Origin of the sequence: Actinoplanes sp. NPDC049681, assembly GCF_044465265.1 — a bacterium.
Classification (GTDB): Bacteria; Actinomycetota; Actinomycetes; order Mycobacteriales; family Micromonosporaceae; genus Actinoplanes.
On sequence record NZ_JBITLP010000004.1, the window covers coordinates 33,072 to 146,920 of the forward strand.

Genomic DNA, 113,849 nt, shown 5'->3' on the forward strand with positions numbered 1-113,849 from the left:
CAAGGCAAGCCTGGCGCGCGGCCAAGCCAAGGCAAGCCTGGCGCGCGGCCAAGCCAAGGCAAGCCTGGCGCGCGGCCAAGCCAAGGCAAGCCTGGCGCGCGGCCAAGCCAAGGCAAGCCTGGCAGGCGGCCAAGCCAAGGCAAGCCTGGCGCGTGGGAAGGCCGGGCCGGGCCTGTGAGAAACCCGGCGCGCGGCCGGCCAGAGGGAAGGCCGGCGCGCGCGCCGGAAAGCCCGTCAGCCAGGCGGTGTAACCGGAGGCGTGGCGGCGGTCCAGCGCAACGCCGCCGGGGCGTGCGCCGGCACCGCGGGCGAGCGCGGCGGGACCGGCTCGACCCGCTCGTACCCCGCCCCCGGCGCCGGGCGCGGATCCGGATCCCCGTTGTTGGGCCAGAACGACATCGCCCGCTCGGCCAGCGCCGTGATGGTGAGCGACGGATTGACCCCCAGATTGGCCGGGATGACCGACCCGTCCGCGACGTGCAGCCCCGGATAGCCGTACACCCGCTGGTAAGGGTCGACGACTCCGGTCTCCGGGGAGTCACCGATCGTCACGCCGCCGAGGATGTGCGCGGTCATCGGGATGTCGAACACGTCGCCGATCGCTCCGCCCGGGTGGCCGCCGATGGCCGTGGCGATCCTGCGTACCGCCTCGTGGCCGACGGGGATCCAGGTGGGGTTGGCGGGGCCGTGCCCGGGGCCGGTGGTGAGGCGGCCGCGGCGGGTCCGGCGTACCGTCAGCGAGTTGTCCAGGGTCTGCATGACCAGCGCGATGATGGTCCGGTCGCTCCACCGCCGGTTGGACAGCGTGCGCAGCAGCAGCAGCGGGTGCCGCAGCGCCTGCCCGAGGAACTTCACCGGCCGTGGCACCTTCCCGCCGCCGTCCACCAGCAGGGTGGTGAGCATGCCCATCGCGTTGCTGCCGGGCCCGTAGCGGACCGGCTCGATGTGGGTGTCCGGGTCCGGGTGGAACGACGAGGTGATCGCGACGCCCCGGGAGTAGGGCTCGTCGGGTACGCGCGGAGCCTGCGCACCCAGCACCGCCTCGGAATTCGTGCGCGTCAGCGACCCCAGCCGCGGCGAGAGGGCGGGCAGCACGCCGGTGTCCTTCATCGCGTGCAGCAGCCGCTGCGTGCCGAGCGCGCCCGCCGAGAGCACCACCTGCCGGGCGGTGAACACGCGCCGGCGGGTCTCCACCCGCCAGCCGCCGTGCACCGGCCGCAGCGCGGTCACCTCGGTGTCCGGATGCACGGTCGCGCCCAGCTTCTCGGCTAGGTGCAGGTAGTTCAGGTCCAGGCGGTTCTTGGCGCCCACCCGGCAGCCGATCATGCAGTCGCCGCACTCGATGCAGCCGGTGCGAGCCGGTCCGGCGCCGCCGAAGTACGGGTCCGGCACCGTCTTGCCGGGCTCGCCGAAGAACACCCCGACCGGCGTGCGGCGGAACGTCCCGCCCACGCCCATCTCCTTCGCGACCGACTCGACCACCCGGTCCGACGGCGTCATCGACGGCTGGACGGTCACGCCGAGCATGCGGGACGCCTGGTCGTAGTGAGGCTCCAGCTCGCGTGCCCAGTCGGTGATCCCCGACCAGTGCTCGTCGGTGAAGAACCGCGCCGGCGGCTGGTAGAGGGTGTTCGCGTACACGAGGGAGCCGCCGCCCACCCCCGCGGCGGAGAGCACCATGATGTCCTTGAGCAGGGTGATCCGCTGAATGCCGCGCAGCCCGAGGGCCGGTGCCCAGAGGAACGCCCGCAGGTCCCACGAAGTCTTCGGCAGCGTGTCGGGGGTGTAGCGCCGGCCGGCCTCGAGCACGCCGACGCGGTAGCCCTTCTCGGCCAGCCGCAGCGCCGTGACGCTGCCCCCGAACCCGCTGCCCACGACGACGATGTCGTAGTCCGTCATGGGTGATACTCCACCATGCCGCGGGGTGTTACACCAGAGGCGAATTTGTCTCATGCCAGGCTGGGGCGGTGAACCGGCGACGACGCAAGAAGCTGCAGCGGCGGCTCGTCGAGGCCGCAGGCTGGGGGAGCCACCAGGACGTCGCCCGGCTCCTGCGGGCCGGGGCAGATCCCAACATTCCGGACGTGTACGGCACGACCCCCCTGTATCGGGCAAGTGTGCACAACGCCTTCGTCAACGTGCGGGTGCTGCTCGCGGCGGGTGCCCGTACCGATGTCGAGAGCGGCACCGGCGAGCAGGGCCTGCCGCTCTGCGCGGCCGCGGCCTGGGGCCATGAGGAAAGTGTGCGGGAGTTGCTCGCCGCGGGCGCGGACCCCGAATTGCGGGAGGACCACGGCGCCGGGCGCAACGCACGGGAATGGGCCGTCACGCGTTCTTGAGGATGTCCACCGCCAGCTCGCGCATCTCGACCTTGCGGACCTTGCCGGTCACGGTCATCGGGAAGCCGTCGACCACGTGAACGTAGCGGGGCACCTTGAAGTGGGCCAGCCGCCCCGCGCAGAACTCCCGCACCGCCTCCGCCGTCAGCGGCTCCGCCCCCGGGCGTAGCACGACCCAGGCCATCAGCTCCTCGCCGTACTTCTCGTCCGGCACGCCGATCACCTGGACGTCGACGACATCCGGGTGCGTGTAGAGGAACTCCTCGACCTCTCGGGGATAGACGTTCTCGCCGCCGCGGATCACGAGGTCCTTGATCCGGCCGACGATGTTCACGTAGCCGTCGGCGTCCATCGTGGCCAGATCCCCGGTGTGCATCCAGCGGGCCGCGTCGATCGCCTCGGCCGTCGCCTCCGGCTGGTCCCAGTAGCCGAGCATCACCGAGTAACCCCGGGTGCAGAGCTCGCCCGGCTCGTCGCGCTCCAGGACCAGGCCGGTGGCCGGGTCCACGACCTTCGACTCGAGGTGCGGCATCACGCGGCCGACCGTTCCGGTACGCCGTTCCAGCCCGTCGTCGCGCCGGGTCATCGTGGACACGGGCGACGTCTCGGTCATGCCGTAGCAGATCGCCACCTCGCTCATGTTCATCTCGGCGACCACGCGCTTCATCACCTCGACCGGGCACGGAGAGCCTGCCATGATCCCCGTACGCAGGCTCGTCAGGTCGTACGTCCCGAAGTCCTCGAGACCCAGCTCGGCGATGAACATGGTCGGTACGCCGTACAGGGAGGTGCAGCGCTCGTCCGCGACGGCCCGCAGCGTGGCCGCGGGGTCGAAGCCCTGGGCGGGCAGGACCATCGTGGCGCCGTGCGAGGTGGCCGCGAGGTTGCCCATCACCATGCCGAAGCAGTGGTAGAGCGGCACCGGGATGCAGATGCGGTCGTTCTCGGTGTAGCCCAGGAGCTCCCCCACGAAGTAGCCGTTGTTGAGGATGTTGTGGTGCGACAGCGTCGCGCCCTTCGGGAAACCCGTGGTGCCGGACGTGTACTGGATGTTGATGGGGTCGTCGAAGGACAGTGGCTCGGCGGGCTCGCGGCCCTCGCCTGCGGCGATCAGCGCGTCCCAGTCGCCGGTGCCGATGAAGACCGTCTCGCCGAACCCGATCTCGGCGATCATCGACCGGTAGTCGCTGGTCTTGAAGGCGGCCGCGCTGACGAGCAGCCGCATGCCGGACTGCCGGACCACGTAGTCGAGCTCGTGCGTCCGGTAGGCCGGGTTGACGTTGACCAGGATCGCCCCGATGCGCGCGGTGGCGTACTGGACGATGACCCACTCCGCGCAGTTCGGTGCCCAGATGCCGACGCGATCGCCCTTGGCGATCCCGCGGGCCAGGAGGCCGCGCGCGACGTCGTCCACGACGGCGTCGAACTCCCGGTACGTCCACCGTCGCCCGGAAGGCACGTCGACCAACGCCTCGCGGTCGCCGAAGGCCGCCACTGTGCGGGCGAGGTTGGCGCCGATGGTTTCACCGAGCAGCGGCACGTCGGAGGTTCCGGAGGCATAGGAGAGCATTTCTGCAGCATGGGCCGGACAGCGCGGGGCCACCACCCCCGTACAGGGGTGGACCGCGGGCCGGGTGCGCGACATGCTGGGACCGTGCTCGAAACAGCCGACCTGACCGCCGCGCTCGGCCGGATCCGGCGGGTCACGGGGCTGCCGGTCGCGTTCGGCGGTGCGGTGGCCGCCGACGGCCGGGCCATGCGGCTGACCGGCTTCGCGGGCACGACCACGCTCGCCCTGCACGGCCTGGTGGTCAGCGCGGGCAGCGGGCTCGGCGGCCGGGTGGTGACCACGGCGCGCCCGGCGGGGGTCGAGGACTACGCCGCGGACCCGAGGATCAGCCACGAATATGACAAGCCGGTGATCGCCGAGGGCCTGCGCGCGATCGTCGCGGTGCCGGTCACGGCGGGCGCCTCCGTGCAGGCCGTGCTCTACGCGGGCACGCGGGAACCCCTGGCGGTGGGCGCGCGGGCGCTCGACGCGATGACCCGGGTGGCGGCCGGGATCGCGACGGAGCTGACCGTACGCCGGGAAGTGCAGCGCCGCCTCGACGAGATCGAAGCGGCCGCCGCCGTCTCCCGCGGTGCGCAGTGGGAGGACGTCCGGCAGGCCCACGCCGAGCTGCGCGCGATCGTTCCCGAGGTGGCGGATCCGGACCTGCGCTCGCGGCTGCGGCAGGTGTGCGCGCTGCTCGGCCGGTCGGGCGGCGATCCGCGTAAGGTCAATCCGCTGTCACCCCGGGAGCTGGACGTTCTCGCGACGGTCGCGCTGGGGTGCAGCAACGCCGAGGCGGCCCGGCGGCTGGGCCTGCTGCCGGAGACGGTGAAGAGCTATCTCCGCAACGCCATGCGCAAACTCGGCACCCACGGCCGCGTGGAGACGGTGGTGACCGCGCGTCGACTGGGCTTCCTGCCCTAAGGTCGCCACGGTGAAGAGACCGACGATCGCCGATATCGCGCGCGAGGCGGGCGTGTCCAAGGGCGCGGTGTCGTACGCCCTCAACGACCGCCCCGGCGTGTCGGCCGAGACCCGCGCCCGGATCCTCGCGATCGCCGACCGGATGGGCTTCCGGGCCAGTGCGGCCGCCCGCGCGCTGGCCGGCGCCCCGGCGCACGTGGTGGGTCTCGCCCTGCGCCGCCCGGCCAGCCTGCTGGGCGTCGAGCCGTTCTTCATGGAGCTGATCAGCGGGCTCGAGTCGGCGCTGTCCACCCGCTCGTACGCGTTGCTGCTGCAGATGGTCCCCGAGGACGACGCCGAGGCCGAGATCGAGGTCTACCAGCAGTGGTGGGTCGAGGGGCGCGTCGACGGGGTGCTGCTCTGCGACCTGCGCGCCGACGATCCGAGGGTGCCGGCGGTCGAGCGGATCGGCGTACCCGCGGTCGTGGTGGGGCCGCCCCCGCCCGAGGGTGACCTGGCGAGCCTCTGGTCCGACGACGCCGTGTCGGTGGCGACTGCGGTGGAGCATCTGGCCGGGCTGGGTCACCGGCGCATCGCCCGGGTAGCCGGCCTTCCGGGGCTCGCGCACACCGCCGCGCGGACCCGGGCGTTCGCGGAGCTCGGGCTCACCGAGGAGATGACCGTGTTCACCGACTACAGCGGGGCGGCCGGCGCGCGTGCCACCCGGGAGCTGCTCGCGGGCGACGCCCGGCCGACCGCGATCGTCTACGACAACGACGTCATGGCGATCGCCGGGCTGTCCGTGGCACGGGAGCTCGGCCGCGATGTACCCGCCGACCTGTCCATCGTGGCCTGGGACGACTCGCCCATGTGCGGGCTGGTGCATCCCCCGCTGACCGCACTGACCCGGGACATCTTCGCCTACGGCGAGCACGCGGCCCGGCTGCTGCTGGCCGTGATCGCGGGGGAGCGGGTCGGCGCCCGGCTCGACGAACCGGCCCGGCTGCTGGTGCGCGGCAGCACCGCCCCGCCGCCGTGACTCAGGCCGCTCCGGTGCTCCCGCGGACCGCCAACCGGCCGCCCGAGGCCTGCACCGGGGGAGCGACGTCGCCGTCGACGGCGGCCAGCAGCCGGGCCGCCGCCAGTGCGCCGTACCCGGCGATGTCGCGATGCACCGCGGTCAGCGGGGGCCCGACCACCTCGCACAGCGGCGAGTCCTCGCACGCCACGATGGACAGCTCCGCCGGCACCGCCAGGCCCAGCTCGCCGGCCACCCCCAGGCCCGCGATCGCCATCACATCGTTGTCGTAGACGATCGCCGTGGGCCGGTCCGCCCGGTCGAGCAGCTCCCGGGTCACCCGCGCACCCGAGTCGCCGGTGTAGTCGCCCCGCACGATCGTCGTCCGCAGGCCGAGCTCATCGGCCGCCGAGCGCAGCGCCTCGTCGCGGATCGCGGTGTGCAGCATGCCCGCCGGCCCGCTGACCCGCGCGACGTGCCGGTGCCCCAGGCCCGCCAGGTGGCCGGCCACCTCCCGGGACCAACCGCGGTCGTCGCACCACGCGCCGGGCAACCGGTCGTCGTACGTGCTGCCGACCAGCGCGGCGGGCAGGCCCAGCTCGCGCACCGCCCTGATCCGCGGATCGTCGACGCGGGGGTCGCAGATCAGCACCCCGTCGACGCGCCGCTCGGCGCTCCACCGGCGGTAGACCGCGGCCTCCTCGTCCAGGCCCGCGACCATCTGCAGGGCCAGGCCGAAGCCGTGCCCCGCCAGCTCGGCCTGGACGCCGGCGATGAGCTGCCGCCCGAAGACCTCGACGGTCAGGGCGGCCGACGAGCGCAGCAGAACCATCCCGATCGCCCGGGCCGCGGCCCCGTGCAACGCCAGCGCCGGCCCGTGCGCCCGGTAGCCCAGGTCCCGGGCGATCACCAGGATCCGCTCGCGGAGGTCGGCCGACACGCCGGGACGGCCGTTCAACGCGTACGAGACGGCGATGCGGGACACTCCGGCGCGCCGGGCGATGTCGGCCATCGTCGGTGCGCGCACGCTCCTACCGTAGTGCGTCGCCGACGCAGCTCCACTGGGCGGCGACCGGCCGGTAACCCAGCCGCGCGTTCACCGCCAGCATCGGACGGTTGGCGGCATCGTTCGATGTGTACGCGACCCGCGCGCGACAGCGGCCCAGCGCCGCGCGCTTGACCTCGTACGCCAGACCCAGTCCCCGGTATGCGGGCAGCGTCGCGGTCATGTCCGACCACGCCCGGTCCCCGTCGCGCAGCAGCAGCGAGAACGCCACCGGGCGCCCGTCGCGTACCGCCACCGTGCCCGCGTCCGTGTCGGCGTCGGGGTTGTCCCAGAATTCCGCGCGCCACCGGTCGTACGGCACCGGCGCGGGCGGGACGTCGCCCGGCTCGTCGGCGGTCGCCTCCGCGTACGCACGGTGCAGCTCGGTGAGATCCACGTCGCGCAGCCGCGGCAGATCGCTGGAGGCCCGCGGGAAATGCGTCAGGTCCACGGCCGCGTAACGGATCTCCCGGCTCGGCGTGAACCCGTGCCGGCGAGCGAACCCCAGGAATTCCGGCAAGGCGAAGACCCGTGCGGGCTCCGTCACGTGCCGGCGTGCCACCGCCAGCAGCTCCGTCCCGATACCCCGCCCCCGGTGGTCCGGATGGACGTGCAGCAGCGAGATGGTCTGCCCGTGCGCCGCCACCCACCCGACGATCTCGCTGTCCTCGACCGCCACCCACTGCGAACCGGTGATCGCCCGCCGCGTCGCCTCGACCCCCTTCACGAGGTACGGATACACGACCGCACGCAGCGCCACGACGCCGGCGGCGTCCTCGGGACGAGCGAGTCGGATCGGCATCCGGCGATTATCCTCCGACCATGATGCGCAAGGTGGTCGTCACCCCCGAAGGAGTACAGGTGGTGCCGGCCGCCGAGCCGGTGCCCGGTCCGAATGAGGCGCTGGTGCGGACCGCGGTCTCCGGGGTCTGCGGCTCGGACACCCACGCCCTGCACGGCCGCCACCCCCACGTGACCCTGCCGTACGCACCCGGCCACGAGGTCGTCGGCGTCGTGCTGGCGACCGGCGCGGACGTGACCGCCGTGCGGCCCGGCACCCGCGTGACCGTGGAACCGGACCTGCCGTGCTGGGCGTGCAAGCAGTGCCGGGCGGGCCGGGAGAACCTCTGCGAGCACCTCGGCTTCTTCGGCTGCGGCGCCGAGCAGGGCGGGATGGCGGACCTCTTCACCATCGACGCCCGCCGCCTGCACACGGTCCCGGACGAGCTCGACGACACGACGGCCGCGCTGATCGAGCCGCTGGCCACCCCGGTGCACGCCACCCGCCTGGCCGGCCCGCTCGAGGGCCGGGCGGTGGCCGTCCTGGGCGCCGGCACGATCGGCCTGCTCACTCTCCGGGTGGCCCGGCTGCGCGGCGCACGCCGCATCGTGATGACGGCCCGGTCCCCGCGCACCCGCGAGCGCGCAACGGCATTCGGTGCCGACGCCGTCGTGGACGCCACCGCTCCCGACGCGGCCGAGCAGGTACGGGCGGCACTGGGCGAGAGCGCCGACGTGGTCTTCGACTGCGTCGCCGAGGAGTCGACCCTGCGCCAGGCGCTGGCCATGGCGAACAAGGGCGGCACCGTGGTGGTCGTCGGGGTGCCGCCGGGCGACGTCAGCGTGCCGCTCGCCCTGGTGCAGGACAGCCAGCTCCGGATCCAGGGCAGCGCCACGTACCTGCCGGCCGACTACGCCGAGGCGATGGTTCTGCTGCGCGACGGCGTGGTGTCGGCCACCGATTTCGTGACCGCGGTACGGCCGCTGACCGAAGCCGCGGCGGCCTTCGCGGATGCGGAGAGCGGCAGCCACCTCAAGGTGCTCGTCGCCCCGGACCCGGCCGCACTGAGGTGAGGGCATCGGTGGCGACGGGCAGCGAACTCAGCTGCTTGGGCGCAGCCAGTAGTGCAGCGCGGCAGGGCCGGCGGCTCCGTGATAGCGACCCCACTCCTCGAACCGCTCGATATCGAAACCGCACCGCGTGAAGATCGGCCGGGCCCTGTTGTCGTCGATCATCAATTGGTGCAGGTCGTCTGGACGTTCGTGCTGGTCGAACGTGAGGTACGCGAGGCCGTCCGGCTTGAGGTACCGGCGCAGGTTGGCGATCGCCGCCTCGAAGTCGTACCCGTGGTCGAGAGCGTTGACCGAGACCAGGAGGTCGGCGCGCCCGTGCAGCGCCGGGATCTCCTTCTCGGCCGGATTTGCGTACACCTCCGCCGCCCGGTCGAGATCTTGCCATTCCACCTCGGCGATGTATTTGTCCGCCAGCGGTTCGATCGCGGCGATCTTGGCGCCTTGGAAATAGAGGGTGCGCAGCCGGCTGCCGGCGCCGACGTCAATGATCCATTTGTCGTCCCAGCCCGTCGCGTCGAACCCGCGCCTCTCCCAGAACTTTTTGTTCTTGCTCTCCCACTCATCGGTGGAGCGGAGGTTGGGTCGCTTGTGGAACGCCAGTTCCCCGGGCTGGGCCACGTTGCCCCAGGTCTCGGGGTCGATGGCCGCCGGCTTCTCGAGCTGGCTGAGCCGAGTCCGGATCTCGGCAAGCTGAGCGTTCTGCCGCTGCAGCACTTTCATGATATTCGCTTCGCTGTGGCGGATGACATTGTCACCGCGGACACGCTTCAGCCATTGCTTGAGATTCGCCATGCCACACCTTAACGGAGGGCACGGGCGCAGGGGGCCCTGCGCGAATACCGGCGCATCAACATCATGGTGGCGAAATGAACTGCGCCAGATCGGGATCCTGCGATGGTGCGGCAGAGGCCGGTAGCCGGAACGGCTCAGCGCAGCAGGACCGCGATCAGATCCGTGCCCAGCGCCGCCGTGGCCGACAGGTCCAGCTGGTGGCTGACGTAGCGGCCGCGCCGGGTCGTCACCGTGAGGCCGGCTTTCTTGAGGACCGCCAGGTGCCGGGAGACCTCCGGCGCGCTCAATTGCCAGGCCTCGGCGAGCTCGCTCGTGGTGCTCGCTCCCCGTGCCAGGGTCCGGCACAGCCGCAGCCGTACGGGATGGGCCAGCGCATCGATCCGCCGCCGCACCACGTCCAGCGACACCGGTTCTTCCGCGGCCGTGGGGTACTGCACGACCGGCCGGCGACCGGGAGCGTGCACGGTGAGCAGGTGCGGGCGGCCGAAGGCGGTAGGGATGAAGGTCAGCCCGTCGTCGGCGCTGGTCCAGTTGTCCTGCAACTTGTCGAGCACGATCCGGGTGCCCGCGAGGGTCATCGCCGGGGACATCGCCGCCAGCGCCGCTCCGAGGCCTTGCCGCTCGTGCAGGTCGCTCATGCGCCGGGCGTCGGCCGCGAGGGCGAACGCGACCCGCCGCCAGGCCTCGCCGAAGAATTCGTCGACGCAGTCCTCGAGCAGGCGCCGGACGCGTACCCGGACCGAGGCGGGATCGTCGAGAAGCTGTTCGGCGAAGGTGGCCTGGACCGGCCCGCGGGCCCGCGCCAGATCCCTGAGGCGATCCGGCTCGGTACGCCGGAACGACAACCGCGACGATCCACAGGTGGTGACGAGCGCGTCCGCCACGTATGCCTCGTCGCTGAGCGCGTCCACGTCGTCGAGCTCCTCGGCGAGGGTCGCGCGGGGGCGGGCGGGCACCAGGAAGTCGGCGCGCGACGAGTGCCAGAGGAATTCCGCCTCGAGCAGCCGGTCGGTGAACGACGGCTTGCATCCCGCCAGCACGCCGGCCGCCCAGGACTGCAGTGCCGGATGGTGCGCGGGGGCCGACAGGACGTGCAGCATCGCGCCCAGCTCGGCCAGCGGTGAGGCGGCGAAGAGGCAGCGCTCGGCGGGGAGTCCGGTGATGTCGATGGTCAGGGCCACGCCGCTATTCTGACGGCGCTTCGCCCGTACGCCCGTGACAGTTGACGCGAACCGTCAATCCGCGGGCCCTTCGGGGCTGCGTGGCGGACGGTCGGCGGCATGCTCTCGTATCGCTTCGCGGTCGCCCTCGCGGTGGACGCCCTCGGTTCGGGCCTCCTGCGGCCCTTTCTCCTCCTGTACGGCCTCAGCGTGCTGCACCTGTCGGCGGCGTTCGCGGGCCTGGCGCTGACGGTGGGACTGCTCGCCGGGCTGGCGGGCATCCCGCTGCTCGGACGCTGGATCGACGCGGGCGGCCGGCGGGCGCCGATGGCGGCGACGATGTTCATCCGGGTCGCGGGCATCGGGGTGCTGCTGCTCGGCCGCGGCATGCCCGGCTTCCTGGTGGCGGCGCTGCTGCTCGGCGCGGGCAACCAGGCGCTGCCGGCCGCGCAGGCCGCGCTGGTCACCGCCCTTGTCGACGGCCCCGCGGACCGGGCGCTGGCGACCGCCCGGACGATCCGCAACGCCGGCCTGGGCTTGGGTGCGCTCGTCGCGGCCGCGGCGGCGGACTCGCTGCGCGTGCTGGCCGCCGTCAACGGCATGGGCTACCTGCTCGCGGGCGTGCTCGTCCTGTCGCTGCCGCGCCTGCGCCTGACAGCCGCGCCGGTCGCGGCCGGCGGCAGTGCCGGCCTCGGGCCCCTGGCCTGGGCCAACCTGCCGTACGCACTGTGTTTCGGGGTGCTTGAGGTCGCTCTGCCGGTGCTGCTGGTGACCCGGATGCACGCCTCGCCGGCCTGGTCGGCGGCGTTGTTCGCGGGCAACACCGTGCTCGTGGTGGCGGTGCAGGTGCTGCTCGTCGTGCGCCTGCGCCGGCTGCCCCGGCGTACCGTCCTGGCCGCCGCCGGTGTCGTGCTCGCCGCGTCCTACGTCGGGTTCTGGGCCGCCGGTCCGGTCGGTCCGGCGGCGGTCGCGCTGGTCGCGGTGCCCTACACCCTGGGCGAGATCCTGTACGCCGGCACCGGCACCGCCCTGGTCGCCGCCGCCGCGCCGCCCGGGGCCCTCGGCCGGGCGCTGGCCCGCTGGCAGCTCTCCACGGGAATCGGCAACGCCGCTGCGCCCGCTGTGCTGACGGCGCTGTTGTCGATCGGTCCCGGCCTGCTGTGGGGCCTGCTGGCCGGGACCACGCTGGCGGCGGCCGCCGCGGTCCGCCGCTGGGCGCCCGCGGTCTAAGCGCGCGGTACGCCCATCGGATTGGGATACGGTATGACGACGCCGACCGCGGTGGCCAGGGGCGCCAGCAGCTCGGCCAGCCGCGCCTGATCGCCGGTGTCGAGTGCGGACCACGGCTGGGCGGCCAGCCGGTCGGTGCGGTCCTCGACGGCCCGGTGGACGTCCGCCGCCTCGGGGGTGGGCCGGCCGTCCTCATCCAGCCAGCCGCGCTCCGCCAGTTCCCGGCTCGCGGCGTCCCACTCCTCGTCGGTCCAGCCGCGGTTGGGCTGGAGCTGGTCCCTGCCGCCGTACAGCGCGTCCCGGAGCACGAGCGCCTGGCAGCCGGTCACTTCGGCGTCGACCAGCGCGGCGATGTGCCCGTCGCCGCGGTGCTCACGCAGCACCGTCGCGGCGTGCCACAGCCGGGGGAGCGGCTCGGCCGGGCGGGGGAGCGCGGCGTTGGCGGCGCCGAGCGCACGGCCGGCGGTCACGGCCGCCTGCGCCGCGGCCTCCAGCAGGTCGGCCGCCGCCGACCACCGTGCCGGATCGTCGGGCAGGACCGCCCGCAGCGCGGCCACCGCGCCTTCGAGGCGGGCCGCCAGGGCCTGCTCCGGGGACGCGCGCTGCCAGACGTCGGGGAGGGCGCGGGCCACCATGGCCGGGGCGAAGGAGAAGAACAGCGCGGTGACCGGTGCCGCCGTGACCGCCCCGAGCGGGGCGGCGCGCCCGGCGAAGTAGCCCCGCCAGAATCCCCGCAGTCCGGCGCCCTCGAAGGCGGTCCGGGCCTCGGGCGCGAAGTAGGTGACCGCGTGCAGCGGCTCGTACAGCTGCCACAGGTGTCGAATTCCCATCACGAGAGCATGCGCCGGTGCAGTCCGGCGGCTGTCTCCGGGTCGAGGGCCAGCGTGCGGCGCAGGGCCAGCCAGGCGGCGCCGGCGGCCGGGTCGCGGGCGGTCGCCACCGGCTCGGTCAGGGCGGCGAGGACCGCCGCGCGGACCGGGGTGGGCTCGGTCAGCAGCCCGCCGGCGAGCACCACCGGGCCGTCGGGCGGCCCGAGTTCGGTCAGCGTGGCGACCAGGCGCGCGGCGGCGTCGGCCGTCAGGCGGGTCGCGAGCGGATCGTCCGAGGCGCACACGAGCGGTGCGAGCGCGGCGAAGGCGGCGGGGTGTTGCCGGCCGGCCCAGTGCACGAGTTCGTCGCAGGAGCTCGCGCCGGCGTGGGCCGCCACCTTCGCGGCCAGTCCCTCCGGTGTGGACGTCCAGGAACGGGCGACCGAGCGGACCGCCTGCAGGCCGAGCCAGAGCCCGGAGCCCTCGTCGCCGAGCAGCCAGCCGAGCCCGTCCGCGGTGCCGGTGATCCGCCAGCCGTCGATGCGCGCCGCCACGGCCCCGGTGCCGGCGATCAGGGCGGCGCCGCGGGCGGCCGGTACGCCGGAGGCGAAGGCGGTGACCGCGTCGCCGGTGACCTCGATCGGGCAGCTCAGGCCCAGTGCCGCCCACTCGTCGTCGAAGGCTGCGGCGATCGCCGGATCGGTGAGTACGGCGACGCCCGCGATCCCGGCGACGCCCCCGATCACCGCCCCGGGGTCGTGGCGGGTCAGGGCCGCGCGGACCGCCGTACCGATGGCTCGGACGGCCGCGACCCCCGCGGACGTGGGGTTGCCCGGCCCGGCCGATCCGCGGCCGACGATCTCGCCCCCCGCCGTGGCCACGACCGCCCGGGACGCCGTCCCTCCGGCGTCGACACCCACCACCAGCTTCATGGCCCAGATCGAAACATAGAAATTTCTTGTTGACCAGACGATGAAGTGGTCGTAATTTTCATCGGCATAGCTCATCGATGAAAAGGACGACCACGGTGACGGGTGAGAGCGGCGGGCTGCTGGGGCGCCTGCGCATCGAGGGACCGACCATGCCGGAGGCGCTGGCGAAGATCGCCGAGACGATCCTCGCCGACCCCGAGACGGCCGCGCACGCCAGCATCGTCGACCTGGCCGAGCGGTCCGGGACCTCGACCGCGACGGTCACCCGCTTCTCCCGGGCGCTCGGTTTCAAGGGGTACGCGAACCTGCGCGTGGCCGTGGCCACCGAGACCGGACGCGCCGAGCAGGCCCGCTGGGAGACCGACATCAGCGGCGACATCCACCCCGGCGACCAGACCGAGAAGGTCCTGGACATCATCACCGCCGCGGACACCCGCGCCATCCAGGCCACCGCCTCCGGGCTCGACACCGACGCGATCGAGCGGGTCGCGGCCGCCATCGCCGGCGCGGGCCGGGTGGAGATCTTCGGCCTGGGCAGCAGCGGTACGGCGGGCAGCGAGATGGCCTTCCGCCTGGAGCGCATCCGCGTCCCGGTGCGCTACCGGGCGGACACCCACACCGCGCTGACGAACGCGGCGCTGCTCGGCCCCGGCGACGTGGCGATCGCCCTGTCCCACTCGGGGCGTACCCGCGAGGCCATCGAAATGCTCGCCGAGGCCGCGGACCACGGCGCGATGACGGTGGCGGTGACGAGCTTCGCCCGCTCGCCGCTCGCCGAGGTCGCCGACGTCGTCTTCACCACCTCGGTGCACGAGACCACGTTCCGGCTGGCCGCGCTCTCCGCCCTGCACTCGCAGCTGCTGATCCTCGACCTGATCTATGTGGCGGTCGCCCAGCGCACGTACGAGCGGACCGCCGAGGCCCTGGAGCTGACCGTACGAGCCGTCGACGCGCACCGCCTGCCGGACACCCCCGCCAACCGCAAGCGAGCACGGAGGGACAAGCCGCTGTGACCATCACGAGCGCCGACTACGTCGAGGCGATCCGGGACGCGATCGACCGTGCCGGCACCACCCAGCGCGACGCGGTGGCGCGGGCCGCCGGCGTGTTCACCGCGACGCTGCAGGCGGGCGGGGTGATCCAGGCGTTCGGCTGCGGCCACTCCGAGGCGCTCGCCATGGAGATCGCCGGCCGGGCCGGTGGCCTGGTGCCGACCAACCGGATCGCCCTGCGCGACATCGTCCTCTACGGCGGCGAACCGGCCGGCGTCCTCGCCGACCCCCAGCTCGAACGCACGCCCCGGGTCGCGCACCGCCTCTACGAGCTGGCCCCGATCAAACCCGACGACGCGTTCGTCATCGCCAGCAACTCCGGCGTGAACGGCGCGGTCGTCGAGATGGCCCAGCTCGTCAAGCAGCGCGGCCACGCACTGGTGGCAATCACCTCGCTGGCCCACTCGGCCCGGGTCGCATCCCGGCACGCCAGCGGTCGCAAGCTCACCGATCTCGCCGACGTCGTGCTCGACAACGGCGCACCCTACGGCGACGCGGCCCTCTCGTACGGCGACGGCGCCGTCGGTGCGGTCTCGTCGATCACCGCGGCGCTGCTCGCCCAGCAGATCGTCGTCGAAGTGGTGGCGCGGCTGCTGGCGCTCGGCGTCACCCCGCCGGTCTACCTGTCCGACAACGTGCCGGGCGGGCGCGAACACAACCGACAGCTCGAGGCGCGCTACGCCGGGCGCATCCGGCGTACCGCATAGGGAGGGCCCATGTCCGCGACCAGAAGAAACCTGCTTCTCAGCGCCGCGGCGCTGCCGTTCCTCTCCGCCTGCGTCACCGGTGGCGGTGACGACGACGATCCCGCTGCCGGCAACACCGGCACCAAGAGCGCCGACAACCCCCTGGGGGTCAAGGCCGACGCTCCGCTCGAGGTCGTCATCTTCAAAGGCGGGTACGGCGACGAGTACGCCAAACGCGCGGAAACCCGGTACACGCAGAAGTACACCGGCGCGAAGATCGACCACAAGGGCCTGCAGAAGGTCGGCGAGGCGCTGCAGCCGAGATTCGTCGCCGACACGCCCCCGGACGTCGTGGACAACACCGGCGCCGGCCGCCTCGACATCGCCACCCTCGTCACGGCCAAGCAGGTCACCGACCTGACGTCACTGCTCGACGCGCCCGCGTTCGACGATCCGGCGAAGAAGGTCCGCGACACGCTGCTGCCCGGCGTGGTGGACGACGGCACCTTCGACGGGGTGCCGCAGACGCTCAACTTCACGTACACGGTGTGGGGCCTCTGGTACTCGAAGAAGCTGTTCACCGCGAAGGGCTGGGCGTACCCGAAGACCTGGGACGAGATGCTCACGCTCTGCGCGACCATCAAGGCCGCGGGCATCGCACCCTGGACCTACCAGGGCAAGTACCCGGAGTACATCAACGACCCGCTGCTCAGCATGGCCGCGAAGACCGGCGGCCTCCCGCTGGTGAAGGCGGTCGACAACCTCGAACCGAACGCGTGGAAGGCCCCCGGGCTGGCCGCCGCCGCGGAAGCGTTCGCGGAACTGGCCGGCAAGGGCTACCTCATGGCCGGCGCCGAGGCGCTGTCCCACACCGAGGCCCAGGCCGCGTGGTGCCAGGGCAAGGCTGCGTTCATCCCGTGCGGCTCGTGGCTGGAGAGCGAGCAGAAGGGCGTCACCCCGGACGGTTTCGACATGGTCATGGCCCCGGTGCCGGCGCGTACCGCCTCGGACCAGCTCGAGCAGACCGCGGTGCAGGCGGCCAGCAGCGAGTCGTTCCTCGTGCCGGCCAAGGCGAAGAACCCCGCCGGCGGCATGGAATACCTGCGGATCCTCTTCTCGAAGCAGTCGGCCAAGGCTTTCGCCGAGACCGCGGGCACCCTGCCGGCGGTCGCCGGCGCCACCGAAGGCCTGACGCTGAGCAGCGGCCTGGGCTCGGTCCGCGACGCGGTGACGGCCGCGGGATCGGAGACCTTCACCTACCGATTCCGTACGTGGTACGCCCCGCTCGCCAAGGCGGTCGACGACGCCACGGGCGAACTGGTCACCAGGAGGATCACCGCCGCCCAGTGGTCGGACCGGATCCAGAAGGCAGCGGATGCGCTCGCCAAGGACTCCTCGGTCAAGAAGTACACCCGCTGATGAGACACGGCCGGTGGCGGTTCCTGGCCGGGGCCCTGATCCCCGCGCTGGCGCTGCACGTCGTCTTCGTGCTGTCGCCGTACGCGCAAGCCTTCTACCTGTCGCTGACCGACTGGACCGGCGTCGCAGGCGTTGCCCACTTCATCGGCGCGGCGAACTACACCCGCCTCGCCGAGGATTCGCTGTTCCTCGACGCCGTCCGCAACAACGCGCTGATGCTCGTCCTGGTCCCGTTCGCCACCATCGCCATCGGCCTGTTCCTGGCCAGCATGCTGCACCTGGGCGGCCGCGGCGGCCGACGGGGCATCGCCGGCTCAGGGGCGTACCAAATCATCTATTTCTTTCCGCAGTTGCTGTCCCTGGTCGTGGTGGCGGTGCTGTGGAGCTTCGTCTACAACCCCACCACCGGCCTGCTCAACGGAGCCCTGCACGCGCTGGGCCTGCGAGGACCGTCCTGGCTGGCATCGCCGTCCCTCGCCCTCCCGGCCGTGATGGCGGTTCTGGTCTGGTCCTCGGTCGGCTTCTACGTCGTCCTGTTCAGCGCGGCGATCGACGGCATCCCCCCGGAGCTGTTCGAGGCGGCCCTGATCGACGGGGCGGGCGGCTGGACGACGTTCGCCAGGGTGACCCTGCCGCTCGTCCGCGACACCGTCCAGGTCGCCTTCGTCTACCTGGGAATCGCGGCGCTCGACGCGTTCGCGGTGGTGCAGGTGATGACGGTCGGCCCGGGCGGCCCGGACGGCGCCACCGAGGTCATCGGCCTGTCGCTCTACCGGAACGCCTTCCAGTACGGGAAGTTCGGATACGCCTCGGCCATGGGCGTCGCCCTGTTCTTCGCCACGCTGACCCTCGCCGTGCTCGCCCTGCGCGGCAACCGCAAGGGGTTCGCATGACTCTGTCGCTCTCCCTCACCCGCTCTCGCCGGATCACCGTGCAGCCACGCTCGCTGCGATCCGCGCCCGTGCACCTCGCCATGCTGGCCTGGGCGGTCGTCACGGCGCTGCCGCTGCTGTGGGCGGTGGTCAGCTCGTTCAAGACCGACGAGGAGATCCTCAACGACCCGTGGTCCCTGCCGGCCACCCCGCAGGCCGGCAACTGGGCGCGGGCCTGGAACGAAGCCAGCATCGGCCGGTACTTCCTCAACAGCCTCATCGTGGTCGGCGGGGCTCTGCTGCTGACGATGCTGCTGGGCTCGCTGGTGGCGTACGCCCTGGCCCGCTACGAATTCCGCGGCAACCGGATCGTGTACTACACGTTCGTCGCGGCCATGTTCTTCCCGGTGTTCCTGGCGCTGGTGCCCTTGTTCTTCGTGGTGCAGCAGCTCGGGTTGCTGGGGACGTATCAGGGGCTCGTGCTGGTGTACGCGGCCTACGCCGTACCGTTCACGGTCTTCTTCCTGCACGCGTTCTTCCGCACGCTGCCGGGGGAGGTCGCGGAGGCGGCCTTCATGGACGGCTGCTCGCACGGGGCGGTGTTCTTCCGCATCATGCTGCCGATGGCCCGGCCGGGGCTGGTCGCTGTCGGGATCTTCAATTTCCTGGGGCTGTGGAACCAGTACCTGCTTCCGCTGGTTCTGAACCCCGACCCGGATCGGTACGTCCTGGCGCAGGGGTTGGCGGCTCTGTCGGTGAGTCAGGGATATCGCAGTGATTGGAGTGGGCTGTTCGCCGGGTTGACCATCGCGATGCTGCCGGTGCTGGTCGCCTACATCGCGTTCCAGAGAAACATCCGCGCCGGAATGACCGCCGGGGCGGTCAAGTAGTTCCGGGTTCTTCCCTCCCTCCGATCCCTCGGTCTCGCGCCGTCCACCTTGTTCCCTTCCCCTTTTCTCTCCTCCCTCGTCCCTATATCCCCTACCCCTTATCTCACCGCCTCTCCCACTGCCTTTCCTTCTCGCTCGGCTTCATCTCTCGCCCTCCACCTCCCGGGTCATCACGCTTGTCATCCCCTCCTGCTGCTGTTCCTTCGTTTCCGCTCCTCGTTCGCTCCTGCTCCTTCGGTGCCTCTTCTCGTCCCCATCCTGCTGCCCCTTCCTTGTCCCCTGTTCCTCGTCCCCCTTTGGAGGAATCGACTCATGTCCATCAAGCCTCTTGCTGTCGCCGGGGTGGCCGCCCTGGCGGGTGTGTTCGCTGTCGTGGCGAACGCTCCCAGCGCATCAGCCGCCGACTGCGGCTATCTCTTCGATGACTTCCACTACGCCTCGTCCGCGGATCCGAACCTGTCATCGCACGGCTGGACACCTCGCAGTTACGCCGGCGGACCGGGCGTGCCGGGCGCCACCTGGTCACCGAACAGCATCTCCTTCCCGACGGCGGACGGGCAGAAGGTCATGCAGCTCACCGCGTCGACGGACGGCACCGGCGGCGGCACCAACCACGCAGAGCTGTACAGCACGCAGAAGCGCTACTTCGAAGGCACGTACGCCAGCCGCATCCGTTTCACCGACACCCCGACGACCGGCGCCGACGGCGACCACATCAACGAGACGTTCTTCACGATCAGCCCCCTCAACGGCGACATGGACCCGACCTACAGCGAGCTGGACGTGTCGGAGTACCTGCCCAACGGAGGCTGGGGCGAGACAGGACCGATCAACTACCAGACGACCTGGTACACCTACCGAGCCGACCCCTGGTACGCCGACAACGTGCATTCGTCCCAGCGCAACTCCCTCAACGGCTGGCACGATCTCGTAGCCACCGTCGCCAACGGCCACGTCATCTACTACATCGACGGCGTCCAGGTCGGCGACCACTCGGGCAAGTACTACCCCCGGCAGACGATGACCATCAACTGGAACCTGTGGTTCATCGACACGGCGGCCCACACAGGTGGCCTGTCGACGTACATCGAGCAGGTCGACTGGGTCCTGTTCGCCATGAACCAAGCACTGACCCCCGCCCAGGTAAGCGCGCGAGCCGCCGGGTACCGCAGCACCGGAACCACGTTCACGGACACGGTGGAGACGTCGGGCGGAGGCTGCACCGACCCGTCGACGCCGCCCTCGACCCCGCCGTCCACCCCACCCTCGACCCCGCCGTCCAGCCCGCCGCCGGCCGGTGACTGCTCGTCGGCCCCGGAGTGGTCGTTCTCGGCGGTGTACACGGGCGGACAGACGGTGAAGCACGAAAAGAGCAAGTACGGCGACCCGAACGGGCCGGCCTCGGGTGAGGGTAAGCATGTGTGGCGGGCGCGGTATTGGACGCAGGGCTCCGAACCGGGCTGGACCCAGCAGTGGGAAGACCTTGGGCGCTGTTGAGTTTTCGGTTGGTGGTGACGAGGGTCCGTCCCGCGGTGTGGGGCGGGCCCCCCATCGCTTCGCTTCCCGCCGCGATCACCCCTTGTCGCGGTATTCGCCGGGCGGAACGGCGTCCGCGGATCCGTACTTCGTGCGCTCGGCGTCGCGAAGCTGAACGCGCCGAATCTTGCCCGAGATCGTCTTCGGTAGCTCGGTGAACTCGATGCGCCTCACCCGCTGGTAAGGCGACAAATGCGCGCGGCAATGAGCAAAGATCGCATCGGCCGTCGCCTCATCGGCGGCCCAGCCGTCGGCGAGGACGACGTACGCCTTGGGCACGTTGAGCCGCAACGGGTCAGGCGACGGCACCACCGCGGCTTCCACTACGGCTGCATGTTCGATGAGCACGCTCTCGAGTTCGAACGGCGAGATCCGGTAGTCGGAGGCCTTGAACACGTCGTCGGTACGGCCCACGTAGGTGATGTAGCCGTCCGAGTCCCGGGACCCGATGTCGCCGGTGTGGTAGTACCCGCCGGCCATCGCCGCGGCCGTCATTTCCACGTCGCCGTGGTATCCGACCATGAGGCCGAGCGGTCGCGGGTCCAACTCCAGGCAGATCTCGCCCTCCTCCGCCGGCTCACCCGTCGCCGGGTCAAGCAGTGCGACCCGATAGCCGGGCACCGGACGCCCCATCGAACCGGGGCGCACGACCTGCCCTGGCGTGTTGGCGATCTGGACGGTCGTCTCGGTCTGGCCGAACCCGTCGCGGATCGTCACGCCCCAAGCCTTCTGCACCTGGTCGATGACCTCGGGATTGAGCGGTTCCCCGGCGCCGACCACCACGCGCGGCGGGTCGGTGAGCGTACTGAGGTCGGACTGAATGAGCATGCGCCACACGGTCGGGGGAGCGCAGAAGCTCGTCACCCCGCACCGTTGCATCTCACTCAACAACCGCGGCCCATCGAACCGCGAATAGTTGTGAATGAACACGCACGCCTCCGCGTTCCACGGGGCGAAAACGTTGCTCCAGGCGTGCTTCGCCCATCCCGGCGACGAGATGTTGAGATGGATGTCGCCGGGCCGCAAGCCGATCCAGTACATCGTCGACAGGTGCCCGACGGGATACGACGCGTGCGTGTGCTCCACGAGCTTCGGCCGTGCCGTCGTACCCGAGGTGAAGTACAGCAGCAGCGTGTCGCCTGACCGTGTCACACCGTCGGCCGCGAATTCCGAGCTTGCCGCGTACGCGTCATGAAAGGCGTGCCAGCCGTCGACAGGCGCGCCCACGGCGATGCGGGTGACCGCCGATTCGACGTCGGTGAACCGTTCGGTCGCCGAGGACAGAGCAATCACGTGCTGAGCCCCGCCGCGCGACACTCGGTCCCGAGCATCGGCGGCACCCAGCAACGGCGTTGCGGGAATGATGACCGCGCCCAGCTTCATGACCGCGAGAATCGTCTCCCAAAGCTCCACCTGATTGCCGAGCATGAGGACGACCCGGTCACCGCGGGCAACACCGCGGAGGCGAAGCCAGTTGGCTACCTGATTGGACCGCCGAGCCATGTCCGCGAACGAAAAGCGCTGCTCCGCACCATCCGCCTCAACGATCCAGAGCGCCGGGTTGTCGTTGCCGGCTGCGATCACGTCGAACCAGTCGAGCGCCCAGTTGAACTCGTCGAGCTGAGGCCATGCGAAGTCAGCGTAGGCGCGGCTGTAGTCCTCACGGTGCTCCAAGAGGAAGTCCCGCGCCGCACGGAATGTCACCGTGCCGTCCGTCGTCGCCACATCTCCTCCTCGTAGCTCAACGTGGCCGCCCATGTGGAAGCCAGTCGACTCCGCCCAGCCTGCGCCTGGTAGAGGGCGCCCGCCACCCCCGCTCGGGGGTGGCAGGTGCCGGACATCGGTCATTCCGTGCAGGTCACGTCGGCCTGAGGCATGGATCCGCTCTCCAGGTACGCGTTGACCGAGTCGTCCACGCAACTCGCACCCCGGAAGCCGTACACGCCATGGGTGCGCGCACCCTGCAGCGTCACCATCCGGGAGCCCTTCAGCGCCTGGTGCATCTTTCGTGCACCTGGAAGCTGCGAGTTGATGTCCTTCTCCGCCTGCACGATCAAGGCGGGAACGCCGTTGGCAATGTGTACCGGGCGTTCGAGCGGCGAATTCGGCCAGAACGCGCACGGCGTGATCGTCCGGCTCATCGGCGCGAAGAGCGGCGACGCCGCACGGTGTGCCTGGATGTCCCGCCAATACCACCGTGGGTTGCGCGGCGCCGCGGCATCGCCGCACATGATGGCGGTCTGCGGGCTGTGCAGAGCTGACTCGGCGTCGGTCAGGACGCTCGACAGGACATCCGCCAACGACTCGGTGAGTTCACCCGTTCCGCCCTTGGCGATAGCGGACAGAGTTGCCACCGTTTCGGCCAGTTCGGCATTGGTGGCGTCATCGCTGAGGGACCGAATGATGATGGCCGGCACCACCGTGTCGTCGATCGCGTAGCCGCCGATCTTCAGCGGTTTGCGGGCCGACGCCGCATAGACCTCGTTGACCGTTGCGAGCACCTCCTTCGCGGTCGATCCCAGGCCGAACTCGTCATCGCGAGCGGCTGCCCATTCCGCCCATTCGCCGAGTGCGGCCTGCCGGCCGGGCTCCCCGTCGCGGAGAAGGTACGTCCCGGGCCGGGTGGGGTTCACCGCGCTGTCGAGCACGAGCCTATCGACGCGCTGCGGGAACATTTGCGCGTACACGGCCCCGAGGAAGGTGCCCTGGGAATAGCCAAGGTATGACATCTTGCTCTCACCGAGCGCCGCGCGGATCGTGTCGATGTCGCGAGCCGTGTTGGCGGTCGACGCGTACGGAATGTCCGCGGCATGCGTCTGCCCGCATCGCTTCGCGAGGTCTCGTGCCAGTGCCACCATGCGGTCGAAGCTTTCGCGGTCTGCTCCCGCCGAGCGCGGCAACCAACTTCCAGGCCAGTGGCAGTCGAGCGGCGTGCTGCGTCCCGAGAACCGGGGGTCCATACCGATCAAGTCGAAGCGGGAACCCGCCTGACCCATCGCGTCACGTGCCAATGGCACGACGCTCAGAACCGGTAGGGCCGGGCCGCCGAGGTTGATAATCAGAGAGCCGATGCGCCGCGTCTGGTCGGTCGCGCGGCTACGGGCGATGGCGACCGTCATGGTGCGTCCGCGTGGCTTGGCGTAGTTCACGGGAACAGTGACGTCACCGCACTCCACGCCGGCCTCGTCCAGGGTTTTACCTTCCTCGTCCTGCGCGTTCATGGCACACGGATGCCACGCGATCGACCCCACGGGATCGCCGGCAGCGGAAACAGCCGAGGGCGGCGGCGGGGAAGTCGCTGCTGAGGCCGCCGGTGTCGCGGCCAGCACAAGGCCGAGCGCCGCAAAGCAGGTGAAGGTCAGTCGGTTGATCTGGATCATGTTGTGCCCCCTTCGTCGTCGGCCTCCAGGCTTCCCTGGGCCGGCCGCGCCGTCATTGGGGTACGCGCTCCGTTGAGGGTGGGGTTTTCCCCACCCTCAACGGCAGGAGCACCGGATGGTCCGTGCTTGCCACACTGCCTACGGTCGAAGCCGTGACCAATCCTCCAAGGCAGGAAAACCCGTTCACGACCTACCGGTCCGCGCGGCATCTCGTCGCCGGTGCCGCCCTGGGTGCCCTCGCCGGCAGTCTGCTGACGGTCATGGCCGTGCTCTGGTTCGCAGCCGTCTTCAGCCTCTTCGCTGGCACGACCAGTGACACGACCTTGGTAATCACCTATGCATCGGCTGCGCTCGTCCTTCCCGCGGCTGTTCTCTGGCTGGCGCGGGAGTTCGCGAAGGCCCACCGTGACCGATTTCGCTGGTCGTTCGGGATCGACATCCCGACGCCGACGCTGACTTGGAAGAGCGCCGGCCGCTATCTCACCTATCACTTAATAGCCCTGGTCCTGGGCGTGCCTGCTGTGGTTCTGGTGCTGATGCCGCCGGCCGCGCGGCGCTACTCGAAGGCGGACGTGATGATGGCTCGGGCGTTGCTCGCGCCCGGCGGCTATGAACGGTTAGCCCAACGGGTGGAATCGCTGTCCCGGAGCCGGGCCGACGTCATTGCAGCGACCGACGCCGAACGCAGGCGAATCGAGCGGGACCTGCACGACGGCATCCAACAGCGGCTGATGTCGCTCGCCATGAACCTCGGGATGGCGAGGGAGGCACTCACCGAGCCTTCTCCCGCCAGAGACGCCATTGTTGCCGCTCACGAAGAAGCGGTCGTCACGCTTGCCGAGCTCCGGCAGTTCGTCCGCGGACTGCACCCTGCCGTGCTCGACGATCGTGGATTGGACGCTGCGTTGTCCGGAATCGCGGCTCGCGCACCGATCCCCGTCGCCGTCTCAGTCGATGTCCAACCGCGGTGTGCGGCCACAGTTGAGGCCATCGCCTACTTCATCGTCTCCGAGGCGCTGACCAATGTCGTCAAGCACGCCTCGGCTGAGCGGGCCGACGTCGTGGTGGTTCGGCGTGACGAGCGGCTGCACATGACGGTGAGCGATGATGGCTGCGGTGGTGCCGTCATGACGCCCGACGGCGGACTCACCGGTCTGGCCCGCCGCACGGCGTCGGTCGACGGCACGATGACGTTACAGAGCCCGGTCGGTGGACCGACCATCCTCAGCGTGGAGTTGCCGTGCGCGTGATTTTGGCCGATGACTCGGTTCTCCTTCGGCCCGGTATTGCGAAGGTGCTGACCGACGGAGGGTTCGAGGTGGTAGCCGCCGTGGGAGACGCCGAGCAGTTGCTTCGAGCCGTCGATGAGCACGAACCCGACTGCGTCGTGGTGGACGTACGCATGCCGCCCACTCACACGGATGAGGGCATCCGGGCCGCTCTGGCGATCCGTGGGCTCCATCCCGGAATCGCGATCATGGTCCTCTCGCAGTACGTGGAGGAGCGGTATGCGACGGATCTGCTGTCCATGGGAACCGAGTCGGTCGGCTATCTGCTCAAGGACCGCATTGCCCACGTGGGTGAGTTCCTGGACGCTATGCGCCGTATCGGGAATGGGGGCACGGCACTCGACCCTGAGGTCGTCAGCCAACTCATGGTCCGGAGAAGAAAGGACCCGCGAGACCGGTTGACGGCGCGCGAGCTCGACGTCCTCAGGCTGATGGCCGAGGCTCGATCCAACAACGGCATCGCCCAGACGCTCGGGGTGAGCGGCAGCGCTGTCGAGAAGTACGTGACCAACATCTTCTCGAAGCTCGACCTTCCCGCCGGCGATACCGATCACCGGCGGGTCCGAGCGGTTCTGAAGTATCTGGAGGGGTGATGGAATCGCTGGCGGCGGCTACTGCTGAGTGGTCGTCGTGAGATTTCGAACCGGTTCCTGGAGCGAGAGCTGAGCGTTCGCTCCGGCCACCGCCGCCGAGGCGTGGGCCTTGGCGAGGGCCACCGGGAAGGCCCGCGTCGCCTGCCACAGGCGGAAGATCAACCACAGTTCGAAAGCCAGCAGAAGGGCGCCGGCGACCACCGACGCCTGAATGACCCATCCGGTCAGGGGGCCGACGATGAACACCGTCATCTCGAACTCGATGCCGCTCACCAAGTGGGTGCGGATGCGGCGGGAGAGCAGCATGTGCCGGAGACGGGCACGCGGGCCGTGTCCCCTGACCTGAACGGCGGGATCCGGCGCCTCGGACGGCGGGACGGGGCCGCGAGCCTCTGCGAGCTGGTCGCGCATGCCCTGGCGCAGTTTCGCCATCTGGTGGGAGTTCACGTATCGGAAGAGATCCAGGAACGTCACCCCGATCAAGACCCAGAGGTACGCCGTGGATCCGGTTCGCGCGTACTGGCCGACGAACAGGGCGACGGCACAGATGAAGACACGGAGCCGGTCGAACATGAAGTCGAACCAGGCGCCGAACACGGAGCCCGTGCCGTTGAGCCTGGCGATCTTGCCGTCCATGCAGTCGACGATGAAGCTGACGTGGAAGAGGAGGGCGCCCCCGGCCAGCCACCACCGGTCCTGCATCACGAAGCAGGCCGCCGCGGCCAGACCGAGGAGGGTCGCCAACCCGGTGAGCAGGTTGGGAGTGATCCATCGGTACGGCGAGACGAACCGGACGAGCCTGGCCGCCACCGGATCGACGAGCAGCACCGTCCACCACGCGTCGCGGGCCTTGTACGTTCGCTCGCGGATCTCCTGCAGCGATGAGCGTTGCACCATAACCCCCATCAACGCTCCGACCACCACTCCGGAAACGACTTTTGTCCGTTTTGTAACGGGCCGGCAAGGCGCTCACACACATCGCGACGTGATCTGAGGCTGCGAAGAGCGGTGCCCGTAGCGCTCCGCTCGATGGTCGGCGGCCGGTGTGCGTTGCGCCGGGGATGACGACCCTGAGCGAACTGGCCGCTCCCGAGCGAAACGCCCCACCGGCGGCCGCCTAGTCAGGCTCGTCGCCCGGTCGTGAGCAAGGCGTGGGTCGTCGACGACGGGTTGTGGGGTTTGATCAGCCGCTGCTACCGCCGTGGCCGCAGAGGTCAGCTGGCCCGCGGCCGGTCCCGAACCGGCTGTGCCTGCAAGGCATCTTGTTCGGGCTGCACACCGGCATCGGCTGGGAAGATCTGGCGCAGGACCTCGACTTCGGCTCGGGCATGACGTGCTGGCGAAGGCCGCAGCGCTGGGCCGACGCCGGCCTGTTCGACCGGGTGCATGAGCTCCTGCTCGCGAAGCTGAACGCGGCGAACCGCATCGACTGGTCACGCGCGGCGATGGACGGCAGCCACATCGACGCGAAAAGGGGGTGCCGGCGGGAAACCCGGCTCCAAGCACCACCTAATCTGCGACGGCAACGGCACCCCGATCCATGTGCTGACGAGCGGCACGAACGCGCCCGACATCAGCCGGACCCTCGATCTGCTGGATGGCTACCCGCCGATCGCCGGCCGCCGCCGGCCGCCGGCCGCGACGCTGGCCGCCGGCCGCGACGCTGGCCGCCGGCCGCGACGCCGGTGCGCCGCGCTGCTGCCCGACAAGGGCTACAGCAGCGAAGCCTTTCGCCAGGACTGCCGCGACCGCGGCACCGAACCGATCATCCCCAAGCCCAGGACGCCCGGCGTGAAAGGCTTGGGCACGCTGCGCTACGTCGTCGAACAGACCTTCGCGCTGCTGCATCAGTTCCGCCGGCTGGCCGTGCGAGACTGATCCCCACCTCGCGGTGCTGATCAACATCGATTCAGCAGATCGTGTTAGGAGCTCTACGAATGCCCCGCGTTAAATGTGTTGAGGGTGGCCGGACACCGCCTCTAATCTATGACTCGATCCGAACGGGGAAGACGGACTCGAGGGGGTGGAGATGATCGGCAGCGCCGCGAAGCGGATGCGGGGACTGTGGATGATGCGCCCGGGGTCGGGCCGGCGACGCGGCTGATCACCGCGTTCTGTTGCCGCCGCCTGGTTCGCCTACGGCGGCTTTTTCTTTTCCTGACATCGTGACGAAGCCGGGAAGCCGCGAGGTGCGGCGGCCGGTGCGGGCCGGCTGCGGTGGGTACGACGACCATCGGGCTCGCCGGCGGGGAACACTTGCGCTACCCCGCCAACGCGCAGGCTTGCCGCCTCTCGGAAACAACGATGCCCCTATGGCGCAGTTGGAAAGCGCGCGACGCTACGAACGTCGAGGTCGCAGGTTCGAATCCTGCTGGGGGTACGCGTGCCGCTAGCTCAACAGGTAGAGCAACTGACTCTTAATCAGTCTGTTCGGGGTTCAAGTCCCCGGCGGCGCACCAGCAGGGTGGAGCAGCTCGGAGTGCTCGCGGGTTTCATAAGCCCGAGGTCGTGGGTTCAAATCCCACCCCTGCCACGAGCGAATGTTTCCGCAGGCGGAGCGTTGGCTGCTCACCCGCCCCTCATAAGGGCGGACCGCCCGGTTCGACACCGGGGCCTGCGACCGCCAGCCCATGTGGTGCAAAGCCAAGGGGTTGCCCGGTTCGACACCGCTCCTGCCGCTGCCGGTCCTCATCTGGTGGTGCGGAACCAAGGGCGGTCCGCGTGGTTCAGCACCGGGCCCGCCACTGCGGTGCTGAGGTGTGGTGGGGGAGCCACGGACAGGCCGGGTGTCTGCGGCCGCGGACGCTCATGTCGCGATGCGAAACCAAGGCGATGCGCCTGGCTCGACACTGGGCCGGCAACCGTCGGTGCTCGTGGCGGTGGTGCGGAGCCCGGGAGTGGGCCGCCCGGTTCGACACGGAGCCGGGGACTCCCGGCGCTCATGTGGTGGTGCGGAGCCAGCCGCCGTCGATGTAGTACGTCGAGCCGACCGCGTAGCTTGCTCGGGGCGAACACAGGAACACGAACAGGTCCGCGATCTCCGAGGGGTCCGCGAACCGCCCGATCGGCGCGTTGTCGTCGGCGATCTTCTGCAGGTAGTCCTCCCAGGACGTCTGCGTCCCTGCCGTCAGCTGCTTCGCCGTCTTCTGCCAGTCCGGGGTCATGACGAGGCCGGGGTTGACGGCGTTCACCCGGATGCCGTCGCCGATCAGCTCGTTGGCGAGGCATTTCGAGAACATCACCAGCGCCGCCTTGGTGACGTTGTAGATGGGTTCGTAGCCGAGTGGCTGGGTGGCGCAGATCGAGGCGTTGTGCAGGATCACGCCGCCGCCGCGGGCTTTCATGGCCGGGGCCAGGGCGCGGGCCAGGCGGACCGCGGCCATGACGTGGAGTTCCCAGTACGCCTGCCAGCGCTCGTCGGGGGCTTCGAGGATGGTTTCCTCGCTGCCGGTGCCGGCGTTGTTGATCAGGATGTCGGCGCCACCGAACTCCTGGGTGACCGCGTCGGTGAGGGTTACCACGCCGTCCGGGTGTGCGATGTCGGCGGGCACGGCTATGGCTCGTACGGGAAAGTCGGTGGTGATGCTGTCCACGACGCGGCGCAAGCGGGCCTCGTCGCGGGCGCACAACGCCAGGTGGACGCCTTCGGCGGCCAGGCCGCGGGCGATCGCGTGACCGATGCCGACGCTGCCGCCGGTGATGACCGCAACCTTGCCGGTGAGCTGAAGATCCATCGTGGCCTCCCGTTCGATACGTGCGGCACGCGTATGCGCCAAGAGCACGGTCGCACAGGTTCACGGGCGCAGGGGCGCGCCGACCGCGTGCAGGTGGCGCAGGGCGATGCCGTACGACTCGACGAGCCCCGTCACCTCGTAGGGCACGCCGATCTCGGCGCAGTACGCCTGCACGATCGGCTGGGCCCGGCGCAGGTTCGGCGTCGGCATGCTCGGGAACAGGTGGTGCTCGATCTGGTGGTTGAGGCCGCCGAGCGCCGCATCGGTCAGCAGGCCGCCGCGGACGTTGCGGGAGGTCAGCACCTGCTTGCGGAGGAAGTCCTCGTCGCCTGTCGGGTGGGGCATGCCCTTGTGGTTCGGGGCGAACGTCATGCCGAGGTACACGCCGAAGAGCGCCTGGTGCACCACGAAGAACGCCAGCGCCTGCAGCGGGCTCAGGACGAGCAGCAGGGCCGCCAGGTAGACGATGACGTGCGTGGCCAGCAGCGCGCTCTCGAGACCACGGCGTTTGACCGATCCTCTGCGAAGGGCGTTGATGCTGTCCTTGCGGAGGCTCAGCCCGAGCAGGGTGAGCAGCGGGAAGAACAGCCATGCCTGGTTGCGGGTGAGCCAGCGGCCGAACCGCCCGCGGCGTGCGGTGGCCGCCTCGGTCGACCACACCAGCACTCCCGGCGCGACGTCCGGGTCGAGGTCGTCGTGGTTGGGGTGGGCGTGGTGCTTGGTGTGCTTGTCCATCCAATACCCGTAGCTCATCCCGATGCCGAGGTTGCCGGCGATCATTCCGGCGCGGGCGCTCGGCCTGGTGGTGCGGAAGACCTGCCGATGCGCCAGGTCGTGCGCCACGAGGGCCACCTGGACGAAGGTGACGGCGAGGAAGACCGCAACGACCAGCGTCCACCAGGACGACCCCACCATGAAGAACGCCGTCCAGCCGCCCACCAGCATGGCTCCCACGACGGCGAGTCGCAGGGCGTAATAGCCGGGTCTGCGGTCGAGCAGGCCGGCTTCGGAGATCCGGCGTCCGAGCTGAGCGAAGTCCGTGGTTCTCGGCCGGTCCGTGGTCGTCATGGTTCAAGGGTCGCGGGCGGCGGGGCCGGCGTCAGGAGTGGTGGCCCCCGGATATTGGTGGGGTTAACCCCACCGAGGGTCGCCGTGCCGGTCAGCGCCAGGCGAGCTTGGCCACGCGGCCCTGTTCGCCCGACGCCCAGCAGGCGCCCTTCGCGCAGAGCACCGCATCGAAGCTGCCGCCGTCGAACCGCGTCCAGGTGCGGCCGCCGTCGCGGCTGATGTCGCTGCCGGTCGGCCCGACCGCCAGCGCCGTCGTGCCGTGCAGCCAGGCGGCTCCCGAGCGGTATTCGCCCGGCTCCGTCCGGGCCGGCGTCCAGGTGCGGCCGCCGTCGCGGGTGGTCGCCGCGGCGTGCGGGGCCGTCTCCGGTACGGCGTAGTCGCCGCCGACCGCGATGCCGTGCGCCGGGTCGCGGAACGCCAGGCTGTAGACGCCCGCACTGGGGCCGCTCGGGACGCCGCTGTCGGTCACGCGCCAGCTGCGGCCGCCGTCGGTGGTGGCGAAGATCCGGGCCCGTTCGCCGCCGCCGGTGGCGAACCAGGCATGGCCGCGGCCGAGGTGGTCCGCGGCGACCAGGCAGGTGCCGCTGGCGGCGAAGGCGAACTCGCCGGGCAGCGCTTCCGGCATTCCGCTCGTCGGCTGCACGTGCCAGGTGCGGCCGCCGTCGGCCGTCGCGAGGATCCGGAACGTGCCGCCGACCGGGTCGGACAGGGCCAGGCCGTGGCGGCGGTCCAGGAACGTCACGCAGTCGTAGAAGGCCGCCGGGTCGTCGTTGCGGAACGTCTCGGCCCAGGTGGCGCCGCCGTCGCTGGTGGCGTACAGGCGGGACTGGTCGCCCTCGCCGATGGTCAGGGCGACGGCGTGGTGCGCGTCGAAGGCCTCGATGTCACGGAACTGCAGATCCGCCGTACCCGGAGGATCCACCCGCTGCCAGGTCTGCCCGCCGTCGGCCGTACGCAGAATGGTCCCGCCGGAACCCGCCACCCAGGCGATCCGGTCGCTGACCGGGGCGAGGCCGCGGAAGCGGGCCGTCACGCCCGTGCCGGAGAGCTCCCACGACGGTGCCGGGGCGCCGGAGGCGAAGCCGCTCGTGGCGGCGAGCGTGACCAGGCCGAGTGCGGCCATCGAAAGCTTTCGAATCATGCCTCCGGAACTTACTCCAGGGTGAGCCAGGACACGGGCGGAGAAGGCCGATCGCGGCCCGCCCGTGATCCCGGCGGCCGAGGATGGGGGCATGGAGACCGCACCTCAGCAGCTCGCCGTCACGGTGGCGATCACCCGCAAGGCCGACCCCTCCCGCAACTCGGAGATGCTCGCCTGGGTGCGTGCCGGGACGACGCTGGCGGAGGACTTCCCCGGGTTCCTCGGGGTCGGCTGGGTGCGTCCGGTGCTGGGCTCCACCGAGTGGCACATGCTCTACCGCTTCGCCGACGCCGACTCGCTCCACGCGTGGGAGGAGTCGCCGCAGCGCCAGTGGTGGCTGTCGTCCGCGCAAGGCATGGTGGAGCACACCCGGGTCGAGCGGCGCACCGGCATCGAGGGGTGGTTCGACCCGCCGCGCGAGCAGTCGGTCGACGAGCTGACCGTGGCGCCGGCGCCACCGCCGCGCTGGAAGCAGGCCGTGACGATCTGGCTGGGCTTCTTCCCCGTGAGCCTGCTGTCGGCCGTCACGCTGGGTCACCTGCTGGAGGGTCAGCACGTGGTGGTCCGCACGCTGGTCTCGACGCTGGTGCTCACGCCGCTCATGGCCTACCTGGTGCTGCCGCGGGTGACCGGAGCGCTCCAGTGGTGGCTGCACGGTCAGCCCCCGCCGTGGCGGAGCGGCCGGGCCTGATGCCGCGGTGCCGGTGGTGCTGCCGGGGCGGGTGGGGCGTGGATTCCGCGCGGATTCCTTCAGGTCGCCCCCGCCACGCCCGATGAGTCGGGGCGAGGAGGCATTCCATGCGGCTGCGCAACTGGATCGCCGTGGCTGTCAGCGTGTTGCTGCTGGTGGCCGTCGGCATCGTCGGCGTACTGGTCAACCGTTCGGCGCTCCGCGCGGCCGACACGGTTCACCGCGCTGACTCACAGGCGTTGGCCGTGAACAATGCCACGCTTGCCGGGCAGATGCAGCTGCTCTCCGCCAAGGAGCTCAGCGAGTTCGCCGACAGCCACCCGTTCATCCTGGCGCCGGGCCAGGCCGCCGACCGCAAGGCCCTCGAGAAGTACGTCGCGAAGTCCGCCCTCTTCCCGTACGGCGCGGCGATCACGGACCTCAACGGCACGGTCATCAACGCCACCCGTGCGAACGCGCTGCCCGACCCCACCGACCCGGGCTACAAGGTGATGCTCAACCTGCTGCTCGCCGGCAAGCCCGGGTTCTCCTCGGTCATGTCGGTCTACGGCGCCGACGGTAAGCCGACGGCGGTCCAGGCCGTCGGGGTGCCGATCAGGGTGGCCGGTGCGCCCGTGGGGCTGCTGCTCGGCTTCAACAAGTTCGCCGACACCACGCTGCAGGCGTACACGGCGAAGCTGAAGTCCGACGCGCACCTGACCATGATCATCGACAGTGCCGGCACGGTCGGATTCAGCAGCGACGGCGCGAAGATCGGCACCACGGTCGACCAGGCCGTCGTGACCGCCGCCCGCACCAACCCGCAGGGCTCCACGTTCGTGGAGTACCGCTCGGGCCGTACGCCCATGACCGCGATCCTGGTCACCGGCGACGTGCTGCCGGACGGCTGGACCTACGTGCGGACCCAGACCACGGCCTCGTTCGACGGCGCGGTGCACAAGCGCAGCCAGACGATCAACATCACCCTGCTCGCCATGCTCCTGATCGGCGCGGTGGGCATCTCGATCCTCGGCTACCGCACCCAGGTGCAGCGCCGGCGTGCCGACGAGAAGTTCCAGGCCCTGTTCCAGCACGCGCCCGACATGGTGGCCGTGCTCGACGCGGACGGGCGTCTCGCGTACTCGAGCCCCAGCGCGGCCTCCGTGCTGCACTTCCCGCCGGGTTCGCTGCAGGGCAGCAGCGTCTTCGACCTGGTGCATCCCGAGGACCGCCCCCGCATGATGGAGGCCTTCGCCCGGCTGTTCGCCGACCGTGACAGCGTGCTGCGCATGCAGACGCGCGTGGTGAACTCCGCGGGCCGGGCCACCTGGTTCGAGTTCACGGCCTCCAACCAGATGCACAATCCGGCGCTGACCGGCATCGTCATCAACGCCCGCGACATCTCCGAGACCCGGGCCTTCCAGGAGCGGCTCGCCTACGAGGCGCAGCACGACCCGCTGACCGGGCTCCCGAACCGCCGCCGCATGCAGGACGCCCTCGGGTCCTCGCTGCGGCAGGAGTCGGTGGCGGTGCTCTTCGTCGACCTGGACGGCTTCAAGCCGGTCAACGACGCGCACGGCCACGAGGCCGGCGACGAGCTGCTGCGCCAGGTCGCCGACCGGCTCAGCACGTGTGTCCGCGTGCAGGACGTGCTGTCCCGCGTCGGCGGCGACGAGTTCGTGGTGCTCATGCCCGGCATCACCAACCGTGCGGACGCCGACGCGATGAGCGCCCGGGTCCGGCTGGCGATCGAGCGCCCGTTCCGCGTCCTCGGCAACGAGATCAGCATCGGCGCCAGCGTCGGCGTCCACCTGGCACACACGTCGGACGACCCGGACCAGGCACTGCGCGCGGCCGACCACGCGATGTACGAGATCAAGCATCTCGGCGGCGGCCGCCGCGCCGCGATCCCGGAGCAGCGCGAGCTTGTTCGCGTCGGTCGCCACCGCGCGGAGGACTGAGCGGCTAGTTTGTGGTCCATGGCCACGAAGGCGCCCGCGGTGGAGGTCGAGGCGGGGGAGCACACGGTACGGGTGTCGAACCCCGACCGGGTGTACTTCCCGGAGCTCGGCCTGACCAAGCTCGACCTCGTCCACTACTACCTGAGCGTCGGCGACGGCATCGTCCGGGCGCTGCGCGAACGGCCGTGCATGCTGCACCGCTTCCCCGACGGCCTCGCCGGCGAGAAGGTGCACCAGAAGCGGGTGCCGCACGGCGCCCCGCCGTGGCTGCAGACCGTGCGGGTCACCTTCCCCCGCTACAACCGGCACGCCGACGAGCTCTGCGTGACCCAGCTGGGCGAGGTCATCTGGGCGGTGCAGATGTCGACGGTCGAGTTCCACCCGTGGAATTCGCGGCGGGCCGACACCGAGAAGCCGGATGAGTGGCGCATCGATCTCGACCCCATGCCCGACTGCGATTTCGCGACCGTACGCCGCGTCGCGCACGTGGCGCACGAGGTCCTCGACGAGCTCGGGATCGCCGGCTACCCGAAGACCTCCGGCGGCCGTGGGCTGCACGTGTACGTACGGATCAAGCCCGAGCACGGCTTCGGGGACGTACGCCGGGCCGCCCTCGCCTTCGCCCGGGAGGTCGAGCGCCGCGCCCCCGAGGACGTCACCACCACCTGGTGGCGCAAGGACCGCGATCCCACCAAGCTCTTCGTCGACTACAACCAGAACGCGCGCGACCACACGATCGCCAGCGCGTACTCGGTGCGGGGCAACCAGCGCGGGACGGTGTCGACGCCGATCCGGTGGGACGAAATCGACGAAGTCGAGCCCGACGATTTCACACTGCAGACCGTCCCGGCCCGGTTCGCCCGGCTCGGGGACCTGCACGCCACGATCGACGACACTGCGCACGACCTGCGCCCGCTGCTGGAATGGGCGGAACGCGACGAAAAGGCGGGTCTCGAAGGACCCGCGGACAGTGAATGAACCGAAACATTCTCATCTATCGATAAAGTTGTTACGTTCACCGCACGGAGTCAACCCGTCACATGGGGAGGCGTTCATGCGGAGATCCCTGCGGTGTGCGGTCGCAGCAACGGCGGCCCTCGCCCTGACCACCCTCGGCGTGCCGGCGGCCGCGAACGCGGCGCCCGCCGAGAAGGCAGTCCTCGTCGCGCCCGGCGCCGAGGTCGTACCGGACAGCTACGTCGTCGTCCTGAAGGAGAACCGTACGGCGGTCACCGGGCTGGCGCGCGCCCTCGCGAGCCGTCACGGCGGCACGGTGCGGCAGACGTACTCGCACGCGCTGCGCGGCTTCGCCGCCACGATGAACGCCCGGCAGGCTCGCTGGATGGCCGCCGACCCGGCCGTCGCGTACGTGCAGGCCGACGTCGTGCACCGGGCGAGCGACACCCAGACCAACCCGCCGTCGTACGGCCTCGACCGCATCGACCAGCGCAACCTGCCGCTGAACTCGGCGTACACGTACTCGACGCGCGCCGCGAACGTGCACGCGTACATCATCGACACCGGTATCCGCACCACCCACCAGGACTTCGGCGGCCGCGCGACGAGCGGGTTCGACGCGGTCGACGGCGGTACGGCCGACGACTGCAACGGCCACGGCACGCACGTCGCGGGCACGGTCGGGGGCACCTCGTACGGCGTCGCGAAGGGCGTGCAGCTCGTCGCCGTACGGGTGCTCAACTGCCAGGGCAGCGGCACCACGGCGCAGGTCGTGGCGGGCATCGACTGGGTGACCGCCAACGCGCAGAAGCCCGCGGTCGCCAACATGAGCCTCGGTGGCGGCGCGGACACCGCCCTGGACAGCGCGGTGACCCGGTCGATCAGCTCCGGCGTCAGCTACTCCATCGCCGCGGGCAACGGCCTGTTGGGCATCTTCGCGCTGGACGCCTGCACGCAGTCGCCGGCGCGCGTGCCGACGGCCATTACGGTGTCCGCCGTGGACAGCAGCGACAAGAAGCCCAGCTGGGCCAATCGTGGCACCTGCGTCGACGTCTTCGCGCCCGGCATCAACATCACCTCGGCGTGGGGGACCGGTGACACCGCCACCAACACGATCAGCGGCACGTCGATGGCAACGCCGCACGTGACCGGTGCGGCCGCGCTCTACCTGGCGAACCACCCCGCAGCCACGGCGGCGGACGTGCACTCGGCGATCGTGTCGAACGCGACCACCGGCGTGGTGGGCAGCCCGGGCTCCGGGTCGCCCAACCGGCTGCTCTACACCGGCGCGTTCTAGTCGGCACGGCGGGTCGCGGGTACCCCGGACGAGGTACCCGCGACCCGGACCGTCACGCCGCCGGACGGTAGCCCGCCGGACGCGACGTGAAGGTGCCCCGGCCCCGGGTGCGGCTGCGCAGCTGAGTCGCGTACCCGAAGAGCTCGGCCAGCGGCACCACCGCCGTCACGTCCCGATCGGTGGAGCCGGTGACCTGGCCGCGGCGGGCGGCGAGGTCACCGAGCACGCCGCCCAGCACGTCCGCGGGTGCGCTGACCGTGACCTCCGCGACCGGCTCGAGCAACGCCATCGCGCAGGAGCGCAGCGCCGCCCGCAGGCCGAAGCGGCCCGCCGCGCGGAACGCCATCTCCGACGAGTCCTTGGGGTGCGTGGCCCCGTCGGTGAGGGTGACCCGCAGTCCGACCACCCGGTGGCCGCCCAGCGGACCGTCGGCGAGCGCCTCCCGGCAGCCGGCCTCGACCGCCCGGACGTACTCGCGCGGCACCCGTCCGCCGGTCACCGCCGACGCGAACTCGAAGCCGGTGCCGTCGAGCGGCTCGACGTCGAGCTGCACGTGGGCGAACTGCCCGGCCCCGCCGTCCTGCTTGACGTGCCGGTACAGCACCCCGGTCGCGCCACGCACGACGGTTTCCCGGTACGCGACCTGCGGCCGGCCGACGGTCACGGCGAGCCCGGTGGCCTGGCGCATCTTCTCCACCGCCACCTCCAGGTGCAGCTCACCGAGGCCGGAGAGCACGGTCTGCCCGGTCTCCGCATCGGTGCGTACGGCCAGCGACGGGTCCTCCTCGACCAGCCCGGCCAGCACGGTGGCGAGCCGTCCCGCGTCGGCGGTGCGGCGCGCCTCGACGGCGACCGAGACCAGCGGATCGGCCGTCCGCGGTGCCTCCAACAGCACGGGGGCGCCACGCGAGCAGAGCGTCGCGCCGGCCCGGGCGGCCTTCGGGCCGGCCAGCGCGACGATGTCGCCGGCCACCGCCCGGTCCACCTCGGTGTGCCGGTCGGCCTGGACCCGCAGGATGCGGGCGATTCTTTCGGTACGCCCGGCGCCCGCGTCCCACACGGTGTCCCCCTTCCGCAAAGTTCCGTCGTAGACGCGTACGTACGTGAGCCGACCGGTACGCGCGGCATGCACCTTGAAGACCAGGGCGGCCGGCTCCGCCTCCGGATCCCCGCCCGGCGCCGGCAGGTACGCGACCACCGCGTCGAGCAAGGGCTCCACACCCTTGTCCCGGTACGCCGAACCGCACAGCACCACGACGCCCTCGCCGGAGAGCGTGAGCTCCCGCAGCGCCCCGCGCAGCGTGTCGTCCGACATGGCGCCGAGCTCCTCGAGCGCGCCGGCGTGCCGTTCGGCCACCGCCTCCTCCAGCTCACGGCGGGCCCGGCGGACCTCGTACCCGTCGGCGGGTTCCTCGTGCAGCACGCCGTCCACCCACGTCAGGGCCCGCATGCCGACCAGATCGACGACGCCGGTGAAGCCGTCCTCGCGCCCGATCGGGCGCTGCACCACGAACGGCGACACGCCCAGCCGCGTACGGATGGACTCCACCGCCGCGTCGAGGTCCGCCCCGGCACGGTCGAGCTTGTTCACGAAGGCGAGGCGGGGTACGCCGTACCGGTCGGCCTGGCGCCACACGGACTCGCTCTGCGGCTCCACGCCCGCGACCGCGTCGAAGACGGCGACCGCGCCGTCGAGCACCCGCAGCGAGCGTTCGACCTCGTCGGAGAAGTCGACGTGCCCGGGGGTGTCGATGAGGTTCAGCCGGTGGCCGGCCCAGTCGCAGCTGACGGCCGCCGCGAAGATCGTGATGCCACGGTCGCGCTCCTGCGGGTCGAAGTCGGTGACCGTCGTGCCGTCGTGCACCTCGCCACGCTTGTAGGTGGCGCCGGTGGCGTAGAGGACGCGTTCGGTCAGGGTGGTCTTGCCGGCATCGACGTGCGCGAGGATGCCGATGTTGCGGACACGCATGATGGTTCGTCTTCCGAGTGATCCGGTGGTGGACGGCGCCCACCCGCCCGCGTGCGGAGCGACGCGGTCAGGAACGTCCGGACCCGGTGGCGCGGCCGGGGCCGGGCACGGGGGACACGAGGATCAGCTCGAAACGCGACGACGGGATGACGACGGCGATGCGGTAGCGCACGGCGGTCTCCCCTCGGGTCGCGATGATCTCGGTCCACGGTACGAAGGTCGTCCGGCGCCCGCGACCGATTTATCCGGCGCTTGCGTGCGGCGGCCAGAATGGGGTGATGCACTCGCCCTTCACCGGGGTCCTGCTGCTGCCGGACTCGCCCGTCCTCGGCTCCACCTCCACCGTCACCACGGACGGCGGCATGCCCGTCGCCACGATCCGCCGCCGGGTGTGGAGTTCGCGGCGGCGCTTCGAGATCCTCGACGCGACCGGCGCGGCGCTGCTCGCCGCCGGCTCCCAGGCCGGGTTCTGGGGCAACAAGTACGAGCTCATGGGCCCGCACTCGGAGTTCCTGCTGTCGCTGAAGTTCGGCGGCTGGACCGGTCCCTCGGGCCGCGGTGTCGTGTCGCTGCCGGACGGCCGCACCCTGGCGACCAAGGGCAACTGGACGGCGCGCGAGTTCACGATCACCGACGAGGCCGGCACCCCGATCGCCGAGCTGCACTCCCGTGGCGGCCTGTTCGCCCTGGGCCAGAACCTCGCCTTCGAGCTGCGCGCGCCGGTGCTGTCGGTCGTGCAGGCGATCGGCCTCGCCCAGTGCATCCGCGCCGCGGTCGAGTCCGCGTCCGCGGCCGCGGCCTAGCACCGACCGACCGGACCACCCCAGATGGGGGGTCCGTCCGCCGAACCGCCGACCCCGGTCCGACGTTCCACCATCCGGTGTGATCGATGTCCCTGAAAAAACCCCTGAGCTGTCGGCTTGACGGTTCATGCGGGCCGCCGGGCAGGTCTACGCTCGCCTGCTGTCGGACTACATCGGGGGTAACGGCATGGCTTGGCTCGTGTGCGGGCGATGGACCAAGTGGGTGGTCCTCGGCCTGTGGGTGGTGGTTCTCGCGGTCGCCGGACCGCTGGCCGGGAAGCTGACCGGCGTCGAGAAGAACGACAACTCGGCGTGGCTGCCCGGCGGGTCGGAGGCGACCCAGGTCGCCGACCTGCAGTCCCGGTTCGGGCCGGACGACATCGTGCCGGCCGTCATCGTGTACGAGCGCGGCGCGGGCGTCACCCCGGCCGACCGGGAGAAGGCCACGGCGGACGTCGCGCGCCTGCAGCAGATCCCGGGCGTGACCGGTCAGGTGGCCGGCCCGGTGCCCGCGCAGGACGGCAAGGCGTTCCAGACCCTGGTGCCGATCAAGGTGGACCAGGACGGCTGGCAGCACATCGTCGACGTCGTGGACAAGGTCAAGGCGGCCACCGGCGACTCCGCGAACGGGCTCGACGTGCACCTCGCCGGCCCGGCTGCCACGGCGGCCGACTCGGCCGAGGCGTTCGAGGGCATCGACGGCACACTGCTCTACACCACGCTCGCCGTCGTGACGATCATTCTGCTCATCACGTACCGGAGCCCGGTTCTCTGGCTGTTGCCCATCGTCTCCGCCGGCGTGGCGCTGACCGCCTCGCAGGCGGTCATCTATCTGCTCGCCAAGCACGCGGGGCTGGTCGTCAACGCGCAGAGCGCGGGCATCCTGACCGTGCTGGTCTTCGGCGCGGGCACCGACTATGCGCTGCTGCTGGTCGCGCGCTACCGGGAGGAGCTGCGCCGGCACGAGGACCGGCACGAGGCCATGGCGCTCGCGCTGCACCGGGCCGGTCCGGCGATCATCGCGAGCGCCGCCACCGTCGCGATCGGCATGTCCTGCCTCATCCTGGCCCAGCTCAACTCCACGAGCGGGCTGGGCCCGGTCGCTGCCCTCGGCATCGTCGTCGGCCTGCTGGCCATGATCACCCTGCTTCCGGCCCTGCTCGTCATCTGCGGGCGGTGGCTCTTCTGGCCCGTACGCCCCAAGGCCGGCACGGCGGAACCGACCGCGACCGGCGTCTGGGCGCGGCTCGGTGGCCGCATCGCGCGGCGGCCTCGCACCGTGTGGCTGGTCACCGCGGTGGTCCTCGGCGCGATGTCGCTGGGCCTGTTCCAGCTCGACGCGAACGGGCTGGCCCAGGCCGACCAGTTCGTCGACCGGCCGTCGTCGGTGGCCGGCGAGGAGGCGCTGGCCCGGCACTTCCCGGCCGGGCAGGGCCAGCCCGTCGTGGTCATCGGGCAGAACTCGGCTGCGGCGCAGATCCGGTCGGCGGTCGCGGGCACGGCGGGCATCAGCTCCGTGGGTGACCCGGTCGTCAAGGACGACCTCGTGCAGTTCGAGGCGGTGCTGGCCTCGGCCCCCGACAGCGACGCGGCGATGGCGACCATCGAGCGGGTCCGTGACGCGGTGCACGGGATCGGCGACGCGAAGGTGGGCGGCATGACCGCCATGACCCTCGACGTCAACGACGCCAACGACCACGACAACCGGATCATCATCCCGCTGGTGCTGCTGGTCGTCCTCGTGATCCTGGGCATCCTGCTGCGCTCGATCGTCGCCCCGCTGGTACTCATCGCCACCGTGGTGCTGTCGTTCATGGCGGCGCTCGGCGTCAGCGCGCTCGTGTTCCGGCACGTGTTCGGGTTCGCCGGCGAGGACACCTCGTTCCCGCTGTACGTCTTCGTCTTCCTGGTCGCGCTCGGCATCGACTACAACATCTTCCTGATGACCCGGGTGCGCGAGGAGGCGCTCCAGCAGGGCACCCGGCGCGGCGCGCTCGTCGGCCTCGCCGCCACCGGTGGCGTGATCACCTCGGCCGGCATCGTCCTGGCCGGTACGTTCGCCGCGCTGGCCAGCCTCCCGCTGGTGGCCTTCGCCGAGATCGGCTTCGCGGTGGCGTTCGGCGTCCTGCTCGACACCCTGGTGGTGCGCTCGGTGCTCGTCACGGCGCTCGGCCTGGACCTGGGCCGATGGCTGTGGTGGCCGAGCAAGCTGGCCCGGGTGCGCGACGAGCCCGCGGCCGTCCCGGCGGAGACCGGAACGGCCGGCCGGGACCTCGATCCCGTGCCGTAGGGCCTGTCCTGGCGGCTATTCTCGCCCGCATGAGGTTCCGGGCAGAGCTGCAGGCCACGGGCGGCACGACCACCGGTTTCCAGGTCGGCGACGAGATCGTCGCCGGCCTGGGCGGTGGCGGCCGCCCCAAGGTCGTCGTGACGGTCAACGGCGAGTCGTGGCGGGGATCGATCGCCCGCATGGGCGGCAGCTACTGGCTCGGCGTGAGCGCGGAACGCCGCGCCCAGGCGGGCATCGCCGCGGGCGAGGTCCTGGACGTCGACGTCGAGCTGGACACGGCGCCCCGGGAGGTGGACGTACCGGCCGACCTGGCAGCGGCCCTCGACGCGTCCCCGGCGGCGCGGTCGTCCTGGGGCACGCTGTCCTACAGCAACCAGAACTGGCACGTCTTGCAGGTGACCGGGGCCAAGACGGCGGAGACCCGCGCCCGCCGGATCGAGAAGTCGATCGCCCTGCTCGCGGCGGGGAAGCCCGTCCGACCACCCCGCCGCCACCCACAAGCGGACTAAAGGCCGTTAGCTCAGCCGATCCGCTTCAGCGTCGTGCCGACCAGCTTCTGCCAGTCGGCCGAGAACTGCGGGTTGGCGCTCGCGTCCGACCGGCCCAGGCGGTAGATCGCGTACTGGTCGACGAGGACGACGTTGTTCCGCGCCAGTACGGCCACGGCGACGTCCGCGGTGGCCGGGTGGGCTTTGTCGTACTGCTTGTTGCGTACGGTGACGAAGCCGGCCCAGGCGCCCTGCTCGAGGGGTGAGGTGGCCGCGGTCTCGGTGTAGGCCGGCTCCTCGCGGTCGCCGGACTTGGCCGGCCGCTGGGTGCTCGGCGGGCAGGCGTCCGCCACGGTCTGGAGCGTGGCGAGGGCGGTCGCGGCCGAGACGGCGTCCTCGTAGACGAGGGCGTGCTGGGTGAGGCTCTGGACACCCTCGGTGCCCTCGTCGGAGAGCGGCGCGGAGACGACCGTGGGCTTGCCCGGGATCGCCGCCGGGTCGGTGTCGGCGCCGCAGATGCTCACCAGCTGGGCGGGCGCCGCGGACTCGGTGGGCGTCTTCCAGGTGGGGCCGACCTCCGCAGGCTTGAGCAGCGCGTTGCGCATGACGTCGGCGGAGATGTGGTTCTTGTCCGGCTCGGGGGAATCGTCCGATGAGCAGCCGGTGAAACCGGCGACGGCGACGACCGCGAGCACACCCCGAAGCATCCGACCGAGCACAAGCATCCGGCCATGATGGCAGACCGCTCCGGGTGCCGGTCGGCCAGTTGACAGTTCCTGCCGTATCAGGGAGCCCCGCCGGGCGATCTTCTTCCCGGACACGATCGAGGGGGACGTGTCCCGCCGCCCGCCCGGCAACGGGCGGGCGGTGACATCACCTTGTTCACAATATTGAACATCATCGTTATATCGGCATGCTGTGCTGCTCGGATGAGACGTGTCGGAGCTGTCCTCGCCGCGCTGGCCCTGGCCGCCGTGGTGCCCGTCGTCCCCGCCTCGGCCGCACCGTCCGCGTGCGCGTGGCCGGAGGAGGTCGGCGCTCAGGCGGCGAACATCGCGCTGCCCGACAGCAACGCCCGCTACTGGGTGATGCCGTTCCAGGTGCGCGGGGACCGGGAGATCACCGTGACCGGCGCTTTCCCGGACACCCGGTACGCGTCCTTCACGGTCTACGACGGCTTCCAGGGCCCCTTCACCAGCAACGGGGTCTTCTCGTCGCGTACCGACTTCGAGATCGCCCCCGACCCCGGCAGCGTGAACCCGTGGCAGCGGCCGGCCGTTCCCGGCGGGGCGTACACGCTGCACCTGCGGATGGCCGTCGCGCCCGGGCAGGTCAACGTGCTGCCGCTGGCGCCGCCGGACGCCGAGGACGGTCAGACCGGCTACCTCGTGTACCGCATCTACCTGCCGACCGGGGGCACGTCGTCGCCCGTACGGCTGCCCTCCCTGACGATCAGCGACGGCGGGCACAGCAGGACGTTGCGGCCGTGCCGGCGTACCGTCGCGGCCGCGCACAATGATCTGATCCCGCAGCCCGCCGTGGGTCGCGACCTGGCCTTCGCCCGCTCGTCCGCGAACGACGAGCTGTTCCCGAATCCGGACAGCGGCTACCTCAACGCCTGGGTGACGCCGCCCGGCCGGGACCGGGTCGTGGTGATCCGTGGCAAGGCGGCGAGGAGCCCGGACGAGCCGCACCCGCACCCCTGGCCCGGACCCGGCGACGACCTGCGGTACTGGTCGCTCTGCACCAACCTGCGCTATCCGTTCTACCCCGTCGTGGTCAACAAGCTGCCGGACGGCAGCACCGACCCGGGCTGCCGCCACGACGACGTGGTCGCGCTCGACGCCGACGGCTGGTACACGTTCGTGCTGGGCACCGAGGCGCAGCGGGGGCGGATCGAGGCCGTGCCGGGCGTGACGTTCGTGCCGTTCTCGCTCGCGCACCCGGATGCTCGTCACCTCGTGCTGTTGCGCAACATGATGCCGGCGCCGGGGTTCGGGCCCGCGGTGACGCACGTCCCGCCGGACGGGCGCCCGGGATCAGCGGCCGCCGTGATGGGCGACTACTACCCGCGTGGGCACATTTGCCCGCTGAACAAGCTCGTGACCTGCGCCGATGAGACGGCACGAACATGGGATTACTGAGCATCACAGCCTTCATACGCTCTGTGGCATGTCGATTTCGAGAACCTCCGCCGTGGCGATGCTGGGCCTCGCCACCGCCGCTGCCCTGACCGGCTGCACCGTCACCGTCGCGTCCCCGTCCGCCGACTCCGCCTCACCCTCGCCCTCGTCGTCGTCGTCGGCAGCGGCGTCGGCGACGAAGCCGAAATCCAAGACGAAGACCGAGCCGAAGTCCGGGACGTCCCACGCCGCGACGCCGGACGAGGACACCACGGTGAGCGCGCCGAGCCCGCGCATCGTGTCGTTCACCGTCTTCCAGAAGCCGGGCTGCCCGTCCGGCACGGACGTCTCCCACACCGACGCCGTACCGTTGATCCTCAAGTGGAAGGTCACCGGCGCCCACTCCGCCGCCCTCTCCGTCGACGACCCGACCGGCACCCCGGGCACCTACGGCCCGGTCGCCCTGCACGGCATGCAGGAATTCCACTTCTCCTGCTCCGGCGCGCCGGGCTCGACCGAGACCCACACGTACGCCCTCTACACCGTCGGCGGCGGGAAGCAGACGCACCGGACGATCAAGGTCTCCGCCACCGTCCACGAGACCGGCATCCCGGTCACCTGAGCGCGGTCAGCGGTTCGCGTACGGCTCGACGGCTGCGGTCAACGCCGACCTCAGCATCCCCTTCGGTCGTGCCCCCACGATGGTGTTCACCACGACGCCCGACCGGAAGAACATCAGGGTCGGCATCGACATGACCCGGTAGGCACGGGCGCTCTCGGGGTTCTCGTCCGCGTTGAGTTTCGCGATCAGCACCCGCCCGGCGAACTCGCCGGCCAGCTCGGCGAGGGTCACCGCGACCGGCCGGCACGGCGGGCACCATTCGGCCCAGAAGTCCACGAGTACGGGCAGCCGCGCGCCCAGTACCACGTCGGCGAACGTGTCGTCGGTGACGGTGATCAGCGAATCTTCAGGCATCGGGTCTCCCGCTCCTCGATCGCCTGGGCGAGCTGCCCGCGCAGCTGGTCCCGTACGGCGGCGAGCTGATCGAGGCACTCCTCGACCTCCGCGAGCTTGCGCCGCAGCACGGCGACCGAGTCCGGGCACACGTGCCCCGCGGCGTTCCCGGCCCGCAGGCACGCGACGAAGGGCCGGATGTCGTCGAGCCCGAACCCGGCCGCGAGCAGCGCCCGGATCTCGTGCACGACGCGCAGCTCGCCCTCGTCGTAGCGCCGGTAGCCGTTGCGGTCGCGGCGGGGCTCGACCAGCCCGTGCTCCTCGTAGTACCGCAGGGTGCGGGCACTGGTGCCGGCCCGCTCGGCCAACTCCCCGATCAGCATGGGCCCACGCTAGGCCTTGCCGCCGACGTCAAGGCAAGCTCTTCGACGAGCACGGCAGCAAGTCCGCCCGGTCCTTGGTGCGCAGCACCTGACCGGCGGCGTCCGTGAGCCGCGCATCGAACGTCGGTGACTTCCGCGCCTCGGCGATCAGGGCGGCCGCCATCGGCCTGGCGTCCTGCGGCCGGATCGTCAGGACCAGGTCACCGCCGGCCGCCACGAACCGCACCGCCCGTTCACCCACCGGCACGAACCCCGCCGCGTCGGCGGCACCGAGGTCGTCCGACATGACCAGACCCCGATAGCCCAGCCGCTCGCGGAGCAGCCCGGTCACGATCGGCTTCGAGAACGCGGCGATCGTGGAGCGGTCCAGCCGTGGATACCGGGCCGACGACATCATCACCCCGGCGGACCCGGCCGCCATCCCGGCCTCGAACGGCTTCAGGTACGGGTCGTCGGCCGTCGTGCGGGCGTCCACGGCGTCGCGGGAGACGTCGGTGTTCGCCCGTACGCGACCCAGCCCGGGGAAGTGCTTCAGGATCGTCAGCACGCCCGCGCCCTGCGACGCCGGCACCACCGTACGGATGTCCGCCGCCACGTCGACGGGGTCGGAGCCGTACTGCCGGCCGAACGCGCCGATCGGTGGGTTCGCGGCACCGACGTCCGCCGGAACGGTGTCGGCCACCGGCGCCAGGTTCACCGTGACGCCGATGTCCTCCAGCCGCCGCGCGCTGTCGCGGACGGTGTCGCGCAGTTTCGCCCGCGAGCCACGCCCGAGTCGCTCCGCCGACGGTACGAGCGGGAAGTCCGGCCCCTTCAGGGTCTGCACGCTGCCACCCTCCTGATCGAGGGCGACCAGCGGCGTGATCTCTCCGGCCCGGCGCAGCGCGGCGATGTCGGCGCGCAGCGCGGAGGCCCGGCGGGTGCTGCGCCCGGCGAGGAACACGCCGCCGAGGTGCCGCTCGGCGACCGCCTTCTCGAGCTGCCGCGGGTCGTCCACGGGTGCCCCGATCATGAGCACCTGCCCGGCCCGTTCCTCGGCGGACATTGCGGCGAGCGTCCGGGAGACGCAGTCGGCAGGTGACGGCGAGCTTCGCGGCGCGGAAGCCGCCGAGGGCGTTGCGGACGGCGCCGGCGCGGACGCGGTGGTCGCGGCGGTGGGTGGCCGGTCGGAGCACGCCGTCAGGGCCCCGCCGGTCGTGACGGCGACGATCCCGGCGAACGCCCATCCCAGTCGAGCACGCATCGGGCCACGCTAGCGCGCGGTATCCAGCGTGACCTGTGACTAGCGTGGAGGTTGTGCGCCACTACAGGGTTGATCTCGCCGTACCGACCGGTGGGCGGTCCGGGACCGTTGCCGTCTACGGGCACTGGGGACGGCCCGTGCTGGTCTTCCCGACCGAGGGCGGCGACGCCTGGGAGTTCTCGCGCAACGGCATGGTCGGCGCGGTCGAGGGGCTGATCGAGGCCGGGCGGGTCAAGCTCTACTGCGTCGATTCCTTCGACGCCGAGACGTGGTCGGCGCACCACCTGCCGCTGGAGGAGCGGGCCTGGCGGCATGCCGCGTACGAGGCGTGGGTGCTCGACGCCGTCGTGCCGCACATCCGCGCGGACACCGGGGACTCCGCCGAGATCGTCACGGCCGGCTGTTCCCTGGGCGCCTTCCATGCGCTGAACTTCGCCTTCAAGCGGGCCGACCTGTTCCCGCTGGCGCTGTGCTTCTCCGGCAACTACGACCCGGGTACGTGGCGCGGCTGGGGCGAGCGGGGCGATGCCGTCTACTTCAACAGCCCGGCGGACTACGTCGCCAACCTGGACGGCGACCACCTGGGCTGGCTGCGGCAGCGGCTGTCGGTGCTGCTGGTCTGCGGCCAGGGCCGCTGGGAGGACACCACCGGCGCGCTGGAGTCGACCCGGCGGATGGGCGGGCTCCTCACCGCCAAGGGCATCCGGCACGAGCTGGACCTGTGGGGCCACGACGTGCCCCACGACTGGGAGTCGTGGCGCGGCCAGATCGCCAAGCACCTGCCTCGATTCAGTTGACCGGCGCTACTTGGCCGTGGCCTTGGTGGGCTTCGGCTTCTTCGCGGGCTTCGGCTTGACCGCGGGCGCCTCGTCGTCGGTGACGAGCCGGGTGGTCTGCTCCCACCAGGACGCGACCGGTTTGCGGCAGGCCGGCGCGGGTGCCTGCGCGCAGCTGGCGCCGTTGCTCACCACCAGGATCGAGCCGACGGTCACGACGATCAGGAGGCGGCGCAGCCGGCGGTCCCGGGTGAGCGCGGACAGCCCGGTGCGCCCGGCCCGCATGCCGAGCCCGACCAGGCCCTCCACCCCGTCGTCGTAGAGGTGGATCACCGCTGGTGGGCGCCGGCCGGCCCGCCGTATCGCGATGGTGGCCAGATACTCCGGCACCAGCAGCAGCAGGCCCAGGACCGAGGTGGCCGCCACGACGGCCGGGCGCAGGAGGCGGTCCACTGCCGGCATGCTGTTGGCCACGATGGTCACGACGACCACAAGTGCCGTGACCAGCAGGGGAAGGGCGAGCACGGTCTGCCACTGCGGCGGGAGATCGCTGAGCAGCGGGCGTACCAGATCCAGACCGTCCTCAATCATCGGTCTCGACCGTGGCGGCGGCGTGGTCCGCGAGGGCGTCGACCGACATGTCGATGGTGGTGTTGAGGGAGAACACGCCGCCGGTGCGCCGGGCGGTCAGGCCCATCACCGAGCGGATCAGATCCTGGTTCAGGCCCTCCAGATCGGCGCCGATGATCATCTCCTTCTCGATCATGTCGGCCAGGAGCTTCGCCTGGCGCTCCTCGTTGAGCGCCTGGTTCTGCACGATCATCTGGATGATCTCCTTGGCGTCGTCCGGGTGCCGGCCGAGGTGCATCGCCAGGACCGCCGCGTCGCCCTTCTCCATGGCCTCGAGGAAGAGCCGCATCCGGGCCTGCTCGTTCTCGAGCTGGATACGGTCCTCCCGCGCCTTCAGCTCGGCCTTCCACTCCTCCTCCTGGCGGCGCATCCTCGCCTGGAACTCCGCCTCCCACTGCGCCTCGCGCCGGCGCCGATCGGCCGCCTGTTCCTCCTCCTGCTGCTTGATCTGCAGGTCGAACTCCCGGCGCCGGCGCTCGAGTTCGATCTCGTGCTCCTTGCTGCGCGCGGCGAGCCGTCCGGCGTGCTCCTGCTCGAGCAGGTCGGTCTCGTGGGTCTCCTCGATGAGCCGGCGCTTGCGCCGGGTCTCACGCCGCTGCCGCAGCACCTCCGTGCCCGCCTGGTCCAGGCTCACCTCGACGGTGATCTCCTCGATGCGCAGCCACTCGTCGACGACCCGGGCCCGCGGGTCGGCGAAGTACGAGCGGATCGCCTCCTCGAACCCCTGGACGTCTTCCACGTCGTGGCGGCGGCCGAGCTCGGTCAGCCGCGCGCGCAATCGCCGCCGGACGACGTCGGTGGCGTCGGTCGGCCGCGCCTGCAGGGCCCGGGCGGGGTCGTAGACGTACCAGGTGACCTCCACGGCCGCCTGGAAGGTGTAGTCCTCGGCCGCGCTCTTGAGCGGGAACTCGAACCGGGAGTCGTGCTTCGCGACGTCGATCTCGTACTGGGTGGCGTGGGGCGCGAACGCGTACTCGCCGAGGGTGCGCTGGTCGGGGATCACCTTGACGTCCCCGCGGCTGGTCTTCACCACGAGCACGACGCCGGCGCGGGGCAGCGCCCGCTGGCCGAAGGGTCGGAAACGCGCCACCTTCGTCTCGGACAGGATCACGGGCACGGCGTGGTTCGTCATTCGGGTTCTCCCAGTGCGGTCAATGCGGTCAGGACCGTGGCAGCGGTCTGCGGGGCGGAGGGCTCCCGGCCGCTCTGCCAGGTCCGGGCGAGTCTGTGGAGGGTGCCCAGGGCGCGGCGCGTACGCCCCCGGACCGCCGCCACCAGCAGGTCGGCGAGCGCCTGCCGGCCGACGGGGTCGCCGTCCACCCGTTCCGCCCAGACGGTCAGGACGTTGCCGGACGCCCGATGGGCGATCGGGTGCACCACGGCGCTGCCCCACAGCTCCGCGACGACCGCGGCGACGGCCTCGTTGCGGTGGGCGAGCCAGAGCAGGCCATGCCAGGCGGCCGCGTCCTCGCGCTCGTCGACCGGGTTCACCAGGACGGCGTCCACGGCACAGGTGAGGAACGACAGGTACGCCACGAAGGTCCGGGCCCGGGCGTCCTCCTTCTTCTGCTCGGCGGTCAGGCCGCGCCCGGCGCGCCGGGAGCCTTCCGGCGGCTCCACCGGTTCGCCGCTCGTCCACGTGCGTACCCGCTCCATGACCTGCACGGCCACCGACTCGTCGCCGTGCACGATCAGCCGGGTGATGCTGTTCGCGATCACGTGCGGCAGGCCGTACGTCGAGGCGGTCGCCAGGTGGGCGAAGGCATCGAGCGCCGGGCCCGGATCGACCAGACCCAGCAGTCCGCCGTACGTGCGGGCCGCGGTGTTGCGCAGGTACGGCGGGGAGGTGTCCAGGTGCCAGTCGTACAGCATGCGCCGGGTCACCTGGCTCACCGACGGGTCGCGCCCCGGCACCTCGAGCGACAGCGCCGCCGTCTGCCGGCTCGCCGGGACGTCGCTCGCCGCCCAGGGGCCGATCACGTACCGCCGGACGTAGTCGAACGCCTGCACGGCGAAGACGCCGGCGGCTCGCGCGGCGCCCTGGCGCACCTGGCCGACCGGGTGCTCCGCCATGGTCCGCAGCCAGGCCAGCAAGGTTTCGCGGATGTCGGCGTACTCGGTCCACACGCGGTCGAGCACCTGCCGGGACAGGCTCGGGTCGATGAACCGGACGACCTCCATCGGCGTGGTGCCGTACCGGGTGGTCACCGGCCGCTGGGTGACCCGGGCGAGGGCCGCTTCGAGTCGCTGCGTCCGGCGTACCCGAAAGGGGTCCGGGGCCGGCGCGCCCGGCGCCGGCGGCACCTGCGGGACCAGCGCGGCCTCCAGGTCCCGGGCCCGGTCGGAGACGATCTCGTACGAGTACCCGGGCAGTGTCGCGAGCGCGATCACGAAACACCGCGTGCCCGGGTCCAGGGCGTCGAACCAGGTCTCGAAGCTGCGGTCGGTGAGCCGTTTCAGCTGTGCCTGGATCTTCTCCAGGTCGAAGTCGTCGGCCTGGGCCGCGTCGGCGAGGATCCGGGCGAACCAGGCGGCCCGCGCCACGCGGTCCTTGCGGTCGGCGGAGTCGTCGAACAACTTGACGACCGACGGCTCGGCGAGGATCTCCGCCGCCCGGATGCCTTCCGGATCCTGCTGACGCAGCCGGCGCCGCAGGTGGGCGGTCAGGACGTCGAGGGCGGCCGGCGGGTCGCCCAGCTCGCCGATGTGCCGGGCGAGCAGTCCTTCGGCGAGCCGTACGCGCGGGTCCACCGTCAGGACCAGCCAGCCGGCCCGTTCCCCGAGCGCGGCGCACAGGCGGGCGATCTCGAACTCGGTGAGCTCGTCGAGGACGCCCGAGGTGGCGTTCCGCAGCAGGTATCCGGTGCCGTTGTCGAGGCGGTCGGTGGTCAGCCGGCGCAGCGAGGTGTCGGGCGCCAATTCCTTGACCGCGGCCGCCCCGGCGTCCAGCAGCAGCCGCGTGGCGGCCGTCCCGCCGCCGCGGCCGCTGCAGATACGGAGGATGAGCAGGCGCTCGCCGAGGTCGAGGTCGGCGAAGCCGGGCGGCGGCACGAACGCCTCGCGCGCGTCGTCGAGGACGTCCCGGGCCAGGCTGAGCGGCGCGGGGTCCCGGCCGCGTGCGGGACCGCCGCCGAAGTAGTTGTGCGAGATCTTGTCGCGGAACACGACGTCGTCGCCGGCTTTGACCTCGCCGACCCGGGCGCCGCCGGTCATCACGCGGGGCTCGGCCTGGTCACCGTAGTCGTCGACGCCGAACTCGCCCGCCGCCTGGTCCGCGCCGACGCCTTCGACCAGCGCGTCGGCCAGTTCCTGATCGCTCGGGGCGGGCTCCGTCGCGGCGGTCATCCGCGGGCCTCGCGGTGGTAGTGGTGCTCGGTCTTGCCGCCGAAGACGACGTCCTGTCCGGCGTGCACCGATCCGAGGACGGTCACGCCGTGTCCTTCGGTCGTCTCCGTGACCCGGCGCGGGGCCGGGGGAGCGATAACGCCGAGGCCCGGGCGATCGGCGAGCCGGCGGACGAGCTCGTCGATGTCGGGGCCGGGATCACGGGTCCGGATCCGGGCGTACTGATGCTTCGGCAGGGTCTTCAGGCCGCGCGGCAGCTGGTCCGCGCGGGGCAGCGGGGTGTCCTCGCCCAGCAGCACCGGGCAGACGTCGATGGCCAGCCGCAACGCCTCGGCGAGCTCGCGGCGGACGAAGTCCTGCGGATCGTGGATCGCCGGGCGGCCCGAGTCGTCCGCCTCGAACCAGTGCGGCCCGATCAGGGCCAGGACGACGTCGGCGGACCGCAGCCGCTGCCACAGCACCGTGTCGAACCTCGTGGCCAGCGCGATCGAGCGGTTGTCCCGGAAGACCGCGTCCGGGCCGAACCGGGCGGTCAGCCGCTCGTCGAGCAGCACGGCGCCGAGCGCCGCATCCGCGGTCCGGTAATTGAGGAAAACGCCACCCACCAGTCCGTCGCCCCCATGCCGAGAAATGAGACAAGATCCGAGAGGGAAGTCTCGGCGACCCTGTTTCATGATCGGTAGGTGTTGCCCGTTGCCACCGGGCGCCGTCGCGGATCCCGTGACAAGCGGCGACGTTACCGTTACCTTTTGCTGTTGTCGATAGCTGTTCGACCGATCCGGGCTCGCCCGAAAATTGTGAGTCAGGCTCGCAAAGAATGGTGTTCCCTGAACAATTCGCGGTCGATCCGGGACTGCAGGTCCACAACGGACCAATTCCTGCGGCGCCGGCGCAGCAGGGCCCCGAACGCGCGGAGTTCGTGCCGTACGGCCGCCGAGTCCACCCGCCGCGCCTCGTCCAGCGCCGTGCCGGCGCTCTCGCACGCTCCGTCCAGATCGCCGGTCGTGGCGTACGACATGGACAGTCGTACGCCGTACAGCGCGCGCGCCCGATGCGCTCCGGCGGGTGCGGCGGCCAGCCCCGCGGCCAGGAATGCGGCCGCGTCCCCGGGCCTGCTCAGGTCGAAGAGGCACCAGCCGCGCACGATCTCGCGCAGCTGTCCGCCGCCGCGGGGGCCCAGCGGGATCCCGTCGCCGTCCGTTGCCGTATGCGAGGCGTAGCCGTCGGCCCGGTCCAGCGCGGCCACGCACTCCCGCGACCGGCCCAGCAGCGCCCACCCCTGCGCGGCGCGCTGGGCCGCCAGCGTCCGCACCGGCGGCGGTGCGTCCGCCACGAACTCCGTACGCTCGGCGAGGGTGACCACGGCCTTGCCGTTCCCCCTGTACAGCGCGACATCGGCCATGCGGAGACTCGTGTACGCCCGCAGCGCGGCAGCATCACCGGCCTCCGCACCGTCGACCACGGACGCCGCCAGCGTCGCCGCGACCCCGGTCAGGGCCAGGGCGCCCGTGTCGTCCCCGCACTCCTGGATCATCCATCCGGCGTACTCGGCGTAGTGCGCGGCGAGCAGGATCAGCCGGTCGCGCACCGGCCGGCGCGCGGTGCTCGCGGCGGCCCGCAGCAATCCGAACTGGGTCGCCAGCAGGGGCAGCAGCGCGCTCGGTGCGCCGGCGCGCCCGTGGGTACGCAGCATCTCGAAGAGCTCACGCGCCTCGGCGACCGTCTGCTCGTGATCGCTGGTGAAGGGCGCCGCGGAGGCGGCGATCCGGTGGAACTGCCGGGCGTACGGCGAGTCCTCGTAGCTCCAGGCCGGCGCGGGAACGTGGGGCTCGGGTGCCGCGGCCTGCGGGCTCCCGGCCAGCTCGACGAGCCGGCCCTGCGCGTCGAGGGCCGAATCGCAGGCCCGGGCCAGCGCCGGCGAGGGGCCGCGCAGGCCACGCTCCACCTTGCTGAGATGACCGCGGTCGAAGTGCACCTCGCGGGCCAGATCGGCCAGCGACATTCCGCGCGCGTCCCGCAGCCGGCGCAGTTCTTCGCCGAACGACGTTTCCGTCTGCCCTTGCACGATCATGCGTTCGCCCCGGCTTTCCGCCCACCCGACTCTGCGGGCCAGTATCGGTGTCCCGGGGTTACGGACGCATCTCGAAAAGCCTTTTCTGTCGGCATCCTGACCGTCGGCACGAACGATGTATTTCTTGCGGCTTCGCGTTATCCCGCGGTCGCAGTTCCGGCAATTACCGTACGGGCGGTGCGACGCGCACTACGGCCGATCCGCGGGCCGGTCCCCGCCGTCGCATTCGTCCTCGGGCTCCGCGCCGAGCAGGTCGAGAAGATCGGGTCCGGCGTGCCCGGTGTCCACCGTCCGGCCGATCAGCCCGAGCTGCGCCGCGCAGTCCCGCCCGTAGCCCTTGATCATGCGGTCGGCGCGGGTCAGGTGCCCGCACCGGGGGCACCGCCGCATCGCCGCAGGTACCGGGCCGGGGGTCATGCCCCCAGTATGATCGCCGGCCGCCGGATCGGGTGGCGGCGACGCGGACCTTGACCAATCCATGAAGGTCGATTAGACCCGGGGGTGACGATCCGTCGATCCTCTGGAGGACAAAGTGGTCCACACCTTCCCGCGTCGCGGCATCACCTCACTGGGCCGCATGGCCGCCACCCTGATGATGATCGGCTCCGGCCTCGCCGCCGCGTCGCCGGCCGCGGCGAGCGGGGTGGACCCCACCGAGCCGACCCCCGGACCGTGCGCCTACACGCCGACCCCGGACGAGCCCGCCGCCCGTCCGGTGCCGCTGCCGCCCGACCCCCGCCACACGCCCAGCCGCGGCACCGTGGACGTGCTGCTGCGCACCAACCTGGGACCGATCCCGCTGGTGCTCGACCGCGCCGAGGCGCCCTGCACCGTGCAGAGCTTCCTGCACCTGGTCCGGTACAGGTTCTACAACCGCACGTCGTGCCACCGGCTCACCGCGTACCCGACGCTCAAGGTGTTGCAGTGCGGTGACCCGACCGGTACGGGCGAGGGCGGCCCGGGCTACCGCTACAAGGACGAGCTGCCGACCGACCTGCCTCCGGCCCCCACCGACCCGACCGGCGCCCGCCGGGTCTACGCGCGGGGGGTGCTGGCCATGGCCAACGCCGGCCCGGACACCAACGGCAGTCAGTTCTTCCTGGTCTACGGCGACTCCGCGCTGCGGCCCAACTACACGATCTTCGGCACCACGACCTCCGAGGGGCTGCACACGCTCGACCTCGTGGCGGCCGGGGGAGTGACCCCGACGCCGGAGGACCCGGCGCCGGTCGACGGCCCGCCCGCCCTGCCGACGAGGATCAGGGTCGCGCAGATCCAGCGCTGAGCCGGACCCGGCCGGCGGATCAGGCCAGCAGGGCCTCGCGCATCATCCGGCCCGGGTCGAACGCGCCGAGGATCCGGTTCGCGGCCGAGTCGTGCACGTCGATCGTGATCCTGCGCCGCATCCATTCGCGGACGGGCGGGGGCAGCGGTGGCGGCTCGGCCATGGCGGAGCGCAGGTCCCGGGCGGCGGAGATCAGGCGCTCCGCCAGGGCCGCGGCGTCGGTGTCCACGCGTACGCGGGCGAATTCCCACCCGGTCAGCGTCAGGTCGAGGATCTCCAGGAGGTGGGTCAGCACCGGGTACGGGTCGGTCACGCGTACGGCCCGGCGTGCGTGCGTGCCGATGGCGGTGGCGGCCGCGGTGACCTGCACGTACGGGTGCAGGCCGCCGGGCAGGCCGAAGAGCGGCCAGCGCAGGTGCGGCCCGGCGGCCTGCCAGAGCGGCCGGTAGTTCCGGCGGTCGACCACCGGCCCGTGCCCGGTACGCCGGTTCAGCTCTGCCACGTCGGCCAGGAGCTGCGCATGGGCCGCGTCGGCGAACTCGTGCAGGACGGCGGCCGCCACCGCCAGGCCGTCGTCGTCCAGCAGCAGCGGTACGACGGCGTCGGCCTGCTCGGCGAAGCGGCCCTGGGCGTGGGCGCCGAAGCGTTGCCGGAGATCGAGCAGCAGCTCCTGCCGGCGACCGGGGTCGTGCTGGACCTGCCGCCTGCCCGGCCCGGACCGTAACCAGCGCATGTCGCCTCGATTCCACAGCTGCTGCCACGACCCGGCAATGCTAACCACCGGCGGCACGCCGGTGCCGCCTCAGTCGCGGGGGAGCATGATGGACAGGCGCAGGCCACCGCCCTCGGCCGGCGTGGCCGTGATGGTGCCGTCGTGCGCCTGCACGATGGCGCGGGCGATGGCGAGCCCCAGGCCGCTGCCTCCGCTGTGGTCGATGCGGTCGGAAGCCAGCCGGGTGAACGGCTCGAACAGCCGGGCGACGTCCTCGGCGGCGATGACCGGGCCGGTGTTCTCCACGGCCAGGGCCACGGCCGCCGATGCGCCGACGGTGACCCGTACGGTCCCGCCGGGGTGGTTGTACTTCAGCGCATTGTGGACGAGGTTGCGGACGAGCCGTTCCAGCAGCACCCGCTCGCCGGCCACCGTACGGGGACCCAGGTTCGCAATGATCTTGATGTCCGCGTCGGCGGCGGTGGCGGCGTGCGCCTCGACCACCTCGGCGGCGATCCGGTCGAGGCGCTGCGGGGTGCGGGACGCGAGCCCCTGATCGGCCTGGCTCAGCACGAGCAGGCCCTCGATCAGGCGCTCGTTGCGGGCGTTCGCGGCCAGCAACTGGCCCGCCAGCAGCGTCGACTGCTCGGGCGTCAGCGGCTCCGCCATGCCGACCTCGATCAGGGTGCGCTGCAGCGCGAGCGGGGTGCGCAGCTCGTGGGACGCGTTCGCCGCGAACCGCCGCTGGCCCTCGTAGCCGGACGCGATGCGGTCCATCATGTCGTCGAGCGCGCGCCCGAGCCGCTTCATCTCGTCGCGACCGCGGCGGCCGGGACGCACCCGATAGCCCAGGTTCTGGGGGCCGAGCTGGCCGACGATCGGCACGAGGCGCCGCACCGGTGCCAGCACCCAGAACGCGATCAGCGGGAAGACCAGCGCGGTCACCCCCAGCAGGACGCCATACCAGGGCAACTCCGCGATGGGGAGCTTCCTGGAGATCCGGCAGGCCATGCCGTTGACATTTGTGTCGCAGGGATACCACGGATCCAGGTACCACGGCAGCTTGTATCGGTAGAAATCGAGCACGTACAGGAGCGTCACGACCGCGAAGACACCCACCGCCAGCCTGAGACGCAGCACGAACGCGATCATGCCAGGACCCGCATAAGGCGCGCATAAGTTCGGGCGCTATCCACCGGCGGCCACCGCCTCACCCGCCGCGGTGCGCTGCGCGGCGGCCCGGCGCACCACCGGCGGGATCAGGCAGCCGGCCACCGCGAACCCCGCGCCGAGGATCACCCAGCCCGGCGCACCCCAGCCCAGGGTGAGGGTGGTGACCGCCGCCGGAGCGATCATCTGGCCGAACTGATGCCCCATCGCGAAGGTCCCCTGGTACTGCCCGTGCGCGTGGTCCGGCGCCAGCCCGAACGAGATGCCCCAGCCACCCGCCGAGTACGCCATCTCGGCGGCCACGTGCACCAGCGCCGCGACGATCAGCAGGACGACGGTCGTCGCGTCGCGGGTGCCGGCGGTGAGCGGGAAGATCAGGCAGGCCGCGAGCAGCAGGAAGCCGGACCGCCGGGAGGCCCGGGCCGCCCCGGCGAGCGTGTCGGTGCCGCGGGCCGCGCGCACCTGGAGAAGCACCACGGACACGGTGTTCACCGCGAAGACGACCGACACCATCCAGCGGGGCGCGTCGGTGCGCTCAGCGATCCAGAGCGGCAGGGCGACTTCGAGCAGCCCGAAGTTGATGGCGAGCAGACCGTCCAGCACGACGAAGGCCACGAACGGCCGGTCCCGCAGCGCGGTCAGCCGCGGCCCGGACTCCGGCCGCGGGACGGGCGGGACCGGAGCCAGCCGGGTGAGCACGGCGGCGGCCAGCAGGAACGTCGCGGCATCGGCGACGATCAGGCACAGGTACGCCGTACGCGTGTCCACTGTGAGCCCGATGCCGGCGACGGACGCACCCACCGTGATGCCCACGTTGGTGACCGCCCGCAGGTACGCCCGCGTGTAGACCCGCCGGTCCTGCGGGACGGCGCCGCCGATGATGGCGCCCCGGGCCGCCCGCTGCGCCGCCTCGAACACCGCCATCGGCGCGGCGACCAGCAGAAACGTGCCCATCGAGCGCACCTCGACCATCGCCGCCTGGAACAGCCCCATGGCGGCGAGCCCGCCGATCGCCACCCCGCGGGGGCCGAGCCGGTCGGCGAGGTAGCCCACCGGGCTGCTGACCACCAGGCTGACCAGGCCGACGAGGGTGAGCGCCAGGCCGGTCCGGCCGACCGAGAGGCCGACCGAGCGGGTGAGGAACAGGGCGTTCGAGGCCATCCACAGTCCACTGCCGAGCGTGTTGACGAGCGTCGCGGCGGCAAGAGTCCGGATCGCCCCCGGCTCCGGAAGAAGAGGCATGCCCCCATCAAACAGTACGGACGTACGGTTTGCAATCGATCAGTTCCCGCATCCGCGCCGCCGGCAGGGCCGGGTTGGCCGCCGCCGCCTCGGCCAGATCGCCGTCGGTCAGCAGCGCTTCGATCCGGTCCCCGGGCAGGCGCGGACACTGCGCCATCGCGTGCCGGACGTCGTGGTCAGGATCGTCGAGCAGCCCCTCGACGACGGTCGGCGGGGCGGCCGGATCCAGGGCGACGAGCCGCCGCACACCGGCGTCCGCGTCCTCGGCGAGGCGGGCCAGCCCCACGCGCGGAAAGTGCGGCAGCAGGGGAAGAACGCCGCGGCTGCACCGCGGGTGCTCCCGGTACGCCCGCAGCAGAAGAGCGGGCGGCGCGGCGGGATGGCGGTGGGCGAGCAGCACCCGTACCCCCGGATCCGGATCCTCGGCGAGGGCGGCGGCGACCTCTGCCGGAGTGCGGTGATCCTGGGCCGCCCGCCGCCGCAGGAGCGGATTGACGGATCGCGACCAGGCCACCGACTGCTCGACCGCGGGCAGCGACGGCGCCCGCCGGTCCACGCAGCACAGCTCCACCTCGATGTCGATGGCGGCGCGCTGCTGTTCCGTCAGCGCGGGATGCACGGAGACGGCCGTCCGTACGCGCACATCGGGATCCGCGGCCAGCCGGGCCAGCTGCGCGGCCGTCAGATCGTCGCGTTCCGCCAGGGAACGGCGGACGTCGGGCTCGGGGTGCTCGATCAGCCGGCCTGCCACGTCGAGCGGCACCGAGGGGTTCTTCACGATGCACTCCAGGTCGTAGACGCTGTCCCGGAGAAGCAACTTGTCCACGAGTGCCCGGGACAACCGCCGATGCAGGTACGTCGCCCGATACTCGTACCCGTTGCCGCCTCGGTAGCCCGGCCCGACCGCGGCGTCCCGCTCCGCAAGCCAGGCATCAGCCTCGTCGTCGCCGAGCAGCTCCCTGATCGTCGCCTCGCCGAGAACCTCACCTGACTTACGGACCGCGGCCGCCGCAGCCTCCCGGATCCCGGGGTCGGCATGCCGGACGGCGGCGCCGAGGGCATACCGGTTCATGGCCGCGTCGTCGAACACCTCACCGGCCAGCTCGTCCGGCGTCATCAAGCGGGTGGCGACCCGTGCCAGCCGGTCGAGATGCAGCGCGAAGACATGATCGGGCAGCGGCAGGCTGCGGTCTTCCCGGAGCAGCCCCAGGACCCGGTCGTCGGCATCGTCCACCAGGCGGAGGCGAACCGCGGGATCGAGGTGCCGGGCGGCGGCCAGGGCCCCCCGGACCCGCGCGGCCGGGTGGCGCAGCATCGCCTCGATCACCGGCTCCGGCAGATCGGCCCGGCGGCGGAGTGCGGCCGGCACGGCGTCGTCGTGCTCCCGTAGAAGCCGGAGCAGCACATCGACCGGCGCGGCCGGGTTGCGAGCCAGCCCGCGCATCACCGGTGTGCCGGTCGGCTCATCGAGCCAGCGGTCGCCCGTCACGGACGCCACCTGCCCGGAGGGAAGCGCGATCCAGCTGCCGTTCACCACGGGCGCGCAGCGTACGACAGGTCAGCCACCCGGCGCTCCGCCTGAGCCGGCGGCGGGATCGTTGACCGCGGCCACCAATCCGGTGATCAGCTCGGTGAGTTCCGCCTCCGCGGCGACCACGCGGTCCGGCGGGAAGATCGCGGCGACCTTGTTCCTGGCCTGGGCCGGTGCGGCGCCGGGCACCTTGAGGGCGGCGTCGGCATAGGCGCTGACGGCCGACGATACGGAGGGCCGGCTCGCGAGGCTAGCGGTGTCGACGCCCAGCGCGAAGTCCTTGATGCCCTGCCAGTTGCTGCCCGGTGGCAGGATCCAGCCGATCGAGAGCGGCTCGTTGCCGTCCGGGGTCCGCAGCCGGATCGAAGCTCCCTTCGACCCCCAGGCCAGCACGAGCCCGTTCGCCTTGCAAGCGTCGAAGATGCGGGCCAGCGCGGCGCGATACCCCTCGTCCGGCAGCCCGTCCAGGAACTGGGCCTCGTCGGTACCGACCACCGCGCCGGCCGCGGTCTTCCGGTACGGCCGGGCGACCAGCTGGCCGGTGAACGCGGAGATCCCGTCGGCCTGGTACCGCACCAGCTCCATCAGGTAGAAGCGGCCCGGGCCGTTCCCGGCGTTCAGGTAGCGCACGGTGTTCTCCATCGACGGGGTGAACCGCTGCGCCACCACGACGAAGTGGAACCGGCCCTCGGCCAGGACATCGGTCAGCCGGGCGTACAGCGCGTCGATCTCCTCGTCGGTGATGTCGGTCCAGGCGCGGCGCACCGCCTCAGTGAGCGTGGCGGCGCCCTTGACGGCGGGATCGGTGCAGTAGCCGCTGGACAGGTAGCGGCGTACGACGGCGTTGTCGAAGCCGTCGGCGGTGGAGCCCCACAGATCGGAGCCGTAGTCGAGCAGCTGGGCGAGCGCGCTGCGGAAGTCAGGATTCTGGGGGCCGGTCTTGAACTCGATCAGCAGCAGCTCGCCGGCCCGGGTCAGCCCCACCAGGTCGATGCGCCCGGACGCGAGGCTGGTCTCCTGCCCGACCACCAGCATCGGCCCCTCCAGCTCCAGTTCCTCGAGCGGAACAAGGCCGGGGGTACGGCGCAGCCGCTCGTGCAGCGTGTGCTCGTCGGGGCTCACGATCTCCTGGAGCACGGCCTCGGCGGAGTCCGGCAGAACGACCAGCAACTTCTTGGGCACTCGTCTCCCTTTCGCGGCTCAGGGCGCGGTGACGCGGTAGACCGCTCCCGCGAGGTCGTCGCTGACGTACAGGGCGTGGTCGGGGCCCTGCACCGCCATGACCGGCCGGCCCCACCGCGACCCGTTGTCGCCCTGGAAGCCGGTCAGCAACGTCTGCTGAGGGCCGAGGGTGCCGTCGCGCCACGCGAAGAACGACACCTCCGGGGCTCGTGGAGGTCTGCGGTTCCACGACCCGTGCACGCCGACCAGGGCGCCCGGGCCGTATCCGCCGGCCAGCCCCGGTGACGGGACGAAGGACAGTCCGAGCGGGGCGGAGTGCGCGCCCATGCCCTGCTCCACCGGGGGGAGTGAGGCACAGTCGAGCTTCGTCCCGTCCCGGTTGGTCTGAATGTCCCGCACGAAGGGGCGCCGCGTGTAGCTTATCGGCGAGTCCTTCTCGCCCGGCCGCAGATCGGGATCCGGGTTGCAGTACGGCCACCCCAGATCCCGCCCCTGCGTCAGCCGGGCCAGCGGCTCCAGCGGGTGGTCGTTGACGTACGCCTGACGCACCTCGCCCTGCTCGTCACCGGCGTACGGATAAGCGATGTTGTCCCGGTTGTTGACCGCGGTCCACACCGCGCCGCCGGGATCGACCGCCAGACCGGTGCCGTTGCGGACGCCGCGCGCGAAGACCGTGGGGCTTCCGCCGCCGGGCGGCACCCGCAGGATGGCGGCCCGTTCCGGGTGTGCGTTCCGGTCCTCGGCCGACACGTTGCCGGTCGAGCCGATCGAGATGTAGAGCGTGCCGTCCTCGCCGACCGCCACGCTCTTGAGCGCGTGAGCGTAGGCGCCGCGCAGGTCGGGGCTCTTCGCATCGGGCAGGCCGTCGGCCACGACCCGCTTGCCCGACACCGCGCCGTTCGCGTACGTGAAGGCGTCCACCCGATCGCTCTCGGCCACATAGAGCGTGCTGCCCGCAAAGGCCAGCCCGTGCGGCTGGTTCAGGCCGCTCACCAGGGTTCGCTGGGCCGGCGGGGCGTCGCCCGGGGCGGGGATCAGGGCGACGACATCGCCCCCCTTGGGCCGCGACACCAGCAGCCGCCCGTCCGGCGTCCAGGCCAGCAGCCGGGCGGCGGGCACCCGGGCCCAGACGGTGACCGTCCAGCCGGGCGGTGCCTGGAGCTGCCGGGCCCGGTCGAACGGTGCTGCGCCGGCGCCGGGGAGCGGGTGCACAGTCGTGGTGGCCAGCGCGGGCACCGCGGCGGTCGATGAGGGCGCGACGGTCACCTTGGGCGCCGGGGCGTCCGGGGAGCAGGCGCCCAGGGCGAGCACGGCCGCCGTCGCGTACGCGATCCTCTTCATCGGTGCATCTGTACCCGCGTCTCCCGGCGACCTGCAACCATCGCGAACGTTTCCGAAAAATCGGAAAAGTGACCCATCCGCCGGTGGCCGGTCCCTCGAATGCCCTCGGGGACCGCTCATCGGGGAGCGGTTCACGACCATCGGGGGATTTTCGTGCGAACACCAGCTCTAGCGACCCTGACCACCGCCGCGCTGCTGACCGCCGGCGGCGCCGCGCCGGCCCTGGCCCATGACGGTACGGCCGAACAGCGGCCGATCATCGCCACCGCCCATCTCCGGCAGCTCAACCACTCGGGCGCCCACGGCGTGGCGACGGTACGCGTACACGGCACCAAGGCCGAGGTGACCGTGGTGGTGTCGGGCCTGCTGCGGAACGCGCCGCACGCGATGCACTTCCACGCCGGCATGGCGGGCCGCTGCCCGACGGGCCGGGCCGACACGAACAAGGACGGCTTCGTCAGCGTCACCGAGGGGCATCCCTTCTACGGCCACATCGTGACCTCGCTGACCACCCGTGGCGACACCAGCCCGGCCAGCGGACTCGCGATCGACCGGTTCCCCACGGCGCCGTACGGATCGGTCGTCTACCGGCGCACCGTCACGATCAGCGCGCACACCGCTGCGGCGATCGCCCACCACAACGCCGTGCTCGTGGTGCACGGTGTCGATCGCAACGGCAGCGGGGCGTACGACGGCCGGATCAAGAGTGATCTCGATCCGAGCCTGCCCATGGAGGCCACCGCTCCGGCGGCCTGCGGACCGCTGCGTCCATAATCAACCCTTGCTCCGGCGGGACAGCGCGGATCGGCGATCTTCGTTATAGTCCGCGCTCACCCCTCTTGACGGAGCACACATGAACCGCATCCCTGCTGTCTGGGCCCGGGTCGGAGCCGGGGTCGCCGTGCTGGCGCTCGCACTGATCGGCACGCCGGCCCCGGTCTACGCCGCGGACCCCCTGCCCGACCTCTCCGTGTCGTTCGACCGCGACCCCGTCGCCGAGGTCGACAACAGCGGCGCGACGGTCGGCGTATATCTGTACAACAACGGCGAGGTGGCCGCCTCGGCGGTCACCTTGACGCTGGACCTGAGCGAGCTGAGCGACGCCGTCGTCGCGGCCGTTCCGGATTGGAGCGAGCAGTGCAAGCTCCTGGACAGCAAGATCACCTGCGCGGTGGGCCGGATCGAGCCCGGCCGGACCGGTGACATCTCCCCGCTGATTCTGACCAGCCGCACCGGCGCCGCCGTCGGCCCGGCCGGCGAGATCGCCGTGACCATCGACGGCGCCGAGGACGACGCGAACCCGGGCGACGACACCACGACGTTCCCGGTCACCGTGATCGCCTCCGGCCCGGACCTGGTCGTCGAGGCGGACGACGTGACGACCGCGAGGAACCCGGTCGGCCCGGGCGACAAGGTGCCGTTCCACGGCGCGGTCGCCAACGAGGGCGACACCGTCGCCACCGACGCCATCCTCACGCTGAATCTGTCGACGGGCACCACCTTGGTCGAGCGGTACAGCGACTGCACGTACGTGGACTACTACCCGAACGACATCGGTGGCGCGTACGTCTACGGCCCGAGCCGGATCACCTGCCCGCTGCCGGAGCTCCAGCCGGGCGAGGGCTTGTCGCTGTTCGATCCGGAGAGCGGCGCCTCCCTGTTCAACCTGACCTTCGGCCGCAACCTCTACGGCCCGGACAAGCACTACGGCAGCCTCGAGGCCGGGTTCGCCGACGAGGCGCGCGCTGCCCGGGGCGTGCGGCGGGTCGCCGGCCACGGTCCGTCGTTCGCCGCCGCCGCGCGGAAGCTGGCGAGCAAGGCGTCGGCCCGGCGCAGCTCCGCGCTGCGGGAGATCGACGAGTCGGACAACTACGCGGACTTCCACTACTGGAGCAAGAAGAACACCCTGGACGTACAGGTCACCGCCGAGCCCGTCAGCGGCAAGGTCGGCCGGACCGTCGACCTGCCGTACGAGGTCGTCAACGCGGGCCCGTCGGACGGCGGCGGCCCGTCCGTCCTGATCACCGCGCCGAGCGGCACCGTGCTGCTGCCGGTCGAATGGTGCTGGACGGACGGCACCGAGCAGGAGCAGCGTCCGGAGTCGAAGAAGCTGCGCTGCAACTTCGAGAGCGAGTTCCCGTCGCTGGCCTCCGGCTACGGCCGGATCAAGCAGACGCTCAAGCTGAAGATCAAATCCAAACCCGGCACCGACGGTACGATCACCGCCGAGTCCTGCTGCGTCGGCTCGACCGAGAGCGACAAGGCCAACAACACGGCCCGCATCGTCTTCACCGGAGGCGGCAGCGGCAGTGGGAGCGGTGGCGACGAGGGCGGCTCGGGTGGCGGCGGGGGTCTGCCCATCACCGGTACGCCGGTGGCCCTGGTCGCCGGGATCGGCGGCGCGGCGGTCGTCCTCGGCATCGTGCTGATGGTCGTGTTCCGCCGTCGGCGAGTGACCGACTGACATCCTGTCCGGCGCGGAACGGCGGGAGGGGAATGCCCTCCCGCCGTTCGCTCAGTGGGCGGCCGACGGCCGGATGTTCTGGTTGAGCCGGAACAGGTTCGTCGGGTCGTAGCGGTCCTTCACCGCCACCAGCCGCTCGTACGTGTCCTTCGGGTACGACGCCCGGACGCGCTCCTCGCTGGCTTCTCCGGTGAAGTTCACGTACGCCGCGGCATCGGGGCCCAGGGCCTCCGTCGCCGCCCGAGCCCACTCGATCGCGGCGGGGTAGCCGTCGGCGTCCCCGGACCTGGCGACCACGTTGAGGATGTAGTCGCGATCGCGGGTCCCGAACGCCGTCGCGTCCGCGGGCACCCGGCCCATCGCGCCACCGAGGTGGTGGATGTGCAGCTCGGAGACGGAGTTGGGCACGCGGGCGTACGCACCGGCCAGCGGACCGGCGGTCGCATCGTCGAGGTCGTCGAAGAACGCGGACCGGAAGTAGTTCCACATGCCGCGCGGGTACAGCGGGTCGAGCATCGTCTGCATGGTGGCGTACGGCATCGGGCCGAACAGGTCGACCACCACCGGCGCCAGCTCGCGGAACGGCCGGGTGGCGGCGTCGCCGTCCTCGGGCCGGCCCGACCACACGCCGAGAACGGCGATGATCGGCTTGCCGTGCACCTCCTCCGGCAGGAACGGTGCGGGCGGCGCGGTGGTCATGTTCAGCGCCATCGAGAGCTCGTCCGGCGCGCCGGAGGTGGCCGTACGGAATCCCTGCAGCACGCGTTCCACGTCCTCGCCGCGGTAGAAGACGAGACCGGCGAAGACGGTCGGGCCGACGTCGTGGACGCGCAGCTCGAACGAGGTCACCACACCGAAGTTGCCGCCGCCACCGCGCAGCGCCCACAGCAGTTCGGGATTCTCGTCCTCGGCGGCATGCAGGTACCGGCCGTCCGCGGTCACGATGTCGGCGCCGACGAGGTTGTCGCAGGTGAGGCCGCATCGGCGGACCAGCCAGCCGATGCCGCCGCCGAGGGTGAAGCCCGCGATGCCCGTGGTGGACACCAAGCCGCCCGTCACTGCCAGCCCCATTGCCTGGGTCTCGGCGTCGACGTCGCTCCACAAACATCCGCCCTGCGCGGTCACCGTACGCCGGCCGGGGTCGACGCGGACGCCGTTCATGGGGGACAGGTCGAGCACGATGCCGTCGTCCACCGTCGAGAAGCCGGGGATGCTGTGCCCGCCGCCGCGGACCGCGAGCGGCAGCCCCTCACTGCGGGCGAACTCCACCGTCTTGAGCACGTCCGCCACCCCGCGGCAGCGGACGATGAGGGCCGGCCTGCGGTCGTGGGCGCCGTTCCAGATCGAGCGCGCGTCGTCGTAGGGCGGGTCGCCCGGGCGGATCAGCGCGCCCCGCAGGGCCTGCGCGAGTTCTCCGAGCGTGGCCTCGCCGAGTGCGTCGTAGCGCGATTCTTGTGTGGTCATGACACTGACGCTAGGAATCCGACCTTCGCACCGGCTTAGCGTCACTTAGCGGTAACGCCTCCACCCGCGAGATGCCGATCCGGGAATGCAGGCGGCGGAACACGTCGTCCGCGGCCCGTCCGTGACGCTCGAGGGCTGCCCGGTCGCCGTCGTCGAGGGCGAGCTCGGCGGCGAGCAGCCGGGCCCACGCCACGAGCCGCAGATAGCCCTGGGGCTCGAAGGCCTCCACCGCCTGCTCGACCAGGACCCGGGCACGGTCCCGGGCACCGCCGAACAGCTCGACGACGGCCAGGTTGAGCAGGGCGCCCCCGACTCCGGGTCCGTCATCGACGGCCTCGCCCCGGTCGAGGGCGGTGCGGGCGAGCCGGCGTCCCTTAGCGATGTCGCCGACCGCGGCGGACAAAAGCCCCAGATTAGCCAGGCTCAGGTTCTCGCCGCGCCGATCGCCGAGACGCTCACGCAGCCGCAGCGCCTCCTGCAGATGCCGCTCGGCCGCGTCGAACAGGCGGGCGTCGCGCTCCACACAACCGAGGTGGTTGAGCGCGTGGGCCAGCCCGGCGAGGTCGTCGATCCGGGCGAAGGCGGCGACGGAGCGGTCCACGGTTCGGAGCGCGGCGCCCAGATCACCCGCGAGCCGATGGACGTAGCCGAGCGCGGAGAGCGCGTACGCCTGCCCCTGCACGGCACCGACCCGCCGGCCCAGCAGCCACGACTCCTCGAAGACCGGCACCAAGGCGTCGCCGACCGGCACCAGCGGCATGCACAAGGTCACGGCGGGCAGGAAGGGCGCTACCGCCGGATCGACGACGCTCAGCCGGCGCAGGCAGGTCGCGAACCGCCGGCCGGCCGTGCGTACGTCCTCGCGGAAGAGCGCGGCGAGCGCGGCCAGCCACTGCGCCGTGGCCACCACCGGCGCGGCGGGCCGACCCCCGCCGTCCGCGAGGGCCGCCTGGGCGATCCGCTCCACCTCCTCGATCTCGCCGACGCCCACCAGCAGGATGCCGCGCATCAGTCGCGCCCACGTGACGTCGGCCGGCGGCCCCGACCGTTCAGCGGCCGCGACCGCCTCGGCGCCGAGGCGGGGCAGCCGATCGCTGAGGCCCCGGCGCGCGTCGAGGACCGCGAGCGCGAACAACGCGCGAGCCCGCTCCGGCGACGACCCGGGCGCGATCGTCAGGATGCGCTCGAGCCAACCGGAACCCTCGACGAAATGGCCCCGGGCCAGCCAGTAGCGCCACAAACTCACGCCGAGCAGCAACGCCTGCCCGGGGTCGTGGCGCACCGCCCAGCCGAGCGCAGCACGCAGGTTGTCATGGTCGATGTCCAGCAGCTGCGGGCGCTCGACCACGATTCCCGACGCGCGGTCCGGATCATTGTCGATCGCCAGCTCCACGAAGTGACGGCAGTGGGCGGCATCGAAGGCGTCCGCCTCGCCGGCCTCTGTCAGCCGTTCCCGGGCCAGTTGCCGGATTGTCTCCAGCAGGCGGTACCGCGAGCGGTCACCGGCACGCTCGATCTGCACCAGCGACTTGTCGGCGATCCGGCCGAGACAGTCGAGGATCTCGGGGCGCGGAAGCAGCTTGTCGGCGCAGACCTGTTCCGCGGAGGGCAGCGAGAAGCTGCCGGCGAAGACCGCCAGCCGGCGAAGCAGTATCTGCTCGTCACGGGCGAGCAGTGCATGGCTCCACTCGAGAGCGGCCCGCAGCGTCGCATGCCGGGTGAGCCGGCCGCGGGGGCCGAGCAGGGACAGCGCCTCGTGCAGCCGCTCCGCGATCTCGACCGCCTCGAGGTGCGACATCCGGGCCGCGGCCAGCTCCAGTGCGAGCGGGATGCCGTCGAGGCGGCGGCAGATCTCCACAATGGCGGCCGCGTTGCCGGCGTCGAGGACGAACCCGGGACGGACGTCCCGGGACCGGTCGAGGAACAACCGCACGGAGGGCAGCATCGCCAGGCGGTCGGGGTCATCCCCGTCCTCGGGACCGGGCACTTTCAGCGAGGGCACCCGGAAGGTGACCTCGCCCGGAGCGTGCAGCGGCTCCCGGCTGGTGGCCAGCAAGGCCACACCCGGACAGGTACGGCGAATCGCCCCCGCGACGTCGGCGCACGCGGCGAGCAGGTGCTCGCAGTTGTCGAGGATGAGGAGCAAGGTCCTCGGCGCCAACCGGGCGGCCAACGTCCGCAACGGGTCGGGTCCGGCCGCCGGTTCGAGGCCCAGCGCGGATGCCACCGCGTCCGCCACCCGGCGCGGGTCGCCGACCCCGGCGAGGTCGGCGAACCACACCCCGTCGGGAAAGGAGCCGAGCAGCCGGCGAGCCGCCTCCTCGGCGAGGCGGGTCTTGCCCGCGCCGCCGACCCCGGTCAGCGTGAGCAACCCTCCCCGGGAGAGCAGGCGATGCACGTCGGCGATCTCCCGGTCGCGCCCGACGAAGCTGGTCAGCGGCGGCGCGAGGTTGTGCCGGGCCGGAGCCGGGCGCGACGGCTGCTCCTCGCCGCCGTCCCCGGTGAGCAGCTCCCGGTAGAGCCGCCGGGTCGCCGGGTCGGGATCGCTGCCGTACTCCGCGCGGAGGTCGTCGCGCAGCTTCTCGTAGCGGGCGAGGGCCTCCGGACGCCGCCCGGCGGCGGCGAGGCGGCGCATGAGGCCGCGGGCCGCCCCTTCGTGCCGCGGATCGATGGCCAGGGCCCGCTGCAGCGCCGCCAGGGCCTCAGCCTCGAACGACCGGGATCCGGCCCGGGCCCCCAGCTCGACGAGGAGTTCGCACAGGAGCTGCCGCAGCTCTTCGCGCCGTCCGGCCGCCCAGTCCTCGAACCGGTCCTCGGGAAGCAGATCACCGGCGTACGCGGCGACCGCGGCGCGCAGATCCGCCAGGCCGCCGCCGGCCCGGGCGTCCGCGGCCAGCCGTTCGAAGCGCCGTACGTCGACGTCGACGAGACTTCCGGCGCGCAGCACCACCACGTCGTCGTGCAGCTCGAGCAGCCCGTCGTGCGTTTCTTCACCGGCGAGGACGCGCCGGGCGACGTGCAAAGCCTGGTGCAGGTTGTTGGCGGCCGACGGGGCGGGCCGGCCGGGCCACAGCAGCTCCAGCAGCACGTCGCGGTGCATCCGCTGATCCGGTGCCAGCGCCAGCAGTTTGACCAGCGTACGGGCCTTGCGCAGGCGCCACTCGCGGGCTCGGACGGGGGTCCCGTCCCGGTCCACGGTGAACTCGCCGAGCAGCCGGATCCGCACGTGCAACCTCCGGCCTCAGCCTATTCTTGTTCGACGCCGTGGAGCTCCCACCGCCACAGGACGTCGCAGAGCAGGTCGAGGCCCTGCCTCAGATGCCGTCGGTAGGTGCCGTACGGCAGACTCAGGCGGCGGGCGGCGGCCTCCTGAGTGGGCGCACCGGAGAAGTAGCTCGCTGCCAGGGCGTCGCGGGCGCGTACGCCGCGAGGCTCGCGGGCGATGGTGTCCACGGCCTGGCGCAGCAGCTCGCGCAGTTCCTCGACGGGGTCGGCGAGGTCCGCGGCGAGGCGGACGCGCATCAGGGCGCAGACGGCGAAAGCGGCCGGATCGCGCCAGTGGGCAAGGGCCTCGCGAACGGCCTGGTCGAAAACGGTACGCGACACCCCGGCAGGTCCCGACTGAACGGGCGCGCCGGTGGCGGTGACGAATCGGCGCAGCCAGGTCTCGACGGGCACCTGACGCCAGTCGACGCTGAACAGCCCGTACGTATGCTCGCCGATCCGTGGTCGCGCGCCGGTGTCGGCGAGGGTGCCCTTCACCCGCGCGGACCAGGCATCGGCGTCGCGCCAGACGGCGAAACCGTACGCGCGACCGCGTGCCCGGGCGGATTCCGCCTGGGCTCGCGAGCTGCTCAGGTCGATGACGCGCGACGGGACCTGGTACCGCTCGGGGTAGATCGAGAAGCGGCTGATCCCGATGTGTTCCCCGGGGCGCACCGGCGCGGTGGCGTCGGTGTGTTCCCAGGCTGCCGCTACGACGGGATCGGTGGCCAGATCCTGGGGATCGGGCGGAGCCGGCAGGGCGAGCCGGGCCGTGAACGCCACGGTCCGGCCGGTGCTGACGAGGCGGTAGACGCTGAAGGCTTCGGGCTGGCGCTGCGCCCAGTAACGGACCAGGTCCGCGGAGGCGGGACCCTCGGTCTCCTCGGCCATGCGCAGGACGTCGTGGAGATCGACCGCACGCAGGGGCCGGTCGTGCACCTCGTCCTCGCGCGACCAGGTGCGTAGTCGTGCCACGGTGTCCACCTCGCGGAAGAGGTAGAAGAGATCGTCGGTGACGGTCCAGACCCGCTCCTCGGGTGCCTCGCGCAGGACGCGCAGGTACTCGTCCGCCAGCCGCTCCCGCATCGTGGCGAAGGCGTTGGGCGCCCGCCAGCGCAGGTCGGCGGCGAGCGTCTCCCGGGCGGCGTCGTGCGGGTGGAGCCCCCGGTGGCTCGACTCCACGAACGGCAGGTTCCGCAGCCAGGAGAAGAGCGCGTGCGTGTCCTCCTCGGGCAGCACCGCGGCGAGCAGCTCCTCCGACGTCGAACGGGCCTGGGACGCGACCTCGAGAGCGCGACGGTGGGCAGCCGTGGGCACCTCTCCGATCAACCCGGCCAGCAAGGTACGCAGCACGTCGGCCGAGGGCGCCCAGATCTCCTCCCTGCTGCAGCCCGCCGAGCCCGCTGCGGCGGCCAGCGACAGGGCCAGCGGGTTGCCCCCGGCGAACCGGAGCACCCGGTTTCGCAGCTCGGGCCGGATCCGCGCCGCGGTCAGCAGGGTGCGGGCCTGCTCGTCGGAGAACGGCTCGAGTTCACTGACGTCCAGAAGCCCGGCCCAGCCGGGGTCGGCCGCCCACTGCGCCTCCGGCGGCAGGCGACCGGCCAGGACGACGAGCGCGCCGGCCGCGGCGCGCGGGAGGAAGCGCTGCCACAGCCAGCTCTCCAGCCACTGGCAGTGCTCGAAGGAGTCCACGAACAGAACCGTGCCCGGAGCGTTCAGGAACGGACCGGCCGCCTCCTCGAAGTCGGCCGGATCCCGGCTGGCGAAACGGCCGTCGAGCTCGACCAGCCTCCGCCCTGCCGAGCGGGCCTGGTCCGCCAGGCGCCGCAGCAGCGCCGACTTCCCGATGCCACCCGGCCCGCACACGTAGAACGCGAACGGTGCCTGCGGATCCCCCGCCAACGCCTTCGCGAAGCGCCCGAGCTGCGCCTCCCGGCCGATGAAGGCCCGTACCCGCGCGCTGCTCAGTTTCTCTGCCACGGACACCATGACGGCTTCCTCCCTCGTCAGGTGATGAGTCCCAGGTCTTTGTCGTCGGCGTCGCCGTCGACCAGGAGGGTGGTCTCCTCGATGCGCTGGAAGCGTCCGTCCGGGGCGTACTGACCGAAGAGATACACCTCGGTGCGGGAGGTACGGCCGTTGTGCTGGGTGATCGTGACGGTGTGGCGGTCGGCGTAGCGCAGTCCGTCGCGGAGTTCGTCGTGAACCTCGACATGACCGCTGCGGACCAGGGCGCGCAGGCGGGTCATGTGCTGGGCGAAGCCGGCGCGGTCGCTCCACACGCCGTCGGTGCGCTGGCGGTAGTCGGGAGCGAAGTGCCGGTCGATCGCCTCGGCGAGATCCAGGCCGGGCGTGAACAGCAGGTCGTCGAGGGCTCGGGTGATGTCGGTCGGCGTCATCGCCGTACGGTCTCCTCAGGGGTGAAATCGACGGACAGGGATGCGGGACCGCGGGTGTACAGGCCGCTCTCCCGGTAGCGGAAGCCCGGGCTGTAGCGGACGCGGTCGAACAGGGACAGCAGCAGCGCGGCAACGGTCTCGATCTCGGCGCGGGCGAAGGCCGCCCCGACGCACTGGTGCAGACCGGTGCCGAAGGCCAGGTGCTGCGCGGCGGCGGTGAAGGACCGGGCGGTGCCCAGGTCCGGGCGGTGGATGTCGAAGGTGTCCGGGTCGGCGAAGGCGCCGGGATCTCGGTTGGCCGCCCCGATCATGCAGAAGACGGCCGCGCCGGCCGGGACGGTGGTGCCGGCGAACACGGCGTCCCTCTCCGCCCGGCGGGGGATGAGCTGTACGGGCGGGGTGTAGCGCAGCGTCTCGGCGACCGCCGCGGGCAGCAGCGCCGGGTCCCGCCGGACCTGGGCCAGCTGCCCGGGATGGTCGATCAGGTGCTTGAAGAGCAGCGCGAGCGTCTTGTCGGCGGGCTCGGCGGCGGCGACCAGGACGTTGACGAGCAGGGCGGTGACGTCGCGGTCGCTCAGAGCCGTGCCGTCGAACTCGGCGGCGCACAGCCTCGAGATCAGGTCCTCCCCGGGACGGCGGCGGCGCCGGTCGATCACCGGAGCGAGGTAGGCCTCCAGCTGCTCCGCGCACTCCAGGCAATGCCGGCGGCGTTCGGGGGTGAGGGTCATGCTGGTGATGAACTCGGCGATTCCGCGGTACCAGGCGGCGACCTGCTGCCAGTCGTCGCGGTCCAGGCCGAGGACGTCGAGCGTCACGCGGACGGCGAAGGGCTTGCCGAAGTCGTTGACGAGGTCCACCCGGCCGCGGGGCAGAAACGGCGCGATTAGCTCGGCGGCGTTGGCCCGGATGGCCCGTGTCTGGTCCTGCAATGCCTGCCCGGTGAAGCCCCGGACGACGATCTTCCGCTTGGCGGTGTGCTCGGCGCCGGTCATCTGGGCGAGGACGGGGCCGCGCATCACCGGCTCGGCGCGCACCTGCAGCGTCTCGGTGCTGAACGCCTCGTGGTCGGTCAGCACGCGTTTCACGTCCGGGTAGCGGGACAGGAAGTAGCTGTCGATCGAGGCCTCGTAGTGCACCGGTGCCTGCTCCCGCAGCCGGGTGAAGTGCCGGTAGGGGTCGGCGGCGAAGTCCTCGGACAGGATCCACGACACCTTGACGGTTCCCCTCCCTCCGGTTCCCTCGGTGGGCCGGTCAGCGAGGTACACCGTAAGGGACGGCATCGACCTGCCCTTTTTGCTCGTCGGTGCGGAGTGCGTACGGGCAAGCGGCGGCGGACAGGCGCGGACAGGACTGGACAGTCCCCGCCCCCGGCGGCCCTGGAAAGTGGACAGCGCCCGAACCGAGGCTGAGCGCCATGAAGTTGTCCGGACGTCCTCATCCGCCGTGGGCCGTGCTGACGGCGCTGGCCGCGGCGCAGTTCACCGTCATGCTGGCCACCTCGATCGTGAACGTGGCGCTGCCCCAGGTACGCGCCGGCGTGGGTTTGTCGGACGGCGGCACGACCTGGGTGGTCAACGCCTACGGCCTGGCATTCGGCGCGCTGCTCCTGGCCGGCGGACGGTCCGCCGATCTGCTCGGCGGCCGTCGCGTGCTGCTCGCCGGCCTCGGCCTGTTCGCGGGCGCGTCGCTGGTGGCGGGACTGGCCGCCTCTCCGGGCGAGCTGATCGCCGCTCGGGCCGTGCAGGGTCTCGGTGCCGCCGCCATCGCTCCGGCCGCGCTGGCCCTGGCCATGGGCCTGCACCCGTCGGGCCCCGGGCGCGGCAGGGCGCTGGGCGTGTGGGGCGCGGTCTCCGGCGCGGGAGGAGCAGGCGGCGTTCTGCTCGGCGGTGTGCTCACCCAGGCGTACGGCTGGCCCTGGGTCTTCCATTCCGTCGCGCTGGCGGCAGCGCTGGTTCTGGCCGCCGTGGCGGCACTCGTGCCACCGGTGGCCGGCCGCGGCGCCGGACGGTTCGACCTGGTGGGCACCGCCACCGTCACCCTCGCCCTGACCTGCCTGGTGTGGGGTCTGACGACCGCACGAGGCGCCGGGTGGACCGACGCCCGCGTGCTGGGGGCCCTCATCGGTGCCGCCACGCTGATCGCGGCCTTCGCCGTGATCCAGCACGGCCGGCCGGACGCGCTGATACCGCCCCGGCTGTTCACCACCGGCCGGGTCGCCGCGGGCAACCTGCTGATGGCGCTGCTGGGCTCGGTGTGGCTCGCCCTGTTCTTCTTCCTGCCGCTCTACCAGCAACAGGTCCTCGGGATGAGCCCGCTCGTCACCGGGGTCGGTCAGCTGCCGCTCGCCGGAGCCATCATGCTCGGCGCCGCCGCGGCCCCCGGCGTCTCCCGGCGCATCGGCGGCACCGCGACAGTGATTCCGGCCCTGCTCACCGAGGCCGCCGGCCTCGTATGGCTGGCACGGATCAAAGCCGACGGCAGCTACCTCGCCGACGTCCTCGGCCCGAGCATCCTGGTGGGTCTCGGCCTGAGCATCGCCTTCGTCCAGCTCACTGCGCTGGCCGTGGACGGCGTACCGCGCCCGGACGCGGGTCTGGCCGGCGGCCTGGTGAACACCACCCGTCAGGTCGGCGGTGCGATCGGCCTCGCCGCCCTGGCAACGCTGGCCGGCTCCGTCACGGCCACCGCGTCCGCCCACCAGCCCGCCGCGGTGGCCCTCACCGCCGGTTACCGGGCCGCCTTCCTTGTCTCGGCGGCGGTCCTGACCGCCACCGCACTGCTCGCCCTGCCGCTCACCCGCGGCATCCACCGATCCCTGAAAGTCGAGGCCACAAGATGACCAGCAAGCCCTACCTGACCGGGCACTACACCCCCGTCGCCGACGAGATCACCTCCTTCGGCCTGACCGTCGACGGCACCCTTCCTCCCGAGCTCACCGGACGCCTGATCCGCAACAGCCACAACCCCAAGCCCGGCGTCACCCCGGCCCACTGGTTCAAGGGCAGCGGCATGGTTCACGGGATCCGCCTGCGTGCCGGCCGGGCCGAGTGGTACCGCAACCGCTGGGTGCACACCCCTGCCCTGGACGGCGCCCCGTACCTGACCGAGCAGGGCCCCGACCTGACCGCCAGCACCGCCGGCACCCACGTCATCGAGCACGGCGGGCGGCTGCTCGCGCTGTGCGAGGCGAACCTGCCGTTCGAGCTCACCCCCGACCTGGAGACGGTCGGCGCGTACGACTTCGGCGGCCGGCTGCGCACCGCCATGACGGCGCATCCCAAGGAGGACCCGGTGACGGGGGAGCTGCACTTCTTCGGCTCCTCGCCCTTCCCGCCGTTCCTCGTGTACCACGTCGCGGACGCCAAGGGAGAGATCGTGCACACCGCCGAGATCCCGGGTGCGACCGCCTCGCTCAAGCACGACTTCGCCATCACCCGCCACCACGTGGTCTTCATCGAGGGCAACGTCACCTTCGACCCGGGCGAGCACTCCGGCATTCCGTACGCCTGGAGCGACCAGCAGCCGTCCCGCATCGGCGTCATGCCCCGCGGCAACGACGGTGCCAGGCACATCCGCTGGTTCTCCATCGAGCCCGGCAACATGCTGCACGTCAGCAACGCGTACGAGGACGGCCAGGGCCGGATCGTCCTCGAAGGCCCGACCGTGGACCGTGAAGGCTTCCAGCTCTCGTGGAACTGGTGGGTCGGTGCACCCGGGCGCGGCAGTGAGCCCAACACCCGCTCGTACACCCGCTCCTGGCTGATCGACCCGGCCGCCGGAACCGTCGACGAACAGATCATCGACGACCTCGCCGTGGAGTTCCCCACCCTCAACGACAAGTACCTGGGCGCCGAGAACCGATACGGGTACGCCGTGTCCTTCCCCGACCAGTACGGCCTCGGCGGCTACGGCGTCGTCAAGTACGACCGCCGCACCGGCGCCCGCCGCGTTCACCAGGTCGGTGACGCCCGGCTGCCCAGCGAAGCGGTGTTCGTCCCCGCGGCCGGCGCCACCAACGAGGACGACGGCTACCTGCTCACCGTGATCTCCGACCTCAAGCAGGACGCCTCGCAACTGCTGGTGCTGGATGCCGCAGCCCTGGAACGGGTCGCCACCGTCCACCTTCCCCGCCGCGTGACCGCCGGCATTCACGGTTCCTGGATCGCCGACAGCTGACCCCGTTCCTTCCCCCTTGGAGTTCCGATGTCTCACACCACGCTCCGCCGGCTGCTGACGGCCGCCGCGCTGGCCTCCGGCCTGCCGATCGCGGCCGTCGCGCCGTCACCCGCGGTCGCAGCCCCGACCGCCTCCATCCACTGGACCACCTGTGCCCAGCCCGAGTTCTCCGCCGCGCAGTGCGGCACCGTACGTGTGCCGATCGACTGGTCCAGGCCACGCGGCGCGACCCTGACACTGTCGCTGGTGCGACGGCCCGCCGACGACCGGGCGCACCGCATCGGCACGCTGATGCTCAACGACGGCGCCCGGAGGCTCCTCCATCGAGCAGCTGCGCCTGGCCCTGCGACCGAATCTGCCCGGCACCGCCGGAGCGATGACGCAACGCTTCGACCTGGTCGCGCTTGACCCGCGCGGCGTCGGACGCAGCACGCCGATCCGCTGCCGGACCCCGCTCAGGGCACCGGGCGTCACGCGCTTTCCGGCCGACCATGCCGCCTACGACAGGCTCGTGGCGCACAACAAGGCGTTCGCCGACGACTGCCGGCGCCGCAACGGCTCCCTCGCCGACCACCTCGACCTGACCAGCACCGCCCGCGACTTCGAGGCCGTCCGCATCGCCCTGGGCGAGCACAAGCTTGATTGGTACGGGATCCACTACAGCACCCTGCTCGGGCGTACGTACGCCGCGCTGTTCCCCGGCCGGCTCCGCACCATGACCCTCGACACCGCGCTCGACGACACCGTCCCGCTGGTGTCGCGCATCGCCGACGAGGCCACCAGCGCCGAGAACGCGTTCAATCGCTTCACCGCCTGGTGCCAGGCCGCGGCCACATGCGCCCTGCACGGCCGTGACGTCGCCGCCGACTACGACGCGCTCGTGGCCCGTGCCAACGCCCATCCGATTCCCGTACCCGGCGGCGCCCAGCCGCCGGTGACCGGCGAGGACATCCAGGCGGCCACTCAGGACTACCTCAACATCGCCTTCCTCTACTGGCCGATGCTGGCCACCGCCATCACCCGCGCCGCCGCGGGCGACCCCACCGACTTCACCGCCGACCCCGACGACACCATCGACCCGGTCCAGCTCCAGGTGACCGCGTGTGCCGACAGCTCCGCCACCGCAACGTACGACCAACTGGCGGGCCTGCAGCGCATGCTCCGGCAGCTCTCCCCGCACCTGGGTGGAGCCGTACGGTCCTGGACCGCACTCACGGGCTGCCTGGGCCGGCCGGTCCACCGGGCACCGGCCACCCCGCCGGTCACCCGAGCACCCAGCACCCTGATCGTGCAGTCCACGCACCAGGCGCTGGCGCCGTACGCGGCCGGCTTCAGCCTCGCCGGTCAGCTCCCGGGCAGCGTCGTGCTCTCCCGCGACGGCGACGACTACAGCATGTTCCTGCTGTCGGGCTGCGTACGCGACCACGTCAACCGCAACCTCACCGACCGCAAGCTGGCCCCGCCCGGCACGATCTGCACCGACTGATCATCCCCCGGCGAAGGTTAACAACGTTGACGTCATCGATGTATGGCGATGGATGAGATCGCCTCGCTTGGATGGAATGCGACACATCCGACCGGAAGGGACCATCGTGGAACACGATCACGACAACGACATCTTCAACCGCGGGCTCGAGTTCGACCTGGCCACCCTGCTGCAACGCCGCCGGGTGCTGGGCCTGATCGCCGGCGTCGGCGCGGGGGTGGCCGGCCTGGCGACCGCCGCGCCGGCACTCGCCGGAACCGCGGGGGAGTCGGCCGCCGCCTGCCGCACCATCCCGACCGAGACGGCGGGCCCTTTCCCCGGCGACGGCTCCAACGGGCCCAACGTGCTGACACAGAGCGGCATCGTCCGTAGCGACCTGCGAACCAGCTTCGGCACCGGCTCCGCCACCGCGGGCGGCGTCAACCTGACGCTCAACCTCACGGTGCTCTCCGCCGGCACCTGCGCGCCGTACAGCGGAGCCGCTGTCTATCTCTGGGCCTGCGACCGCGAGGGCCGGTACTCGATGTACTCTCCGGGTGTCACCCAGGAGAACTATTGCCGGGGCGTGCAGGCGGCCAACTCCAGCGGCCAACTGACGTTCACGACCATCTTCCCGGGTTGCTACACGGGTCGCTGGCCGCACTGTCACTTCGAGGTGTACCCGAGCATCGCCAGAGCCACCACGGCGAGCGGCAAGCTCAAGACCTCGCAGCTCGCCTTCCCCGCCGACGTGTGCCGCACGGTGTACGCCACGGACGGCTACCAGGCCAGCGTGAACAACCTCGCGCGCGTCTCACTGTCCACGGACAGTGTCTTCCGGGACGGCTACAGCCAGCAGATGGTCACCATTTCCGGCAGCCCCCGCTCCGGGTACGTCGCCAACCTGACAGTCACCGTATGACCATCCTTGGCACGTTTCCGTGATCTCCGAGAGGAGCCCAGCCGCCATGCTGACTGGCATCCGCGCACCACCTCTCAAGGAGTAGTCCGTGAACACCCGTACGCCGCTGGTCCTCGCCGCAGCCCTGGCCGCTTTCGCCGTCACCGGTTGCTCGAGCACCGACGCCACCACCGCCGCGCCCGCGAGCTCTGCCGCGCCCGCGAGCTCTGCCGCGCCCGCCAGCTCTGCCGCGCCCGCCACCTCTGCGGCGCCGGCCGCCTCCGCGACCTCCGGGAAGCCCAGCGGCTCCGGGGCGCCCGGCGCCTCGGCCAAGCCGGCGGCCGGCAAGGCCTGCCCGGTGTCGGAGGCGACGCTGCTACGGGCCTTCCGCGAGAGCGACGTCGCGAAGGACCTGGCCCCGACCAAAACCCTGACCGGCATCACCTGCTACCAGGGCTGGGCGCTCGGTCTGACCCACCCGGACAAGGTGGACAACGCCGAGGTGGTGTTCGAATACACGGGCGGAGCCTGGCACGCGGTCAACGGCGGCACCGCCGAATACTGCGACGGCATCGTCCCCGAGGCCATCCGCCCGCACCTCAAGCACTGCTGAGCCAAGACGCCGCCGCGGCCTCCGACCGCGGCGGCGCCCTCAGTCCTGCTCGCGCAAAACCGCCGCGACCGCGGCGTGGGGCCGGTGGGTGCCGTCGCTGGGCCGGCGCTCGCGCTCGACCTCCGTGAAGCCGGCGCGCTTCAGCCGGTCGGAGAACTCGTCAACGGGCCAGCGGTACGCCGTCACGACCTTGTGGTCGAACGGGCCGACCTCGTCGTTGTCGAAGAAGCCGACCACGAGTGTGGCGCCCGGTGCCATCACCCGCCGGAACTCGGCGAGGGACTCATCGAGCTCCTCCGGTGGCACGTGGATCAGCGAATACCAGGCCAGGATGCCGGCGATGGAGTGGTCCTCGACCGCCAAGCTCTTCATGGACCCGAGCCGGTAGTCGCCTTGCGGGTGGGCCGCCTTCGCGTGGGCGATGAAGCCGGGGACCATGTCGATGCCTGTGGTGTCTACGCCTCGCGACCGGAGGTATTCGCTGATGTGGCCGGGGCCGCAGCCCAGATCGAGCACCTTGCCGGAGCGGACGGACAGGTGGCGGCCGATGAAGGCGAGGTCATCGGGATGGACCTGCTGGCTCGTGCCGAACAGTTCGATGTAGAGGTCGACGACAGAGGCGTACGCATCCCGGACCTGATCCACGTTCAATGAACGGTCTTCCCTTCTGCTCGTCGTGCGCCTGTTGACGCTGCGCCGACCCCAACCATGTCCTCGGTCGCGCGCACCACGACCAGCCCGATCGCGCGCTTCGAAGCCCGGAAGCCGAGCCATCTCGACCGCCCGTGAGAGACGCTCCTAATCGTCGGCCGGCACGGTGACGAACCCGTCGAGCCACCTGTCCGCATCGACCGTGTACCGGTCGATGAGGAAGCAGTCCGGTTCGTCGCGGAAGCCCGGCAACAGCCGCGCGCACTGAATCGGCTCCTCGGCCTTCTGCTCTGTCGAGTACGCGCCAAGGATTTTGAGATCGTCGCCCTCGCCTTCGTCCCAGTCGTGGGGGCCTGCCGGCGGTAAAGGGCGCGTGCCGAATGTGCCAGAGCAAGAAGATCTCCACGACGCGACCTTACGAGCAATCCGGCACGCCCCCGGACCACCGTGCCAGAATCAGTCCGTTGCAGTCTTCTAGCCGGACGTGTCACCCCAACTCCCGAGACAGGTCTGTCACGGACTTCCTGAGACGGTGATTTCGATGGCTCGGCAGTCGCCCCGTGGCCATGAACGTGGTTGAGCTGGGCACGCCGGTCCACACGGATCCCATGGGCAGCAAGGAGACGGGCGTAGAGCACGAAGGCAGGCACTCCTTCGAGATCACGCGCGAGTGACCGAGTGGGCGCGACGGCTCCCGTGCCGACTCTGCAGCCGGTGGGCTGATGCGACTAAGGGCGCCACTCCTCGACGTCCGACACGCTGAGATCGACGCCCATGACTGACAGTGCGCCATATTGCCAACCTGCGCTATGTGAAGCCGACAGCCCCACGCTCGGCGGCAGGGCTTACGTACCCGGGTGAGGCCAGGTTGCGGCCCTCTCCATCGCCTACGAGGAGTGGCGGAGTTGGCGTCCGGTTCTGCTGATGCACGGCCGCTGAGCGCGTGACCTACCGTGTGCCGGGTGTGAGGCTGCCCAGGATGTAGTTGAGGCCGCTGGAAAAGATGAGTTCCTGCCGGTCAGGCGCGTGTGGAAGGTGCGCGTCCCGCACGACCCGGGTGAACCGCGGGTACCGGCCGCTTTTTCGATCGCCTCGGTGTACGGCCGCATCGCTCGTCCCCATGCGTCGACGTCGAGGCCGGCCCTTTGCAGGGCCTGCTGCTCGGCCAACTCACGGGTGGTGAAGCCACGGACGAACGATGCAGGATCTCGTTGGCGACGAGCATTTCGTCGATGGTCAGCCCGCGGTCGTCCATGACGGCCAAGCCGTATTCGTGCCACGCCAGCGAGTTCGGCCCGAAGTTGGGCCGGCCTGCGGCGACGCTGGTCATCCAGGGATGCCGCAGGATGGACCTGCGGATGCGGTGGGCCAGTCCCGAACAAGTCGCTGCGCAAGTTACCGCTCGGTGCCGGAGGCGGCCCGTCCTCGCCGTCGACCCAGTCGACCATCAGGTCATACCTCTCATCTTTGCTGCTGACGTAGCCATACAGCGACGCGGAGCGCTCGCCGAAGCTCCCGGCAAGCGCCTCCCAGAACCGTGGCCGGCAGCCGCCGAGCGGCTCGCCGGTGCGGTGCGCGAGGGGCTCGCGATACTCCTCAGCGCCGGGGTCGGTCAGCGTGCCGAAGTAGCCGAAGATCACCGCGCGCATGGCCCACACACGGACGCGCCGGAGACCCCCGTGGTGCGAGGGTCTCCGGCGAGGCGGTTCCGTGCGGTGGATCAGGATCCGCGAAGGATCAGGTTGCCGTTGTCCGCGGCGCCGCTTATTTCGCTGGCGCGTTTTGCGGCGCCGCATTCCCCGCGGCTTTATCCCGCTGGCGTTTCGTTCAAGCCCAAACCACGCAGGATGTTGTCGCGGTTCGCGTTTCCGCGCAGCGCGGTCAAGGAATTCAAGCGGCCCAGCAATGTCGTGGAAGATGCGGGGCATTTCAAGTCTTGAATCGCCGACAAGGTTTTCTCAAAACGTTGGATGCGGCTTTCGAGGTCCGTTCCACTCGGAAAGTTCGCGTTCTTGAGCGCTACCTGCGCGTTCACCTGGGCTTGAGTGGGTGGGCAGCGACCGGGAACATTTACCCCGGTAGGGCCCACGCGGTCGGCCGTCGCGTTCGGATTGCCCGGGCTGAAACCCAGCGCCGGCACCAAAGCGTTAATGTTGCCGGAGCTGGCTCCGGCGTTCCCCGTCGCTCCACTCGCGGCCGCGTCACCGGATCCTGTGGCGGCGGCTTTATCTGCTGGCGTTTCGTTCAAGCCCAAACCACGCAGGATGTTGTCGCGGTTCGCGTTTCCGCGCAGCGCGGTCAAGGAATTCAAGCGGCCCAGCAAAGTCGTGGAAGATGCGGGGCATTTCAAGTCTTGAATCGCCGACAAGGTTTTCTCAAAACGCTGGATGCGGCTTTCGAGGTCCGTTCCACTCGGAAAGTTCGCGTTCTTGAGCGCTACCTGCGCGTTCACTTGGGCTTGAGTGGGCGGGCAGCGACCGGGAACATTTACCCCGGTAGGGCCCACGCGGTCGGCCGTCGCGTTCGGATTGCCCGGGCTGAAACCCAGCGCCGGCACCAAAGCGTTAATGTTACCGGAGCTGGCTCCGGCGTTGCCCTGTTCGGCGGCCTGGCTCATCCCCGTGCCGACCGCGAGAGCCGAGCCGAGCAGTGCTGCGGCGGCACCTCCAATCACCAGCTTGCGCGTCCGGCTGCTGACTCCGCGTCGATACATGCACGGCTCCACTTCGTCTCGATACTGCTTGTGCCGAGACATACGAGCAATGATGTGGCAGCAGTTCATGACGCTGAGCAAGCGTTCCTTAAAGCTTCTTTAACGCGACTCCCGGGCGTGCAGCCGCCAGCCACCTTCCGGCTGAACGAGCTGTCGGTCAAGCTGTTGGTTGAGCGCGCGGCGATACCGCCGCGCTGCGCGCCTGCGCCGATGCGGGCAATTGGCAGGCTCGCGAACCGCTGGTGAAGTTGTTGGTCGAGCGCGGCGACATTGACGCAATCCGCGCCTACGCCGATGCTGGTGAGTCTTGGGCCGCTCACCGGCTGGTCGACGTGTTAGCCGAGCGTGGTGACTTCGAGGCATTGCGCGCCCGCGCTGACGCCGGCGACTCTCACGCCGCCGGTCGACTCGCCGAGCGCGGTGACTTCGACGCACTGAGTCGACCTGTTCGCCGGCGTCGGCGGGCTCGCCTACGGCCGCCACCGTTCCACGTCGGCCGGATCAAGGTCAGCGCGTAAGCGTAGGTGTGCCGCACCGGATGGCGGTAGCGTCCGCGGTCGTAGGCTTGGTCTACGACGATCGTCGGCGACGAGCAGCGGTTCGACCTGGCCGTACTGTTGTGGCTCGCGCTGTTGTGTCTCGCGCTGGTCGAGCTGCCTCAGCGAGTCGGGCCAGGGATGGTCGCCGGTAGCGGCGGTTAGCGACCGGGCGATGTCCTGGTGCTGGCTGAGGCGCAGCGGCGAGCTTTGTGCGAGGTGGCGCAGTCCGCGCCGGTCAGGTCTGTGCTGTCGGTCGGGACCGCTCCGTTCACGTGCGCGCCGTGCAGGAGGTAGCGGCCGTCAGGCGTAATCAACGTCGGCGATGGTGCCGCCGCCGTCGGCCGGTTGCAGGTAATGCGCCCACACCAAGATGACCGGTACGGCGTGGTCACAGGTTGGTGCAGGTCGCGGGTGGCGGTAGGTGCAGGCCCTGGTCGGCGGCGCGGATGACGGCGGCGTCACGGGTGGGTGCGCCGAGTTTGGCGCGGATCTCGTCGATGGTGGTGATCAGGGTGTGGAGTGCCACCTGCTGGGTGGCGGCGATGCGCTGGTGGGGCCAGCCGGCGATGAGCATGCCGAGGATGCACAGGTCACGATGGGTCAACCCGTGCAGGTCCCCCGGCGGGGCGAGCAGCACCACGGCGCGCAGGTACGCGGCTGGTGGTTGAGGGCAGCCCAGCACGGTGACTTTGAGATAGCCTTCGGGGCCTTCCCGACCGGTGAGGAACTCCGCGAGTTGATCACCCTTCTGCAGGCAGGCGATGGCCTCGGCGACTACGGCCGACCCGCAGCGCAGCAGCGGGTGCTCGGGCAGGCCGGTCAGGGTGGCGGTGTTGCCGCCGCGGGTGAGGACCACGCCTGCGGTTGCGGCGGTCACCAGTGCGGCCAGCGCGGTCAGGGCGCGCATCGGGTCGACCGCGTGTGCGATGAGCGGGGCCAGACGGGCGAGCTGGTCGCGGACGTCGTCGCTGGGCGCGGTGCGCGTCTCGGTGGTGGCGGCGAACAGGCCGAGGTAGCGGCCGTCCGGGGTGGTCAGCGGGACGCTGACGCCCTCACCGAATCCGGCCGGCAGGAAGTAGGTGGCCCAGCCGGCGATTTCGCACGGCGGAGCGGGCAGATCCTTGATCCGCATCGGCGTGTGGGAACCGTGCATACCGAACTGTTCGAGGTCGTCCATGTACTGCGCCCCGTCCAGGTACTGCTGCACCCGGGCGTCGTAGCCGTGGCGGATCAGGGGCGGCTGGCGGTGGCGTTCCGGGTCGAGCAGGCTGATCCAGGCGGCGTCGAAGGGCATCAGCCGGTGCAGGGGTTCGAGCAGGGCCTGCGCGCGGGCGGTGAGACTGTCCGCCGCGATCGCGATCGCGGCGATCTCCGCCGCGAGTTCATGCGACGCGGTGGAAGGCGTACTCACCGGTGACCTCCGGATGCCGTCGGAGCGGTGAGGGCGGCCGGCAGGTACAGGCCCTGGCGCAGGGCCCGCACGGCGGCCACCGTCGCGGACCTGGCGTCCAGCTTGACCATGATGTGCGCGATGTGGCCCGCGACGGCACCCATACTGATGATCAGGGTGGCGGCGATGCGGGCGTGGGGCCAGCCGGCGATGAGCAAGCCGAGGATGCGCAGTTCCCGGCGGGTGAGCCCGCGCAGATCCGGTGGTGGTGACAGCAGCACCGTCGCGCGCAGGTGGCCGGGGGGCTGCGGCGGGCAGTTCATGGCGGTCACCCGGATCAGGGCCGCGCCGGCGGTGTCGTCGCGCGGAGCCAGGAACAGGGCTTGGACTCCGCTCGGATCGAGGACGGTACGGGCGGCCTCCACGACCGAGGAGCCGGGGGCCAGCAGCGGATCACCGGGCAGGCCGGGTAGGGCCACGGTGTTGCCGGCGCGGGTCAGCACCACCCCGGCGACGGCGCCGGTCACGATGTCGGCCACCGCCCTGATGGAGCGCAGCGGATCAACTGCGTGCGCGATCAGCGGAGCCAAGGTGGCGAACTCATCGCGCACGGCGTCGCTGGGCGCGGTACACGCCGCGGTGTTGCAGCAGAACAGGCCGAGGTAGCGCCCGTCGGAAGTGGTCAACGGCACCGAGATGCCCTCACCGAATCCTGCCGGGCGCAGGTAATCGGCCCAACCAACGACCTCGGACGGCGGCACGGGCAGATCCTTGAGCCGCATCGGTGGACGGTGGCGGTGCATGCCCACCAGTTCGATATCGTCCATCAGCTGCGGCCCGTCCAGGTACTGCTGCACCCGGGCGTCGTAGCCTTCGCGGACGAGCGGCGGCAGAATGCGGCGTTCCGGGTCGAGCAGGCTGATCCACGCCGCGTCGTAGGGCACCAGGCGGCGCAGCGGTTCCAGCAGTGCATGCGCCCGCTGGCCGACACTGCCCGGCATCACGGCAATCTGCGCCACGGCGACCACCGCCGGCCCGCCTGCGGGCGTCTCCATGTCACGCTCCCGCCGTCGACGACATCGCACCGCCCCCACTCTTTCCATCATGGCCATCGATGACACATGCGGATACGCGACACGGATGTGCCGCCTCGCCGACGCACAGCCGAACACCGCCAGGCCGCGGCAGACGACCGCGACCAAGCCCGCGAACACGCACGACATCACCGAGCTCGGCCGCTGACATCGACTTGTCCGCGACCACCGACATCAACCTGTCGCAACCCGGTCGGCGTCGGCAGGTCCCCGCGGGCGGGAACTCGCCAACTATCAGTCGCAGTCACATCGCGCCGGTACGGCGTGAGCCGGCGCGACGTCTACCTGCTACCTACGAACACGGATGGCAGGTCATGGGATGTTACGGAAGATGCTCGATGCCTTGCCGCCAGAGCTGTCCGACTGGGCGATGATGCCACCGCCCCAGCGGGGATAACGCTCGCGCGTCGCTGTCGGCGTGAGGAGTGCTGGAGGAGGGCGTCCTCTCGGATGTGGCCCTCGCCCACGGGCACGGGTCTACCGTGGTGATGGGCCAACCGCCATCCTCGCGATGCGATATGGAAGCGCGACAGATTACCTGTGCCATCGTGATACCGCGATCTTGCCACCACTCTGCCCGCACCGGCACGACCACCTCGGCCTCGTCGCCATGGTCACGAACACCCAACGTCGACCAGCTGAGTTGTCCGGAGGCGGATCAGTGCGGCACTGCTGCAAGAGATCCGCGCACTCGTCCTCGGCCAGAGCTCGGGACAGTGCGATCGTCTCGTCTGGGGTCGAGCTGATCCAGGTACACGTCAGCAGCTTCTTCCGCGGCGGCCGGCGGATGGCCTTGTGCTGCGGTGCAAACCAGGAACCGGGCAGTCTTGTTGTCTTGTTTCTTAGGTCAGTCCCAGTAGTTGAAGAGCAGCTCGCCGATGGTGTGCGGTTGCCAGTAGGCGACCTGCTTGTGCTCGCCGGCTCCCAAGGCGGTGAGGTCGGCGGTTGCGATGGGCGCGTCCAGCTGCTGCTTGGTCAGGATTTGAACGTCGCAGACCTCGGATAGCGGCGGCGAGGTCTGGCCGGTCGGTGAAGGTGATTCTGAGGTCGGCGGACGACCTGGGCTCGGCGAACGCGAAGGCTGCGGTGGTGGTGTGCCCGAGGACCTGTGTGCGGAGCGCGCGCTGCGTGATCTCGGCAGTGTGGAAGTTGGGGGTCACATCGGCCGGAATGATTTGGCTGACAGTGCCTCCGACGGCGCGGGCGGCGTGATGGCAGACCGTGGTGAACGCGGAAAGGCCGGTGTCGGTGTCGGGCGCAACGTCGAAGCCGGTGGCACCGGCTGGCAGCTTCATCGGGGTGGCCTCGACATCGGTTCGGCGGGTGGAGTGAGGATATCCGGGCGCTGCCGGGGCGGTTCGGGTTTGCGGGCTTTGAACCGGGCGATGGGCCGGGTGGTGGTGCGGGCGACCTCGGCGAGCAGTTCGGTGCCGTGGTGGATGCGGAAGGTGGCGTCGGCTTCCTCGACGGTGACGATCCGGCCGGCGTGACCGATGCCGACGTGGATGCGCTGCTTCGGGATCATGAGGGTGCCGCGGCTGCTGACTCGGCGCTCGACGCGCAGCGCCTCGGCTTGGGATGCGGGTGGTGGTCCGGCGGGTCGGGTGCCGCGGATGCGGGCGACCTCTTGCGGGGTGAGCGGGTGGGGCAGGCCGCGCAGCGGGGTGCGGTCGGCGTCAAGGACGTGCAGGATGCCCTCGTGGATACGGGCGGTGATCCGCCGGCCGGCGAGGTGGTAATCGATGCAGACGGCGCGGCGGGGCCGAGCCACAACTGTTGGCCGCAGACGGCCAGGTTGCCCGACGGCGGAACGGTGCGGGTCAGCTCGAGGGCCTGACGGCGCCGTGGACGGCAGCGATTGAGGCCCCGACGGCGGCTCAGCCCCAGGTCACCGGTCGCGGAGCTCGATCGCCTTCCCGGGGAGAGCACCGGGCAGACGTGCGTCGACTCTCGTCAAGATCTTCTCCCCGATTTCTCCCAGCGGTCCGTCTCAACGAGAAATGGGCTCCGCTCGTGATGAGCGAAACCCATTCTGACCTGCTGTTTGTGTGGTGGGCGATACTGGGATCGAACCAGTGACCTCTTCCGTGTCAACTAGGTCAAGGTCATCCGCCTACGTCGGCGTATGGCTCGCCCTGGCCGCGGGGTTGGTCTTCATTGGTCTAGGGGAGTGCTGGCGGCGGTACTTTGCAAGATCGTCTCCAAGAATTCTCCAGAGCGATGGGGTCGCCTACCTGAGCGGGCATCCCGTCGCGCAGGCACCGCCCGGCCGGGCCGCGCCTGCCTGGTCCAGGTGGAGCACCCTACTGTCTGACCGACCTGGACCAGGCAGGCGCGGTCTGGCTGCCTTCTGGTGTGCGGTGGGTTCCCGCTCGGGTCGGACATCCCAGAGCCGCCCGGGTCCAGGGCGGGCAGCCCTGGCCGCCGGAGGTCACTTCCGGGTCGTAGGGCCGGAGGCCCTACCCGCCGGAGGCGTCTTCGATAAGGTTATGCGCTCTAACCAGGGCGTCCACTGCCTCTTCGTCGAGGTAGCCAGCGCTCTCTCCCCGCAACTCCAGCCAGACCTGGTCTCTCATGAACACCCGCAGCCACAATGCCTTTTCGGCCAAACGCGACGACGTGACGACACAGTATTCGTACAGCGAAACCCGTCCCTCGCGGACATCTTGACGCGTCGGCCGCGGGTTGAATCGCTCGGGCATCTTTTGTGTGGCTTCCCGTCGCACGCGAGCAACTATTCGGGCTTCTTTGTCAGCGTCCCACAGTGCCGTCGCCCACAATCGCGCCAGGAAGGTGACCTGGGGACTCCAGGATACAGTGGGCGAACCGTGGCCTCGAAGCTCATCCACTACCTTGGGCCGATTCGGCTTACTAACGTCGGTGTCGTCGCCGAGAAAGGCATCCAGCTCAGCAAGCCAGGAATCGGCTTCCGCGATCATGTCAAGGAGAACCGGGTAAGCGGCTTCTATTCGTCGTTGGTTGCGCTCTTCGACACGTGCCTGTCGCGCTTCATCGGCCTGTCTCCGGGCTATCTCCCTCGCAGTTTGAACTTGCCTGCGCCCGCCCAGGTAGGTGGCGGTTATACCCGCGAGGCCAACGACTGCGGTACCAAGGGGAGCAACCCATTCCCACGCCACACCCCTATGATGATGCGTGCGCGCAACGGCCCGTGGGCGGTTGCGCGCTAACCGATCGCATCGGGCGCACTGGCGGCCGCCCTCGGACGGGAACCACAGTAACCGTCCGGGGGAACTGCCGTGTTCGCTGGAGCTTGCGCATCAGCGCGGTCGGGGTCGACGCCGGGAGCGCAGCGGCAAGGCGTCGATCCCCGAGCCGCGCCTTGAAGACGTATAGAAAGTTCTCACCGCCAGTTCGGCTGTTCAAATGTCCTCCGCAGGGTGATGTGCGACAGCTGTCCGCCAGGTGACCTGCGACAGGAGAGCGCGGATCGCGGCAGATCCGGGCACCGCGCATGCGTGCGTCAAACCGCTGGCCGGTCCCCCGGGAGGCACGGACGTTCGACGGTCGTTCAGGATTGCCGGGTGCAGATGTCGATCGTGGTCGCTCAGGTCCCAGCCGTATGGAACGTGGATGCCAATCTGATCACTGTGCGGGAGGTTCTCAGGGAAACGCGCTCGGGTGACGTGGTTGTCCTGCCGGAAGGAATGCTGTCCGGCTACGGCGAGGATCTGGCGCCGCTGGCCTCGGTGGAGCCGGCCGCAGTGCGCCACGCCGTGGCGCAGGTAGCTCAGCTTGCCGAGCAGAAGCAGGTGCAGATCTTGTGCGGATCACTGCTGCCGTGGGAGGACGGGTGGTGCAACGCCGGCCTGTTCTTCCCGGCCAGCGGCGACTACCAGGTCTACCGGAAGATCAACCTCGCGATGAACGAACGCGGTCGACTACGGCCCGGCGATCACTTGCCGACCATCGACATCGCGCAGCCATACGGCAAGGTCACCGTCGGCGTGCAGCTCTGTCGCGAGATCCGTTTCCCGGAACACTGGCTGTACCTGGCTTCGGCGGGAGCCCAGGTGTTCGTCTACCTGACCAATGCCGCCAATACCCGAGAAGTCAATGGAGTCTGGCGTAGCCACCTGATCAGCCGGGCAGCCGAGAACCAGCGCTTCCTCGCCTCCGCCAACATCGCCCATCCTGACCAGCACTGTCCCAGCATGGTGGTGTCTCCACGAGGCGAAGTGCTCGGAGAACTTCGTCCCGGGCAGGCTGACCTGCTACGGCACACCATCAACCTGGACGAGGTCGCAGGCTGGTACCTCGGTCAGCGCCGCCAGGACGTGCTCTCCCTGGCATACCGGGGAAGCGATCTATCCGAGACCGACGTGGCGCGTACAGCCTTGGGCCCCGACCACATGCACTGATCTCGGCCAGATCCGGACGTCGGCCGCCACCGGAAGCCCGCAGGCTTCTAGACCTGGCGCGCGTCAGCTGGCGGATCTGCGTCGCACATCAGTTGTCGGGTAACAGTTTGCCTAGTCCCACCTGATGCTTGACGGGGCCGTCCCAGGTGATCCTTGACGGTCGAGCCTATGTGATCTTGGAGGCAGCGGCATGATGGCTACCTCGACGGACGGTGCGGTCTACCGCCCTCCGCCGATCCGGGGATGTACAGATTCGTCGGTTGCAAGACTGGCGACATGGATCAGTCAAGACGGGGGGTCCAGTAGATGGGGAGTCTGAGACGTGGAGCCTTCGTTCTCCTGGCAACCGGCTTAACGCTGTTGAGCGCCGGCTGCGGCGGTACACCACGGCGGACCATGACGAATTCGGAAGCGGTCGAGCACATCGAGGGCTACCTGAAGGGAGCTGTCGATGCGGCTCCGGCATCCATGCACATGGTGCGCACAAAGGAGGAGCCTGACGGCGGCGGCGGATGCTCCAAGAGCCGCTTCTACGATGACTTCACCGGACAGGTACAAGCCTACGTGGCCTACGAATCATCGAAGGTGACACCCGACGTCGCGTCGCAGTATCTAGACACCGTGGCTCGGGTGTGGGAACAGCAATACGGGCCAGTAGACAGGTCGAAGGGGCATCTCGGAGTCCGGATCGATGACGGAAAGTTCACGCTCTACGGCAACTCTTGGCCCGGAGCTAGCACAGTAACCATCAGCGGGACTTCCGAATGCATTTGGATCGACGGCACGCCGGGACCAGATGACAACCCGTAGATCGGTTGCGAAGCTAGACCTTGATCATGTCAATCATCAGGTGGGACGCGAGTGTCCAGCATCAGCCGTGACGGGACATGTCGGGTCACAGTTCGGCTGTTCAAAGTTTCTGTACGTCTTCAAGGCGGCCCGCTTCGCAGGCCGCACGCGCCGCCCAGCAGGGCCGGGCTGGAGGCCCGCCGCTCGGGGACCCCGCGCCCGGCCGCTTCGCTGGGCGCACCCCGGCGGTTCCAGCCCAGCGGGCAGGCGCGACACACAAAGAAGCCCCGGGCCGGCGAAGTAGCCGGCAGATCCGGGGTTTACAAGTCCGCGGTGACATGAGGCCTCCGGCGGGGACTCTGACCTCTGGGATAGGTGCTGCCATCCCGGCAACCTTCGTCCAGGCGAAGCCGAGCAGACAGGGCCTGCCTGGTCAAGGTCGGTCAGACGTAGGGTGCTCCACCTTGACCAGGCAGGCCCTGTCTGCCCCACGGTGTGTGGACGAAGGCCGACGGGATGACACGAGCTGTGATTTTGGGGGCGCAGCGGAGCAGTTCTGAAGTCTCCCCTACTGAGACACGTGCGACTCGGTGTTCACGACAGACGCAGCGAAGCGACATTGGATTGTCGGCCACGGTCGTCGTCCCATGAGACGGTACAACGTGCTTCTCCTGCCATCCCCATGTGAGCCAGCAGGGGAAATTTAAGCTCGCCATTAGGCGCCAATGCCTCGATCTGTGGCTCTCCGGCAGGGGCATCTGAGTGGACCGTCCAGTCACCTCCAGAATCTGAGGACCGAGCCTTCTCTAGTTCAAAATAAACGTTGCGCGCGGGCGCTGATCCAGTGTTATGAAGAACCAGATACCAGTTCCTGGAGACCTGAAGACCTCGCTGGGTGCTACGAGTCCGCTCCTCTGAGGCGACCCTCGGCCAAACCTCAGCGACGCGCTCGGGTGCGGTTGTGGCGGTTTGCAACATGCCGGCCGTTCGGCCTTGGTCGCGCGAAATTGCCGCCACCAGCATAGTGTCCACATGTTGGCTGAGTTGGGTATCATCAGCGTAATCAAGGACGAGTGAGTTCCGACTAATTTCGCCGAGGTAATCATCGAGCCGTTTAGCTTGAGTGTGGTCGATCGTGCTCGGGTCCACGATACGGCGCGACCGCAGAATTCCCACGTTTTTCCCGCTACTACTGAGGCGCTCGATCTCCTCGGCGGTACCCGACTCGGCCGTCGCGGTAGGCGTCCCAAGCCTATTCGCGAATAGTGCAAGGCAGATGTCGCACCCATCCACGAGCTGATCGTTCAGGAGCGCTTGAGGTGGTCTTCCAAACTCGGCTGCCGCATGCGTTCCCCAAGAGATCGGTATGACAACGGCTCCAAATTGCTCACCGTAGATGCCGTTCCAGCGGTTGATCGCCTTTTGGATCGTTGCCAAATCGGCCACGGGGACGTCCCCGTGGCAGGATATGAGAAGTCTTCGCACAACGGCGCTGTAGGTCCACGACGTCCTCCGGAAATTTGCGATGTACGGTACGCCATCCCGCCCGTCCTTGATTGTCGTCCGGGGCGTCCTGGGGGCGTCGGGGCGTCCACGGGGCGTCCGACGATCACCAACGTTCACCGACACTGCCAAGTGTTGGCCGCCAATACTGACTGGTCAGAGCGGGTGACACCCTCCTGGCCTGGAGGGCGACGGACGAGTCGGCCTGTACGCCGGAGGCAGACTAGTGCGATATGTCCCGGTGGTCGTCGCCCAGCCCCCGATGGCGGTGGGTGAGGGTGTCCTCGTTGAGGGCGCGGGCCCGCTGATGCTCACCCAGGTCACTCAGGTTGGCGGCGAGGTTAGCGGCCGTGCGCAAGGTGTCGGGATGCTCGTCGCCGAGCACCCGGCGATAGCGGGTGAGGGTGTCCTCGTTGAGGGCGCGGGCCTGCTCATGCTCACCCAGGCGGCTCAGGTCGATGGCCAGGTTGCTGGCCGTGCACAAGGTGTCGGGGTGGTCGTCGCCCAGCACCCGGCGATAGCGGGTGAGGGTGTCCTCGTTGAGGGCGCGGGCCTCCTCATGCTCACCCAGGTCACCCAGGTTGGCGGCCAGGTTGCTGGCCGAGGCCAAGGTATTAGCGTCGTCGTCGCCGTATGCCCGGCGCTTGCGTCGCAGGTTTTCCTCGTCGAGGGTGCGCGCCTTCCGGTAGTTGCCGAACCCTCTGTGCGCGAGGGCGAGCTGGTTGACAGCCCACAGGACATGATGGTCATTCGGGCCGAGGATGTCCTGCCAATGCTCGTGCCACGCTTCGGCCAGCGGGAGTAAGGTGTGGTGCTCACCGCGCATGAGCAGGTACCACAAGCCGTTGCAGGCCGTCGATCGTAGCTCTGGACCGGCGGTAGGCGGATCAAGGGCCAACAGGTGCGGCACCAGCGCCGCCCACGCCTGCCAACTGTTCGGGTCGCTGCCATCGTCGTCGGGTTCGGCCGCCGCCACGAGTTGTTCGGCGCACGCCCGGTCATGGTGACGCTGCTTGGTGTTGCGTTGGTCGCGGAGCACTGCCTGAGTTAGCCGGTGCAGCTGAACGCTATGGCCGTCGATGTGAGCCAGCCCGACCTCGGCTAACCGGCCCAGGCTGCGTCGCCACGCCAAGGCGCTCGCGGCCACCTGGGCCAGCGGGGCCGGGAGCAGACCGGCCGGTGCCGTGCGCCACCAAGTGAGGGGGATGGGTTCTGGTGCCAGCTGTGCGCACAGGTACGCCAGCTGGACCGCTGCCTCGTCGACCTGTGCCAGCTTCTGGACCGACACGCCCAGAGCCGCAGCCAGCGACCTCGGGTAGCTCACCGGGGCAGCTTCGGCCAGCAGTTCCGCGGCGTGCGTCTCAAGTTCCGCCAGGTACTCATCGCCGGTCATGCCGGTGGTGGCCATGAGACCGGCGGCCTGCGCCAACGCCAACGGAAGATCCCCAAGGGCCGCGGCGACGCGATCAGCCTCCCGCTCCGACACCGTCGGTAGGAGCCGCCGTAACAGGGCCGTTGCCTCCTCCCGGGCGAACACGTCCACCGGCAGAGAAGAGTCGATGTGGTGCCAAGTCGGGTGACGGGAAGTAATCAGCAGATGGCCGGGTCCCTCGACGAGCCAGGGATGGATGTCGGCGGGCCGAACGACATTGTCGAACACGAGTAGCCACCTGTCGCGCCCACGCAGCTGCTGAGTCACCGCCTCGGCAGCAGCCGCCGCAGGAGCATCTGGACCGACCCACCCGGCAGCGACAGCCAGGGCGGACAGCTGTTCGGTGATCAGCTCAGGGCGTTCAGCGTCGATCCACCACAGCAGGTCGTACCGGCTGGCGAAGCGGTGCGCGTACTCGTTGACCAGCGACGTCTTGCCGACCCCGCCCATGCCGTGCACAGCCTGCACCACGGTGGTGTGCGAGCGTTCCAGCTGTTCACACAGTTCGGCGATCATGCCGTCACGACCGACGAATGCCGGCGTGCGCACCGGCAAGCGACAGACCGCCGGGCCGACCGCCGGAAAGCGGGGCGGCCGATCCCTGTCCACCGCAGATGCGGCCGGTGAGGAGGGGGTGGCGGGAAACGTCGGCGCCCGCCTCGGCGGTCGGGGACCGTCGAGGGCCTCGCGGACGACCCGGCGGGCTTGCGCCTCATCCAGGCCGAACAGGTCCCGGTAGACCAACGGGCGCAGGACCGCCGGTGCGATGACCTCGGCAAGGCGCAGCGGTACCAGCCGACCTGCCCGGTGCCGCTCGGTCAACACCGCGCTCCACTCGTCGGTAGTGAACCGCTCGACCTCGAAATACGCCTCGGAGAACAACGCCACCACACGATCGGCCTTCTCCACGGCCTGACTCACCCGCAGCACGGCGTTGTCTCCGGCCGGCCAGCTCCACACGTCCAGCTCGACCTCATGGCCCGCCTCGCGCAGCTGCCACGCCACCCACTCAGCCCACGCCCGGTCAGCGCCGGCGTACGAGACGAACAACTGCTCCCGCCGACCGGTGAGATCGCCTACTGTCACCTGACCAGGCTTACCCACCGCCGCGAATGGGCGGGACGACAAGGCATGTCGGGTTCATGACACAGCGATCAGTGCGGCCGCCGTACAGCAGGTAAGTACAGCAACCTACCCACCGCCAAGCCGCCGAGCCGGACCTAGTCACCCTGCCTGACCTCGTACAAAGCCGCATACGACCGTCTTGCGTGAACTTGACACGGAAGAGGTCGGCGGTCTCGAGACCATGGCGGTTGCCATGGAGACACAGCGGGGGAGTGGTCGGCACGGCGAGCGGCTTCGTCGGCGTCCTCAAAGCAAGCGCGAGCTAGGAGCCAATGATCAACCGGACCAGACCTCTTGACGTGCACCCTCACTCTCAAGTGAACGGCGGACGACATTGGTACTGGTGATCGCTAAGCAGTCGATGTAGCGCTCTACTGGAAGTTGGTGCGACTGAATGTCTGGCCAGGATCTGATCAGTCTCGCGGCTCTGACCGCCGCAATTATTGCCACTGCTACGTCGTCTTTACTCGCGTGGCAGGCGCTGCGAGTAAACCAGAATATGAACCACATTCCCGTCGTCCTTGAAATCTTGAAGCCTCATCGAACGCCGGAATTCGTTCGAAAGGAGATCGCGGTCTGGGACGAAATCTCGAAGCATGACGCGGCACTCGGATTTTTTGCGCTTCCAGAACCGATACGAAGTTACGCCATCGAGGTGGGGACTTATTATCAAGTACTAAGCTATACGTCACTGTATGGCATCGCTGACGGAGAATTCATTGCGGTGCAAACTCAACACCGACTGCTTCGAAGCTGGGACTGCCTTCGCGAGCACGTCAATGGCGAGCGAGCCCTGCGAGGTAGCAGTAACACCTTCCTGAACGCGTATGAGGAGTTCGCGAGGCAGGTGGCTGACATGGATATTGATGCCGCGACCCGCCGACTGGTTGGGCGTAGCGGAAAACTGAAGCTCAAGTAGCTTAAGTGCGGGCTGGGTTAGCTCCTGCCGCCCGACTGCTGCGCCGACGCCGAGACGGAGGAGGGCTGGGTGTGGCCCGTGTAACCCTTAACGGTTGGCCGGCTGACTGCGTAGTTGACGGCGACGCTTCCGACTATGGATGGCGAGTCGCGGCTTGGTGTGGACACTCGTTCGCAGGCTGCGGTAAAGCCTCGGCCCGACCGGTCTTCACCGCTCCGTTCTTGCACTGTGACGGTCACTTCGAAATTGTCAAGGTATCAAGTTCGGGCAGGGTGGCGTGCCCGCTTCATGCCGATGGGACGACCATCGGTTGTTCCAGCGGTTTCGATCAGCTCCTGATCGACGAGACTTAACCGTGTGTCGACTCCGAACAGCGCTTAGACGAGATCTTGCGACAGCAGGTGATTGGCTTCCATGGCGCCGCCGTCTCCATGAACGGAAGGCAGTCGTCGGCAATCCGACGCTAGCCGTTTACGCAAGGGGTTGACCGTAGGCTAAAGCTCCTTCACGGCCACGGCTAAGGGGCGCGCAGTATGCCGGCTATCGTCGTTGACATTCTCATGTGGTTAGGTGTGGGTGCGGACGCGAGCAGTGTGTGGACGGGTGGCGCAATCGGCATAGGCATAGCTCTTGCCGTGTTGGTTATCGGTTTTGTATGGCTAGTGTTCAAGTATCATGCATCTCGCGGGAAAGCTGTAGGTCTCGCCTGCGCCGCGGTGGTTACTACCACCGTCGTCGGGACCCTTATAGGCCTGCACATACCACGACCGACGGTCAACTTCGCCGAGCCTGCGGCACGGCCGGACTGCAAGGGCGTAGGTTCATTGCCCAGTGACCCTGGGTTCCGCCTGCACCTCTCATGTGCTCCATCACCACTGACGAACACTTCCTTTGATCTTGACCAAATCAACCACTGGAGCCGGGACGGCTACCCGTCCGATGCTACGTGGCGAGATGGCGTAGATGTGTTCGCGGATGCCACAACATTGAAGGTTGGCCCTGGAGCACGCATGGTGCTTTCCAATGACAATGTTGCGTCGTATTCGGATTGTGCCGATCAGGACACCGGACCTTCTTTGCGAACAGCGAACCTGGCCGATCTTCGTTCAAACAAGGTTCACGCTATTTGTCTAGTCACCAACCAGCATCGACGCGCCCTTATGAAGGTTGACGGGGAAGGGGGTTCTGGTGAACCGATCAGTGTGCACGTGGTGGTCTGGAATCAACGGCTAGGCGGGAACTGATTTGCCAACGCGCTGCTAACACAGCCTCCACCTGAACGATGTCGAGCTGAGGCGGGATCGACGAACCGGGCGGCCCGCCCTTCCGGCGCCGTGGGGCCAACACGGCCACCACCTGCTGTACAGCAGCGAAGTACAGCAACCGACCCGACTTGATTGACCCGGGTCCCGCCATGCCGGGTCGGCCGACCTCGCGAGATGCCGTACGAGACCGGATTGCGTTGTGCTGGGGGTCAAGAGTTGGGTGCAGGCTTCTGCTCGGCCCCTCCGCCGTCCTGGCTTCCACCGCGTATGCGCGCCACAAGACCGTAAAGGTTGGATCTTGCTGCCGCGAACTCCGGTTCTGTATCGACGCCCAAGCCGTAGATCAATTCGCGAACCGCCATCTTGATAGCGCTCTTGATCACGGCATGCAAGATTATTATGCCGATGACGAGGGATGCGATGTAGAAGAAGATCAGCAGGCTGACCCCGTTGTCGCCCATTTTGCTGGCTCCCGTCGATCTCAAAGTCAAGCTAGTGCAGGTGTGATCGTGTTGACTCACTTGCCATCCTTAAGCGTGATCCCGCCGGACGTCGGCTTGTCGTATCACTACCCTGCACACCATGATCGCGGACAAGGGTTTGCTGTGCGGGTGACCGCCTATCAGCCACCTATTCGAGTACCCCTGGGATGCCAGCCAACCTGGCCGGCGAGCGGTCAGCCGAGCATATGGGGGCCCAGAGCACGGCTCGCCTGAACGACGCACGAATTGGCCTGTCCACCGGAACTACGCGTACGGCAGTTCCCTCCGGAAACGGGACAACTCCCGGCGAAGCCGCGCTGGCCGGGGGAAAAGCTCGCCTGCTTCGACACGGAAGCCCACTCCGCCGGACAGTTGCCGCACGCGTGGAACCAGACCGCCGGGCGCGCTTGTTGTCACTTCGTGCAGAGCGACGGGAACCACATCGAGTACCGCGAACACACCCCAGCGGTGCACCGACACGCTCGCCACATTCGCCCAGCCGATGAAAACTGGCACGCCGCCCTGAGCCAGCTCGATGCCAGCGTTGGAGATCCGAACCCATACCGGTCGCCGCCGGTTTCGCCACGCGAACCCCAGCATGCTGCCGACGCTGGGGCCAACGAGGGGAAAGAGGAGGCGCCAGTCGGGCGTCGGCCAGCTGCCGAAGAGCAAGCCGAGCGCGAACCATGCCAGGCCCAACGAGACGGTCATGACCGGGAACATGACGAGAGCGGACCACCAAAGCCGGACGCGGAACAGCACGCTGCCCTCGGTGATCGCTCCGGTCATCGCCGGAGTACAGCATCACCCGCGGCCGAGTCCCAGATCCGAACGGCTAACCCAGTTCAACCGACTCGGACGGAGCCGGTCACGCTGAGCGCTGCTGTGACCAGGAACACCATGCGCCTCATCCTCAAGTCATCGGCTGCCGCCGACGGCATGGCGCGCATTGCTCCGCCTACCGTCACGAAAGAGTGAAGAAGCTTCCCTAGCCGCCGTTGCGGCGACTGGGGCGGCTCTCTACGAGGTGCGAGCCGCCGTCCTGAGAGTTCGGCCGTCTACGGCCGCGTGGGAGCCGGGGTGATACCAGCCCAGAGACAGCACGGCATCCGGCCTGGACACCGGTCGTGGAACACCAAGATCAGGCCGTCTCCAGGCCGTCAGAGGCCGACCAGCACGACCAACGCCGACAACCAGCAGCCACGTTTGCCCAGCTCACAAAAGGGGCCAGCCCTTTGACCTTGACTGGCCCCACCGCGTCACCGGTAGTTCGTGAACTGGCCGGCATCCCGACAATCAGTCAGGTTCCGCCGTCCAGAAGGTCCGCCAAAGGTGTAAGCGCGATGGCGTGGTCGGCGATCTCGTCCAACTCAAGGCGGCCGGGGCGGTGGTAGAACAGCTCGGTGCCTTGCATGTTCCACGTCGAAGGCACCTGCCCGCCCAGCTGAGCGGCAATCAATGACGGTGACAACCAATGGCGCATAGCGGCCGGGGCGGTAGTACGGACGCGGAAGTTGCGGTCGAAGTCGGGGTTGCCGGTGGCGGTCTCGCCCCCGCCGAAGAGAGCGCTTTTCAGGCGAGATGCCCTGGCCCGCGCGGTGACTTCAACCGAGGGGAAAGAACGCTTGAGGACCGCCACGGTGACGATGGGGTAGTGGGTGTTCGTGGTTGTGCCGTCGCTGGCTTCGGTCACGGAGTATTGCGCTACGGTGACCGGCCGGCCGCGCAGCACAGTGGAGAAGGCGTAGTCGATGCCGTTTCGGTTACCGCCGGGCAACTGGCGTCCCCAGTCCACGTGGGGATGCGCGGTGAACGTCCAGCCCTTGCGGGCCGCCCACTGCCGCATCCGGTCTTGCTCGCGGCGCCTGCGGCGGCTGCCGAACACGGCGGCGACTACGACGAGCGCCAAGAACACGACGCAGAACGCGCCTATCGTGACGGCGATCGGATCACCCATGTCGCGTACGGCGCTCCGCCACACTTGCCAGGAACATACCGATCAGCGCGTCCAGCACGGCAACGGCCGCGCCGAAGCTCTCCGTCAGCCCGGCGATCGCGGAAATCCCGAGCGCAATCGCGATCACTACTAGAGCGACGATCACTCCTGCGAAGCGTAGCCACGCGAGCCCGGACGCTGCCTTGGCGATGCGAGCGGAGGAATGATCGAGGTGGCATTTCCAAGATCGTCTCCAAAACCTCTCCAGATCTTGGCCTCCAACGAGAAACGGGCTCCGTCCCTGAGGGGCGAAACCCGTTCTGACCTGCTGTTTTGTGTGGTGGGCGATACTGGGATCGAACCAGTGACCTCTTCCGTGTCAAGGAAGCGCGCTCCCGCTGCGCCAATCGCCCTCGATCTCTTGCCGAGGTGGAGACGGGATTTGAACCCGTGTACACGGCTTTGCAGGCCGTTGCCTCGCCTCTCGGCCACTCCACCGAGCCGGCCCCGCACGTAACCTGTGGCGGCCTCTCCGAGCGGACGACGGGATTCGAACCCGCGACCCTCACCTTGGCAAGGTGATGCGCTACCAGCTGCGCTACGTCCGCTTGTCCTTCCGGGTTCCCCCGGCGACGGATGAAACATTAGCCGGTCGCCCCACGGCTTGCCAAACCGGGGTCCCCCGGCGCGTCGCTTTTGGGTGGAACCGCAGGTCAGCCCCGACCCGCCCACCGTTATCCACAGGCCGCGAAACAGGCGAGCGCCGACCGCCCGCGCCGGGTTGGATGGGGGCATGGAGATCCGACAGATCGCCGCCGACGAGCGCACCGACACCATGTTCCCCCTGCAGGCGTACGCTTTCGAGCCCTCGCCCTGGGCCGAAGCCGCGCGGGAGACCTACGCGAAGCGGATGGTCTTCTACCGGACCGTGACCAGCCTCATCGCTGAGGAGGACGGGCGGACCCTTGCCGGGGTGGCCGCTTTCCCGATGCGGCAGAACGTGCGGGGCGTCGTTCACGACATGGCAGGGGTCGCCTCGGTCTCTTCGCATCCGGCCGCGCGGCGCCGGGGGCTGGTCCGTCAGCTCATGAGCCGGCTGATGCGGCAGATGCGTGACCAAGGGTGCGCCGTCAGTGCGCTGTACCCGTTCCGGCCGTCCTTCTACGGCAAGCTCGGCTATGTGGGGGTGCCGCGCGTGCGCACCGCGACGTTCGCGCCGGAGGGGTTGTCGCACCTGCTCAAGGCCGATCTGCCCGGCGAGGTCGAGCGCCTGCGCCTCTCCGAGGGGTTCGACGACTACGACGCCCTCACGCTGCGACTGCTCCAGGAACGGCACGGCTTTTCCGTGTTCGACGAGACGCGCACCGCCGAATTCCGCGAGAGCCCTTCCTTGTGGGTCGCCCTCGCGCGTGTGGATGGCGAAGTGGTGGGCGCCGTCACATATCGGATCGATCAGTACGGCGGCGACCTCGTCGCGGGGGATCTGCTGACGACGGGGCCGATGGGGCGCGCCCTGCTGTTGCAGTTCTTCGCGCGGCACGTGGACCAGGTCGCGCGGATCGTCCTGAGGATCGGTACGGACGAGGTGCCGGAGCTGTGGGGCACGGACTTGGCCGTGCTCACCGAGGGCCGGGTGGAGCTTCCGCGCCGGGGTGCCCCGATGGTGCGGCTGCTGGCCATCGACGCCCTGAACGGGCTGCACGCCGGCGCGGAGGCGGACGTCACCGTCGAGGTGGTGGACGACGAGCTGATCGGCGGGCGCTACCGGATCACCGGCGACTCGGGGCGGCTGGCGGTCGAGGAGACGAAGGACGAGCCCCAGGCGAGGCTGACGTGCGCGGGCATGTCCGCGCTGGCCTACGGCGTCCTGGACCCGGTCGAGGTGATGACGCGCGGGTTCGGTCACGTGGAGGCGGTGGAGGAGCTGACGGCCCTGTTCCCCAAGCAGATGCCCTACCTGTTCGCCGACTTCTAGACATGTCGGCCAGCGGGGAATGCTCAGACCGCAGCGGGCAGCCCTGCGGTGGCGAACGCGCGCCCGTCGTCGGTCACCGCCGCCGAGTCGTAGCCCTCCGCCACCATCTTCGCCAGCCAGGTCAGCCCGGCCTCGCCCATCGCCAGGGCCGCGGTGGCGTACGCGTCGGCCAGCGCCAGATCCGGCCCGACGACGGTGACCGACCGCAAACCTCGCGCCGGGGACCCGGTGCGCGGGTTGAAGACGTGGTCCCCGCGCTCGTAGGTGCCCGACGTCGCCACGGCGCGGTCGGTGATCGACAGCACCCAGCTGACCTTGTCGGCTTCCCACGGGTGGCGGATACCCACGCGCCAGGGCTCGCCCTTGCGGGACAGGCCCCGGGCACGGATGTCGCCGCCGGCGTTGATGCAGTGGTGGACCGAGCCTGCCTCCGTCAGCCGCGCCGAGGCCACCTCCACCGACCAACCCTTCACGTAGCCGGACGGATCGAGCGGCCCTCCGGCGTACGCGTCGAAGTAGCCGTCCGTCGACCGCCACAGGTCCCCGCACGCCTCCAGGACGTGGCGCATGTCGTCCGAGCAGCCCGAGATGTCGATCTCACCGCGCCGCAGCCGGCTGACCTCGCTGTCGTCCCGGTAGGTGCTGAAGCGCCTGTCCACCTCGTGCAGCCACCGGCACACGTCGCCGATCATCGACTCGAGGGCCGGTGCGGGCAGGTCGTCGGCGAGGTCGATGCTGACGACCGTACCCATGACGTGCTCGGCGTGGTGCATGGGCCGAACTTACGCGTTCGCCTCGTCAATGGCTGCCTGAAGCGACTTCACGTACGACTGGCTGGTGAAGGTGGCACCCGAAACCGCGTCCACGTCCGCGCTCTGCGCCTTGACCGTGGACTGCTTCAGCGCCGCGATGGCCGGCGGGTTGATGGTGGCGCTGTCCGCGGTCGTCGGGTAAGTGGCGTCCGCCGCCGTGATCTTGCCGTTCTCGATCTTGATGGAGACCTGGATGATGCCGTACGCGTTCCTGACGGCCGTGCCCTTGTAGATGCCGTCCTTGAGACCGCTGCCGCCGGCCGCGCCCTGGGACGAACCCTGGGCCGAGTCGTCGTCCGAATCGTCGTCCGAGTCGCCGGAGGGCTTCTTGGTGCTGGGCTTCTTGCTCGGCGGGGTGGCGTCCTGTCCCGAGCCGGTCAGGTCGACGGCTGGCGGCGCGGCCGTCGGCACGGCCGGCGCGGAGACGCTCAGCCGCACGCCCACGATCAGGGCGGCGCCGGTCAACGTCCCTACGGCTGCTGCGGTGCTGCGTCGCATCAAAACTCCCGGACTGACAGATCGATGGGGTACGGACAGGAGAGGTCAGAACTCGAACGGATCGAGGTGCAGCTGGCTGTCGGGCACCTCGAGCTCGTGCAGCGTCTGCACCGCCGCGTTCACGAGGCCGGGCGGCCCGCACAGGTAGACGTCGCGCCGGTTGACGTCCGGCACCAGGCCGAGCAGCCCGTTCGCCGTGAACAGCCGGCGCGGGCCCGGGTCGTTGCGGGAACCGACGATGTAGCGCACCCATGCGTCCCGGCGTTCGGCGAGCTCCTCGAGCTCCTCCCGGAACACGAGCTCATCGGGCCGGCTCGCCCGGTAGATCACGATGGTGTCCGGCGGCATGTCCTCGAGCAGGGCGCGGATCGGGGCGATGCCGCTGCCGCCCGCGATCAGCAGGGCCCGGCGCCGGGTGCGGCGCTGGGCGGTGAACGTACCGAACGGCCCCTCCGCCCACACCGGGGTTCCCGGCTCCATCTCCGCGAGCCTGGCCGTGTGGCCGCCGACCGCCGTCACGGTGAGGCGCAGCCACTGCGAGTTGGGTGCCGCGGAGAGCGAGAACGGGTGCGACTGCCACCAGCCGTTGCGGGTGAAGAAACGCCAGCGCATGAACTGACCGGCCTGGGCGGGCAGCTTGTCGAGGTTCTTGCCGTCGATGTAGATCGAGAACGTGTTGGTGCCCTCGGCGACCACCTCGGCGACCTCGAAGCGGTGCCGGACGTTCAGCCAGACCGGCTCGATCAGGCGGCCCCAGACCAGGGCGGCGATCACCAGGGCGCCGAGCCCCGGCCAGTAGAGGTCGGCGAAGTCGCCCGAGAGGTTGGCGCCCATCGCGATCTGGTGGCCGTATCCGAGCAGCAACACCAGGTACGCGGTGAGATGGATCAAGTGCCAGAGCTCGTACGGCATCTTGGTGCGCGCGGCCCGGATCGAGATGAGGGTGATGAACACCAGCAGCCCGGTGGCGACCGTGGCGCCGATCATGTCAGGGAAGGTCGTGATCATCGTCCAGCCCTGGTCGACGACGCCGGTGTCGGCGGTCAGGGCGTAGCCGTACACGATGAAGACGACGTGGGCGGCCACGAGCACGACCAGCGACGTGCCGAGCCAGCGGTGCCAGCGCAGCAGGTCCCGGGCGCCCACCCATTCCTCCAGGAAGGAGACCCGGCTCATCATCAGCAGCTGGATGAAAAGCACGTAGCCGCCGGCCAGCCCGGTCAGCCGGCCGACCGCCATCAGCAGGCTCGGCGTGTCGTTGATCGCGCCGGCCTCGGTCTCGAAGAGCCAGAGCGACAGGCTGGTCGCGAGGCCGGCGAAGAACAGCAGCACCGTGAGCAGCCGGTTGCCCGAGGTGGCCTCGGCCGGCGGGCGGTCGTCGGTGACGATCGCCGGGCCGGAGCCCTCCCAGCCGGTGGGCGCACCGGGCGCCTCGGTGAGGATGTCGCCGCGCGGCACGCCCTCGTTGAGGTCGGGCTGCTCCCAGAAGTCACGGACCGGCCGCTGGTCCTCGTAGGTCTCGTACATCGTCGGCCCTGGTCGCGCCATCGGTCTCACCCGCCCGGCAGTCGTCTGTCCGTCCCCGGCCGCCACCCCCCGGCGACGGACGTGACGACCCGTCGGAGGAGCCGTCGACGGGTACTACGCGGTGCGGCGAACTATGGCTCAACGGGGAGACGAAAAACCTATGATCTTCTCGATCAGGCCGCTGCCCGGAAAGTCCAGAACGAGAACGCCGGTGCGGGTCAGGCCGTGGCCCTCGTTCAGGTAGGTGAGCAGGAACGGATCCACCCCCTGCACCCCGAACGCACCGCCCGCCACCTGCTGCGGCTGAGCGAACAGACTCGCACCCGAGCCGAAGTTCACGTAGATCTTCGTCGGGTCGCCCGCGCTGGTGGCATCCAGGAAACGCCGGACCTGGTCCCGCTTGGTGGCAATGGCCCAGATGTTCGGTACGTTGTAATTGTCCTGAACATAGGGCCCGTCGGACCACGTGGCGAACTGGGTGAGCCCGTAGTGTTCGATCACGCCGCCGAACGCGCTGTGCATCACGGCGAGGACGACCTTCCCCCGCACCTGACCGAGCGTCGGCGTCTCGGCGGCCGTGGACCGCGTCACGGAAGGCTGCCAGAAGACCGGCGTCACGTACGAGTCGAAGATGTCCTGAAAACTCTTCTGACCGGGTACGTCCGTGCAGGACCCGAGCTCGCCGGTGCACTCCTGCTTGAGGCGCATGATCACCGTCTCGGCCGGGTGGGCGGCGAGGAAGTCCGACAGCACCCGTACGACGTCGGTGAAGTTGGCCTGCTGATAGACGGCGCCGTGGTGGATGGTGAAGGTGTTGCCGCCGTTGATCCGGGCCCGTATGTCGATCATGCGGATGCCCGCGACGAGCTGACGGGCGAGGGTGCCACCGCTGTCGCCGAAGTCCTCCTGCGTCTCGGTGAGCGCACCGCCATGGATCGCCATCGTGTCGTGCGTGCCGGGGATCGAAAGCCCGGCCAGGCTCGTGGCATCCGGCACCGAGGCCATCCAGTCGGGATGGTTCGCCGCACCCAAGGTCCGGTAGGACGCATCCGCAGCCCGCCCGAGCGTTCCCGCGTGACGCGAGGACGCGACGCGGTGGGAGCCGGACGAGGCGGCGCGGTCGTTGGGGCCGAAGGAAGTGGTGCGGTCGAGGCTGGAGGAGGAGGCGGCGCGGTCGGCGCCGGTGGAGGCGGCGCCGTGGGGGCCGGTGGACGTGACGCGGTGGGAGCCGGAGGACGTAGCGCGGTCGGAGCCGGGGGCGGCTGCGGCCCGGGAAGCAGGGAGATAGGAGGCGGCGAAGGCGGGGGCGGGGGCGACGCCGGGGGCCGCGACCAGGGTGGCGGTCAATGCGGCAGCGGCGAGAGCGCGCTTCATACAGCGAAAGATATCGATCCCCGGGATGCGGCGGAAGGGCCCGAATGATCCGGCGGCTAACGTCTCCGACGTGACTGACAACCCCGCCGGCCTCACCGTGGTCGGCATCGGCGCCGACGGTTGGGCCGGATTGCCGGGTACGGCCACCGCCGCGCTGAAGGCCGCCGACGTCATCCTCGGCGGCGACCGTCAGCTGGCCCTGCTCCCGCCCGACGTGGCCGGCGAACGCGTGCCGTGGCCCTCGCCGCTGCTGCCCGCCCTGCCCGGCCTGCTCGAGGAGCACCGCGGCCGTCGCATCGCGGTCCTCGCCAGCGGCGACCCGATGTTCCACGGCATCGGCGCCACGCTGTCCCGCCTCGCCGCCGAGCCTGGCCCCAGCGCCAACGCCACGCTCGGAGCCAACGCTGGAGCTGGAGCCGACGTTGCGGCCGGAGCCGAAGCCGGGGCGGGAGCCAACGCCGGAGCCAACGCCGGAGCTGGAGCCAACGCCGGGGCCGGAGCCGACGCCGGGGCCGGGGCCAACGCCGGGGCCGGGGCCAACGCCGGGGCCGACGCCGGGGCCGGGGTCGACGCCGGGGCCGACGCCGGGGCCGGGGTCGACGTCGCGGCCGGGGCCGACGCCGACGCCCGGGCCGGGGCCGACGCCGGGGCCCACCCCGGACCCAAGACCCGGTTCGGGACGATGCGGGTCATCCCGCACCCGTCCTCGGTTTCCCTAGCCGCCGCCCGCCTCGGCTGGCCCCTGGCCGACGTCGACGTGCTGAGCCTGGTCACCGCCGCGGTCGAAGAACTCCACCCATTGATCCACCCCGGTCGCAAAATCCTGGTGCTGAGCCGCGACGCCAGCACCCCCGCACAAATCGCGGACCTCCTCATCGGCCGCGGCTACGGCGAGAGCACCCTCACCGTGCTCGCCCAGCTCGGCGGAGAGCAGGAAACCACCCGGACCGGCCCCGCCGCCGAGCTCGACCTGGCCGGCGTCGACCCCCTCAACGTCGTCGCCATCGAGTGCGGGCGTGGTGGTCCCGCGCGGCCGATCATCCCCGGGCTGCCCGATGACGCGTACGACACCGACGGGCAGCTCACCAAGCGGGAGGTGCGGGCCGTGACGCTCGCCCTGCTGGGGCCGCAGCCGGGCGAACTGCTCTGGGATGTCGGCGCGGGGTCGGGGAGTATCGCGATCGAGTGGATGCGCAGCCATCGGGCCTGCCGGGCGGTTGCCGTCGAGTCGTCGGCCGAGCGGGCCGGGCGGGTGGAGGCGAATGCGGCTGCTCTGGGCGTACCGAAGCTCAAGGTCGTCGTGGGTCGCGCTCCCGGCGCTTTGGCCGGATTGCCCGCGCCCGACGTGGTTTTCATCGGCGGGGGTGTGACGCGTGACGGAGTTGTCGAGGCCGCGTGGGCGGCGTTGGCGGCGGGCGGCAGGCTGGTGGCGAATGCGGTCACGGTGGAGTCGGAGGCCGTGCTGGCTGCCTGGTACGCCAAGTTCGGCGGCGAGCTGACCCGGATCGCGGTCAGCCGCGCCTCGCCGGTCGGCGGGTTCACGGGATGGAGAGCGATGATGCCGGTGACGATCTGGTCGGTGGTCAAGCCGTGAGGGCCGGGGATGCCGGTGGTCGAGCCGTGCGGGCCGGGGATGCCGGTGGTCGAGCCGTGAGGGCCGGGGATGCCGGTGGTCGAGCCGTGAGGGCCGGGGATGCCGGTGGTCGAGCCGTGACGGCGCGGATTCCGGTGGTCGAGCCGTGACGGTTCACTTCATCGGCGCGGGGCCCGGGGCCGCGGATCTTATTACGGTACGGGGACAGCGCCTGCTTGCCGCCTCGCCGGTCTGCCTGTACGCGGGCAGTCTCGTGCCGCGGGAGCTGCTCGACGTGTGCCCGCCGGGTGCTCGCCTCGTCGACACCGCGAACCTCGATCTGGACCGGATCGTCGCCGAGATGGTCGACGCCACCAGGGCGGGGCACGACGTGGCGCGTCTGCACTCCGGGGACCCGTCGGTGTTCAGTGCGGTTGCCGAGCAGATGCGGCGGCTCGACGCGGTGGGTGTTCCTTACGACGTGGTGCCGGGCGTGCCTGCCTTCGCCGCGGCTGCCGCGTCGCTGGGGCGGGAGCTGACCGTGCCCGAGGTGGCGCAGACGGTCATCTTGACCCGTACGGCCGAGCGGGCGACCGCCATGCCGCCCGGTGAGGATCTCGCCACGCTGGGTGCGAGCCGCGCCACGATGGTGCTGCATCTGGCGGTTCAGCGGATCGAGGCGGTGGTCGCGGAGCTGGTTCCCCACTACGGCCCGGAGTGCCCGGTCGCTGTCGTGGCGCGGGCGAGCCGTGCGGACGAGCTGATCCTGCGTGGGACGCTTGCGGACATCGCGCCGAAGGTTGTGGAGGCGGGGGTCAAGCGCACCGCCGTGATCGTCGTCGGGGCCGCGCTCACCGCGTCGCAGTTTCCCGACAGCCACCTGTACTCGACCGAGCGATGCCGGACCTGAGAGTCCTGGTCCTCGGCGGCACCACCGAGGGCCGGGCGCTCGCCGGGCGGGTGCCGGTGATCAGTTCGCTGGCGGGGCGGACGTCGGCGCCGCTGCTGCCAGCAGGCGAGGTGCGGGTCGGCGGCTTCGGCGGGGTCGACGGCCTGACTCGCTATCTGCGGGACGAGCGGATCCAGGCGGTCGTCGACGCGACGCATCCGTTCGCCGCCACGATGACCGCACATGCCGCGGTTGCCTGCCCGGCCGCCGGGGTGCCGTTGCTGGTGCTGCGCCGCCCGGGCTGGACGGCGGGGCCGGGCGATGTGTGGCATCGGGTGCCGAGCCTGGCGGCGGCCGCGGATGCCGTGCCGGCGCTGGGTGAGCGGGTTTTCCTGACGACCGGGCGGCAGAGCATCGCCGCTTTCGCCGCGCTGGACGGGTGCTGGTTCCTCTCGCGATCCGTCGAGCGGCCCGTGCCGCCGATGCCGCGCCGGGTCGAGGTGGTGCTCGACCGCGGGCCGTTCAGTGTCGAGTCGGAGCGGGAGCTGCTGCTCAGCCACCGCATCGACGTGCTCGTCACGAAGGACAGCGGCGGGACGGCGGCCAAGCTGGACGCCGCCCGGGCGCTGGGGATCCCGGTGGTGATGGTGGACCGGCCGGCCTTGCCCGCCGGGGTGCCGACGGCCGCGACCGTCGACGACGCCGTGCGGTGGCTGGGTCAGCTCGGGTAGCTGCGGGGGGTGAAGACGTGGGTCGAGCCGTCTCCCCGGCTCACCACCCGGGTCTGGCTGGAGCCGATGATCAGCAGGCAGCGCATGTCGATCGTCGCCGGGTCCAGGTCGCCGAGCGTGGTCACCCGTACCGTCTCCTGCGGACCGCCCACGTCGCGGCCGACCACCACCGGGGTTTGCGGGTCGCGGTGTTCCAGCAGGAGCTCGCGGGCGCGGACGAGCTGCTCCTTGCGGCTCTGCGAGGCGGGGTTGTAGAGCGCGATGACGAGATCGGCGCCCGCCGCCGCGGCGAGGCGGGACGCGATCACGTCCCAGGGCTTCAGCCGGTCGGAGAGCGACATGATGCAGAAGTCGTGGCCCAGCGGCGCACCCGCGCGGCTCGCCACGGCCTGTGCCGCGGTGAGGCCGGGCACGATGCGGATCGGCACGTCCTTCCACTGCGGGTCCTCGCTGACCTCGAGCACCGCCGCCGCCATCGCGAACACGCCCGGGTCGCCGGACGACACGACCGCCACCCGGCGCCCACGCTTGGCCAGGTCCAGGGCGAACGCCGCCCGCTCGGCCTCGACCCGGTTGTCCGACGCGTGCCGGCGCTGCCGCGGGTTCGCCGGGACCCGGTCCACGTACGGGCCGTAGCCCACCACGTCGTCGGCCTCGGCGAGCGCGGCCTGCGCCTCCGGGGTGAGCCATTCGCGTGCGCCCGGCCCCAGCCCGACGACCGTGACCTGACCTCCGTGCGGTCCGGCCGGTCGCGCCGCCGCGACGAACGCCGCCGCGGCCGGGCTCGGGAGCAGGGCCAGGGAGAAGTACGGCACGGTCGCCGGGTCGATGTCCGCGACCCGGCCGTGGCGCTGCTGCTCGGTGGTGGCGCGCTCGACGTACCAGGCGTCGTCCAGGCGGCCCGCGCGGTCCAGGGCTTCGCGGACACCCTCGAACGTGCGGCCCAGCTTCATGATCGCGGCGGAGTCGGTGCCGGCGAGCTTCGCCGCCAGCTCGTCGGGGGGCAGCGTGCCGGGCAGGACGGTCAGCGTCTCGTCCCGCTCCATCAGCGGCCGCCCGAGCACCGCCGAAGCCGCACTGACCGAGGTGACGCCCGGTACGACCTCGGCCTCGTACCGGTGTGCCAGCCGCTTGTGCATGTGCATGTACGACCCGTAGAAGAACGGATCGCCCTCGGCCAGCACCACGACGTCGCGGCCCGCGTCCAGGTGCGCGGCGAGGCGCTCGGCGCTCGCCGCGTAGAACTCGTCGATCGCGCCCTGGTAGCCGCCGGGGTGGTCGGTGGTCTCGGTGGTGACCGGGTAGATCAGCGGCTCCTCGATCTGCCCGTCCCGCAGGTACGTCGCCGCGATCGCCCGCGCGTTCGAACGCCCGTGCCGGGCCGCGTGGTAGGCCACCACGTCGGCCGCGGCGATGAGCCGGGCGGCCTTGACGGTGACCAGCTCCGGATCGCCCGGGCCGAGCCCGACGCCGTACAACCGACCCGCCACTGTCACTCCTCCTCCGAGGCGAGCGCGTTGACCGCGGCCGCCGTGATCGCGCTGCCGCCCCGGCGCCCGCGGACGATCAGATACTCGAGACCGGACTCCGCCAGCGCGTCCTTCGACTCGGCCGCACCGATGAAGCCGACCGGGATGCCCAGCACCGCGGCCGGCCGCGGCGCACCCGCGGCCATGAGCTCCAGCAGCCGGAACAGGGCGGTCGGGGCGTTGCCGATCGCCACGACGGCGCCGCCCAGCCGGTCACCCCACAGGTCGAGCGCCGCCGCGCTGCGAGTGTTGCCGATCGCGGTGGCCAGCTCCGGCACGGCCGGATCCCGCAGCGTGCAGACGACCTCGTTGTCCGCGGGCAGCCGCTTGCGGGTCACCCCGGACGCCACCATCTGGGCGTCGCAGAGGATCGGCGCACCACCGAGCAGGGCCTTGCGCGCGGCGGTCACCACCCCCGGGCTGTACGCGATGTCGCGGACCAGGTCCACCATCCCGCAGGCGTGGATCATCCGGACCGCGACCCGCGCGACGTCGGCGGGCAGGCCGGACAGGTCGGCCTCGGCCCGGATGGTCGCGAACGACCGCCGATAGATCTCCGCGCCGTCGCGCACGTACTCCATCTCAACCCTTCCTCAGGGCGGCGATGACCGCCGCCACCTCGGCGACCGGCACGGGTGCCGCCGCCTGCTCGTCGTCCCCCGGCCTCCGCACCACGGCGTAGCCGGCCCCGGTCGCCTCGACGCGCACGTGCGGACCGGCCGGGCTGCCGCAGCCCCGCGCGCAGCCCACCCAGTGCACGGGCAGGCCGGAACCGGGCCTTGTCGCCGCATCGGCATCCCACCGCACGTCCGCGAGGGACTTCGCGCATCCCGGCTTCCCGGCGCAGGCGGTGACGCCCGCCCAGCGCGAATCCGCGCCGACCTCCAGCGCGGCCCCGGCGAGCTTACGCACCCACGCGTCGGCCTCTTCCGGTGGCAGGCCGGGCACGACCACGCCTCGCCACGGGGTGATGACCAGCTCACGAGCCGTCTCGAGAGTCCGGAGCGCGGCCCCGCCCAGGCGCCCGAGCGGAACGAGGGCTCCCACGGCCATCCGGCCGCCGTGCTGCGGGATCACCCCGATCGGCTCGCGCGGGGACGGCCGCCGCAGGGACGGATCAGGCTCGAGCAGCGTGACGCCCAGGGCCGCGGCCGTGGTGGCCGCCATGCGAGCGGGCCCGTCCGCCAGCTCGCGCACCCGCCACGGTCGCCGGCCGCCGGCCGATGCGTCCTGCTCGGCGAGGGCGAGGAAGGCGTGAGCGGCCGCGAGCAGGGCGGGAACCGCCTGGCCGGGCGCGCGAAGGCCGAGGTCGCGCCCCGCGAAGAGGACCGCACCGGTCGGCAGCGCCGCCACATCGGCGGAGAACGCCACGTCGCCGCTGCCGTCGTCGACGGCGAACAGGAAGCGACCGGGCAGGGCGGCGAGGGCCGGATCCGCGCACAGCGCCGCGTCGAGCGCGACGACCGGTGCCGGGTCGCTCAGCAGCGGCGATCCGGCGATGTTGCGGACCAGCTCGTGCGTCGGCGAGGGCAGCAGACCGGCCGCCGCCAGCCGTTCCGCGAGCCGGGCCGGCGGGGCTCCGCCGAGCGCCCGGAGCTGCAGGTTGGCACGGCTGGTCAGTTCGACGTGCCCGTCACCCCACTCCTCGGCGAGCTCGCGCACGGCGCCGAGCTGGGCGCCGGTGACGCGGCCGCCGGGGATGCGGACCCGGGCCAACGGCCCGTCGGCGGCATCGTGCAACCGCAGCGCCCCGGGACAGGCATCGGCGGCGGGACGGGCGAGGGGGGAGGACACGGCCCGGATACTACGGACCGCCCCCGACACTTTCCCGCGGCCGGTCGGCATCCTCACATCCGCGCCCGCGGCCGGAAGCGACACCCGGTCAGGATCGTCACAACCCGTCACGTTGACGCGGCGTGCGGCGGTCGGCAGAGTGGGAGGCCACGTGCGGCGACGCCGCGGAGGAAGCCGGTGCGAGTCCGGCGCGGTCCCGCCACTGTCACCGGATCCGCTCCGGGAGCCAGGAACTCCGGTCGCCGTGTATTCCTTCGACCCGGGGCGCGGACCCCGAGGGGAGAGCCGTGTTTCTGCTGCTGTCGACCTCCGACACCGACCTGCTCAGCGCCCGGGCCGGTGGCCGCGAATGGCGCCTGGGCAACCCGGCCCGGACCGCGCTGACCGACCTGCCCGCCCTCACCGACGGCGTCGACCTGGTCGTCGTGCGGATCCTGGGCGGACGCCGGGCCTGGGAGGAGGGGCTCGACGCGCTGCTCGCCGGGCCGGTCCCGGTCGTGGTGCTCGGCGGCGAGCAGGCTCCCGACGCCGACCTGATGAAGCTCTCCACCGTGCCCGCCGGCGTCGCGGCCGAAGCTCACGGCTACCTCGCGTACGGGGGTGCGGACAACCTCGCCGCCCTGCACGACTTCCTGTCGGACACCATCCTGCTGACCGGCAACGGCTTCGCGGCGCCCGTGCCCGCCCCCGACTGGGGTGTGCTCGAGCGCGACGCCGCCGGGAACGACGGTCCGACCGTGGCCGTGCTCTACTACCGGGCCCACCACATGGCCGGCAACACGGCGTTCGTCGAGGCCCTCTGCCAGGCGATCGAGGCGAAGGGTGCGCGGCCGCTTCCGATCTTCACCGCTTCTTTGCGTACGGCCTCAGCAGAGCTCCTGACCGAGTTGCGCAAGGCGGACGCCCTGGTCGTGACCGTGCTCGCCGCAGGCGGCACGAAACCCGCGACGGTCGGCGCCGGCGGTGACGACGAGGCGTGGGACGTCGGGGTGCTCGCCGACCTCGACGTGCCGATCCTCCAGGGGCTCTGCCTGACCAGCAGCCGCGAGGCATGGGAGGCCAGCGACGACGGGCTGTCCCCGCTGGACGCCGCCACCCAGGTCGCGATCCCCGAGTTCGACGGCCGGATCATCAGCGTCCCGTTCAGCTTCAAGGAGATCGACCGCGACGGGCTCTCCGTGTACGTCCCCGACGCTGAGCGCGCCGCCCGGGTGGCCGGCATCGCCGTGGCCCACGCCCGGCTTCGGCACGTGCCGCCCGCCGAACGCCGCATCGTGGTGATGCTGTCGGCGTATCCCACCAAGCACTCGCGGATCGGCAACGCGGTCGGGTTGGACACCCCCGCTTCGACGGTACGGCTGCTGGCCGCGCTGGGGGAGCGTGGCTACCGCATCGGCGGCTTCCCCGGCGTCGCGGAGCAGGACGGTGATGCGCTCATCCACGCGCTGATCGCGGCCGGTGGGCAGGACCCGGACTGGCTGACCGAGGAGCAGCTGGAGAGCAACACCGTCCGGATCAGCGGGGAGGCGTACGCGGCCTGGTTCGCGACCCTCGACGCCGACCTGCGGGAGTCGATGGAGCGGCACTGGGGCCCGCCGCCCGGCGAGCTCTATGTGGACAACGGCGACATCGTGCTCGCCGCGCTGCGGGACGAGAACACCGTGGTGATGGTGCAGCCGCCGCGCGGGTTCGGCGCCAATCCCGTCGCCATCTACCACGATCCCGACCTGCCGCCGAGCCATCACTATCTGGCCGCGTACAGGTGGCTGGCCGACGAGTTCGGCGCGCATGCGGTGGTGCACGTCGGCAAGCACGGCAACCTCGAGTGGCTGCCCGGCAAGAACGTCGGCATGTCCGCCGCGGACGGCACCGACGCGGCGCTGGGCGACCTGCCGCTGATCTACCCGTTCCTGGTCAACGACCCGGGGGAGGGCACCCAGGCGAAGCGCCGGGCGCACGCGACCCTGGTCGACCACCTCATCCCGCCGATGGCGCGGGCCGAGTCGTACGGCGACATCGCCCGCCTGGAGCAGCTGCTCGACGAGCACGCGAACATCGCGGCGCTCGACCCGGCGAAGCTGCCGGCCATCCGCGCGCAGATCTGGACGCTGATCCAGGCGGCGAAGATGGACCACGACCTGGGCCTGGAGAACCGGCCCGGCGACGAGGAGTTCGACGACTTCCTGCTGCACGTCGACGGCTGGCTGTGCGAGGTCAAGGACGTGCAGATCCGCGACGGCCTGCACGTGCTGGGCGAGGCGCCGGCCGGCGAGGCCCGGATCAACCTGGTGCTGGCCATGCTGCGCGCCAAGCAGATGTGGGCGGGCCAGGTCGCGGCGCTCCCGGGCCTGCGGGAGGCGCTCGGGCTGGGCGAGGACGCCTCCACCGCGGAGACGGACGCCGTCGAGGCCCGCGCGCGGGCGCTGGTGACGGCGATGGAGGAGGCCGGCTGGCCCGAGGACGTCC

General features: G+C 70.6%; 98 protein-coding genes, 6 tRNA genes, 2 pseudogenes and 1 riboswitch (1 of these 107 only partly in view). Of the genes and pseudogenes, 46 read left to right on the forward strand and 60 right to left on the reverse strand.

Features of this window, described 5'->3' with window-relative positions; translation table 11 throughout:
- Positions 1-234: 234 nt before the first annotated feature.
- Complete coding sequence (locus ACIBO8_RS14565; RefSeq protein ID WP_396115682.1) at positions 235-1,899, reverse strand: FAD-dependent oxidoreductase; 1,665 nt, start codon at positions 1,897-1,899, stop codon at positions 235-237.
- A gap of 68 nt (positions 1,900-1,967) precedes the next feature.
- Between ACIBO8_RS14565 and ACIBO8_RS14570 the strand changes: the two genes are divergently transcribed.
- The gene (locus ACIBO8_RS14570; RefSeq protein WP_396115684.1) at positions 1,968-2,339 is read left to right on the forward strand and encodes an ankyrin repeat domain-containing protein; all 372 of its coding nucleotides are present in this window, start codon (positions 1,968-1,970) and stop codon (positions 2,337-2,339) included.
- Here ACIBO8_RS14570 and ACIBO8_RS14575 read toward each other — a convergent pair.
- Complete coding sequence (locus ACIBO8_RS14575) at positions 2,326-3,909, reverse strand: AMP-binding protein (protein WP_396115685.1); 1,584 nt, start codon at positions 3,907-3,909, stop codon at positions 2,326-2,328. The genes ACIBO8_RS14570 and ACIBO8_RS14575 overlap by 14 nt on opposite strands.
- Before the next feature lie 84 nt (positions 3,910-3,993).
- Here ACIBO8_RS14575 and ACIBO8_RS14580 point away from each other — a divergent pair, with 84 nt between their 5' ends.
- Positions 3,994-4,815, forward strand: coding sequence for a LuxR C-terminal-related transcriptional regulator (locus ACIBO8_RS14580; RefSeq protein ID WP_396115686.1), 822 nt, complete (start codon positions 3,994-3,996; stop codon positions 4,813-4,815).
- A 10-nt stretch (positions 4,816-4,825) separates the two neighbouring features.
- The gene (locus tag ACIBO8_RS14585; protein WP_396115687.1) at positions 4,826-5,833 is read left to right on the forward strand and encodes a LacI family DNA-binding transcriptional regulator; all 1,008 of its coding nucleotides are present in this window, start codon (positions 4,826-4,828) and stop codon (positions 5,831-5,833) included.
- Between the two features lies 1 nt (position 5,834).
- Here ACIBO8_RS14585 and ACIBO8_RS14590 read toward each other — a convergent pair whose 3' ends face one another.
- Both ACIBO8_RS14590 and ACIBO8_RS14595 read right to left on the reverse strand, forming a co-directional pair.
- Positions 5,835-6,839 carry a LacI family DNA-binding transcriptional regulator gene (locus ACIBO8_RS14590; protein ID WP_396115689.1) on the reverse strand — a complete coding sequence of 335 codons (1,005 nt, stop codon included), beginning with the start codon at positions 6,837-6,839 and terminating at the stop codon, positions 5,835-5,837.
- A 4-nt stretch (positions 6,840-6,843) separates the two neighbouring features.
- Positions 6,844-7,659 carry a GNAT family N-acetyltransferase gene (locus tag ACIBO8_RS14595; RefSeq protein WP_396115690.1) on the reverse strand — a complete coding sequence of 272 codons (816 nt, stop codon included), beginning with the start codon at positions 7,657-7,659 and terminating at the stop codon, positions 6,844-6,846.
- Between the two features lie 20 nt (positions 7,660-7,679).
- On the opposite strand from ACIBO8_RS14595, the gene ACIBO8_RS14600 reads away from it, so the two are divergent.
- Entirely contained in the window at positions 7,680-8,711 is a 1,032-nt protein-coding gene (locus tag ACIBO8_RS14600) for a zinc-binding dehydrogenase (protein ID WP_396115691.1), read from the forward strand.
- Positions 8,712-8,738: 27 nt separating this feature from the next.
- On the opposite strand, the gene ACIBO8_RS14605 is transcribed toward ACIBO8_RS14600, so the two are convergent.
- Positions 8,739-9,503, reverse strand: a complete 765-nt coding sequence (locus ACIBO8_RS14605; protein ID WP_396115692.1) for a class I SAM-dependent methyltransferase — start codon at positions 9,501-9,503, stop codon at positions 8,739-8,741.
- A gap of 134 nt (positions 9,504-9,637) precedes the next feature.
- Positions 9,638-10,684 (reverse strand): DUF5937 family protein, encoded by a 1,047-nt coding sequence (locus ACIBO8_RS14610; protein WP_396115693.1) that lies wholly within the window; start codon positions 10,682-10,684, stop codon positions 9,638-9,640.
- A gap of 99 nt (positions 10,685-10,783) precedes the next feature.
- On the opposite strand from ACIBO8_RS14610, the gene ACIBO8_RS14615 reads away from it, so the two are divergent.
- Complete coding sequence (locus tag ACIBO8_RS14615) at positions 10,784-11,893, forward strand: MFS transporter (protein ID WP_396115694.1); 1,110 nt, start codon at positions 10,784-10,786, stop codon at positions 11,891-11,893.
- Here the strand turns inward: ACIBO8_RS14615 and ACIBO8_RS14620 are convergent.
- Complete coding sequence (locus ACIBO8_RS14620) at positions 11,890-12,723, reverse strand: hypothetical protein (protein ID WP_396115695.1); 834 nt, start codon at positions 12,721-12,723, stop codon at positions 11,890-11,892. The two genes, ACIBO8_RS14615 and ACIBO8_RS14620, sit on opposite strands and share 4 nt — an antisense overlap.
- Positions 12,723-13,634 carry an N-acetylglucosamine kinase gene (locus ACIBO8_RS14625; RefSeq protein WP_396115696.1) on the reverse strand — a complete coding sequence of 304 codons (912 nt, stop codon included), beginning with the start codon at positions 13,632-13,634 and terminating at the stop codon, positions 12,723-12,725. Before ACIBO8_RS14625 ends, ACIBO8_RS14620 begins: the two co-directional genes overlap by 1 nt.
- Before the next feature lie 95 nt (positions 13,635-13,729).
- On the opposite strand from ACIBO8_RS14625, the gene ACIBO8_RS14630 reads away from it, so the two are divergent.
- The 6 genes from ACIBO8_RS14630 (at position 13,730) to ACIBO8_RS14655 (ending at position 20,050) form a co-directional block, all read left to right on the forward strand.
- Positions 13,730-14,647, forward strand: a complete 918-nt coding sequence (locus ACIBO8_RS14630; RefSeq protein WP_396115697.1) for a MurR/RpiR family transcriptional regulator — start codon at positions 13,730-13,732, stop codon at positions 14,645-14,647.
- 2 nt (positions 14,648-14,649) lie between these two features.
- Positions 14,650-15,393, forward strand: a complete 744-nt coding sequence (locus ACIBO8_RS14635; RefSeq protein WP_396116386.1) for a sugar isomerase domain-containing protein — start codon at positions 14,650-14,652, stop codon at positions 15,391-15,393.
- A gap of 9 nt (positions 15,394-15,402) precedes the next feature.
- Complete coding sequence (gene ngcE / locus ACIBO8_RS14640) at positions 15,403-16,791, forward strand: N-acetylglucosamine/diacetylchitobiose ABC transporter substrate-binding protein (RefSeq protein ID WP_396115698.1); 1,389 nt, start codon at positions 15,403-15,405, stop codon at positions 16,789-16,791.
- Complete coding sequence (locus tag ACIBO8_RS14645; RefSeq protein ID WP_396115699.1) at positions 16,791-17,684, forward strand: carbohydrate ABC transporter permease; 894 nt, start codon at positions 16,791-16,793, stop codon at positions 17,682-17,684. Before ngcE ends, ACIBO8_RS14645 begins: the two co-directional genes overlap by 1 nt.
- Positions 17,681-18,553: a carbohydrate ABC transporter permease gene (locus tag ACIBO8_RS14650; RefSeq protein ID WP_396115700.1), complete on the forward strand. Its 873-nt coding sequence runs from the start codon at positions 17,681-17,683 to the stop codon at positions 18,551-18,553. The genes ACIBO8_RS14645 and ACIBO8_RS14650 overlap by 4 nt, the downstream gene beginning before the upstream one ends.
- A gap of 312 nt (positions 18,554-18,865) precedes the next feature.
- Entirely contained in the window at positions 18,866-20,050 is a 1,185-nt protein-coding gene (locus ACIBO8_RS14655) for a glycosyl hydrolase (RefSeq protein WP_396115701.1), read from the forward strand.
- A gap of 75 nt (positions 20,051-20,125) precedes the next feature.
- Here ACIBO8_RS14655 and ACIBO8_RS14660 read toward each other — a convergent pair whose 3' ends face one another.
- Positions 20,126-21,814 (reverse strand): AMP-binding protein, encoded by a 1,689-nt coding sequence (locus ACIBO8_RS14660; RefSeq protein WP_396115702.1) that lies wholly within the window; start codon positions 21,812-21,814, stop codon positions 20,126-20,128.
- Between the two features lie 119 nt (positions 21,815-21,933).
- Positions 21,934-23,469, reverse strand: a complete 1,536-nt coding sequence (locus ACIBO8_RS14665; RefSeq protein WP_396115703.1) for an alpha/beta hydrolase — start codon at positions 23,467-23,469, stop codon at positions 21,934-21,936.
- Positions 23,470-23,621: 152 nt separating this feature from the next.
- Here ACIBO8_RS14665 and ACIBO8_RS14670 point away from each other — a divergent pair, with 152 nt between their 5' ends.
- The gene (locus ACIBO8_RS14670) at positions 23,622-24,719 is read left to right on the forward strand and encodes a sensor histidine kinase (protein ID WP_396115704.1); all 1,098 of its coding nucleotides are present in this window, start codon (positions 23,622-23,624) and stop codon (positions 24,717-24,719) included.
- On the forward strand, positions 24,710-25,351 hold the full coding sequence (locus ACIBO8_RS14675; protein WP_396115705.1) for a response regulator: 642 nt from the start codon (positions 24,710-24,712) through the stop codon (positions 25,349-25,351). The genes ACIBO8_RS14670 and ACIBO8_RS14675 overlap by 10 nt, the downstream gene beginning before the upstream one ends.
- An 18-nt stretch (positions 25,352-25,369) precedes the next feature.
- Here the strand turns inward: ACIBO8_RS14675 and ACIBO8_RS14680 are convergent, their stop codons facing one another.
- On the reverse strand, positions 25,370-26,248 hold the full coding sequence (locus ACIBO8_RS14680) for a CDP-alcohol phosphatidyltransferase family protein (RefSeq protein ID WP_396115706.1): 879 nt from the start codon (positions 26,246-26,248) through the stop codon (positions 25,370-25,372).
- A 275-nt stretch (positions 26,249-26,523) separates the two neighbouring features.
- Here ACIBO8_RS14680 and ACIBO8_RS14685 point away from each other — a divergent pair.
- From ACIBO8_RS14685 to ACIBO8_RS14705, 5 genes and pseudogenes are all read left to right on the forward strand, one after another.
- Positions 26,524-26,727 (forward strand): annotated as a pseudogene (locus ACIBO8_RS14685) (transposase); the annotation flags it as partial.
- A gap of 64 nt (positions 26,728-26,791) precedes the next feature.
- Positions 26,792-27,229: pseudogene (locus ACIBO8_RS14690) on the forward strand (transposase); the annotation flags it as partial.
- Between the two features lie 428 nt (positions 27,230-27,657).
- Positions 27,658-27,731 (forward strand) — tRNA-Arg (locus tag ACIBO8_RS14695).
- A 3-nt stretch (positions 27,732-27,734) separates the two neighbouring features.
- Positions 27,735-27,810 (forward strand) — tRNA-Lys (locus ACIBO8_RS14700).
- Positions 27,810-27,884, forward strand: a tRNA-Met gene (locus ACIBO8_RS14705). Before ACIBO8_RS14700 ends, ACIBO8_RS14705 begins: the two co-directional genes overlap by 1 nt.
- Before the next feature lie 406 nt (positions 27,885-28,290).
- On the opposite strand, the gene ACIBO8_RS14710 is transcribed toward ACIBO8_RS14705, so the two are convergent.
- The 3 genes from ACIBO8_RS14710 to ACIBO8_RS14720 form a co-directional block, all read right to left on the reverse strand.
- Entirely contained in the window at positions 28,291-29,085 is a 795-nt protein-coding gene (locus ACIBO8_RS14710) for an SDR family NAD(P)-dependent oxidoreductase (protein ID WP_396115707.1), read from the reverse strand.
- Positions 29,086-29,145: 60 nt separating this feature from the next.
- Complete coding sequence (locus ACIBO8_RS14715) at positions 29,146-30,153, reverse strand: fatty acid desaturase family protein (RefSeq protein ID WP_396115708.1); 1,008 nt, start codon at positions 30,151-30,153, stop codon at positions 29,146-29,148.
- A 91-nt stretch (positions 30,154-30,244) separates the two neighbouring features.
- Entirely contained in the window at positions 30,245-31,294 is a 1,050-nt protein-coding gene (locus tag ACIBO8_RS14720; RefSeq protein ID WP_396115709.1) for a WD40/YVTN/BNR-like repeat-containing protein, read from the reverse strand.
- Between the two features lie 91 nt (positions 31,295-31,385).
- Between ACIBO8_RS14720 and ACIBO8_RS14725 the strand changes: the two genes are divergently transcribed.
- The 4 genes from ACIBO8_RS14725 (at position 31,386) to ACIBO8_RS14740 (ending at position 36,179) form a co-directional block, all read left to right on the forward strand.
- Positions 31,386-31,985: an antibiotic biosynthesis monooxygenase gene (locus tag ACIBO8_RS14725; protein ID WP_396115710.1), complete on the forward strand. Its 600-nt coding sequence runs from the start codon at positions 31,386-31,388 to the stop codon at positions 31,983-31,985.
- Positions 31,986-32,092: 107 nt separating this feature from the next.
- Entirely contained in the window at positions 32,093-33,925 is a 1,833-nt protein-coding gene (locus tag ACIBO8_RS14730; protein WP_396115711.1) for a diguanylate cyclase domain-containing protein, read from the forward strand.
- An 18-nt stretch (positions 33,926-33,943) separates the two neighbouring features.
- Positions 33,944-34,903 (forward strand): non-homologous end-joining DNA ligase, encoded by a 960-nt coding sequence (gene ligD / locus ACIBO8_RS14735; RefSeq protein ID WP_396115712.1) that lies wholly within the window; start codon positions 33,944-33,946, stop codon positions 34,901-34,903.
- Positions 34,904-34,979: 76 nt separating this feature from the next.
- Positions 34,980-36,179, forward strand: a complete 1,200-nt coding sequence (locus tag ACIBO8_RS14740; protein WP_396115713.1) for a S8 family serine peptidase — start codon at positions 34,980-34,982, stop codon at positions 36,177-36,179.
- 52 nt (positions 36,180-36,231) lie between these two features.
- On the opposite strand, the gene fusA is transcribed toward ACIBO8_RS14740, so the two are convergent.
- On the reverse strand, positions 36,232-38,148 hold the full coding sequence (fusA, locus tag ACIBO8_RS14745) for an elongation factor G (RefSeq protein ID WP_396115714.1): 1,917 nt from the start codon (positions 38,146-38,148) through the stop codon (positions 36,232-36,234).
- Between the two features lie 278 nt (positions 38,149-38,426).
- Here fusA and ACIBO8_RS14750 point away from each other — a divergent pair, with 278 nt between their 5' ends.
- The 3 genes from ACIBO8_RS14750 to ACIBO8_RS14760 all read left to right on the forward strand — a co-directional run bounded on the left by ACIBO8_RS14750 (position 38,427) and on the right by ACIBO8_RS14760 (position 41,750).
- A complete protein-coding gene (locus ACIBO8_RS14750) occupies positions 38,427-38,951 on the forward strand; it encodes a hypothetical protein (RefSeq protein WP_396115715.1) in 525 nt (174 codons plus the stop codon).
- Between the two features lie 187 nt (positions 38,952-39,138).
- The gene (locus ACIBO8_RS14755; protein ID WP_396115716.1) at positions 39,139-41,241 is read left to right on the forward strand and encodes an MMPL family transporter; all 2,103 of its coding nucleotides are present in this window, start codon (positions 39,139-39,141) and stop codon (positions 41,239-41,241) included.
- A gap of 29 nt (positions 41,242-41,270) precedes the next feature.
- Entirely contained in the window at positions 41,271-41,750 is a 480-nt protein-coding gene (locus ACIBO8_RS14760; protein WP_396115717.1) for a YdeI/OmpD-associated family protein, read from the forward strand.
- An 11-nt stretch (positions 41,751-41,761) separates the two neighbouring features.
- Here ACIBO8_RS14760 and ACIBO8_RS14765 read toward each other — a convergent pair whose 3' ends face one another.
- The gene (locus ACIBO8_RS14765; RefSeq protein ID WP_396115718.1) at positions 41,762-42,454 is read right to left on the reverse strand and encodes a hypothetical protein; all 693 of its coding nucleotides are present in this window, start codon (positions 42,452-42,454) and stop codon (positions 41,762-41,764) included.
- 204 nt (positions 42,455-42,658) lie between these two features.
- On the opposite strand from ACIBO8_RS14765, the gene ACIBO8_RS14770 reads away from it, so the two are divergent.
- The gene (locus ACIBO8_RS14770) at positions 42,659-43,873 is read left to right on the forward strand and encodes a hypothetical protein (RefSeq protein ID WP_396115719.1); all 1,215 of its coding nucleotides are present in this window, start codon (positions 42,659-42,661) and stop codon (positions 43,871-43,873) included.
- A gap of 28 nt (positions 43,874-43,901) precedes the next feature.
- Complete coding sequence (locus tag ACIBO8_RS14775; protein ID WP_396115720.1) at positions 43,902-44,474, forward strand: hypothetical protein; 573 nt, start codon at positions 43,902-43,904, stop codon at positions 44,472-44,474.
- A 6-nt stretch (positions 44,475-44,480) separates the two neighbouring features.
- Here the strand turns inward: ACIBO8_RS14775 and trxA are convergent, their stop codons facing one another.
- Genes trxA through ACIBO8_RS14790 form a run of 3 tightly spaced genes read right to left on the reverse strand, consistent with a single transcriptional unit; the run spans position 44,481 to position 46,433 of the window.
- A complete protein-coding gene (gene trxA / locus ACIBO8_RS14780) occupies positions 44,481-44,828 on the reverse strand; it encodes a thioredoxin (protein ID WP_396115721.1) in 348 nt (115 codons plus the stop codon).
- Entirely contained in the window at positions 44,810-45,190 is a 381-nt protein-coding gene (locus ACIBO8_RS14785) for a MerR family transcriptional regulator (protein ID WP_396115722.1), read from the reverse strand. Before ACIBO8_RS14785 ends, trxA begins: the two co-directional genes overlap by 19 nt.
- Before the next feature lie 28 nt (positions 45,191-45,218).
- Entirely contained in the window at positions 45,219-46,433 is a 1,215-nt protein-coding gene (locus ACIBO8_RS14790) for a glycoside hydrolase family 3 N-terminal domain-containing protein (RefSeq protein WP_396115724.1), read from the reverse strand.
- A gap of 53 nt (positions 46,434-46,486) precedes the next feature.
- On the opposite strand from ACIBO8_RS14790, the gene ACIBO8_RS14795 reads away from it, so the two are divergent.
- A complete protein-coding gene (locus tag ACIBO8_RS14795; protein WP_396115725.1) occupies positions 46,487-47,230 on the forward strand; it encodes an esterase family protein in 744 nt (247 codons plus the stop codon).
- A 6-nt stretch (positions 47,231-47,236) separates the two neighbouring features.
- Here ACIBO8_RS14795 and ACIBO8_RS14800 read toward each other — a convergent pair whose 3' ends face one another.
- From ACIBO8_RS14800 to ACIBO8_RS14825, 6 genes are all read right to left on the reverse strand, one after another.
- Positions 47,237-47,800 (reverse strand): hypothetical protein, encoded by a 564-nt coding sequence (locus ACIBO8_RS14800; RefSeq protein WP_396115726.1) that lies wholly within the window; start codon positions 47,798-47,800, stop codon positions 47,237-47,239.
- Complete coding sequence (locus tag ACIBO8_RS14805; protein ID WP_396115727.1) at positions 47,793-48,971, reverse strand: hypothetical protein; 1,179 nt, start codon at positions 48,969-48,971, stop codon at positions 47,793-47,795. The genes ACIBO8_RS14800 and ACIBO8_RS14805 overlap by 8 nt, the downstream gene beginning before the upstream one ends.
- Positions 48,968-51,184, reverse strand: a complete 2,217-nt coding sequence (locus tag ACIBO8_RS14810) for a hypothetical protein (RefSeq protein ID WP_396115728.1) — start codon at positions 51,182-51,184, stop codon at positions 48,968-48,970. Before ACIBO8_RS14810 ends, ACIBO8_RS14805 begins: the two co-directional genes overlap by 4 nt.
- Positions 51,181-51,789 carry a TIR domain-containing protein gene (locus tag ACIBO8_RS14815; RefSeq protein WP_396115729.1) on the reverse strand — a complete coding sequence of 203 codons (609 nt, stop codon included), beginning with the start codon at positions 51,787-51,789 and terminating at the stop codon, positions 51,181-51,183. Before ACIBO8_RS14815 ends, ACIBO8_RS14810 begins: the two co-directional genes overlap by 4 nt.
- A gap of 197 nt (positions 51,790-51,986) precedes the next feature.
- The gene (locus ACIBO8_RS14820) at positions 51,987-53,255 is read right to left on the reverse strand and encodes a helix-turn-helix domain-containing protein (RefSeq protein WP_396115730.1); all 1,269 of its coding nucleotides are present in this window, start codon (positions 53,253-53,255) and stop codon (positions 51,987-51,989) included.
- A 189-nt stretch (positions 53,256-53,444) separates the two neighbouring features.
- Positions 53,445-53,672: a hypothetical protein gene (locus ACIBO8_RS14825; protein WP_396115731.1), complete on the reverse strand. Its 228-nt coding sequence runs from the start codon at positions 53,670-53,672 to the stop codon at positions 53,445-53,447.
- A gap of 160 nt (positions 53,673-53,832) precedes the next feature.
- Here ACIBO8_RS14825 and ACIBO8_RS14830 point away from each other — a divergent pair, with 160 nt between their 5' ends.
- Positions 53,833-54,540, forward strand: coding sequence for a peptidylprolyl isomerase (locus ACIBO8_RS14830; RefSeq protein WP_396116387.1), 708 nt, complete (start codon positions 53,833-53,835; stop codon positions 54,538-54,540).
- A 19-nt stretch (positions 54,541-54,559) separates the two neighbouring features.
- Here ACIBO8_RS14830 and ACIBO8_RS14835 read toward each other — a convergent pair whose 3' ends face one another.
- The 6 genes from ACIBO8_RS14835 to ACIBO8_RS14860 form a co-directional block, all read right to left on the reverse strand.
- Positions 54,560-55,273, reverse strand: a complete 714-nt coding sequence (locus ACIBO8_RS14835; protein WP_396115732.1) for a hypothetical protein — start codon at positions 55,271-55,273, stop codon at positions 54,560-54,562.
- Between the two features lie 69 nt (positions 55,274-55,342).
- Positions 55,343-56,392, reverse strand: a complete 1,050-nt coding sequence (locus ACIBO8_RS14840) for a sensor histidine kinase (RefSeq protein WP_396115733.1) — start codon at positions 56,390-56,392, stop codon at positions 55,343-55,345.
- A 48-nt stretch (positions 56,393-56,440) separates the two neighbouring features.
- The gene (locus tag ACIBO8_RS14845) at positions 56,441-57,664 is read right to left on the reverse strand and encodes an MFS transporter (RefSeq protein ID WP_396115734.1); all 1,224 of its coding nucleotides are present in this window, start codon (positions 57,662-57,664) and stop codon (positions 56,441-56,443) included.
- A gap of 7 nt (positions 57,665-57,671) precedes the next feature.
- The gene (locus ACIBO8_RS14850) at positions 57,672-59,201 is read right to left on the reverse strand and encodes a hypothetical protein (protein WP_396115735.1); all 1,530 of its coding nucleotides are present in this window, start codon (positions 59,199-59,201) and stop codon (positions 57,672-57,674) included.
- Between the two features lie 21 nt (positions 59,202-59,222).
- Positions 59,223-60,377, reverse strand: a complete 1,155-nt coding sequence (locus tag ACIBO8_RS14855; RefSeq protein WP_396115736.1) for a hypothetical protein — start codon at positions 60,375-60,377, stop codon at positions 59,223-59,225.
- An 18-nt stretch (positions 60,378-60,395) separates the two neighbouring features.
- Positions 60,396-61,718: a PQQ-dependent sugar dehydrogenase gene (locus ACIBO8_RS14860; protein WP_396115737.1), complete on the reverse strand. Its 1,323-nt coding sequence runs from the start codon at positions 61,716-61,718 to the stop codon at positions 60,396-60,398.
- Positions 61,719-61,871: 153 nt separating this feature from the next.
- Here ACIBO8_RS14860 and ACIBO8_RS14865 point away from each other — a divergent pair, with 153 nt between their 5' ends.
- Positions 61,872-62,492, forward strand: coding sequence for a hypothetical protein (locus tag ACIBO8_RS14865; protein ID WP_396115738.1), 621 nt, complete (start codon positions 61,872-61,874; stop codon positions 62,490-62,492).
- 79 nt (positions 62,493-62,571) lie between these two features.
- Positions 62,572-64,182, forward strand: coding sequence for a peptidase (locus ACIBO8_RS14870; RefSeq protein WP_396115739.1), 1,611 nt, complete (start codon positions 62,572-62,574; stop codon positions 64,180-64,182).
- A 51-nt stretch (positions 64,183-64,233) separates the two neighbouring features.
- On the opposite strand, the gene ACIBO8_RS14875 is transcribed toward ACIBO8_RS14870, so the two are convergent.
- From ACIBO8_RS14875 to ACIBO8_RS14895, 5 genes are read right to left on the reverse strand one after another with little or no spacing between them, the layout of a single operon-like run.
- Positions 64,234-65,646 carry an FAD-binding oxidoreductase gene (locus ACIBO8_RS14875; protein ID WP_396115740.1) on the reverse strand — a complete coding sequence of 471 codons (1,413 nt, stop codon included), beginning with the start codon at positions 65,644-65,646 and terminating at the stop codon, positions 64,234-64,236.
- Positions 65,647-65,656: 10 nt separating this feature from the next.
- Positions 65,657-68,872, reverse strand: coding sequence for a BTAD domain-containing putative transcriptional regulator (locus ACIBO8_RS14880; RefSeq protein WP_396115741.1), 3,216 nt, complete (start codon positions 68,870-68,872; stop codon positions 65,657-65,659).
- 20 nt (positions 68,873-68,892) lie between these two features.
- Positions 68,893-70,899, reverse strand: a complete 2,007-nt coding sequence (locus ACIBO8_RS14885) for an ATP-binding protein (protein ID WP_396115742.1) — start codon at positions 70,897-70,899, stop codon at positions 68,893-68,895.
- Positions 70,900-70,916: 17 nt separating this feature from the next.
- On the reverse strand, positions 70,917-71,309 hold the full coding sequence (locus ACIBO8_RS14890; RefSeq protein WP_396115743.1) for a nuclear transport factor 2 family protein: 393 nt from the start codon (positions 71,307-71,309) through the stop codon (positions 70,917-70,919).
- Positions 71,306-72,520: a cytochrome P450, cyclodipeptide synthase-associated gene (locus tag ACIBO8_RS14895; protein ID WP_396115744.1), complete on the reverse strand. Its 1,215-nt coding sequence runs from the start codon at positions 72,518-72,520 to the stop codon at positions 71,306-71,308. The genes ACIBO8_RS14890 and ACIBO8_RS14895 overlap by 4 nt, the downstream gene beginning before the upstream one ends.
- Before the next feature lie 203 nt (positions 72,521-72,723).
- Between ACIBO8_RS14895 and ACIBO8_RS14900 the strand changes: the two genes are divergently transcribed.
- Together ACIBO8_RS14900 and ACIBO8_RS14905 are read left to right on the forward strand one after the other, a co-directional pair.
- Entirely contained in the window at positions 72,724-74,148 is a 1,425-nt protein-coding gene (locus ACIBO8_RS14900; protein ID WP_396115745.1) for an MFS transporter, read from the forward strand.
- Complete coding sequence (locus ACIBO8_RS14905) at positions 74,145-75,485, forward strand: carotenoid oxygenase family protein (RefSeq protein ID WP_396115746.1); 1,341 nt, start codon at positions 74,145-74,147, stop codon at positions 75,483-75,485. The genes ACIBO8_RS14900 and ACIBO8_RS14905 overlap by 4 nt, the downstream gene beginning before the upstream one ends.
- Positions 75,486-75,517: 32 nt before the next feature.
- Here the strand turns inward: ACIBO8_RS14905 and ACIBO8_RS14910 are convergent, their stop codons facing one another.
- A complete protein-coding gene (locus tag ACIBO8_RS14910) occupies positions 75,518-75,784 on the reverse strand; it encodes a hypothetical protein (protein WP_396115747.1) in 267 nt (88 codons plus the stop codon).
- 77 nt (positions 75,785-75,861) lie between these two features.
- On the opposite strand from ACIBO8_RS14910, the gene ACIBO8_RS14915 reads away from it, so the two are divergent.
- From ACIBO8_RS14915 to ACIBO8_RS14925, 3 genes are all read left to right on the forward strand, one after another.
- Positions 75,862-76,971 (forward strand): alpha/beta fold hydrolase, encoded by a 1,110-nt coding sequence (locus tag ACIBO8_RS14915; RefSeq protein ID WP_396115748.1) that lies wholly within the window; start codon positions 75,862-75,864, stop codon positions 76,969-76,971.
- Positions 76,972-77,077: 106 nt separating this feature from the next.
- Positions 77,078-77,872: an intradiol ring-cleavage dioxygenase gene (locus ACIBO8_RS14920; protein WP_396115749.1), complete on the forward strand. Its 795-nt coding sequence runs from the start codon at positions 77,078-77,080 to the stop codon at positions 77,870-77,872.
- 88 nt (positions 77,873-77,960) lie between these two features.
- Positions 77,961-78,464 carry a hypothetical protein gene (locus tag ACIBO8_RS14925; RefSeq protein WP_396115750.1) on the forward strand — a complete coding sequence of 168 codons (504 nt, stop codon included), beginning with the start codon at positions 77,961-77,963 and terminating at the stop codon, positions 78,462-78,464.
- Positions 78,465-78,503: 39 nt separating this feature from the next.
- Here the strand turns inward: ACIBO8_RS14925 and ACIBO8_RS14930 are convergent, their stop codons facing one another.
- The 5 genes from ACIBO8_RS14930 to ACIBO8_RS14950 form a co-directional block, all read right to left on the reverse strand.
- Positions 78,504-79,115: a class I SAM-dependent methyltransferase gene (locus ACIBO8_RS14930; RefSeq protein WP_396115751.1), complete on the reverse strand. Its 612-nt coding sequence runs from the start codon at positions 79,113-79,115 to the stop codon at positions 78,504-78,506.
- A gap of 1,018 nt (positions 79,116-80,133) precedes the next feature.
- On the reverse strand, positions 80,134-80,487 hold the full coding sequence (locus ACIBO8_RS14935; protein ID WP_396116388.1) for a TetR/AcrR family transcriptional regulator C-terminal domain-containing protein: 354 nt from the start codon (positions 80,485-80,487) through the stop codon (positions 80,134-80,136).
- 435 nt (positions 80,488-80,922) lie between these two features.
- Positions 80,923-81,870 carry a hypothetical protein gene (locus tag ACIBO8_RS14940; RefSeq protein ID WP_396115752.1) on the reverse strand — a complete coding sequence of 316 codons (948 nt, stop codon included), beginning with the start codon at positions 81,868-81,870 and terminating at the stop codon, positions 80,923-80,925.
- Positions 81,871-82,755: 885 nt separating this feature from the next.
- Positions 82,756-83,778 carry a hypothetical protein gene (locus tag ACIBO8_RS14945; RefSeq protein ID WP_396115753.1) on the reverse strand — a complete coding sequence of 341 codons (1,023 nt, stop codon included), beginning with the start codon at positions 83,776-83,778 and terminating at the stop codon, positions 82,756-82,758.
- The gene (locus ACIBO8_RS14950; protein WP_396115754.1) at positions 83,775-84,812 is read right to left on the reverse strand and encodes a LuxR C-terminal-related transcriptional regulator; all 1,038 of its coding nucleotides are present in this window, start codon (positions 84,810-84,812) and stop codon (positions 83,775-83,777) included. Before ACIBO8_RS14950 ends, ACIBO8_RS14945 begins: the two co-directional genes overlap by 4 nt.
- 49 nt (positions 84,813-84,861) lie before the next feature.
- On the opposite strand from ACIBO8_RS14950, the gene ACIBO8_RS14955 reads away from it, so the two are divergent.
- Positions 84,862-84,999, forward strand: coding sequence for a hypothetical protein (locus tag ACIBO8_RS14955; protein WP_396115755.1), 138 nt, complete (start codon positions 84,862-84,864; stop codon positions 84,997-84,999).
- A gap of 1,143 nt (positions 85,000-86,142) precedes the next feature.
- On the opposite strand, the gene ACIBO8_RS14960 is transcribed toward ACIBO8_RS14955, so the two are convergent.
- Both ACIBO8_RS14960 and ACIBO8_RS14965 read right to left on the reverse strand, forming a co-directional pair.
- Positions 86,143-86,622, reverse strand: coding sequence for a hypothetical protein (locus tag ACIBO8_RS14960; RefSeq protein ID WP_396115756.1), 480 nt, complete (start codon positions 86,620-86,622; stop codon positions 86,143-86,145).
- A 688-nt stretch (positions 86,623-87,310) separates the two neighbouring features.
- On the reverse strand, positions 87,311-87,577 hold the full coding sequence (locus ACIBO8_RS14965) for a hypothetical protein (RefSeq protein WP_396115757.1): 267 nt from the start codon (positions 87,575-87,577) through the stop codon (positions 87,311-87,313).
- Between the two features lie 102 nt (positions 87,578-87,679).
- On the opposite strand from ACIBO8_RS14965, the gene ACIBO8_RS14970 reads away from it, so the two are divergent.
- The 3 genes from ACIBO8_RS14970 (at position 87,680) to ACIBO8_RS14980 (ending at position 90,040) form a co-directional block, all read left to right on the forward strand.
- Entirely contained in the window at positions 87,680-88,039 is a 360-nt protein-coding gene (locus ACIBO8_RS14970) for a hypothetical protein (protein ID WP_396115758.1), read from the forward strand.
- 360 nt (positions 88,040-88,399) lie between these two features.
- A complete protein-coding gene (locus tag ACIBO8_RS14975) occupies positions 88,400-89,230 on the forward strand; it encodes a carbon-nitrogen hydrolase family protein (protein WP_396116389.1) in 831 nt (276 codons plus the stop codon).
- A gap of 396 nt (positions 89,231-89,626) precedes the next feature.
- Positions 89,627-90,040, forward strand: a complete 414-nt coding sequence (locus ACIBO8_RS14980; RefSeq protein WP_396115759.1) for a hypothetical protein — start codon at positions 89,627-89,629, stop codon at positions 90,038-90,040.
- A 573-nt stretch (positions 90,041-90,613) separates the two neighbouring features.
- Here ACIBO8_RS14980 and ACIBO8_RS14985 read toward each other — a convergent pair.
- Together ACIBO8_RS14985 and fxsT are read right to left on the reverse strand one after the other, a co-directional pair.
- A complete protein-coding gene (locus ACIBO8_RS14985; protein ID WP_396115760.1) occupies positions 90,614-91,465 on the reverse strand; it encodes a hypothetical protein in 852 nt (283 codons plus the stop codon).
- A 280-nt stretch (positions 91,466-91,745) separates the two neighbouring features.
- On the reverse strand, positions 91,746-94,058 hold the full coding sequence (gene fxsT, locus ACIBO8_RS14990; protein ID WP_396115761.1) for an FxSxx-COOH system tetratricopeptide repeat protein: 2,313 nt from the start codon (positions 94,056-94,058) through the stop codon (positions 91,746-91,748).
- A gap of 415 nt (positions 94,059-94,473) precedes the next feature.
- On the opposite strand from fxsT, the gene ACIBO8_RS14995 reads away from it, so the two are divergent.
- Positions 94,474-94,998, forward strand: a complete 525-nt coding sequence (locus ACIBO8_RS14995; RefSeq protein ID WP_396115762.1) for a hypothetical protein — start codon at positions 94,474-94,476, stop codon at positions 94,996-94,998.
- Positions 94,999-96,472: 1,474 nt separating this feature from the next.
- On the opposite strand, the gene ACIBO8_RS15000 is transcribed toward ACIBO8_RS14995, so the two are convergent.
- From ACIBO8_RS15000 to ACIBO8_RS15030, 7 genes are all read right to left on the reverse strand, one after another.
- Complete coding sequence (locus tag ACIBO8_RS15000) at positions 96,473-96,784, reverse strand: hypothetical protein (RefSeq protein ID WP_396115763.1); 312 nt, start codon at positions 96,782-96,784, stop codon at positions 96,473-96,475.
- 225 nt (positions 96,785-97,009) lie between these two features.
- Entirely contained in the window at positions 97,010-97,534 is a 525-nt protein-coding gene (locus ACIBO8_RS15005) for a hypothetical protein (protein ID WP_396115764.1), read from the reverse strand.
- 511 nt (positions 97,535-98,045) lie between these two features.
- Positions 98,046-98,702: a hypothetical protein gene (locus ACIBO8_RS15010; protein ID WP_396115765.1), complete on the reverse strand. Its 657-nt coding sequence runs from the start codon at positions 98,700-98,702 to the stop codon at positions 98,046-98,048.
- On the reverse strand, positions 98,695-98,847 hold the full coding sequence (locus ACIBO8_RS15015) for a hypothetical protein (RefSeq protein ID WP_396115766.1): 153 nt from the start codon (positions 98,845-98,847) through the stop codon (positions 98,695-98,697). Before ACIBO8_RS15015 ends, ACIBO8_RS15010 begins: the two co-directional genes overlap by 8 nt.
- A 172-nt stretch (positions 98,848-99,019) precedes the next feature.
- Positions 99,020-99,094: transfer RNA gene (locus ACIBO8_RS15020), tRNA-Val, on the reverse strand.
- A gap of 14 nt (positions 99,095-99,108) precedes the next feature.
- A tRNA-Cys gene (locus ACIBO8_RS15025) sits at positions 99,109-99,179 on the reverse strand.
- Between the two features lie 37 nt (positions 99,180-99,216).
- Positions 99,217-99,289: transfer RNA gene (locus tag ACIBO8_RS15030), tRNA-Gly, on the reverse strand.
- A 185-nt stretch (positions 99,290-99,474) separates the two neighbouring features.
- Between ACIBO8_RS15030 and eis the strand changes: the two genes are divergently transcribed.
- Entirely contained in the window at positions 99,475-100,656 is a 1,182-nt protein-coding gene (gene eis / locus ACIBO8_RS15035; protein WP_396115767.1) for an enhanced intracellular survival protein Eis, read from the forward strand.
- 23 nt (positions 100,657-100,679) lie between these two features.
- On the opposite strand, the gene ACIBO8_RS15040 is transcribed toward eis, so the two are convergent.
- The 4 genes from ACIBO8_RS15040 to ACIBO8_RS15055 form a co-directional block, all read right to left on the reverse strand.
- On the reverse strand, positions 100,680-101,429 hold the full coding sequence (locus ACIBO8_RS15040; RefSeq protein WP_396115768.1) for an FAD:protein FMN transferase: 750 nt from the start codon (positions 101,427-101,429) through the stop codon (positions 100,680-100,682).
- Positions 101,430-101,438: 9 nt separating this feature from the next.
- Entirely contained in the window at positions 101,439-101,966 is a 528-nt protein-coding gene (locus ACIBO8_RS15045; RefSeq protein ID WP_396115769.1) for an FMN-binding protein, read from the reverse strand.
- Positions 101,967-102,011: 45 nt separating this feature from the next.
- On the reverse strand, positions 102,012-103,514 hold the full coding sequence (locus ACIBO8_RS15050) for a ferric reductase-like transmembrane domain-containing protein (protein WP_396115770.1): 1,503 nt from the start codon (positions 103,512-103,514) through the stop codon (positions 102,012-102,014).
- A gap of 117 nt (positions 103,515-103,631) precedes the next feature.
- On the reverse strand, positions 103,632-104,867 hold the full coding sequence (locus ACIBO8_RS15055; RefSeq protein WP_396115771.1) for a phosphatidylinositol-specific phospholipase C: 1,236 nt from the start codon (positions 104,865-104,867) through the stop codon (positions 103,632-103,634).
- Between the two features lie 70 nt (positions 104,868-104,937).
- Between ACIBO8_RS15055 and cbiT the strand changes: the two genes are divergently transcribed.
- The 3 genes from cbiT to ACIBO8_RS15070 all read left to right on the forward strand — a co-directional run bounded on the left by cbiT (position 104,938) and on the right by ACIBO8_RS15070 (position 108,060).
- The gene (gene cbiT, locus ACIBO8_RS15060; RefSeq protein WP_396115772.1) at positions 104,938-106,461 is read left to right on the forward strand and encodes a precorrin-6Y C5,15-methyltransferase (decarboxylating) subunit CbiT; all 1,524 of its coding nucleotides are present in this window, start codon (positions 104,938-104,940) and stop codon (positions 106,459-106,461) included.
- 145 nt (positions 106,462-106,606) lie between these two features.
- Positions 106,607-107,350, forward strand: coding sequence for a precorrin-4 C(11)-methyltransferase (gene cobM / locus ACIBO8_RS15065; RefSeq protein ID WP_396115773.1), 744 nt, complete (start codon positions 106,607-106,609; stop codon positions 107,348-107,350).
- Positions 107,338-108,060, forward strand: a complete 723-nt coding sequence (locus ACIBO8_RS15070) for a cobalt-precorrin-6A reductase (protein ID WP_396115774.1) — start codon at positions 107,338-107,340, stop codon at positions 108,058-108,060. Before cobM ends, ACIBO8_RS15070 begins: the two co-directional genes overlap by 13 nt.
- Here ACIBO8_RS15070 and ACIBO8_RS15075 read toward each other — a convergent pair.
- Genes ACIBO8_RS15075 through ACIBO8_RS15085 form a run of 3 tightly spaced genes read right to left on the reverse strand, consistent with a single transcriptional unit; the run spans position 108,048 to position 111,383 of the window.
- The gene (locus ACIBO8_RS15075; protein ID WP_396115775.1) at positions 108,048-109,550 is read right to left on the reverse strand and encodes a precorrin-2 C(20)-methyltransferase; all 1,503 of its coding nucleotides are present in this window, start codon (positions 109,548-109,550) and stop codon (positions 108,048-108,050) included. The genes ACIBO8_RS15070 and ACIBO8_RS15075 overlap by 13 nt on opposite strands.
- Before the next feature lie 2 nt (positions 109,551-109,552).
- Positions 109,553-110,170 (reverse strand): precorrin-8X methylmutase, encoded by a 618-nt coding sequence (locus ACIBO8_RS15080; RefSeq protein WP_396115776.1) that lies wholly within the window; start codon positions 110,168-110,170, stop codon positions 109,553-109,555.
- Position 110,171: 1 nt separating this feature from the next.
- Positions 110,172-111,383: a precorrin-3B synthase gene (locus ACIBO8_RS15085; RefSeq protein WP_396115777.1), complete on the reverse strand. Its 1,212-nt coding sequence runs from the start codon at positions 111,381-111,383 to the stop codon at positions 110,172-110,174.
- A 167-nt stretch (positions 111,384-111,550) separates the two neighbouring features.
- Positions 111,551-111,619: riboswitch (cobalamin riboswitch) on the forward strand.
- A 51-nt stretch (positions 111,620-111,670) separates the two neighbouring features.
- On the opposite strand from ACIBO8_RS15085, the gene cobN reads away from it, so the two are divergent.
- Positions 111,671-113,849, forward strand: partial view of a cobaltochelatase subunit CobN gene (gene cobN / locus ACIBO8_RS15090; protein WP_396115778.1) — the 5' portion only. Its footprint extends 1,367 nt past the window's final position; only the first 2,179 of its 3,546 coding nucleotides appear in the window; its start codon is at positions 111,671-111,673; its stop codon lies off the right edge, out of view.

What these genes read in the sequence shown, in the direction of transcription:
- ACIBO8_RS14625 (WP_396115696.1), bottom strand. Translation starts at nt 13,634, where the DNA reads ATGAAGCTGGTGGTGGGTGTCGACGCCGGAGGGACGGCGTCCCGGGCG.
- ACIBO8_RS14790 (WP_396115724.1), bottom strand. Translation starts at nt 46,433, where the DNA reads ATGCGTGCTCGACTGGGATGGGCGTTCGCCGGGATCGTCGCCGTCACG.
- fusA (WP_396115714.1), bottom strand. Translation starts at nt 38,148, where the DNA reads ATGCGTGTCCGCAACATCGGCATCCTCGCGCACGTCGATGCCGGCAAG.
- ACIBO8_RS14600 (WP_396115691.1), top strand. Translation starts at nt 7,680, where the DNA reads ATGATGCGCAAGGTGGTCGTCACCCCCGAAGGAGTACAGGTGGTGCCG.
- ACIBO8_RS14710 (WP_396115707.1), bottom strand. Translation starts at nt 29,085, where the DNA reads ATGGATCTTCAGCTCACCGGCAAGGTTGCGGTCATCACCGGCGGCAGC.
- ngcE (WP_396115698.1), top strand. Translation starts at nt 15,403, where the DNA reads ATGTCCGCGACCAGAAGAAACCTGCTTCTCAGCGCCGCGGCGCTGCCG.
- ACIBO8_RS15070 (WP_396115774.1), top strand. Translation starts at nt 107,338, where the DNA reads ATGCCGGACCTGAGAGTCCTGGTCCTCGGCGGCACCACCGAGGGCCGG.
- ACIBO8_RS14665 (WP_396115703.1), bottom strand. Translation starts at nt 23,469, where the DNA reads ATGATCCAGATCAACCGACTGACCTTCACCTGCTTTGCGGCGCTCGGC.
- ACIBO8_RS14605 (WP_396115692.1), bottom strand. Translation starts at nt 9,503, where the DNA reads ATGGCGAATCTCAAGCAATGGCTGAAGCGTGTCCGCGGTGACAATGTC.
- ACIBO8_RS14720 (WP_396115709.1), bottom strand. Translation starts at nt 31,294, where the DNA reads ATGATTCGAAAGCTTTCGATGGCCGCACTCGGCCTGGTCACGCTCGCC.
- ACIBO8_RS14800 (WP_396115726.1), bottom strand. Translation starts at nt 47,800, where the DNA reads ATGATTGAGGACGGTCTGGATCTGGTACGCCCGCTGCTCAGCGATCTC.
- ACIBO8_RS14715 (WP_396115708.1), bottom strand. Translation starts at nt 30,153, where the DNA reads ATGACGACCACGGACCGGCCGAGAACCACGGACTTCGCTCAGCTCGGA.
- ACIBO8_RS14885 (WP_396115742.1), bottom strand. Translation starts at nt 70,899, where the DNA reads ATGGTGTCCGTGGCAGAGAAACTGAGCAGCGCGCGGGTACGGGCCTTC.
- ACIBO8_RS14730 (WP_396115711.1), top strand. Translation starts at nt 32,093, where the DNA reads ATGCGGCTGCGCAACTGGATCGCCGTGGCTGTCAGCGTGTTGCTGCTG.
- trxA (WP_396115721.1), bottom strand. Translation starts at nt 44,828, where the DNA reads ATGCCTGAAGATTCGCTGATCACCGTCACCGACGACACGTTCGCCGAC.
- ACIBO8_RS14770 (WP_396115719.1), top strand. Translation starts at nt 42,659, where the DNA reads ATGAGACGTGTCGGAGCTGTCCTCGCCGCGCTGGCCCTGGCCGCCGTG.
- ACIBO8_RS15050 (WP_396115770.1), bottom strand. Translation starts at nt 103,514, where the DNA reads ATGGCGCGACCAGGGCCGACGATGTACGAGACCTACGAGGACCAGCGG.
- ligD (WP_396115712.1), top strand. Translation starts at nt 33,944, where the DNA reads ATGGCCACGAAGGCGCCCGCGGTGGAGGTCGAGGCGGGGGAGCACACG.
- ACIBO8_RS14595 (WP_396115690.1), bottom strand. Translation starts at nt 7,659, where the DNA reads ATGCCGATCCGACTCGCTCGTCCCGAGGACGCCGCCGGCGTCGTGGCG.
- ACIBO8_RS14615 (WP_396115694.1), top strand. Translation starts at nt 10,784, where the DNA reads ATGCTCTCGTATCGCTTCGCGGTCGCCCTCGCGGTGGACGCCCTCGGT.
- ACIBO8_RS14845 (WP_396115734.1), bottom strand. Translation starts at nt 57,664, where the DNA reads ATGCCTCTTCTTCCGGAGCCGGGGGCGATCCGGACTCTTGCCGCCGCG.
- ACIBO8_RS14740 (WP_396115713.1), top strand. Translation starts at nt 34,980, where the DNA reads ATGCGGAGATCCCTGCGGTGTGCGGTCGCAGCAACGGCGGCCCTCGCC.
- ACIBO8_RS14620 (WP_396115695.1), bottom strand. Translation starts at nt 12,723, where the DNA reads ATGGGAATTCGACACCTGTGGCAGCTGTACGAGCCGCTGCACGCGGTC.
- ACIBO8_RS14725 (WP_396115710.1), top strand. Translation starts at nt 31,386, where the DNA reads ATGGAGACCGCACCTCAGCAGCTCGCCGTCACGGTGGCGATCACCCGC.
- ACIBO8_RS14825 (WP_396115731.1), bottom strand. Translation starts at nt 53,672, where the DNA reads ATGACCCCCGGCCCGGTACCTGCGGCGATGCGGCGGTGCCCCCGGTGC.
- ACIBO8_RS14870 (WP_396115739.1), top strand. Translation starts at nt 62,572, where the DNA reads ATGAACCGCATCCCTGCTGTCTGGGCCCGGGTCGGAGCCGGGGTCGCC.
- ACIBO8_RS14900 (WP_396115745.1), top strand. Translation starts at nt 72,724, where the DNA reads ATGAAGTTGTCCGGACGTCCTCATCCGCCGTGGGCCGTGCTGACGGCG.
- ACIBO8_RS14805 (WP_396115727.1), bottom strand. Translation starts at nt 48,971, where the DNA reads ATGACGAACCACGCCGTGCCCGTGATCCTGTCCGAGACGAAGGTGGCG.
- ACIBO8_RS15040 (WP_396115768.1), bottom strand. Translation starts at nt 101,429, where the DNA reads ATGCACCACGCCGAGCACGTCATGGGTACGGTCGTCAGCATCGACCTC.
- ACIBO8_RS14650 (WP_396115700.1), top strand. Translation starts at nt 17,681, where the DNA reads ATGACTCTGTCGCTCTCCCTCACCCGCTCTCGCCGGATCACCGTGCAG.
- ACIBO8_RS14655 (WP_396115701.1), top strand. Translation starts at nt 18,866, where the DNA reads ATGTCCATCAAGCCTCTTGCTGTCGCCGGGGTGGCCGCCCTGGCGGGT.
- ACIBO8_RS14860 (WP_396115737.1), bottom strand. Translation starts at nt 61,718, where the DNA reads ATGAAGAGGATCGCGTACGCGACGGCGGCCGTGCTCGCCCTGGGCGCC.
- ACIBO8_RS14820 (WP_396115730.1), bottom strand. Translation starts at nt 53,255, where the DNA reads ATGATCGTGCAAGGGCAGACGGAAACGTCGTTCGGCGAAGAACTGCGC.
- ACIBO8_RS14765 (WP_396115718.1), bottom strand. Translation starts at nt 42,454, where the DNA reads ATGCTTGTGCTCGGTCGGATGCTTCGGGGTGTGCTCGCGGTCGTCGCC.
- ACIBO8_RS14940 (WP_396115752.1), bottom strand. Translation starts at nt 81,870, where the DNA reads ATGTCTCGGCACAAGCAGTATCGAGACGAAGTGGAGCCGTGCATGTAT.
- ACIBO8_RS14750 (WP_396115715.1), top strand. Translation starts at nt 38,427, where the DNA reads ATGCACTCGCCCTTCACCGGGGTCCTGCTGCTGCCGGACTCGCCCGTC.
- ACIBO8_RS14755 (WP_396115716.1), top strand. Translation starts at nt 39,139, where the DNA reads ATGGCTTGGCTCGTGTGCGGGCGATGGACCAAGTGGGTGGTCCTCGGC.
- ACIBO8_RS14995 (WP_396115762.1), top strand. Translation starts at nt 94,474, where the DNA reads ATGTCTGGCCAGGATCTGATCAGTCTCGCGGCTCTGACCGCCGCAATT.
- ACIBO8_RS15010 (WP_396115765.1), bottom strand. Translation starts at nt 98,702, where the DNA reads ATGGGTGATCCGATCGCCGTCACGATAGGCGCGTTCTGCGTCGTGTTC.
- ACIBO8_RS14975 (WP_396116389.1), top strand. Translation starts at nt 88,400, where the DNA reads ATGTCGATCGTGGTCGCTCAGGTCCCAGCCGTATGGAACGTGGATGCC.
- ACIBO8_RS14565 (WP_396115682.1), bottom strand. Translation starts at nt 1,899, where the DNA reads ATGACGGACTACGACATCGTCGTCGTGGGCAGCGGGTTCGGGGGCAGC.
- ACIBO8_RS14950 (WP_396115754.1), bottom strand. Translation starts at nt 84,812, where the DNA reads ATGGAGACGCCCGCAGGCGGGCCGGCGGTGGTCGCCGTGGCGCAGATT.
- ACIBO8_RS14955 (WP_396115755.1), top strand. Translation starts at nt 84,862, where the DNA reads ATGGCCATCGATGACACATGCGGATACGCGACACGGATGTGCCGCCTC.
- ACIBO8_RS14830 (WP_396116387.1), top strand. Translation starts at nt 53,833, where the DNA reads ATGGCCGCCACCCTGATGATGATCGGCTCCGGCCTCGCCGCCGCGTCG.
- ACIBO8_RS14645 (WP_396115699.1), top strand. Translation starts at nt 16,791, where the DNA reads ATGAGACACGGCCGGTGGCGGTTCCTGGCCGGGGCCCTGATCCCCGCG.
- ACIBO8_RS15080 (WP_396115776.1), bottom strand. Translation starts at nt 110,170, where the DNA reads ATGGAGTACGTGCGCGACGGCGCGGAGATCTATCGGCGGTCGTTCGCG.
- ACIBO8_RS14775 (WP_396115720.1), top strand. Translation starts at nt 43,902, where the DNA reads ATGTCGATTTCGAGAACCTCCGCCGTGGCGATGCTGGGCCTCGCCACC.
- ACIBO8_RS14980 (WP_396115759.1), top strand. Translation starts at nt 89,627, where the DNA reads ATGACGAATTCGGAAGCGGTCGAGCACATCGAGGGCTACCTGAAGGGA.
- ACIBO8_RS14835 (WP_396115732.1), bottom strand. Translation starts at nt 55,273, where the DNA reads ATGCGCTGGTTACGGTCCGGGCCGGGCAGGCGGCAGGTCCAGCACGAC.
- ACIBO8_RS14915 (WP_396115748.1), top strand. Translation starts at nt 75,862, where the DNA reads ATGACGCAACGCTTCGACCTGGTCGCGCTTGACCCGCGCGGCGTCGGA.
- ACIBO8_RS14890 (WP_396115743.1), bottom strand. Translation starts at nt 71,309, where the DNA reads ATGACGCCGACCGACATCACCCGAGCCCTCGACGACCTGCTGTTCACG.
- ACIBO8_RS14905 (WP_396115746.1), top strand. Translation starts at nt 74,145, where the DNA reads ATGACCAGCAAGCCCTACCTGACCGGGCACTACACCCCCGTCGCCGAC.
- ACIBO8_RS15055 (WP_396115771.1), bottom strand. Translation starts at nt 104,867, where the DNA reads ATGAAGCGCGCTCTCGCCGCTGCCGCATTGACCGCCACCCTGGTCGCG.
- ACIBO8_RS14785 (WP_396115722.1), bottom strand. Translation starts at nt 45,190, where the DNA reads ATGCTGATCGGGGAGTTGGCCGAGCGGGCCGGCACCAGTGCCCGCACC.
- ACIBO8_RS14760 (WP_396115717.1), top strand. Translation starts at nt 41,271, where the DNA reads ATGAGGTTCCGGGCAGAGCTGCAGGCCACGGGCGGCACGACCACCGGT.
- ACIBO8_RS14575 (WP_396115685.1), bottom strand. Translation starts at nt 3,909, where the DNA reads ATGCTCTCCTATGCCTCCGGAACCTCCGACGTGCCGCTGCTCGGTGAA.
- ACIBO8_RS14680 (WP_396115706.1), bottom strand. Translation starts at nt 26,248, where the DNA reads ATGGTGCAACGCTCATCGCTGCAGGAGATCCGCGAGCGAACGTACAAG.
- ACIBO8_RS15045 (WP_396115769.1), bottom strand. Translation starts at nt 101,966, where the DNA reads ATGCGACGCAGCACCGCAGCAGCCGTAGGGACGTTGACCGGCGCCGCC.
- eis (WP_396115767.1), top strand. Translation starts at nt 99,475, where the DNA reads ATGGAGATCCGACAGATCGCCGCCGACGAGCGCACCGACACCATGTTC.
- ACIBO8_RS15005 (WP_396115764.1), bottom strand. Translation starts at nt 97,534, where the DNA reads ATGACCGGAGCGATCACCGAGGGCAGCGTGCTGTTCCGCGTCCGGCTT.
- ACIBO8_RS14875 (WP_396115740.1), bottom strand. Translation starts at nt 65,646, where the DNA reads ATGACCACACAAGAATCGCGCTACGACGCACTCGGCGAGGCCACGCTC.
- ACIBO8_RS14810 (WP_396115728.1), bottom strand. Translation starts at nt 51,184, where the DNA reads ATGACCGCCGCGACGGAGCCCGCCCCGAGCGATCAGGAACTGGCCGAC.